At 72.0% G+C, this 114,227-nt stretch carries 102 protein-coding genes, 2 pseudogenes and 2 riboswitches (1 of these 106 running past the window's edge); of the genes and pseudogenes, 56 read left to right on the top strand and 48 right to left on the bottom strand.

What is annotated here, in order from left to right; translation table 11 throughout:
- From FLL47_RS37105 to FLL47_RS37090, 4 genes are all read left to right on the top strand, one after another.
- Positions 1-1,009 carry the 3' portion of a serine/threonine protein kinase gene (locus FLL47_RS37105; protein WP_144127336.1) on the top strand. 104 nt of this gene lie to the left of the window's left edge, so 1,009 of the gene's 1,113 nt are visible here — the last part of the coding sequence; its start codon lies off the left edge, out of view; it ends in the stop codon at positions 1,007-1,009.
- Between the two features lie 133 nt (positions 1,010-1,142).
- On the top strand, positions 1,143-2,087 hold the full coding sequence (locus FLL47_RS37100; RefSeq protein WP_186316138.1) for a hypothetical protein: 945 nt from the start codon (positions 1,143-1,145) through the stop codon (positions 2,085-2,087).
- A 10-nt stretch (positions 2,088-2,097) separates the two neighbouring features.
- Complete coding sequence (locus FLL47_RS37095; RefSeq protein ID WP_144127335.1) at positions 2,098-3,231, top strand: sensor histidine kinase; 1,134 nt, start codon at positions 2,098-2,100, stop codon at positions 3,229-3,231.
- Positions 3,228-3,869 (top strand): response regulator, encoded by a 642-nt coding sequence (locus FLL47_RS37090; protein ID WP_144127382.1) that lies wholly within the window; start codon positions 3,228-3,230, stop codon positions 3,867-3,869. Before FLL47_RS37095 ends, FLL47_RS37090 begins: the two co-directional genes overlap by 4 nt.
- Positions 3,870-3,881: 12 nt before the next feature.
- On the opposite strand, the gene FLL47_RS37085 is transcribed toward FLL47_RS37090, so the two are convergent.
- The gene (locus tag FLL47_RS37085) at positions 3,882-4,418 is read right to left on the bottom strand and encodes a MarR family winged helix-turn-helix transcriptional regulator (protein ID WP_144127334.1); all 537 of its coding nucleotides are present in this window, start codon (positions 4,416-4,418) and stop codon (positions 3,882-3,884) included.
- Positions 4,419-4,438: 20 nt separating this feature from the next.
- Here FLL47_RS37085 and FLL47_RS37080 point away from each other — a divergent pair, with 20 nt between their 5' ends.
- Together FLL47_RS37080 and FLL47_RS37075 are read left to right on the top strand one after the other, a co-directional pair.
- Positions 4,439-5,725 (top strand): glycosyltransferase, encoded by a 1,287-nt coding sequence (locus FLL47_RS37080; protein WP_144127333.1) that lies wholly within the window; start codon positions 4,439-4,441, stop codon positions 5,723-5,725.
- 9 nt (positions 5,726-5,734) lie between these two features.
- Positions 5,735-6,157, top strand: a complete 423-nt coding sequence (locus FLL47_RS37075) for an NUDIX hydrolase (protein ID WP_144127332.1) — start codon at positions 5,735-5,737, stop codon at positions 6,155-6,157.
- Between the two features lie 94 nt (positions 6,158-6,251).
- Here FLL47_RS37075 and FLL47_RS37070 read toward each other — a convergent pair whose 3' ends face one another.
- A complete protein-coding gene (locus tag FLL47_RS37070; RefSeq protein ID WP_144127331.1) occupies positions 6,252-6,707 on the bottom strand; it encodes a hypothetical protein in 456 nt (151 codons plus the stop codon).
- A 152-nt stretch (positions 6,708-6,859) separates the two neighbouring features.
- Here FLL47_RS37070 and FLL47_RS37065 point away from each other — a divergent pair, with 152 nt between their 5' ends.
- Positions 6,860-8,005: a Kelch repeat-containing protein gene (locus FLL47_RS37065; protein ID WP_144127330.1), complete on the top strand. Its 1,146-nt coding sequence runs from the start codon at positions 6,860-6,862 to the stop codon at positions 8,003-8,005.
- Between the two features lie 99 nt (positions 8,006-8,104).
- Here the strand turns inward: FLL47_RS37065 and FLL47_RS37060 are convergent, their stop codons facing one another.
- Together FLL47_RS37060 and FLL47_RS37055 are read right to left on the bottom strand one after the other, a co-directional pair.
- On the bottom strand, positions 8,105-8,875 hold the full coding sequence (locus FLL47_RS37060) for a hypothetical protein (RefSeq protein WP_144127329.1): 771 nt from the start codon (positions 8,873-8,875) through the stop codon (positions 8,105-8,107).
- A 114-nt stretch (positions 8,876-8,989) separates the two neighbouring features.
- Positions 8,990-9,505 carry a DinB family protein gene (locus FLL47_RS37055; RefSeq protein ID WP_144127328.1) on the bottom strand — a complete coding sequence of 172 codons (516 nt, stop codon included), beginning with the start codon at positions 9,503-9,505 and terminating at the stop codon, positions 8,990-8,992.
- A 189-nt stretch (positions 9,506-9,694) separates the two neighbouring features.
- Here FLL47_RS37055 and FLL47_RS37050 point away from each other — a divergent pair, with 189 nt between their 5' ends.
- The 6 genes from FLL47_RS37050 (at position 9,695) to FLL47_RS37025 (ending at position 17,220) form a co-directional block, all read left to right on the top strand.
- Positions 9,695-10,000: a hypothetical protein gene (locus FLL47_RS37050; RefSeq protein ID WP_144127327.1), complete on the top strand. Its 306-nt coding sequence runs from the start codon at positions 9,695-9,697 to the stop codon at positions 9,998-10,000.
- A gap of 210 nt (positions 10,001-10,210) precedes the next feature.
- Positions 10,211-13,330, top strand: coding sequence for a discoidin domain-containing protein (locus FLL47_RS37045; RefSeq protein ID WP_144127326.1), 3,120 nt, complete (start codon positions 10,211-10,213; stop codon positions 13,328-13,330).
- Between the two features lie 247 nt (positions 13,331-13,577).
- Complete coding sequence (locus FLL47_RS37040; protein WP_144127325.1) at positions 13,578-15,878, top strand: sensor histidine kinase; 2,301 nt, start codon at positions 13,578-13,580, stop codon at positions 15,876-15,878.
- Positions 15,872-16,291: a roadblock/LC7 domain-containing protein gene (locus FLL47_RS37035; RefSeq protein ID WP_425457804.1), complete on the top strand. Its 420-nt coding sequence runs from the start codon at positions 15,872-15,874 to the stop codon at positions 16,289-16,291. Before FLL47_RS37040 ends, FLL47_RS37035 begins: the two co-directional genes overlap by 7 nt.
- 4 nt (positions 16,292-16,295) lie before the next feature.
- Positions 16,296-16,661, top strand: coding sequence for a DUF742 domain-containing protein (locus tag FLL47_RS37030; RefSeq protein ID WP_246159148.1), 366 nt, complete (start codon positions 16,296-16,298; stop codon positions 16,659-16,661).
- Entirely contained in the window at positions 16,642-17,220 is a 579-nt protein-coding gene (locus FLL47_RS37025; RefSeq protein WP_144127323.1) for a GTP-binding protein, read from the top strand. Before FLL47_RS37030 ends, FLL47_RS37025 begins: the two co-directional genes overlap by 20 nt.
- A gap of 91 nt (positions 17,221-17,311) precedes the next feature.
- Here the strand turns inward: FLL47_RS37025 and FLL47_RS37020 are convergent, their stop codons facing one another.
- Positions 17,312-18,250, bottom strand: coding sequence for a ribose-phosphate diphosphokinase (locus FLL47_RS37020; RefSeq protein WP_144127322.1), 939 nt, complete (start codon positions 18,248-18,250; stop codon positions 17,312-17,314).
- Positions 18,251-18,374: 124 nt separating this feature from the next.
- Between FLL47_RS37020 and FLL47_RS37015 the strand changes: the two genes are divergently transcribed.
- From FLL47_RS37015 to trxA, 7 genes are all read left to right on the top strand, one after another.
- Positions 18,375-18,884, top strand: coding sequence for a hypothetical protein (locus FLL47_RS37015; RefSeq protein WP_144127321.1), 510 nt, complete (start codon positions 18,375-18,377; stop codon positions 18,882-18,884).
- A gap of 226 nt (positions 18,885-19,110) precedes the next feature.
- The gene (gene dnaK / locus FLL47_RS37010) at positions 19,111-21,024 is read left to right on the top strand and encodes a molecular chaperone DnaK (RefSeq protein WP_144127320.1); all 1,914 of its coding nucleotides are present in this window, start codon (positions 19,111-19,113) and stop codon (positions 21,022-21,024) included.
- An 8-nt stretch (positions 21,025-21,032) separates the two neighbouring features.
- Entirely contained in the window at positions 21,033-21,671 is a 639-nt protein-coding gene (locus tag FLL47_RS37005) for a nucleotide exchange factor GrpE (RefSeq protein ID WP_246159146.1), read from the top strand.
- 3 nt (positions 21,672-21,674) lie between these two features.
- The gene (locus tag FLL47_RS37000) at positions 21,675-22,664 is read left to right on the top strand and encodes a DnaJ C-terminal domain-containing protein (RefSeq protein WP_144127319.1); all 990 of its coding nucleotides are present in this window, start codon (positions 21,675-21,677) and stop codon (positions 22,662-22,664) included.
- Positions 22,661-22,996, top strand: coding sequence for a chaperone modulator CbpM (locus FLL47_RS36995; protein ID WP_144127318.1), 336 nt, complete (start codon positions 22,661-22,663; stop codon positions 22,994-22,996). Before FLL47_RS37000 ends, FLL47_RS36995 begins: the two co-directional genes overlap by 4 nt.
- Positions 22,950-25,607, top strand: coding sequence for an ATP-dependent chaperone ClpB (gene clpB, locus FLL47_RS36990; protein WP_144127317.1), 2,658 nt, complete (start codon positions 22,950-22,952; stop codon positions 25,605-25,607). Before FLL47_RS36995 ends, clpB begins: the two co-directional genes overlap by 47 nt.
- Complete coding sequence (gene trxA / locus FLL47_RS36985; protein WP_144127316.1) at positions 25,607-26,068, top strand: thioredoxin; 462 nt, start codon at positions 25,607-25,609, stop codon at positions 26,066-26,068. The genes clpB and trxA overlap by 1 nt, the downstream gene beginning before the upstream one ends.
- 58 nt (positions 26,069-26,126) lie before the next feature.
- On the opposite strand, the gene FLL47_RS36980 is transcribed toward trxA, so the two are convergent.
- On the bottom strand, positions 26,127-26,909 hold the full coding sequence (locus FLL47_RS36980; RefSeq protein ID WP_144127315.1) for an alpha/beta hydrolase: 783 nt from the start codon (positions 26,907-26,909) through the stop codon (positions 26,127-26,129).
- A 91-nt stretch (positions 26,910-27,000) separates the two neighbouring features.
- Here FLL47_RS36980 and FLL47_RS36975 point away from each other — a divergent pair, with 91 nt between their 5' ends.
- The 5 genes from FLL47_RS36975 to FLL47_RS36960 all read left to right on the top strand — a co-directional run bounded on the left by FLL47_RS36975 (position 27,001) and on the right by FLL47_RS36960 (position 30,771).
- A complete protein-coding gene (locus FLL47_RS36975; protein WP_186316137.1) occupies positions 27,001-27,957 on the top strand; it encodes a LysR family transcriptional regulator in 957 nt (318 codons plus the stop codon).
- A gap of 51 nt (positions 27,958-28,008) precedes the next feature.
- A complete protein-coding gene (locus FLL47_RS44870; protein WP_281286772.1) occupies positions 28,009-28,140 on the top strand; it encodes a hypothetical protein in 132 nt (43 codons plus the stop codon).
- Positions 28,133-29,227 (top strand): hypothetical protein, encoded by a 1,095-nt coding sequence (locus tag FLL47_RS36970; RefSeq protein ID WP_144127313.1) that lies wholly within the window; start codon positions 28,133-28,135, stop codon positions 29,225-29,227. Before FLL47_RS44870 ends, FLL47_RS36970 begins: the two co-directional genes overlap by 8 nt.
- A 115-nt stretch (positions 29,228-29,342) precedes the next feature.
- Positions 29,343-29,684: a PadR family transcriptional regulator gene (locus tag FLL47_RS36965; RefSeq protein WP_342780391.1), complete on the top strand. Its 342-nt coding sequence runs from the start codon at positions 29,343-29,345 to the stop codon at positions 29,682-29,684.
- Positions 29,677-30,771 carry a hypothetical protein gene (locus FLL47_RS36960; RefSeq protein WP_144127312.1) on the top strand — a complete coding sequence of 365 codons (1,095 nt, stop codon included), beginning with the start codon at positions 29,677-29,679 and terminating at the stop codon, positions 30,769-30,771. Before FLL47_RS36965 ends, FLL47_RS36960 begins: the two co-directional genes overlap by 8 nt.
- An 85-nt stretch (positions 30,772-30,856) precedes the next feature.
- Here FLL47_RS36960 and FLL47_RS36955 read toward each other — a convergent pair whose 3' ends face one another.
- Genes FLL47_RS36955 through FLL47_RS36945 form a run of 3 tightly spaced genes read right to left on the bottom strand, consistent with a single transcriptional unit; the run spans position 30,857 to position 33,413 of the window.
- Positions 30,857-31,615, bottom strand: a complete 759-nt coding sequence (locus FLL47_RS36955; protein WP_222106373.1) for an arginase family protein — start codon at positions 31,613-31,615, stop codon at positions 30,857-30,859.
- Positions 31,612-32,181: an RBBP9/YdeN family alpha/beta hydrolase gene (locus FLL47_RS36950; protein WP_144127311.1), complete on the bottom strand. Its 570-nt coding sequence runs from the start codon at positions 32,179-32,181 to the stop codon at positions 31,612-31,614. Before FLL47_RS36950 ends, FLL47_RS36955 begins: the two co-directional genes overlap by 4 nt.
- A 44-nt stretch (positions 32,182-32,225) precedes the next feature.
- The gene (locus FLL47_RS36945; RefSeq protein ID WP_144127310.1) at positions 32,226-33,413 is read right to left on the bottom strand and encodes an MFS transporter; all 1,188 of its coding nucleotides are present in this window, start codon (positions 33,411-33,413) and stop codon (positions 32,226-32,228) included.
- A 46-nt stretch (positions 33,414-33,459) separates the two neighbouring features.
- On the opposite strand from FLL47_RS36945, the gene pdxR (FLL47_RS36940) reads away from it, so the two are divergent.
- Entirely contained in the window at positions 33,460-34,863 is a 1,404-nt protein-coding gene (gene pdxR / locus FLL47_RS36940; RefSeq protein ID WP_144127309.1) for a MocR-like pyridoxine biosynthesis transcription factor PdxR, read from the top strand.
- 50 nt (positions 34,864-34,913) lie between these two features.
- Here the strand turns inward: pdxR (FLL47_RS36940) and FLL47_RS36935 are convergent, their stop codons facing one another.
- From FLL47_RS36935 to FLL47_RS36915, 5 genes are all read right to left on the bottom strand, one after another.
- Positions 34,914-35,294, bottom strand: coding sequence for a hypothetical protein (locus FLL47_RS36935; protein WP_144127308.1), 381 nt, complete (start codon positions 35,292-35,294; stop codon positions 34,914-34,916).
- A gap of 45 nt (positions 35,295-35,339) precedes the next feature.
- Entirely contained in the window at positions 35,340-36,509 is a 1,170-nt protein-coding gene (locus FLL47_RS36930) for an MFS transporter (RefSeq protein WP_186316136.1), read from the bottom strand.
- A gap of 93 nt (positions 36,510-36,602) precedes the next feature.
- Complete coding sequence (locus FLL47_RS36925) at positions 36,603-37,256, bottom strand: DUF7003 family protein (protein ID WP_246159144.1); 654 nt, start codon at positions 37,254-37,256, stop codon at positions 36,603-36,605.
- A 65-nt stretch (positions 37,257-37,321) separates the two neighbouring features.
- Positions 37,322-38,080 (bottom strand): hypothetical protein, encoded by a 759-nt coding sequence (locus FLL47_RS36920; protein ID WP_144127306.1) that lies wholly within the window; start codon positions 38,078-38,080, stop codon positions 37,322-37,324.
- 96 nt (positions 38,081-38,176) lie between these two features.
- Complete coding sequence (locus FLL47_RS36915) at positions 38,177-40,654, bottom strand: glycoside hydrolase family 127 protein (protein WP_144127305.1); 2,478 nt, start codon at positions 40,652-40,654, stop codon at positions 38,177-38,179.
- 195 nt (positions 40,655-40,849) lie between these two features.
- On the opposite strand from FLL47_RS36915, the gene FLL47_RS36910 reads away from it, so the two are divergent.
- Positions 40,850-41,683: a hypothetical protein gene (locus FLL47_RS36910; protein ID WP_144127304.1), complete on the top strand. Its 834-nt coding sequence runs from the start codon at positions 40,850-40,852 to the stop codon at positions 41,681-41,683.
- Here the strand turns inward: FLL47_RS36910 and FLL47_RS36905 are convergent.
- Both FLL47_RS36905 and FLL47_RS43355 read right to left on the bottom strand, forming a co-directional pair.
- Positions 41,608-42,279 carry a hypothetical protein gene (locus FLL47_RS36905; RefSeq protein ID WP_144127303.1) on the bottom strand — a complete coding sequence of 224 codons (672 nt, stop codon included), beginning with the start codon at positions 42,277-42,279 and terminating at the stop codon, positions 41,608-41,610. The genes FLL47_RS36910 and FLL47_RS36905 overlap by 76 nt on opposite strands.
- A gap of 97 nt (positions 42,280-42,376) precedes the next feature.
- Complete coding sequence (locus tag FLL47_RS43355; protein ID WP_186316135.1) at positions 42,377-43,297, bottom strand: AraC family transcriptional regulator; 921 nt, start codon at positions 43,295-43,297, stop codon at positions 42,377-42,379.
- Positions 43,298-43,346: 49 nt separating this feature from the next.
- Here FLL47_RS43355 and FLL47_RS43350 point away from each other — a divergent pair, with 49 nt between their 5' ends.
- A complete protein-coding gene (locus FLL47_RS43350) occupies positions 43,347-44,087 on the top strand; it encodes an SDR family NAD(P)-dependent oxidoreductase (RefSeq protein ID WP_186316134.1) in 741 nt (246 codons plus the stop codon).
- 109 nt (positions 44,088-44,196) lie between these two features.
- Here the strand turns inward: FLL47_RS43350 and FLL47_RS36895 are convergent, their stop codons facing one another.
- Positions 44,197-46,524, bottom strand: coding sequence for an esterase-like activity of phytase family protein (locus FLL47_RS36895; protein WP_144127301.1), 2,328 nt, complete (start codon positions 46,522-46,524; stop codon positions 44,197-44,199).
- A gap of 179 nt (positions 46,525-46,703) precedes the next feature.
- On the opposite strand from FLL47_RS36895, the gene FLL47_RS36890 reads away from it, so the two are divergent.
- The 5 genes from FLL47_RS36890 to FLL47_RS36870 all read left to right on the top strand — a co-directional run bounded on the left by FLL47_RS36890 (position 46,704) and on the right by FLL47_RS36870 (position 51,307).
- A complete protein-coding gene (locus FLL47_RS36890) occupies positions 46,704-47,936 on the top strand; it encodes a sensor histidine kinase (RefSeq protein ID WP_246159142.1) in 1,233 nt (410 codons plus the stop codon).
- Positions 47,933-48,586 carry a response regulator gene (locus tag FLL47_RS36885; RefSeq protein WP_144127300.1) on the top strand — a complete coding sequence of 218 codons (654 nt, stop codon included), beginning with the start codon at positions 47,933-47,935 and terminating at the stop codon, positions 48,584-48,586. Before FLL47_RS36890 ends, FLL47_RS36885 begins: the two co-directional genes overlap by 4 nt.
- A 74-nt stretch (positions 48,587-48,660) precedes the next feature.
- Positions 48,661-49,689 (top strand): alpha/beta hydrolase, encoded by a 1,029-nt coding sequence (locus tag FLL47_RS36880; RefSeq protein WP_144127299.1) that lies wholly within the window; start codon positions 48,661-48,663, stop codon positions 49,687-49,689.
- A gap of 23 nt (positions 49,690-49,712) precedes the next feature.
- Positions 49,713-50,459 (top strand): SAM-dependent methyltransferase, encoded by a 747-nt coding sequence (locus FLL47_RS36875; RefSeq protein WP_144127298.1) that lies wholly within the window; start codon positions 49,713-49,715, stop codon positions 50,457-50,459.
- A gap of 275 nt (positions 50,460-50,734) precedes the next feature.
- Positions 50,735-51,307 carry a DUF4142 domain-containing protein gene (locus FLL47_RS36870; RefSeq protein ID WP_144127297.1) on the top strand — a complete coding sequence of 191 codons (573 nt, stop codon included), beginning with the start codon at positions 50,735-50,737 and terminating at the stop codon, positions 51,305-51,307.
- On the opposite strand, the gene FLL47_RS36865 is transcribed toward FLL47_RS36870, so the two are convergent.
- On the bottom strand, positions 51,279-52,112 hold the full coding sequence (locus FLL47_RS36865) for a peptidoglycan-binding protein (protein ID WP_144127296.1): 834 nt from the start codon (positions 52,110-52,112) through the stop codon (positions 51,279-51,281). The two genes, FLL47_RS36870 and FLL47_RS36865, sit on opposite strands and share 29 nt — an antisense overlap.
- A 235-nt stretch (positions 52,113-52,347) precedes the next feature.
- Here FLL47_RS36865 and FLL47_RS36860 point away from each other — a divergent pair, with 235 nt between their 5' ends.
- Positions 52,348-53,178 (top strand): phosphatase PAP2 family protein, encoded by an 831-nt coding sequence (locus FLL47_RS36860; protein WP_186316133.1) that lies wholly within the window; start codon positions 52,348-52,350, stop codon positions 53,176-53,178.
- A gap of 72 nt (positions 53,179-53,250) precedes the next feature.
- Positions 53,251-56,526 (top strand): DUF2961 domain-containing protein, encoded by a 3,276-nt coding sequence (locus FLL47_RS36855; RefSeq protein WP_144127294.1) that lies wholly within the window; start codon positions 53,251-53,253, stop codon positions 56,524-56,526.
- A 51-nt stretch (positions 56,527-56,577) separates the two neighbouring features.
- On the opposite strand, the gene FLL47_RS45050 is transcribed toward FLL47_RS36855, so the two are convergent.
- The gene (locus FLL47_RS45050) at positions 56,578-58,047 is read right to left on the bottom strand and encodes an FG-GAP-like repeat-containing protein (protein WP_425457803.1); all 1,470 of its coding nucleotides are present in this window, start codon (positions 58,045-58,047) and stop codon (positions 56,578-56,580) included.
- Positions 58,048-58,386: 339 nt separating this feature from the next.
- Positions 58,387-59,448 (bottom strand): alanine racemase, encoded by a 1,062-nt coding sequence (locus FLL47_RS36845; protein WP_144127293.1) that lies wholly within the window; start codon positions 59,446-59,448, stop codon positions 58,387-58,389.
- Between the two features lie 100 nt (positions 59,449-59,548).
- Between FLL47_RS36845 and FLL47_RS36840 the strand changes: the two genes are divergently transcribed.
- Positions 59,549-60,265 carry a hypothetical protein gene (locus tag FLL47_RS36840; protein ID WP_144127292.1) on the top strand — a complete coding sequence of 239 codons (717 nt, stop codon included), beginning with the start codon at positions 59,549-59,551 and terminating at the stop codon, positions 60,263-60,265.
- 17 nt (positions 60,266-60,282) lie between these two features.
- The gene (locus tag FLL47_RS36835; protein ID WP_144127291.1) at positions 60,283-60,903 is read left to right on the top strand and encodes a hypothetical protein; all 621 of its coding nucleotides are present in this window, start codon (positions 60,283-60,285) and stop codon (positions 60,901-60,903) included.
- Between the two features lie 63 nt (positions 60,904-60,966).
- Here FLL47_RS36835 and FLL47_RS36830 read toward each other — a convergent pair whose 3' ends face one another.
- The 8 genes from FLL47_RS36830 to FLL47_RS36795 all read right to left on the bottom strand — a co-directional run bounded on the left by FLL47_RS36830 (position 60,967) and on the right by FLL47_RS36795 (position 67,757).
- On the bottom strand, positions 60,967-63,276 hold the full coding sequence (locus tag FLL47_RS36830; RefSeq protein ID WP_222106372.1) for an ABC transporter permease: 2,310 nt from the start codon (positions 63,274-63,276) through the stop codon (positions 60,967-60,969).
- On the bottom strand, positions 63,273-63,953 hold the full coding sequence (locus FLL47_RS36825) for an ABC transporter ATP-binding protein (protein ID WP_144127290.1): 681 nt from the start codon (positions 63,951-63,953) through the stop codon (positions 63,273-63,275). Before FLL47_RS36825 ends, FLL47_RS36830 begins: the two co-directional genes overlap by 4 nt.
- A gap of 32 nt (positions 63,954-63,985) precedes the next feature.
- Positions 63,986-64,510: a PadR family transcriptional regulator gene (locus FLL47_RS36820; RefSeq protein WP_144127289.1), complete on the bottom strand. Its 525-nt coding sequence runs from the start codon at positions 64,508-64,510 to the stop codon at positions 63,986-63,988.
- A 110-nt stretch (positions 64,511-64,620) separates the two neighbouring features.
- Positions 64,621-64,944 (bottom strand): plasmid stabilization protein, encoded by a 324-nt coding sequence (locus FLL47_RS43345; protein ID WP_186316132.1) that lies wholly within the window; start codon positions 64,942-64,944, stop codon positions 64,621-64,623.
- Between the two features lie 257 nt (positions 64,945-65,201).
- On the bottom strand, positions 65,202-65,615 hold the full coding sequence (locus tag FLL47_RS36810; protein WP_144127288.1) for a TIGR03668 family PPOX class F420-dependent oxidoreductase: 414 nt from the start codon (positions 65,613-65,615) through the stop codon (positions 65,202-65,204).
- Entirely contained in the window at positions 65,612-66,442 is an 831-nt protein-coding gene (locus tag FLL47_RS36805; protein WP_144127287.1) for an LLM class F420-dependent oxidoreductase, read from the bottom strand. Before FLL47_RS36805 ends, FLL47_RS36810 begins: the two co-directional genes overlap by 4 nt.
- Positions 66,443-66,535: 93 nt before the next feature.
- The gene (locus FLL47_RS36800) at positions 66,536-67,504 is read right to left on the bottom strand and encodes a ketopantoate reductase family protein (protein WP_144127286.1); all 969 of its coding nucleotides are present in this window, start codon (positions 67,502-67,504) and stop codon (positions 66,536-66,538) included.
- A 16-nt stretch (positions 67,505-67,520) separates the two neighbouring features.
- Entirely contained in the window at positions 67,521-67,757 is a 237-nt protein-coding gene (locus FLL47_RS36795) for a hypothetical protein (protein ID WP_144127285.1), read from the bottom strand.
- Positions 67,758-67,953: 196 nt separating this feature from the next.
- On the opposite strand from FLL47_RS36795, the gene FLL47_RS36790 reads away from it, so the two are divergent.
- Positions 67,954-68,868 carry an NmrA/HSCARG family protein gene (locus FLL47_RS36790; protein WP_144127284.1) on the top strand — a complete coding sequence of 305 codons (915 nt, stop codon included), beginning with the start codon at positions 67,954-67,956 and terminating at the stop codon, positions 68,866-68,868.
- Positions 68,869-68,893: 25 nt separating this feature from the next.
- On the opposite strand, the gene FLL47_RS36785 is transcribed toward FLL47_RS36790, so the two are convergent.
- The 6 genes from FLL47_RS36785 to FLL47_RS36760 are packed head-to-tail and all read right to left on the bottom strand — an operon-like array spanning position 68,894 to position 75,685.
- Complete coding sequence (locus FLL47_RS36785; RefSeq protein ID WP_144127283.1) at positions 68,894-69,832, bottom strand: NAD-dependent epimerase/dehydratase family protein; 939 nt, start codon at positions 69,830-69,832, stop codon at positions 68,894-68,896.
- Complete coding sequence (locus FLL47_RS36780; RefSeq protein WP_144127282.1) at positions 69,829-71,367, bottom strand: class I adenylate-forming enzyme family protein; 1,539 nt, start codon at positions 71,365-71,367, stop codon at positions 69,829-69,831. The genes FLL47_RS36785 and FLL47_RS36780 overlap by 4 nt, the downstream gene beginning before the upstream one ends.
- Complete coding sequence (locus FLL47_RS36775) at positions 71,364-72,515, bottom strand: cytochrome P450 (RefSeq protein WP_144127281.1); 1,152 nt, start codon at positions 72,513-72,515, stop codon at positions 71,364-71,366. Before FLL47_RS36775 ends, FLL47_RS36780 begins: the two co-directional genes overlap by 4 nt.
- Positions 72,512-73,261, bottom strand: coding sequence for a glycosyltransferase family 2 protein (locus FLL47_RS36770; RefSeq protein ID WP_144127280.1), 750 nt, complete (start codon positions 73,259-73,261; stop codon positions 72,512-72,514). Before FLL47_RS36770 ends, FLL47_RS36775 begins: the two co-directional genes overlap by 4 nt.
- Positions 73,261-74,262, bottom strand: a complete 1,002-nt coding sequence (locus tag FLL47_RS36765; RefSeq protein WP_144127279.1) for a 3-oxoacyl-ACP synthase III family protein — start codon at positions 74,260-74,262, stop codon at positions 73,261-73,263. The genes FLL47_RS36770 and FLL47_RS36765 overlap by 1 nt, the downstream gene beginning before the upstream one ends.
- Positions 74,263-74,278: 16 nt before the next feature.
- On the bottom strand, positions 74,279-75,685 hold the full coding sequence (locus FLL47_RS36760; protein WP_144127278.1) for an RNA-guided endonuclease TnpB family protein: 1,407 nt from the start codon (positions 75,683-75,685) through the stop codon (positions 74,279-74,281).
- 311 nt (positions 75,686-75,996) lie between these two features.
- Between FLL47_RS36760 and FLL47_RS36755 the strand changes: the two genes are divergently transcribed.
- The 4 genes from FLL47_RS36755 (at position 75,997) to FLL47_RS36745 (ending at position 80,340) form a co-directional block, all read left to right on the top strand.
- Entirely contained in the window at positions 75,997-77,175 is a 1,179-nt protein-coding gene (locus FLL47_RS36755) for a cytochrome P450 (RefSeq protein ID WP_246159140.1), read from the top strand.
- 390 nt (positions 77,176-77,565) lie between these two features.
- Positions 77,566-79,332 carry a family 43 glycosylhydrolase gene (locus FLL47_RS36750; RefSeq protein WP_144127276.1) on the top strand — a complete coding sequence of 589 codons (1,767 nt, stop codon included), beginning with the start codon at positions 77,566-77,568 and terminating at the stop codon, positions 79,330-79,332.
- 155 nt (positions 79,333-79,487) lie between these two features.
- Positions 79,488-79,631, top strand: coding sequence for a hypothetical protein (locus FLL47_RS43340; RefSeq protein WP_186316131.1), 144 nt, complete (start codon positions 79,488-79,490; stop codon positions 79,629-79,631).
- Between the two features lie 430 nt (positions 79,632-80,061).
- A complete protein-coding gene (locus FLL47_RS36745) occupies positions 80,062-80,340 on the top strand; it encodes a DUF4193 family protein (protein ID WP_144127275.1) in 279 nt (92 codons plus the stop codon).
- A 39-nt stretch (positions 80,341-80,379) separates the two neighbouring features.
- Here the strand turns inward: FLL47_RS36745 and FLL47_RS36740 are convergent, their stop codons facing one another.
- Both FLL47_RS36740 and FLL47_RS36735 read right to left on the bottom strand, forming a co-directional pair.
- A complete protein-coding gene (locus tag FLL47_RS36740; RefSeq protein ID WP_144127274.1) occupies positions 80,380-80,967 on the bottom strand; it encodes a hypothetical protein in 588 nt (195 codons plus the stop codon).
- Positions 80,968-81,006: 39 nt separating this feature from the next.
- Positions 81,007-81,993 (bottom strand): ABC transporter permease, encoded by a 987-nt coding sequence (locus FLL47_RS36735; RefSeq protein ID WP_144127273.1) that lies wholly within the window; start codon positions 81,991-81,993, stop codon positions 81,007-81,009.
- A gap of 239 nt (positions 81,994-82,232) precedes the next feature.
- Between FLL47_RS36735 and FLL47_RS36730 the strand changes: the two genes are divergently transcribed.
- Complete coding sequence (locus FLL47_RS36730) at positions 82,233-82,676, top strand: CBS domain-containing protein (RefSeq protein WP_144127272.1); 444 nt, start codon at positions 82,233-82,235, stop codon at positions 82,674-82,676.
- Positions 82,673-83,959: an ArsB/NhaD family transporter gene (locus FLL47_RS36725; RefSeq protein WP_144127271.1), complete on the top strand. Its 1,287-nt coding sequence runs from the start codon at positions 82,673-82,675 to the stop codon at positions 83,957-83,959. Before FLL47_RS36730 ends, FLL47_RS36725 begins: the two co-directional genes overlap by 4 nt.
- A gap of 49 nt (positions 83,960-84,008) precedes the next feature.
- On the opposite strand, the gene FLL47_RS36720 is transcribed toward FLL47_RS36725, so the two are convergent.
- From FLL47_RS36720 to FLL47_RS36700, 5 genes are all read right to left on the bottom strand, one after another.
- Positions 84,009-84,980, bottom strand: a complete 972-nt coding sequence (locus FLL47_RS36720; RefSeq protein WP_144127270.1) for a golvesin C-terminal-like domain-containing protein — start codon at positions 84,978-84,980, stop codon at positions 84,009-84,011.
- A gap of 157 nt (positions 84,981-85,137) precedes the next feature.
- Positions 85,138-86,409, bottom strand: coding sequence for a serine hydroxymethyltransferase (gene glyA, locus FLL47_RS36715; RefSeq protein WP_144127269.1), 1,272 nt, complete (start codon positions 86,407-86,409; stop codon positions 85,138-85,140).
- Positions 86,406-86,789, bottom strand: a complete 384-nt coding sequence (gene gcvH, locus FLL47_RS36710; RefSeq protein WP_144127268.1) for a glycine cleavage system protein GcvH — start codon at positions 86,787-86,789, stop codon at positions 86,406-86,408. The genes glyA and gcvH overlap by 4 nt, the downstream gene beginning before the upstream one ends.
- Before the next feature lie 224 nt (positions 86,790-87,013).
- Positions 87,014-87,096: riboswitch (glycine riboswitch) on the bottom strand.
- Positions 87,097-87,101: 5 nt separating this feature from the next.
- Positions 87,102-87,192, bottom strand: a riboswitch (glycine riboswitch).
- 75 nt (positions 87,193-87,267) lie between these two features.
- Positions 87,268-87,984, bottom strand: coding sequence for a spermidine synthase (locus FLL47_RS36705; RefSeq protein WP_144127267.1), 717 nt, complete (start codon positions 87,982-87,984; stop codon positions 87,268-87,270).
- A 186-nt stretch (positions 87,985-88,170) separates the two neighbouring features.
- Positions 88,171-88,995 carry a class I SAM-dependent methyltransferase gene (locus FLL47_RS36700; RefSeq protein ID WP_144127266.1) on the bottom strand — a complete coding sequence of 275 codons (825 nt, stop codon included), beginning with the start codon at positions 88,993-88,995 and terminating at the stop codon, positions 88,171-88,173.
- A 108-nt stretch (positions 88,996-89,103) separates the two neighbouring features.
- Between FLL47_RS36700 and FLL47_RS36695 the strand changes: the two genes are divergently transcribed.
- The 6 genes from FLL47_RS36695 to FLL47_RS36670 all read left to right on the top strand — a co-directional run bounded on the left by FLL47_RS36695 (position 89,104) and on the right by FLL47_RS36670 (position 95,649).
- A complete protein-coding gene (locus FLL47_RS36695; protein WP_144127265.1) occupies positions 89,104-89,811 on the top strand; it encodes a winged helix-turn-helix transcriptional regulator in 708 nt (235 codons plus the stop codon).
- Between the two features lie 155 nt (positions 89,812-89,966).
- Positions 89,967-91,187 (top strand): sugar ABC transporter substrate-binding protein, encoded by a 1,221-nt coding sequence (locus FLL47_RS36690; protein WP_144127264.1) that lies wholly within the window; start codon positions 89,967-89,969, stop codon positions 91,185-91,187.
- The gene (locus FLL47_RS36685) at positions 91,180-92,271 is read left to right on the top strand and encodes a carbohydrate ABC transporter permease (RefSeq protein WP_222106371.1); all 1,092 of its coding nucleotides are present in this window, start codon (positions 91,180-91,182) and stop codon (positions 92,269-92,271) included. The genes FLL47_RS36690 and FLL47_RS36685 overlap by 8 nt, the downstream gene beginning before the upstream one ends.
- The gene (locus tag FLL47_RS36680; protein WP_246159139.1) at positions 92,268-93,134 is read left to right on the top strand and encodes a carbohydrate ABC transporter permease; all 867 of its coding nucleotides are present in this window, start codon (positions 92,268-92,270) and stop codon (positions 93,132-93,134) included. Before FLL47_RS36685 ends, FLL47_RS36680 begins: the two co-directional genes overlap by 4 nt.
- Before the next feature lie 51 nt (positions 93,135-93,185).
- A complete protein-coding gene (locus FLL47_RS36675) occupies positions 93,186-94,712 on the top strand; it encodes a DUF4419 domain-containing protein (protein ID WP_144127262.1) in 1,527 nt (508 codons plus the stop codon).
- Positions 94,713-94,722: 10 nt separating this feature from the next.
- The gene (locus FLL47_RS36670) at positions 94,723-95,649 is read left to right on the top strand and encodes a cation diffusion facilitator family transporter (protein WP_144127261.1); all 927 of its coding nucleotides are present in this window, start codon (positions 94,723-94,725) and stop codon (positions 95,647-95,649) included.
- A gap of 28 nt (positions 95,650-95,677) precedes the next feature.
- Here the strand turns inward: FLL47_RS36670 and FLL47_RS36665 are convergent, their stop codons facing one another.
- The gene (locus FLL47_RS36665) at positions 95,678-97,153 is read right to left on the bottom strand and encodes a fused MFS/spermidine synthase (RefSeq protein ID WP_186316140.1); all 1,476 of its coding nucleotides are present in this window, start codon (positions 97,151-97,153) and stop codon (positions 95,678-95,680) included.
- A 203-nt stretch (positions 97,154-97,356) separates the two neighbouring features.
- On the opposite strand from FLL47_RS36665, the gene FLL47_RS36660 reads away from it, so the two are divergent.
- The 3 genes from FLL47_RS36660 to FLL47_RS36650 all read left to right on the top strand — a co-directional run bounded on the left by FLL47_RS36660 (position 97,357) and on the right by FLL47_RS36650 (position 102,223).
- The gene (locus FLL47_RS36660) at positions 97,357-98,994 is read left to right on the top strand and encodes a GNAT family N-acetyltransferase (RefSeq protein WP_186316130.1); all 1,638 of its coding nucleotides are present in this window, start codon (positions 97,357-97,359) and stop codon (positions 98,992-98,994) included.
- Positions 98,995-99,179: 185 nt separating this feature from the next.
- Positions 99,180-101,774 (top strand): Dyp-type peroxidase, encoded by a 2,595-nt coding sequence (locus FLL47_RS36655; protein ID WP_222106370.1) that lies wholly within the window; start codon positions 99,180-99,182, stop codon positions 101,772-101,774.
- A complete protein-coding gene (locus FLL47_RS36650) occupies positions 101,771-102,223 on the top strand; it encodes a cupredoxin domain-containing protein (protein WP_144127258.1) in 453 nt (150 codons plus the stop codon). The genes FLL47_RS36655 and FLL47_RS36650 overlap by 4 nt, the downstream gene beginning before the upstream one ends.
- Positions 102,224-102,530: 307 nt before the next feature.
- On the opposite strand, the pseudogene FLL47_RS36645 reads toward FLL47_RS36650, so the two are convergent.
- Positions 102,531-103,891, bottom strand: a pseudogene (locus FLL47_RS36645) (IS1380 family transposase).
- A gap of 201 nt (positions 103,892-104,092) precedes the next feature.
- Between FLL47_RS36645 and FLL47_RS45270 the strand changes: the two are divergent.
- Positions 104,093-105,413 (top strand): annotated as a pseudogene (locus FLL47_RS45270) (ISL3 family transposase).
- 13 nt (positions 105,414-105,426) lie between these two features.
- On the opposite strand, the gene FLL47_RS36635 reads toward FLL47_RS45270, so the two are convergent.
- The 5 genes from FLL47_RS36635 to FLL47_RS36615 form a co-directional block, all read right to left on the bottom strand.
- Positions 105,427-106,293, bottom strand: coding sequence for a DUF4240 domain-containing protein (locus FLL47_RS36635; protein ID WP_186316129.1), 867 nt, complete (start codon positions 106,291-106,293; stop codon positions 105,427-105,429).
- Positions 106,294-106,627: 334 nt separating this feature from the next.
- A complete protein-coding gene (locus FLL47_RS36630) occupies positions 106,628-107,224 on the bottom strand; it encodes a hypothetical protein (RefSeq protein WP_144127255.1) in 597 nt (198 codons plus the stop codon).
- A 4-nt stretch (positions 107,225-107,228) separates the two neighbouring features.
- A complete protein-coding gene (locus FLL47_RS36625) occupies positions 107,229-109,448 on the bottom strand; it encodes an RHS repeat-associated core domain-containing protein (protein ID WP_144127254.1) in 2,220 nt (739 codons plus the stop codon).
- Positions 109,405-110,433 (bottom strand): hypothetical protein, encoded by a 1,029-nt coding sequence (locus FLL47_RS36620; protein WP_186316128.1) that lies wholly within the window; start codon positions 110,431-110,433, stop codon positions 109,405-109,407. Before FLL47_RS36620 ends, FLL47_RS36625 begins: the two co-directional genes overlap by 44 nt.
- Before the next feature lie 355 nt (positions 110,434-110,788).
- On the bottom strand, positions 110,789-111,730 hold the full coding sequence (locus FLL47_RS36615) for a DMT family transporter (protein WP_144127252.1): 942 nt from the start codon (positions 111,728-111,730) through the stop codon (positions 110,789-110,791).
- 67 nt (positions 111,731-111,797) lie between these two features.
- Here FLL47_RS36615 and pdxR (FLL47_RS36610) point away from each other — a divergent pair, with 67 nt between their 5' ends.
- Positions 111,798-113,165, top strand: coding sequence for a MocR-like pyridoxine biosynthesis transcription factor PdxR (pdxR, locus tag FLL47_RS36610; RefSeq protein WP_246159136.1), 1,368 nt, complete (start codon positions 111,798-111,800; stop codon positions 113,163-113,165).
- 94 nt (positions 113,166-113,259) lie between these two features.
- A complete protein-coding gene (locus FLL47_RS36605; protein WP_222106369.1) occupies positions 113,260-113,934 on the top strand; it encodes a class I SAM-dependent methyltransferase in 675 nt (224 codons plus the stop codon).
- Positions 113,935-114,227: the final 293 nt, after the last annotated feature.

Here is a 114,227-nt window from a genome sequence, read left to right as displayed (position 1 = left end):
CAACGACGGCGCCTGCCAGTCCGCCGCCCGCAACAGCCGGCTGCGCCACCGCAACTCCCCCGGCCTGGCCGGGCAGGTCGCCAAGGCGTACGAGGTCGTCGAGAAGCTGGAACAGGTCGCCGAGACGCTCGCCGAGGCGCTGGAGGCCGAGCTCTCCCCCACCGGCGTCGAACGGCAGCTCGCCGAGGTCCGGGCCGAGGCGGCACACCAGGTCGCGGGCGCGCACACCGAACGGGACGAGGCCCGCCACGAGGCCGAACGTGCTGCCCGGGCCGCCCGGGAGGCCGCCGAGGCGGTCATTCGGGTGAAGACCGAGTCCGAAGTCGCGGTGCGCGAGGCCGAGCAACGCGCCGAGACGGCCGTCCGGGAAGCCCGCGACGCCGCCCAGGCATCGGTCGCGGCCGCCGAGGCTCGCGTCGCCGAGCAGCGAGACCTCGCCGAACAGGCCGCCAGGGCAGCCGCCGAGTCCACCCAAGCCGCTGTCGCGGCGACCGCCGAACGCGACACCGCCCGGCGCGAACACTCCGCCGCGGAAGCGCTGCGCGTCGAGGCCTACCGCGACCGCGACGCCACCCGCGCCGCGGCCGACCAGGTGCAGGCCGCGTTCGACCTGGCCCGCGCGGCCGCGGAGGAGGCCGGGCGCGAGGCCGAAGCGTCGAAGGCCGAACTGCTCCGCGCACAGCAACACGCCGCAGCTGCCCGGACCGCGGCCGAGGCGGTACGGCACGAGCAGGCGGAACAGCTCACCGCACTGCGGGCCGAGCTGGCCACGGCACGGAACGCGGCCGCGACCGCGGAGGCCGCCCGGTCGGCCGCGGAGACGCTGGCGCAGCAGCGGCAGACCGACGTGACCGTGCTGACGGTCCAGCGGGACGCGGCCGTAGCCGAGGCCGCGGCGCTGCGGGCGCGCGTCGACGAGCTGACCGGCCAGGTCGGACAGCTGGCGGGCACCCTCACCCAGCTCACCGCCAAACTGACGGTCCCCGCCCAGGCCGAGGCGACCACCTGACGGGCTGATCACCCCGACGCCGGCCGGGGCCGGTCGGCCTCCTGCTGTCGGAGGAGGCCCGGCCGGTGGCAGGAGGGCGATCCGGCCTCACGGCAGGAGTCGCGGCGGGGCTGCGTCCGCGAGCGTCGAGGCCATGAATCCTCTCTCGCGTACCATCGCTCCGCTACGCGCGGCACTGCACGGCAGCCGCGCCCTCACCTGGCTGTCCGCGGTGATGGTGGCCCTGCTCCTGGTCGCCGTGGTGGGCCTGGTCCTCGACGACCGCACCGTCGGCGGGCAGCCCGTCTGGCTGAAACCGGCCAAGTTCGCCGTCTCGTTCGTCGTCTACGGGCTGACTCTTGCCTGGCTTCTCGGCCACCTGCGGCGTGGGCAGCGGGTCGCGCGATGGTCGGCGTACGTCATCGTGTTCATGTCCGTGCTGGAGGTCGGCATCATCGTGTTCCAGGCCGCGCGCGGCCGCGCCAGCCACTTCAACGAGGCGACGCCGCTGGACGAGGTCCTGTGGCGGGCCATGGGCGCGACGATCGTGGTGCTGTGGGTGGCGACCGTCGTGCTGACCGTGCTGCTGTGGCGCGACGGCATGCCCGACCGGGCGAGCACCTGGGCGGTCCGGCTGGGCATGCTGCTGCTCCTGCTCGGCCTGCTGCAGGGGTTCACCATGGTGGTGCCCACCGGGGAGCAGCTGGCGCTCGACGAGCAGGGTGTGGACACGCTGATGGGCGCACATGCGGTCGGGGTGAGCGACGGCGGTCCGGGCATGCCGCTGACGGGCTGGAGCACCACGGGCGGTGACCTGCGCATCGGGCACTTCGTCGGCATGCACGGACTGCAGGCACTGCTGCTGTTCGCGATGCTGCTGCCGGCGCTGGTCACGGACGTGGTGCGGCGTACCCGCCTGGTGTTCGTGTTCTCGTTCGCCTACGCCGGGCTGCTCGTCCTGGTCACCTGGCAGGCCCTGCGCGGTCAGCCGCTGCTCGCGCCGGATGCGCTCACGCTGGCCGCGGCGGGCGGGCTGCTCGCGGCCACCGCGGCCGCCGGGCTGGTCGCGTGGCGGCCGCGGGTGCCGGTGTCCGGTTAGGATGGCCGCCATGCTGTGGGTGGGGCGGCTTTTCGAGGAGCGGTACACCGCGGTCCGCCTCACCCTCGTGGTCCTCAGCGGCATCGGCTACCTCACGCTGACGCCCGAGGGCCGGTCGGTGAGCGTCGTCGACCTGGCTCTCGCGATCGGCGTGCTGCTGTTCGCGTACATCGGGGTGCGGTGGCCGTTCGCGTCCGTCGTCTGGGTGTCGCTGCTGCTCGGGCTGGGCTCCTTCGTCGGCGGTGACAACGACACGGTGCCGACGGTGGGACTGGCCTGGGCGATGTTCGAACTGGGCGCGCGCCGCGGCGGCTGGCGGGTGTGGACCGGGCTCGGGCTCGGCCTGGCCGCGCACGTCGTCTCCGACCAGAACGAGTTCGCCGGCCGCCCGCAGACCGTCGCGTACGGCGCCGCCGCCGCGGTGGCCGCGCCGCTGCTGCTGGGCCTGCACGTGCGGGCGCTGGGCGAGCTCAACCGGCAGGCCGCCGCCCGCGCCGCGCAGGAGCAGACGCAGGTGCGGGCGGACGAGCGCACCAGCATCGCCCGCGAGCTGCACGACCTGGTGGCCCACCACGTCGCCTCGATCGTGCTGCGGGTGGCGGTGGCGCGCGACGTACTGCGGGTGGACGACCCGCGGGTGCGCCAGGTGCTGGACGACGTGCACGCGACCGGTTCGAGCGCCCTGGCCGACCTGCGCAAGCTGGTCACGGTGCTGCGCGATCCGGGCACCGCGCAGCAGGTGTTCTTCGTCGACCCGCAGGGTCTGCCGGTGGCGCTGCAGGCCGCCGTGGAGCGCAGCAACGGCATCGGCCTGAACGTGCAGGCCGACATCGACCCCGAGGTGATCCGGCTGGACTCGCGTACGGCGCTGGCCTTGCTGCGCCTCACCCAGGAGGGACTGGCGAACGTGGCCAGGCATGCGGGCACGGCCGCCCGGGCGCGGCTGTCCATCCGCCTCGGCGGTGACGAGGTGGCCTTCGACCTGCGTGATTTCGGCGGTCCCGTGTCGCCGGGCCTGCCCGGTGGCGGGCACGGGCTGGTGGGTCTGCGGGAGCGGGTCGAGGTGCTGGGCGGCAGGTTGCAGGCCGGGCCGGTGGACGCGGGGTGGCTGCTGTCCGCGTCGCTGCCGAGGGCCGCCGCGTGATCCGGGTGCTGCTCGTCGACGACCAGCAGCTGGTCCGGGCCGGGTTGCGCATGCTGTGCGAGTCGGTGCCGGACATGCAGGTCGTGGGTGAGGCCGCGGACGGTGCGGCCGCGGTGCGGCTGGCCGAGCAGCTGCACCCCGACGTGGTGCTGATGGACCTGCGCATGCCGGGAGTCGACGGCACGGCGGCGACGTCGCGGATCCTGGCGCAGCGCCCGTCGGCCCGGGTGCTCGTGCTGACCACGTTCGACGACGACGATCACCTGTATCCGGCGCTGGCCGCGGGCGCGTGCGGGTTCCTGGTCAAGGACGCGAGCCCGGACGAGCTGCTGGACGGGGTGCGCCGCGCGGCCGCCGGCGACAGCCCGTTCAGCCCGGCGGTGCTGCGCCGCCTGGTCGAGCAGGCGGTACGCCACCAGCAGGCACCGGTGGCCGTGCCCGCCCTGCCGGGCGTCACCGAACGTGAGCGCGAGGTGCTCGCGCTGGTCGGCCAGGGCCTGTCCAACCCGGAGATCGCGGCACGGCTGCACCTCGGGGTGACCACGGTCAAGACGCATGTGGCGAACCTGATGACGAAGACGGGCAGTGCCAACCGGGTGCAGTTGGCCGTGCACGCCGCGCGCTCGGGCACGCGGTAGGCACGGGACGGGTCAGCCCCTCGGCCGGGGCGCGGGCTCGGCGCGGGCGGCGGTCGCCTCGGCGCTGCTCCGCGAGGTCCGGTCGGGGCGCTGGTCCAGGGCGGACACCAGGCGGTCGGCGAGCGCGGCGAAGGTGTCGAGTTCGGCCGCCGACAGGGCGGTGAACCAGGTCGCGACCGCGGCGTGGTCGCCGTCGTCGCGGGCGGCCCAGTAGGACCGGCTGGCCGCGGTGACCGCCAGCAGCTTGCGGCGGCCGTCGGCAGGGTCGTCGCGCACCTCCAGCATGCCTTTGCGTTGCAGGGCCTGCACGAGTTGGGCGACGTTCTGGTGGGTGCTGCCCAGACCCGCGGCGGCCTGTTTCAGCGAGGGTGTGCCGAGGGCGCCGACCAGGGTCAGCAGGGCCGCCTGCTGGGTGGTCAGGCCGTCGGCGCGCAACCGCTCGTCCATCAGGTATCGCAGCCGTTGGGCCAGGTAGAGGGTGGCACGGAAAGCGCGGACGGGTGGGGTCAGGTCGTCGTCGAGGAACGGGGACTTGTCGCGTGTGGACATGCGCAATATATTACCTAACTATGGCCGTCGAACACCAGATCGCGCTCATGCCGCACTGTGGTTACCTGTCCGAGACCTCCCGGATGATCGAAATCTACCGGGCGCTGGCGCAGCGGGGCGCGAGCGTACGCATGGTCACCCACGGCGGCACCTACGAGACGCTGCTGCACGCCGCGGGCATCCCCTACGACGTGGTCGGACCGCACATGAGTCCGGCCCGCTCGGCCCAGGTCGTCGCGAACGCGACCGGGCTCGGCGATCCCCGGCAGAGCATCTACCCCGACGACGAGCTGGAGACCTACGTCCGCGCCGAGGGGGCATACTGGCGCGCGCACGGGGTGCGGACCGTCGTGACCGGATACACCCTGACCACGATGCTGTCCACGCGCCTGGCCGGTGCCGCGCTGGTGACCGAGCACGCCTGCTGCTGGGTCCCCGCCGCGTTCGAGCGCGGCCTGGTGCCCGCGCCGACCTGGCGCGCCGCCCGTCACCTGCCCGGCCGGGCCGGACGGGTGATCGCCAACCGGATCCTGCCCCGCACCCGCTTCTACTGCGGCGGGTTCAACCGGGTCGCGGCGCGCCTCGGGATCGAGGGGGTGCCCAGCCTCGGCGCGCTGGTCCTGGGCGACCTGGCCCTGGTGCCCGAGGTGCCGGAGGTGTTCGGCGTGCCCGCCGCCGAGCTGGCGGCGTGGCGGCCCCGCGGCCGGCACCTGCGCCCGTCGACCCGGCTGCGCTACAGCGGCCCGCTGTTCGCCCACCTCGACATCGGCCTGCCCGACCACGTCGCGGACTTCCTCGACCACCCCGGCCCCACCGTGTACGTCGCGGTCACCTCGACCTCGCCGCGTTTCGTCCGGCGCATCGTGCAGGCCCTGCGGCCGCTCAGGGTGCGCCTGCTCGTCGCGGGCACCGTGCACGACCTCGGCGACCTCGCCGACGAGCGCACCTGCGTCGGCGGCGTGCTGCCCAGCCACCTGGTCATGCCGCGCGTCGACCTCGCGGTTACCGCGGGCGGACAGGGCAGCGTGCAGACGGCGATGGCCTGCGGCACCCCGCTGCTCGGCATACCGCTGCACGCGGAGCAGGACCTCAACGTCGCCCTGGTCCAGAAGGTCGGTGCGGCGTCGGCGATCGCGCCCCACCAGGCCGGCACGCCGCGGTTGGCTCGCGAGACGGCGCGGATGCTGACGGACCCGTCATACCGGGCGGCTGCGCGGCGTATCCGTGACATCTACGCCACCGTGGACGGTCCGGGCAACGCCGCCGACGCGGTAATGCAGCTGACCGCGCAGCGGTCGGCCGTCTAGGTTCCGGGCATGACCTCCATCAGAAACATCGCCCTCGCCGTGCCCCGGCGCGGTGACGACGTGCTCGTGTTCCGGGGCCATGACCGGACCCGCGACCAGACCTTCTACCGGCCGCTCGGCGGCGGAATCGAGTTCGGCGAGACCGCGGCGCAGGCCCTGCATCGGGAGATGCGTGAGGAGCTGGCCGTCGAGCTGACCGGAGTACGGCTGCTCGGCGTGCTGGAGAACCTGTTCCAGGCGTACGACCGGGCAGGCCACGAGATCGTGTTCGTATTCGCCTGCGACCTGGCCGACCGCTCACTGTACGAACGCGACCACGTCGGCGAGATCCTCGACGACGCCGGGACGCCCGTGCTGTGGCGTCCGCTGAGCGGCTTCGGCGACATCACGCCGCTCTACCCGGCGGGGCTGGCAGACCTCCTCGCGAAATGAACGGGGGCGCGAGGCGGCGGCACCGGTCCCGTCCGTGGTGGACGACCACGGCGGGACCGGCGGCCGCACCAGTCGATCAGGACGGCGTCCGCGCCTAGTCGAGCAGCCAGTTGCGCAGCTGGCCGCCGTACGGTGTCAGCAGGAGCACGGCGATCCCCGCGCACAGCAGCGTGCCGGCGAGCAGGTTCGCCGACGCGCCGCGGCTCAGGTTCCCGCGCTGGCCGGCCAGCTGGGCGAAGCCGATCAGCGCGCCCGTGAAGCCGAGCAGGACGATCAGCGACGTCATCACGATCCACCGGGAGATCTCGACGAGCCAGGCCAGCGGGTTCCACACCGAGTCCGGGCCGACGGGCGGGTTCCAGTCCTTCGGGTCGCCGTAGCGATCCCGGCTCGGGCCGGCCAGACCGGCCCAGTCCCCGGTGCCGACCGCCGCGGCGAGCAGCGGCGACACCGCGCCGAGCAGGAACACTGCGACGATCGTGTACTGGAACCACGCGATGAGGTGCCGACCGCGCCGGGTCTGCGCGGCGTCCGACGACTGCACGTCCATCCGCGGCAGGTTACGCGACCGGCATCGATCGCGCTGACCCGCTCCCGAAGACGGGACCGCCGTTCAGCCGAGGCGAAGAGGCAAGTCCCGTCACCCACCCGATCCCTGCCGGAAACGGGAACCTTCGGCCGCACCGGACGGTCCAACCGCGCATGACTCGTGCCACGACCGCCGTCGTGCTGGCCGCCGTGCTGGCCCTGGCCGCCTGCGCGGCGCCACCGTCGCAGCAGGAGGGCTCGCCCGCGGCCGGGCCGGGGTGGCGGGCGCTTCCCGGGTCGCCGTTGAGCCCGCGCGCCCAGGCACTCGGCCTGTGGACCGGCCGCGAGGTGCTGCTGATCGGCGGCATCGACGAGCCGTGCCCGCCGGGCGCCGACTGCGCGGGAGACCCCAGCCCGCTGCGCGAGGCCGCGGCCGTGGACCCGGACACGGGCCGCTGGCGCGGCCTCGCCGAAATGCCGGTGGCGCTGCGCTGGATGCACGGCGTCGTCGTCGGCGGCACCGCGTACGTGCGGGGGCGCAGCACCGGCGAGGACGAGGTGCTGCTCGCGTACGACATCGCGGCCGACCGGTGGGAGCGTGCCGCACTGCCCCCGGCGGCCGAGTCGGTCCTGGTCGCGGCGGGGAACATGCTCGTGGCGATGCGGGGCAGCGAAGAGACGGCGGCAGGTCCCGACTACCGCTACCGGCCGGACACCGGGCGCTGGGCCGAACTGCCCGCCGACCCGCTGGGCGCGGGCTTCGACCGGACCATGGTGTGGACGGGCCGGGAGCTGGTCCTGTTCGACCGCGAACTGGTGCCGAACCCGGGCGCGGACAAGCCCGCCGTGGCCCGCGCGGCGTTGCTCGACCCGGCCCGCGGCACGTGGCGGCGGCTGCCGGATTCGCAGCAGCTGTCCACCGGCCCCTGGCTGGTCGACGGCCGCAGGCTGGTCAACCCGTCGCTCGGTGGCGCGGACGGCGGCCAGGTCGGCAACTGGGGACGCACCTACCACAACGGCGGGGTCCTCGACCCGGCCACCGGAACATGGTCGGCGCTGCCCGATCCACCGCCGGCCGAATGGGGCGGCAGCGCCTTCAACGCGACCTCTGCGGTGTACGCGAGCAGCTCCGGCCCGGTCCTGAACGCCGCGACCGGCAGGTGGAGCGTGCTCCCGCCGCTGACGAAGGACGAGGTCACCGGCCACACCGTCGTCGCGGCGGGCAACCGGCTGCTCGTCTTCGGCGGCGCGCGGTGGCCGGAACAGACCCGCGCCGAGCTCAGCGCGCAGACCTGGTTGTGGGCCCCACCAAGTCGGTAAGTCAGGCGTTCCCTCGGTCGCGTCCTGGTTCGCCGGGGCGACGCGACACCGTGAGGGCCAGGTGGACCGGTCGGGCGGCACTGCCCGGCCGGTCCGCACTCAGCGCGTGGCCGGGACGGTGGCGACCGGGTATGGCGCGTCACGCAGCAGGGCGGTCAGCAGCGGCCACGCCGCGTCCCGCCGCCGCGCGGGTGTGCGCAGCACCGCGAGCCCGGCCGGGGTCCGGGTCAGGCCGGCCCGTCCCTGCTGGTACACCTCGACCGACGGGTGGCGGTCCGCGGCCCGCACGACGGCGTCGGCGAACTCCCCGGTGGCCGGCCCCAGGTCGCAAGCGAGCACGGGCACCCCGCGGGCCGACGCCTCCGCCATGGCGAACTCGGCCGCATCACCCGGGGCGTCGGCGCCCACGAGCAGCACGGGCGCGTCAGGCGCGGTGACGGCCCCGCCGGGCACGCTGAGCACCGGGCAGCCGGCCCGCCCGGCCAGCCGGCTCGTGGCGCCCGGGTGGCCGGGATCGCGGCCGGTCACCAGCATGGCCGCGCCGGCCGCCTCACGCAGCATCGCCCGCGGCAGCGAGCGGGCGGTGCCGTGCAGGGTGACCATGGTGCCGGGGTGGTCGTGGCGCAGCCGCCCGACGGCCTCCCGGGCGAGCCCGGCCGCCGGGTCCTGGTCCTCGAAGGCCGCGGGCGGGCACACTCCCATCGCCAGGTGGCTGGTCCACACCGGCATCCCCCGCCGCACCAGCACGCGCAGCCCGGTGTGCTGTGCCGCAGCCTGGTCGGCGGCCATGCCCAGCGCGGCACCGCCCGCGGTGTCGTACCCGGCCACCACCGGTTTCGCCGCCTGCGCCGCGTCCTCGATCGTCGACATGGGCTTCCCCTTTCCGTGGGTGAGCCCTCAACGCTGCGCACCTGCCGTTTCGGGCGGGTGAACCACCGGATAAAGGCACGCGAGTGCTGGTCACACGGGCCACCAGGGCCACGGTCACCCCATGGTGCGCTGGCCGTCGATCGTTTCGCGGATGATGTCGGCGTGCCCCGCGTGCTGCGACGTCTCGGCGATCAGGTGCAGCGCCACCCGCCGCACCGACCAGCGCGCGCCCGGCTCGAACCACGGCGCCTCCGGGAGCGGGTGCGCCGCGTCGAGGTCGAGGGTGGTCAGCAGCCCGTCGGTGTGCCGGGCCACCTCCTCGTATGCCTTGAGCAGCCCCTCGACCGTCTCGCCGGCGGTCATCTTGAACCCGTCGGCCCAGTCGACCTCGCCGTTGTCGTCGGCGCCCATCCCGGCGGCCCCGCCGACCGCGAAGCCCATCCACTGCTTCTCCATCGCGGTCACGTGCTTGACCAGGCCGCCGACGCTGAGTGCGCTGGCGGTCGGGGTGGCCGCGGCCTGCTCGTCGCTGAGCCCCTGCGCGGTGTAGCGCAGGAAGAAGCGGTGCTTGCCCAGCGTCTCCAGCAGGTCGGCGCGCTCGCCGGTGACGGTCTTGGCGGATACGGACATGGTGCAACCCCCATCGTTCGGCTGATACGGCCCCACCATATGGGTGGCATCCGACGTTCCGGGGCGTGCCGCCACCCGAACGGGTTGCATTGTCGCCATGTATGGCGGGATGACGGCAGCGAGTGATGTACCGATTGCAGTGGGTAGAGAGGGTTTCGCCCCGGCCCGGACCCCGCTAACCTCCTCCGAATGACTGTCTCGGTACGACGTTTGGCCGTACTCGTACACGCCCTTCTGGTGATCCCGCTGGTCGCGGTGTTCGTGGTGGTCGGCTCGGGGGATCCCAGCGGCGGCTCCGGCTTCGGCACCGTGCTGCTCAGCATTCCGGTGCTGCTCGGCGGTGCTCCGTGGAGCATCCTCACCGCCCAGTTCACCGAGCACGCCTCCCCGGGCGTGTTCGAGTTCCTCGTCGCGTTCCCGGCGATCCTCAACCTCGCCCTGCACGTGGGTGTCGGCGAATACCTCGCCCGCAGGCGCGAGGCCGTCGCCGCCTGATCCCGCTTCGGCGGTCGGGGTCGCGCCCACGACCTCGGCCGCCGGAAGCGCCCTCGCTGCGGCCTACGTCCGCTGAGCCACGACAACGGTTGACTAATCGGCTCGTTTCGATGACTCTGTTCGGAGAGCGCTCTCCAACAGGTCCCGCCGACCGTGGCCGTCCCCCACCCGGCTGGGCCTGTCCCGTCCCGTCTCCATCAGGAGCAGCCCATGTCGCTCAGATCTACCGTCAGGCTGCCGTGGCGCAGCCGAGCGGGCCTGGCGGCGGCCGTCGCCGTCGCGCTCGCACTGCTCGCACAGTCCCTGACCGGGGTGCCCGCACAGGCCGCCGGGCCGCTGATCTCCCAGGGCAAGCCGGTCCTCGCCTCATCGATCGAGGGCGCGGGCACCCCGGCCACGGCCGCCGTCGACGGCGATGCCGGCACCCGCTGGTCCAGCCAGTTCAGCGATCCGCAGTGGATCCGCGTCGACCTCGGCGCGACCGCCGCGATCGACCAGGTGAAGCTCGTCTGGGAGGCGGCGTACGCGACCGGCTTCCAGATTCAGGTGTCGCCGGACGGCAACACCTGGACCAACATCTACTCGACCACCACGGGCACCGGCGGCACGCAGACCCTCGCCGTCACCGGCAGCGGGCGCTACGTGCGGATGTACGGCACCGTGCGCGCCAACGGCTACGGCTACTCGCTGTGGGAGTTCCAGGTCTTCGGCACCATCGGCGGCACCCCCAGCCCGAGTCCCAGCACGAGCCCCAGTCCCCCGCCGAACCCGGGCGGTACGCCGATCTCCGAGTTCAAGAAGGTCGAAGCATCGTCGTACGAGGGCGGCAACGCGCCCGCCGCCGCGCTCGACGGCCGCACCACCACCCGCTGGTCCAGCCAGTTCAGCGACCCGCAATGGATCCGGATCGACTTCGGCGGCGCCGCGACGATCTCCAGGGTCGTGCTGAACTGGGAGTCCGCGTTCGCGCGCGGCTACCGGATCGAGACGTCCAACGACGCGGCGAACTGGACCACGATCCACTCGACCACCACCGGCAACGGCGGTACCGAGACGCTGAACATCAGCGGCAGCGGTCGCTACCTGCGCCTCTACGGCACCGCACGAGCCACCGGCTACGGCTACTCGCTGTGGGAGCTGCAGGTGTTCGGCACCGTCAGCACGTCGGCGACCACCCCGCCGATGCTGTCCGGCCCGACCCGTCCCCCGGCGACCACCGGGCAGTTCGCGCTGACCGGCCCGGCCGACGCGGCGATGGTCACCGCCACCCGCCGCCCGGCGCTGAGCTGGAACACGGTCGGCGGTGCGGCCCGCTACCAGGTCTGGATCAACATCAGCCGCACCGACTACGACTTCACCCAGCCCGGCAACCTCATCGACCTGTACACCAAGGTCGCCGAGCCGACCGGCACGACCTACACCCCGACCTGGGACCTGCCGGACCGGTGGACCTACAAGTGGTACGCGGTGGCGGTCAACGGCTCCGGCGGCACGATCGCCGTGTCGAACATCCGCCGGTTCAGCGTGTACCTGCCGGTGCTGGAGAACGTCGTCGACGGCGTCAACGTCGTCAACGGCAGCCGGGACCTCAACAAGAACGGCGCGATCGAACCGTACGAGGACTGGCGGCAGCCGGTCGAGACACGGGTCACCGATCTCCTCGGGCGCATGACGCTGGAGGAGAAGGCGTACCAGATGTTCTACAACGCCCAGACGTTCAACCGGTCGGGCTGGCACTTCGGCCCCGCCGAGGGACCGGACCTGCACGGGTTCCTGACCTCGTCGGCGTCGACGCGGCTGGGCATCCCGTTCGTGTCGGCGGGCGACACCATCCACGGCTACAAGACCACCTACCCGACGCAGAGCGCCCTCGCTGCGACCAGGAACTACCCGCTGGCGTACAAGCTGGGCGACATGCAGCGGCGCGAGCAGCTCGAGGTCGGCACCCGGGGCGTGCTCGGGCCGCTGGCCGAGGTCGGCACGAAGGTGCTCTACCCGCGCATCCAGGAGGGCAACGGCGAGAACGCCGACGTCGCCGCGGCGCAGGTGCGAGCCCTGGTGGCCGGTCTGCAGGGCGGCCCGGAGCTCAACCCGGCGTCGGTGCTCGCCACGGTCAAGCACTGGCCGGGCGAGGGCGCGGGCGGCGAGGCGCTGATCGTGTACGACGCGGTCACCATCAAGTACCACATGATCCCGTTCCGGGCGGCGATGGAGGCCGGGGCGGTCAACATCATGCCGGGGTACGCGGGCAGCTCGCTGCTCGACCCGGGCGGCCCGGGAGCGGGCGACAGCGCGCCGATTCTGGCGTACCTGCGCAACAACCTCGGGTTCACCGGTCTGATCACGACCGACTGGCTGCCCTCGGGCTCCTGGGTCGGCGCAGCAAAGGCCGGCTCGGACGTGATGGGCGGGGCCGACCCGGGCGCGCCCGGCTACTCCATCGGCACCTTCACCGCCGGGGTCCCCGCGGCCCGCATCGACGACGCGGTCCGGCGCATCCTGCGGCTGAAGTTCCAGCTCGGCGTGTTCGAGGCGCCGTACGGGGACCCGGTCAACGGGCCGTACCGGATGCACCAGCCCGCGTACACCGCGCTGGCCAACCAGGCCTCGCGGGAGGCGATGACGCTGCTGAAGAACAACGGCGTGCTGCCGCTGCGGCTCAACGCGGGCGACAACATCGTCGTCGCCGGTCCGCGCGCGACGGACGCGCTGGCCTGCTGCATCTGGACCAGCTACTTCCACCAGGAGTACGGGTCGAAGAACATCATCGACGCGATCCGGGCCCGTGCCGCGACCGCGGGGGTGAACGTCTACCAGGACACCGGGCCCGCGCCGAAGGTGGCGGTCGTCGCCGTCGGCGAGGGCTCCTACACCCACGGCACCAACTGGGTGAAGGAGCAGCCGTACCTGCCCGCCGACCAGCTCGCGGTGATCCAGAACTTCCGCAACCAGAACATCCCGGTCGTGGTCGTGCTGGTGATGCCGAGGCCGTACGTGATCACCGAATGGGACGGCCTGGCCGGGGCGACCGTGGTCACCTATCGCGGCGGCGAGGAGATGGGCCCGGCGCTGGCGTCGCTGCTGTTCGGCGACTACGCGCCGAGCGGCAGGCTGCCGTGGCAGCTGCCCCGGGCGCTGACCGACGTGCTGCGGCCCGGTGGGAGCGACGTGCTCGCCGACGCCACCGAGGCCTGGGACCTGCCCTACGACCTGGGCGCGACCGCGGCCCAGCGCAACGAGATCCGGGCGCGGATCGACGCCGGGCAGCCGGTGCCGACCACGTACGGCAACCCGCTCTACCCGTACGGAGCCGGGCGAACCGGCTGGTGACAGCACCACCGGACGGCCGTCCCGTGACAGCGGGGCGGCCGTCCGGCCGTGTGCGCACCCGGATCGGGCGAGTGCGAATCGGCCTCACGGCCGAGCTTCGGGAGCGTCGCACGCGGTGTGCGACCAGGGCGTAGACCGCGTTGTTACAACGGGTCGCGACGTCAGCCGAACACCCCGTCGCGCCCCGTCCACCACGGGACGCGAGCACCACCGCCACCCCCACAGCGTCCTCTCCCGAGCGGGTGCCATGAACGATTCCGACCCCCGACCGCCCCGCAACCCCGGCCTGCGCAACAAGATCTTCGCCGTCCTCGCGTCGCTCGTGGCGCTGTGGACGTTCGCCGCGTACGTCACCGTGGGGCAGGGGCTCAGCCTGGTCTGGCTGGCCGCGCTGGAGCAGCAGGTCGCCAAGCCGACCGAGGCGCTGATCGCGGCGATCCAGGCCGAGCGCCGCGAGTCGGTCACGTTCGCCGCGTCCGGCGTGGCCGCCGACCGGGCCGCGCTGGACGCCGCCCGCGCCGGCACCGACCAGGCCGTGAGCAAGCTGCGCGGCGCCCTGGAGGGCCCCGTCGCACAGTGGTCCACCAGCGAGGCCAGCGACGCCCGGCTGGCCGACCTGCTCGCCGCGCTCGACGGCCTGCCCGACCGGCGCACCGAACTCGACCGCGGCAGCCTGGACCGGGTGCGGGCGAACACCTACTTCACCGGCCTGACCCAGCTCGGCTTCGACGTGTACGGCACGTACACCGCCTGGGACGACTCGGACGTCATCTTCCACACCTCGACGCTGGTGCTGCTGACCCACTCCCAGGAGATGGTCTCCCGCGAGGACGCGGTGCTGTCCGGCGTCCTCGGCGAGGGCCGGTTCACCGAGGCCGACCGGGCCGCGTTCACCGAGCTGGTCGGGGCGCAGAAGTACCTGTCGACGCAGGTCGCCGAGCGGCTGCCGCAGCCCGACAAGGGGCAGTACTTACGGCTGCTGAACAGCCCCGAGATGCTGGCCCTGCAGGCGCTGGAGAACCAGGTGATGCGGGCTCCGCCCGGCGCTGCCCCGCTCGCCGACGCAGCCACGTGGCGGGCCGCGGTGACCGGCGCCATCGACGCGCTGCGCACGCTGGTGCTCGACCTGGCCGACCAGACGGTGGTCCGGTTCCGCCCGGCTGCGATCGGCATCATGGTGCAGCTGGTGCTGGCTGCCGGTCTCGGGCTCATCGCCGTGGTGCTGTCGATCCGGTTCACCATCCGGTCGCTGCGCTCGCTGCAGGCACAGCTGGCGCAGCTGCGCGCCGCCGCGCTGGACCTGGCGCACGTGCGGCTGCCGCGGGTCGTGGAGCGGCTGCGGGTGGGCGAGGAGGTCGACGTCGCCAAGGCGGCGCCCCCGCTGGCGTTCGGCGACGACGACATCGGGCAGGTGGGCCGCGCGTTCGACGTGGTGCAGCAGACCGCGATCCAGGCCACCGTCGATCAGGCCGAGCTGCGCCGCGGCGTACGCGACGTGTTCCTCAGCCTGGCGCACCGCATCCAGACGCTCGTGCACCGGCAGCTGAAGATGATCGACCTGATGGAGCGGCAGGCCGCCACCGACGAGGAGCTGGCCAAGCTGTTCCAGATCGACCACCTGGCCACCCGCATGCGGCGCAACGCGGAGAACCTGGTGGTGCTGTCCGGTGTGCCGGCCAGCCGCACCTACCGCGCCGCCGTGCCGATGGTGGACGTGCTGCGCGGTGCGCTGGCCGAGGTCGAGGACTACCCGCGGGTGCGGCTGCGAGCCGCAGAGCCGGCCGCGCTCGCGGGTCACGCCGCAGGTGACGTCATCCACCTGCTGGCGGAGCTGATGGAGAACGCCGTGTCGTTCTCACCGCCGCACACCGACGTCGACGTGACCGGCCGCGCCGTGCCCGGCGGATACCTGGTGGAGATCGCCGACCGCGGCCTGGGCATGACCGACCCGGACCTGCAGGAGGCGAACCTGCAGCTGGCCGATCCGCCGGAGTTCCAGCTCGCCGGCGCGGCCCGGCTGGGCTTCTACGTGGTCGGCCGGCTGGCGCAGCGCTACCAGCTCGTGGTGCAGCTGCGCCGCTCGCCGCACGACGGGGTGACCGCAGCGGTGGTGATCCCGACCGAGCTGATCGCCCGGACCGCGCCGGAGGTCGGCGACCGGCCCCGCGAGCGGCTGCTGGCCACCGTCGCGGCCGCGGCCGCGCTCAGCCCGAACGGCCGCCGTCCGGCCGGGCAGCCCGCCGGGACGGACCCGTCGCCGGGCGCGGCAGAGGCCGCCGCCGGCGACGACACCAGGTTGACTCCCGCCGGATTGCCGTGGCGCGAGAAGCGGCCCAAGCGGGTCGTGCCGCGCCCGCGCGACCTGGCCGAGGCCGAACAGACAGGCGGTGGCGGCCAGACCGGCCCGGCGTACCCGAACGGCCGCGAGCCGCAGGAGGTCAGCCGGTTCCTGGCGGCGTACGCCGACGCCGCGCGGCAGGGCCGTGCGCACGCCGAGCTGACCGGACAGTCCCCGACCGCAGCACATCCGGAAGGACCAGCATCGTGACGGAGAAGACCGCAGCGACCGTCGACCTCGCCTGGCTCGTGGACGACCTGGTCCACCGGGTCGTGGAGGCCAGGTACGCCATCATCCTGTCCACGGACGGGCTGCTCATCGCCACCTCGGCGGGGCTCGTCAAGGCCGACGCCGAGCACCTGGCGGCGGCCGCGGCCGGGATGAGCAGTCTCGCCCGGGGCGCCGGCCGGCACTTCGGCGACAGCGTGGTGCGCCGCACCATGATCGAGTTCGGCACGGGTTACCTGTTCGTCACGTCGGCCGGCAACGGCGCCTGCCTGGCCGTGGTGTGCGGCAGCGACATCGACGTGGGCGTGGCGGCGTACGAGATGGAGATGCTGGTGGTCCGGGTGGGCCAGTACATCACCACCCCCGTCCGCCAGCCCGCCGCGGCGCAGGGCTGACCTGGTGGAGGCGCCACATGAGCAGTGGCCCGACGCCGTACCGGTGGTGCGGCCGTACGCGATGACGTCCGGCCGGACCACCCCCGTGCGCGGCGCGTTCGACCTCATCTCGATCGTGCTGGCCACCCGGCCGCCCGAACACGACGACGGTCTGCACCCGGAGTCCGCGCAGATCATCCGGCACAGCCAGGAGCCCGTCTCGGTCGCCGAGCTGGCCGCCGAGCTGGACCTGCCCGCGGGCACGGTCATGGTGCTGCTCGGCGACCTGCTGGCGCAGCGGCTCATCGTCACCCGTTCCCCGACCCCGGCCCGCGGTGTGGCGAGCCGACCCGTACTCGAGGCGGTCATCCATGGACTCCGTACGCTCTGACGCGGCACCGGTCGTACTGCCCACCGCGGTGAAGATCCTGATCGCGGGGCACTTCGGCGTCGGCAAGACCACGATGGTCGGCGCGGTCAGCGAGATCCGCCCGCTGCGCACCGAGGAGGTGCTCACCGACGCCGGGATCGGGGTCGACGACCTGTCCGGAGTGGAGGCCAAGACCCACACCACCGTCGCGATGGACTTCGGCCGCATCACCATCAGCCGCGACCTCGTGCTGTACCTGTTCGGCACGCCCGGCCAGGACCGCTTCTCATTCCTTTGGGACGAGCTGGCCTCGGGCGCGATCGGCGCCGTGGTGCTGGCCGACACCCGGCGGCTGAAGGAGAGCTTCGCCTGCATCGACTACTTCGAGGAGCGCGAAACACCGTTCGTGGTGGCCGTGAACTGCTTCGACGGCGGCGACCGCTTCACCCCCGCCGACGTCCAGCTCGCCCTGAACCTCGATCCCGGCACCCCCGTCCTGCTGTGCGACGCCCGCGACCGCACCTCCTCCCGCACCGTCCTGGTCGCCCTGCTCCAGCACGTACTGTCCCTCCCCGTCTGAGGGACGATCCTGCGGGAACTGTGGGTGCGACACGGGCTATTCGGGCGTATCGGCAACAGTTCGCGCAAGATCGTCGCGATCTTGGGGTGGGTCAGGAGAACAGGGCGCTGACGGACTCGCCGTTGTGGATGCGGCGCATCGCTTCGGCCAGTGCCGGGGCGACGGAGAGCACTTTCAGTTTCGGTACGTGCTTTTCGGCTGCGATCGGCACCGTGTTGGTGCAGACGATCTCCAGCACGCCGTCCTGATCGCTGAGGCGCTTGAGGGCGTTGTCGGAGAACAGGCCATGGGTGCAGGCCAGGCGGATGGAGCGTACGTGCAGGCCGCGCAGGTGCTCCATGAGCTCGATCACGGTACTGCCCTTGGCGATCTCGTCGTCGAGCACGATGACGTGCTTGTCCGCCACGTCGCCGATGACCGCGCTGATCTGCACCCGGTCGTCGCTGTAGCGCTGCTTCGCCCCGGCGGCCACCGGCGTGCCGAGCAGGCGGGCGAACGCGGCCGCCTCCTTGGCGTTGCCGAGGTCGGGTGAGACGACGACGGTGTCGGCCAGGTCGTACTGCCGGAAGTGGCCGGCCAGCTCGCGCAGCGCATGCAGGTGGTCGACCGGCATGCTGAAGAACCCGTGGATCTGCGGCGAGTGCAGCGTCATCGCCAGCACCCGGTCGGCTCCGGCGGTGCGTAGCAGGTCGGCGACCAGCCGTCCGCCGATGGAGATGCGCGGGGCGTCCTTCTTGTCCGAGCGGGCATACGCGTAGTGCGGCATCACCACGGTGATCCGCCCCGCCGATGCGCCCCGGGCCGCGTCGAGCATCAGCAGCAGCTCGACCAGGTGTTCCTGCACGGGCGGCACGAGCGGCTGCACCAGGTAGACGTCACGGTCGCGGCAGTTCGCGCCGAGCTGCACCTCGAGGCAGTCGTTGGCGAAGCGCGACACCCGCACCGGGTGCAACGGCACCTCCAGGTGGGCACAGATCTCGGCCGCGAGTTCGGGATGGGCACTACCGCTGAACACCGCGATGTCACGCACGCCGGAATGGTAACCAGCGCGTGGCCGGGACGGGCACCGCGGTGGGGCGCGCCGTCATCCGATCGGGAATCCGACGACCGCCTGGGCTAGGGTCGCCTCAGCGGGCGGCGGAGGGACGGCACGGATGGATCGGCAGGCGGAACTGCGCCGGGTGCTCGAAGGGCCGCTCCCCGGCGAGGTGAGCGAGGAGTTCCTGCAACGGTTCACCTTCACTGCCGACGACCCCCGTTCGGTGATCTCACTGGCCCGGGACGTGCTCGCGACCGTACTGGGCCCCGGCCTCGTCTGGCCGGACCTGGCGCAGTGGCGGGAACGGCTGCCCGACCGGTTCGTGTCGGCGTGCGTGCCGAAGCGGGACCCGGCCGCGGCCGACGCCGAGCTGACGCGGTGGAGTGCGATGACGCCGCAGGAGCAGCGCGAGTACGAGAGCACCTCAGCCTGGACGCTGTCGGGGTGGCTGCACTGGTTCGATCCGGAGGGCGACGGCGAGTCCCGCAGCTGGCAGTGGTGGGACGCCGGGCTCGACGGGCCTGCCGCAGGCTGGGTAGACGTCCAGGTCGGGGGCCACCCGTTCGCCTCGGGATCGCTGGAGTGGCTGCTCAGGGCCTCCGGCGCCAGGGACATCGACAGCTGAGGCGAGCACTGCCCGGCGACAGGGACCCGGCTAGACGAACACATGTTCGATCAGGCCGTCGGGCGGTAACGGCACCTCGGCCGTGACGGTCCGATAGATTATGTGAGTCCGATTTATGTGCAAATACCGGACGTGCGCTCCGCGTGTCCGCTGATGGGCGGCCCGCCGACGGTTCGCCACGCGCAGGCCGCACGCACCGGGCAGACAGCGGATGTGGAGCTGCGCCATGGCCAAGGCAGTGGGTATCGATCTGGGGACCACGAACTCGGTGATCGCGGTGTTCGAGGGCGGCCAGCCGACGGTGATCCAGAACGCGGAGGGTGCGCGTACCACGCCGTCGGTGGTCGCGTTCACCGACGCGGGCGAGCGCCTGGTCGGGCAGCTGGCCCGCAGGCAGGCGATCCTGAACCCGAAGGGCACCATCTACTCCGCGAAACGGTTCATCGGCCGGCACTTCGACGAGATCAGCCAGGAGGCCAAGGCGGTCGCGTTCGACGTCGTGCCCGGCCCGGAGGGGCTGGTCCGCTTCGACGTCAAGGGCAAGATGTACTCCCCCGAGGAGATCAGCGCCCAGGTGCTGCGCAAGCTCGTGGACGACGCGTCGAAGTTCCTCGGCGAGAAGGTCACCCAGGCCGTCATCACGGTGCCCGCGTACTTCAACGACGCCCAGCGCACCGCGACCAAGGACGCCGGCCGCATCGCCGGTCTCGACGTGCTGCGCATCATCAACGAGCCGACCGCGGCCGCGCTGGCCTACGGCCTGGACAAGAAGGGCCACGAGACGGTCCTCGTGTTCGACCTCGGCGGCGGCACGTTCGACGTGAGCATTCTGGACGTCGGCGACGGCGTGGTCGAGGTACGCGCCACCGCGGGCGACTCCCACCTCGGCGGCGACGACTTCGACCGCCGCCTGGTCGACCACCTGGCCGACGAGTTCAAGAACGACAACGGCATCGACCTGCGCACCGACCCACAGGCCCTGCAGCGGCTGTTCGAGGCCGCCGAGAAGGCCAAGGTCGAGCTGTCGTCGGTCACCCAGACGCAGGTCAGCCTGCCGTTCGTCACCGCCGACGCGTCCGGCCCGAAGCACCTCACCACCACCATCACCCGGTCGAAGTTCGAGGACCTGACCAAGGACCTCGTGCAGCGCTGCCTGGGCCCGGTCGAGCAGGCCATGGCCGACGCGAAGGTCACCGCCAACGACCTCGACGAGGTCATCCTCGTCGGCGGGTCCACCCGCATCCCCGCCGTGCAGGCCCTGGTCCGCCGCCTGACCGGCGGCAAGGACCCGAACATGAGCGTCAACCCGGACGAGGTCGTGGCGCTGGGCGCCGCGATCCAGGCCGGGGTGCTCACCGGTGAGGGACCGGACGTGCTGCTGCTCGACGTCATCCCGCTGTCGCTGGGCCTGGAGACCCTGGGCGGACGGATGACCAAGGTCATCGAACGCAACACCACGATTCCCGCGCGCCGGGCGGAGACGTTCTCCACCGCCGAGGACAACCAGCCCGCCGTGGACATCCATGTCCTGCAGGGCGAGCGCGAACTCGCCGGTGACAACCGCACGCTGGGCAAGTTCCGGCTGGAGAACATCCGGCCGGCCGCGCGCGGCGTCCCGCAGATCGACGTCACCTTCGACGTCGACGCCAACGGCATCCTCAACGTCTCCGCCAAGGACAAGGACACCGGCGTCGAGCAGGCCATCACCATCACCGACAGCGGCAACCTCGATCGCGGCGACGTCGACCGCATGGTCGCCGACGCCGAGTCCCACCGGGAGGAGGACACCCGCACCCGCCAGCTCATCGACACCCGTAACGAGCTCGAGTCGCTGACCTACCAGGTCGAGCAGCGGCTGGGCGAGCTCGGCGAGGCCGCGCCCGCGCACGAGAAGGCCCGCGCGGATCTGCTCGTCGGCGACGCCCGCCAGGCCATCAAGGAGAACGCGCCCGTCGACCGGTTGCGTTCGCTGATCGGCGATCTGCAGCAGGTGGCGCAGGGCCTGATGGCCCGGCCCAGTGGACCGCCGCCCGGCGGCGACGCGGGTCAGGGCGGGCAGGGCGGCCCGACCGCGGGCGCGCGCACCGGTCAGAGCCAGGGCGACGACGACGTCATCGACGCCGAGTTCTCGCCGAGCTGAGGGCCGCGATGGCACACCACCCGCACAGCGGCACCGGCCCGCAGGCCGACACCGAGCCGGAGGACCAGTCCGTCCGGGACCACGTGCCCAAGCACGGGCTGGACCCGCCCGGCCCGGTCGCCATGGACCCGGACGAGGTCGCGGTCTCGACCGGCCATGCCGGGGAGCCGTCGGCCGAGGCGCCCGACATCGAGGCGCCCACACCCGCCGCCGGACCGTCGGCCGCCGAGCTGGAGGCCCGGTTGCGGCGGGCGCTGGCCGACCTCGACAACATGCGCAAGCGGTACGAGCGCCAGCTCGCCGCCGAACGCGAGCAGGAACGGGCCCGTACCGCCGCGGTGTTCCTGCCTGTCATCGACAACCTCGATCTCGCCCTCGCGCACGCCGGCAGCGACCCGGCCGCGGTCGTCGACGGGGTCCGGGCGGTGCGCGACCAGGCCGTGAACACGCTGTCCACGCTCGGTTTCCCGCGCCGCGAGGACACCGGCGTGCCGTTCGACCCGGTGTGGCACGAGGCGGTCAGCGTGGTCCCGAACACCGGCGAGCCCGACGGGACGGTGCTGCAGGTGATCCGGCCCGGCTACGGCGAGGTCGACCGGCAGCTGCGCCCGGCCACGGTCGTCGTCGCCGGCAACACCCAGGGGTGAGCCGTGGCCCGCGACTTCTACGAGGTGCTCGGGGTCTCCCGGAGCGCGTCCGCCGACGAGATCCAGCAGGCGTTCCGCAAGCTGGCCCGCAAGTACCACCCGGACGTCAACAAGAGCCCGGACGCCGAGGACATGTTCAAGGAGATCAACGAGGCGTACCACGTGCTGCACGACCCGAAACAGCGCGCCCGCTACGACCGCTTCGGCGAGGACTTCCGCAAGGTCCCCGAGGGGTACGAGGAGATGGCCGGCGCGGGCGCGGGTGGTTTCCGCGGTCGCGGTGCGGGTCAGGGCGGCTTTCCCGGCGGCGGGTTCCCGGGCGGCGGCTTCCGCGGCCGGGACGGCGGGGAGCCGTTCTCGTGGTCGTACGAGGGCGGCGACGTCGATCTCGAGGACCTGCTCGGCGGTATGTTCCGCGGCGGCGGCCGGGGCGCGGGACGGGGCGCGGGCCCGATCCCGGGCGCGGACCAGGAGGCGGAGCTGCCGCTCAGCGTCGAGGAGGCGTACCAGGGCGGCAAGCGCTCCATCACGCTCTCCGGTGCGGAGGGTCCGCGCAGCTACGACGTGAACATCCCGGCCGGGGTCGTCGACGGGCAGCGCATCCGGCTGGCCGGGCAGGGCGGCCGGGGCCGCGGCAACGCCCCCGCCGGTGACCTGTACCTGGTGGTGCGGCTGGAACCGCACCAGCGCTACCGGCTCGACGGCCGCCACATCCACGTGGCGCTGCCGGTGAGCCCGTCCGAGGCGGCGCTCGGCGCGACCGTGGAGCTGGTGACACCCGGCGGGCAGACGAAGGTGACCGTGCCGCCGGGCACGTCCAGCGGCAAGCGCCTGCGCCTGCGCGGGCAGGGCATGCCGCACCACCGCGGCGAGCACGGCGACCTCTACGCCGAGGTGCGCATCGCGGTCCCGGGCAGTTTGAGCGACCGCGAGCGCGAGCTCTACGAGGAGCTGGCCAAGGCGTCCACCTTCGACCCGAGGAGCGCCCGATGAAGGTGTACGCGCTCGCCGTCCCGACCCGGCTCAGCCTCGACCACTTCGCCCGGCGGGCGGGCCTGCACCCGGTGCTGGTGCAGCGCTACGTCGCGCTCGGCCTGCTCGACGCGAACCGCGACGCGGGCGGCGGCCTGTGGTTCTCCCCCACCGAGCTGCACCGGGTGGCGCGGGTGCAGCGGCTGCACGCCGACCTGTCCCTGAACTACACCGCGATCGGCCTGGTCATGGACCTGCTCGACCGCGTCGAGGAGCTGCAGACCGCACTGCGAAGGAGCGAGCGCCGTGGACATGAACAAGCTGACGCAGAAGTCGCAGGAGGCGCTGCATGACGCGCAGACGATCGCGCTGCGGATGGGGCACACCGAGGTCGACGGCGAGCACCTGCTGCTGGCGCTGCTCGACCAGCCCGACGGGATCGTGCCCCGGCTGATCGCGCAGACCGGCGCCGACCCGAACCGGCTGCGCGGCGAGGTCGAGCAGGACCTGCAGCGCCGGCCCAAGGTCAGCGGGCCGGGCGCGCAGCCCGGTCAGGTGTACGTCACGCAGCGCCTGTCGCGGGTGCTCGACACCGCCGAACGCGAGGCCAAGCGGCTCAAGGACGAGTACGTGTCCACCGAGCACCTGCTGCTGGCCCTGGCCGACGAGGGCTCGGCGTCCGCGGCGGGCCGCCGGCTCAAGGAGAACGGGGTCACCCGGGAGGCGTTCCTGGCCGCGCTGACCCAGATCCGCGGCAACCAGCGGGTCACCTCCGCGATGCCCGAGGTGACCTACGAGGCGCTGGAGAAGTACGGGCAGGACCTGGTCGCCGACGCCCGCGCGAACCGCCTCGACCCGGTCATCGGCCGCGACGCCGAGATCCGGCGGGTGATCCAGATCCTGTCCCGCAAGACGAAGAACAACCCGGTGCTCATCGGCGACCCCGGCGTGGGCAAGACCGCGATCGTGGAGGGGCTCGCCCAGCGCATCGTGCGCGGCGACGTCCCGGAAGGGCTGCGCGACAAGACCGTCTTCGCCCTCGACATGGGCTCCCTGATCGCCGGGGCCAAGTACCGCGGCGAGTTCGAGGAGCGGCTCAAGGCCGTGCTCAACGAGGTCCGCGCCGCCGAGGGACGCATCCTGCTGTTCGTCGACGAACTGCACACCGTCGTCGGGGCGGGCGGCGGCGTGGAGGGCGCGATGGACGCGGGCAACATGCTCAAGCCGATGCTGGCGCGCGGCGAACTGCACATGATCGGCGCGACCACCGTCGACGAGTACCGCAAGCAGATCGAGAAGGACGCCGCGCTGGCCCGGCGCTTCCAGCAGGTGTTCGTCGACGAACCGTCGGTCGAGGACACCATCTCCATCCTGCGCGGGCTGCGCGAACGCCTCGAAGTGTTCCACGGCGTGAAGATCCAGGACTCGGCGCTGGTGGCCGCGGCGACCCTGTCCCACCGCTACATCACCGACCGGTTCCTGCCCGACAAGGCCATCGACCTCGTCGACGAGGCCTGCGCGCGGCTGCGCACCGAGATCGACTCCATGCCCGCGGAACTCGACGAGATCACCCGCCGGGTCATGCGCCTGGAGATCGAGGAGGCCGCGCTCGCCAAGGAGACCGATGCGTCGAGCCTGGCCCGGCTCGACCAGCTCCGCCGTGAACTGGCCGACCTGCGCGCCGAAGCAGACGCCAAACACGCCCAGTGGGAGAGCGAACGCCAGGCCATCCGCCGCGTGCAGGACGTACGCGAAGAGCTCGAACGGTTGCGCCACGAGGTCGAGGAGGCCGAGCGGGCGTACGACCTCAACCGGGCCGCCGAACTGCGCTACGGCCGCATCGCGGACCTCGAACGCCGCCTGGCCGCCGAGGAGCAGAAGCTCGCCGACCGGCAGCAGGGCCAGCCCGGCCTGCTCCGCGAGACCGTCACCGAGGACGAGATCGCCGAGATCGTGTCCGCGTGGACCGGCATCCCGGTGTCCCGGCTGCAGGAGGGCGAACGCCAGAAGCTGCTGCGCCTCGACGAGATCCTGCACGAGCGCGTGATCGGCCAGGACGAGGCCGTCCAGGTCGTCGCCGACGCCATCATCCGCGCCCGGTCGGGCATCAAGGACCCGCGCCGCCCGATCGGCTCGTTCATCTTCCTCGGCCCCACCGGCGTCGGAAAGACCGAGCTGGCCAAGGCCCTCGCGGCGGCCCTGTTCGACTCCGAGGACAACATCGTGCGCCTCGACATGAGCGAGTACCAGGAACGCCATACCGTCAGCCGGCTCGTCGGCGCGCCGCCCGGATACGTCGGCTACGAGGAGGGCGGTCAGCTCACCGAGGCGGTACGCCGCAAGCCGTACTCCGTGGTGCTGTTCGACGAGATCGAGAAGGCGCACGCCGACGTGTTCAACACGCTGCTGCAGGTGCTCGACGACGGCCGGATCACCGATTCGCAGGGCCGCACCGTCGACTTCCGCAACACGGTCATCATCATGACCTCCAACATCGGCGCCGAATACCTGCTGGAAGGGTCCGATGCCGACATCTCCGAGCAGGCCCGTGCGAAGGTGCTGGGCGAGCTGCGCGGGCACTTCCGGCCCGAGTTCCTCAATCGCGTCGACGACATCGTGCTGTTCCACCGGCTGACGCTGCCGCAGATCGAGAAGATCGTCGACCTGCAGTTCGAGGACCTGCGCCAGCGGCTCGGCGAACGCCGGATCAGCCTCGACCTCACCGAGGACGCCCGCAAGCTCATCGCCGAGCACGGCTTCGACCCCGTCTACGGCGCGCGGCCGCTGCGCCGCTACATCGCCCACGAGGTCGAGACCCGGATCGGCCGCGCCATCATCGCTGGTGACCTGCGCGAAGACGCGGTGATCCACGTCGGCGTGCGGGACGGCGAATTGGCGGTAACCTTCGACGCGGCACCGGCTTCGCAGCTGGCGGAGGCGGGCGCGGGAACGGGAGTTCGATGATGGCACAGGTACCCCAGCAGGACACCCGGGCCGACCTGGTCGCCTGCCCGCACTGCGGCAAGCGCAACCGGCTGCGCGCCGCCGCGGCCGGGGTCGCCCGCTGCGGGAGCTGCCGCGGCATGCTGCCGTGGCTGACCGAAGCGACCGACCACGACTTCGACGCCGTGGTCGTGCGCTCGTCGCTGCCGGTGCTGCTGGACCTGTGGGCGCCGTGGTGCGGGCCCTGCCGCATGGTCGCGCCCGGCGTGGAGAAGGCCGCGTCGGCGTACGCGGGGAGGTTGAAGGTCGTCAAGGTCAATGTGGACGACTCGCCGGAGACGGCGGCGCGTTACCAGGCCCAGTCGATCCCGCTGCTGCTCCTGCTGAACGGCGGCGAGGTGGTGGCCCGGCAGCTCGGCGCGGTCCCGCCGGACGCGCTGCTGCAGTGGGTGGAGCGCTCACTGCCGGCGACGAAGTCGTAAGCCACCGCCGGGCGCGGACGGGCTTCCGGATCGGGCCCGGCCGCGCCCGGCGCGACGGCTACCGGGACAGCCAGTCGGTGACGATGGCGTCGACCTGCGCGGCGTGCTCGGTCTGCGGGGCGGCTTCGATGCCGGGCTCCTCGGCCAGAGCATGGCCCATACCGGGGATCGCGACCAGCGACGATCCTTCCGGCAGTGCGGCCCACATCCGCTCGGCCGGGTCGCGGAACCCTTCCCGGTCGTCCTCGTCGCCGATCACCATCAGCAGCGGGCGCTCGATCTCCGCGGCGCGGGCCACGAAGTCCAGCCGGTCCGCGACGGCACGGCTCTCGTCGGTCCAGGCGTACGGCATGCCGAACATCCGCGAGTTCGCGTCGACCAGGGCCGACAACTGGACCGCGGGGCTGACCAGCGCCACCCGGTCGACCTCCACGGCCGTCTCGGTGAGCAGGCGCAGCGCCGTCATCGAACCGATCGACCCGCCCACCACGCTGAGCGGGCCGTGCGCGTTCAGCAGCGAGCGCAGCTCGGCCAGCACGGCCGGGAACTCCGCCACCGCCTGCCGGGTCACCGGCTCGAACACGTTCATCACCGCGTCCTCCATGGCGAGCTTCATGAGCGCCTCCGGGCCGCCGGGCAGCATCCGGTCGCCGGTCATCGGCAGACCCAGGTACACGCGCCAGGCGTTCAGGCCGGACAGCGGCAGGGCGGCGGCCATGGCCACCTCGCTGCGCGGCGGGTCGAGCAGGTGCCACGCCACGACCAGCGGGGCGTCCGGGGTCGGGTCGGCGGGAGGCAGGGCGACGTACGGCACTCCGGCCGCGGTTCCTGTGAGCGTCATGTCGACCAGTCAAGCCCGCCCGTACGGCCGCCGTCGAACAACCATGCCGACCGATTGGACAACCGTTGGTTGTCGGACCAGGCTGTGCCGCGTGGATCTGGATCTCGCTCAAGTCAGGGCGTTCGTGCGCGCCGCCGACGAGTTGCACTTCGGACGCGCCGCCGCGGCGCTCTACCTCACTCAGCAGGCGCTGTCCAAACGCGTGCGCCGGCTCGAGGAGACGCTCGGCACCGCCCTGTTCGTGCGCGGACGCGGACCCGTCGAGCTGACCGGGGCCGGGGCGAGGTTCCTGCCGTACGCGCGGGAGCTGCTGGTGCTCGCCGCGACCGCGGCCCGGTCGGCGCGCGGGGAGCCGCTGCCGCTGCGGGTGGACGTGTGGGGTCCGGTGCACCGGCCGCTCGGGCTGCTCGGCGAGCTGGTGTCGGCGTATCCGGACCTGTTGCTGGAGCTGAGCATGCGGCGCAGCCTCGGGTCGGCGCTGGACGCGGTGGCCCGCGGCGACCTCGACGTCGCCTGGGGACGGCCGCACGACCTGGGCCGCCCGTGGCCCGCCGGGCTGCGGCGGCGGCTGGTGTGCCTGGAGCCGATCGCCGTCGGCATGCTCGCCGGGCACCCGCTCGCCGACAACACCGTGCTCGGCGGGTCGGAGCTGCGCGAATACGGTCTGTGGATGCCGTTCGAGGACCGGCCGCCGGAGCTGACGGGGCTGCTGCGCGCGTACGCGGCGGCCCTGGACGTGCCGATCACGGGCACCGCGCTCAATCTGGGTGTGGAGCACACGATCGCCGAGCTGCGTCGCCACCCGCGGCGGGTCACTCCGCTGGGTGCGTGGTGGCAGCTGCCCGGCGACGTCGTGCGGGTCCCGCTGCGCCCCACGCCATACCTGCCCTGGTCGGTCGTCTGGCGCGCCGACAACCCGCACCCGCTGCTCCCCCGGCTGCTCAAGCTGCTGCCCGGACCGGGTACGGTCCGCTTCGACCCGGCCCGCGACTGGCTGCCCGAACCGGACCGCGCCGATCTGCCGCGCGCCGTGGTGCACCCGGCCTGATCGGCACTCTATACAGATTGACTGTATATACAGACCGTCTATATTGCTGGCATGACGATGCAGGAACCCACGTTCTTCATCCTGACCGCGCGGCAAACCGCGGTGGAGCGGATGCGGTCCGACGCGACCGGCGCCACGACCCGCCTGCAGGAGGCCTTCAGCGTGGCAGTGCAGCATGGCTGAGCAGGACCAGCTCGAACGTTCCTTCCGCCGCCTGCTGCGCGCCTACCCCCGTTTCTACCGCCGCGAGCGCGAGCTGGAGATCCTCACCACCCTGCTGGACGCGGCGAAGCCGGGACAGGTCCGGGCAACGCCCGGCGAGGCAGCGCACCTGATCCTGTCCGGACTGCGATTCCGCCTCGTGCCGCCGGGCCCGGCCGCCGCGGTCGCGGCGGGCATCGCGACGCTGTGGCTGGCCGTCGTGCTCGGCGGCGTAGGCGCGTACGCCGCCTGGGACTCCTCGTCGGCCGACCCGCGCGCCCTCGACGATCCCAAACTCGCGGCCCTCGCCGACACGCTCGTCGGCCAGCCGCCCACCTGGATCGAGGCCACCGTCGGCGACCCGCTCGACGTCGCCGACTCCAACTGGGCCACGGGACGGCTCCAGGATCTCCGCGGAGAGTCACTGCCCGGGGTGAAGCCGGCGCCTTCCGGCCGCCACCGCACCTATCTGGAGGTCGACGCGACCCGTGGCGTCCTGGACGCCGCGTACGGTCGCCTGCGGGCCGACGGCTGGCACACCGGCGCCATCACGAAACCGGAATTCTGCGGTTGCAACGTGTTCTGGGCCAACCGCGACGGACTCGTGCTGCGCATGGCAGAGGCACCATCCGGCAATCGGCGGTCGGCGGTTGACGTGGACGTCTACCCCGTCGAGCCCCGTGGCGTGCTGGCCGGTGCGATCGCCGGGTTCGCCGTCGGACTGCTCGCGGCCTGGCCGGTGATGACCTCGCTGGCCCACCGCTGTGCACGCCTCGCGAACGGCGACCGGCCGGTGGTCGCCCTGTTCGGCGTTGCGGCCCTGCTCGCCTGCTTCGCGAACACGCTCGACAACGTGTGGAGGACGGCACCGTTCATGAACGTCGACGACGTGCTGCTCGCCGTCGACCTCATGTATCCGCTGGCCAACCAGATCGCCAACCCGCTCGCGGCGAGCGTGATCGCGGTCGGTTTCGCCGTCTGCGTCAACTTCACCGTGTTCACACCGTGGCGCCGGCGCCACCTGCGGGTGGACGCACTTGCCTCGCATACGGCGGTAGCCGGGGGCTGAACCGGACCACGCCGACCTGCCACGCGCTGCGGCCCGCGCGGGCGGGCAGGGCCGGGTGCCCGTCGCCCGGCCCTATACAGATTGACTGTATATACAGATCGTCTATATTGCTGGCATGACGATGCAGGAACCCACGTTCTTCATCCTGACGGCCCTGATCCGCTCCCCATTGCACGGATACGGCGTCATGCAGGCCGTCGAGCAGCTGTCCAGTGGGCGGATCATCCTGAAGGCCGGCACGCTGTACGCCGCGCTGGACCGGCTCACCTCCACCGGCCTGATCGTGGTGGACCGGGAGGAGGCCGTCGCCGGGCGGTTGCGCCGCTACTACGTGCTGTCCGATGACGGCCGCGCAGCCCTGGAGGCCGCGGTGGAGCGCATGCGGTCGGACGCGAGCGTCGCCGCGACCCGCCTGCGCGAGGCGTTCGGCTTCGGCGTGGGGGTGCAGCATGCCTGAGCAGGCCGAACTCGAACGCTCCTACCGCCGCCTGCTGCTGGCCTATCCTCGCTTCTACCGGCACGAACGAGGGCTGGAGATCCTCACCACGCTGCTGGACGCGGCCAAGCCGGGACAGGTTCGGGCGACCCTCGGCGAGACGACCCATCTGATCCTGTCGGGGCTCAGGTTGCGGCTGGTGCCACCCGGACTGGCCGGCAAGATCGCGGCAGGCGTCGCCGCGCTCTGGACGGCCGTCGTACTCAGCGGCGTCGGCGCCTATGCCGCCTGGGGATCTCCAGCGGCTGAGCAGCCCGCACTCGACAATCCCGAGACCATCACACGGAGCGACAGCCTCGTCGGCCGACCGCCCGGACGGGTCAGTTTCGGCGAGACGGATCCCCTCCACATGGCCTACACGTACAAGGCGTGGGGACAGTTCCAGACTCTCGCGGCGGAGGACCTGCCCGGGGTGAGACCGGTGCCGGGCGGCCACACCCGCATCTACCCGAAGGTCGACGCGGCGCATGGCGTCCTGACCGAGGCGCACCGGCGTCTGGCAGACGACGGCTGGCAGACCGGCGCCTTCGCCCAGCCGGACGACTGCGCCTGCGGCATGTTCTGGGCGTCCCGCGACGGCCTCCTGCTGCGACTGTCAGAGGACCGCGAAAGCGATGGGCGGTCAGCGGTGGTCATCGCCGTTCATCGGGTGGAGCCCGGTGGGGTGCTCAGCGCGGCGATCGCCGGGTTCGTCCTCGGGCTGGTCGTGTCCTGGCCGGTGATGACGTGGCTGACCCACCGCTTCACGCGCACCCCGCGTGAGGACCGGATGCTGGTCCTCCTCTTCGGAATCCCCGCCCTGTACGCGTGCGCGGCGAACACGGTCGACAACGTGCTGAGCATGGTGCCGGATCCGGACACCGACAGCATGCTGCTCGCCGCCGACCTCATGTATCCGCTGGCCAACCAGATCGCCAACCCGCTCGCCGCGAGCGTGATCGTGGTCGGACTGATCGCCTGCGCGGGCATCGTCGTCTTCACCCCGTGGCATCGCCACCGCCCGCAGGGTGATTCAGTGCCGTCCGACGCGGCGGCCGTCGAGGGCTGACGAGTCCAGGGGCTGCCTCCCGTCCCGAGCGAGCGGCAGCCCCGGACTCGCACCGGAGCCTGTTCGCCGCTCCGGTTCCCGGCTGCTAGCTCGCGGTCAGCGCGGACAGCAGGCCGGCGCGGACGCCGTGCGGGTCCAGCCGACCGGGGTGCCAGGTGCAGGCGATGTCGACGGCGGCGACGCGGCCGGTGTCCAGCACGCGCCGCGCCGCCGCCACCACCGCCGACGCCGTCGGGCCGCCGGACACCGGGAAACGCAGGTCCGGCAGCTCTCCGGCATCGATCACGTCCAGGTCGACGTGGAGCACCAGCGGGCCGGGCGGCAGCATCGCCGCGTCCAGGTCGTCGACGCCGCACCGGCGTACGGCCGCGGTGGCCAGGTAGTCGGCCTCCGGCTGGTCCAGGTCACGGGCGTCCACGAGCAGCGCCCGGTCCTCCGCCAGTGGGCGCAGGCCCAGCCGCTGGGAGATCAGCTCGGGCCGGTAGCCGACGAGGATCCGCAGCGGCATGCCGCCCGCATAGCCCGACGCGGTCGTCTCCAGCGTCTGCACGTCTCCGTGCGCGTCGAACCAGACGATGCCGGCGTCCACGCCCGCCTGCTGCAGGCCCGCCATCGTGCCCAGGGACACGGTGCAGTCACCGGACACGACCGTCGGCGTCTCGCCGGACTGCACGCAATGGGCGACCTGCCACGCCACCGGCTCGTAGAGGTGGCCGAGCCGGGCCCAGACGTCCCCGTCGGGAAGCTGCTCGGTCACCGTCCTGACGGTGTGGCCGTCCGGCAGCGGGAAGTCGTGATCGGGCAGTCGTTCGTCGAGGTGGTACGGCACAAAGATGATCGTCACGAAGCCACGGTACCGGCTGCGCCCGGCCCCGTACCGAGGGCGGCGACCAGCCGCTCGCCGTCCGGCCAGGGGCCGTAGCCGTCGGCCGTCTCGATGTGGCCGGCGTCGCCCGCGTCGTACAGCTCCGCGCCCCAGTCCGCGGCGTACTGCTCGAACTGTGCGAACGTCGTGTAGGGATCGGTGTGGCTGGCAACCAGGATCGTGCGGAACGGCAGCGGCTCGCGGGGCACGGTCCCGAAGACGGAATCGCCCGGGCGGTCGGGGCCCGGTGACCACAGTGGGTCGATGTAGGGCGGCGTGACCAGCAGCGCGGCGCGCACCGGGCCGACGTGGCGAGCGGCCCAGGTGACCGTGGTGATGCACCCGGCGCTGTGCGCTATCAGGACCGCCGGCACCGTGTCGGCAATGATGGCCTCGTGCAGCGCGGCCACCCGCTCATGCACGGTGAACGGCGGGCCGGGCGGGTGAGGCGCCCACCGGTATTCGGGGTTCGCGTCGGCCCAGCGCTGCTGCCAGTGCTCCGGTCGGGGAATGCCGCGTCCCGGCACCAGCAGATGTCGCACCATCCGCCGATTCTAGTGCCGTGTCCTCTTCAAGGTTCGTTGCCGGGTCATGCCGGGTGGGCGGGGAAGCGTCGCCGCTCGCGCCACGCGGGCACGAGGACGGGAAGCAGAACGGCGGCGGTCAGCGCGAATCCGGCCGGGTAACCGGTCGAAGCGACCAACAGCCCGAAACCGACGGCTCCCACCCCCATGCCGGCGTCGTAGGCGAGATTCCACAGCATGCTCGCTCGCGCATAACCGGGCCCCGACACGTCGGCGAACATCAGGGCCAGCGTCACGTTCTGCGCCGCGCCGAATCCGGCGCCGAACAGGGTGACGCCGGCGATCACCGCCAACGGACCGTGCGCGCAGGCGAGCCCGGCGGTCCCGGCTACGACCGCCACGACCGCGGGCAGGAGCAGGCTGCCTCCGTACCTGTCGCCATACCGGCCGGCCGCCCAGCGGGCCAGCGGTGTGATGCACGCCTGTACCAGCAGCGCCACCGCCGCCAGGCCAGGAGCAGCAGCGAGACTGAGCGGAAGGAACGTCAACAGCACCCCGGCCACCAGGGCGACGGCGGCGAAGACCACTGCCGGCCGGGCCGAACCGCCCACCTCGCCGGCGCGCCGCGATACCTTGACCGGCGACGGCTCGACTCGGGCCGATCGGGCGGGCAGACCCCGCACGGCCCACAGCGACAGCAACGCCAAAGCCGCGGCGGTGAGGAAGACGGGTGCGAAACCGACGTGCGTGCCCAGCCACACCCCGGACGGCAGGCACACGATCGAGGGGATTCCGACTGCCGCGCCATAGACACCGAGCACCTCGGCGCGGCGAACGTCCGGCGCGAGTTCGGCCACCAGGGCGGCGCCGGCGACAAACACCATCCCGGCCCCGGCACCCCGTAGCAGGCACACCCCGAGCACCACGGGCGGCCACGACGACGCCGGAAGCAGGGCAGCGGGCGCTCCGAGCAGCAGCAGAGCCAGCGCTACCACGGTCCGGTAGCCGTGCCTGGTGATGAGGGACGGTGCGGCCAACTCGGCCAACACCGTGCCGAGCATCAGGACCCCGGTGCACAGGCCCGCGCCCATCCCGCCGCCGCCGGTCCCGGCGACGAAGGCCGGCACGACCGGAATCAGCAGGTAGAAACTACCGAGTGCGCCGAGCGACGCCACCAACAGCCGCACCATGGGCGGGGTCAGCAGCGGCGGGACGATCGTGGTCGCCTGCTCGGCCGGCGAAGGATGAGCCATGCAGGAACAGTAGGTTCCCTCTGGTTTAGCAGTAAGGTCCAGTTTCATGCCCGTTGAATGGACCGGTTCCGGACCGGACCTGCCGCTGCCCATCGACCGCAGCAGTCCGGAGCCGCTGCGCGACCAGCTCGAACGCGCGCTTCGGGAGGCCGTCCGAACCGGTCGGCTGGGCAGCGGGGAACGGCTGCCCTCGTCCCGCGTGCTGGCCGCCGACCTCGGCCTCTCCCGCGGCCTGGTCACCGAGTGCTACGCACAGCTGCGAGCCGAGGGCTACCTGGTCACCTCGCCCGGCTCGGCCACCCGCGTGGCAGTCACCGCCGGCCCGTCACGGAACCGTTCGGTGTGGACCACCGACCCCGAACCGGTTCGCATCGACTTCCGGCCCGCCGTGCCCGACCTGTCCAGCTTTCCCCGCGAAGACTGGGGCCGCGCGGTACGCCGCGCCTGCCAACAGGCGCCGACCGAAGTGCTCGGCTACGCCGACCCTTACGGCGCACAAATGCTGCGTGAGGTGCTCGCCGCCTATCTACGACGGGTCCGGGGCGCCGCTGCGCACCCCAGCCAGACGGTCGTCTGCGCCGGGTACGCGCAAGGGCTGCAACTGCTCCTGCGCGCACTCGCCGACGACGGTGTCCGGACAGTGGCCGTGGAGGATCCCGGCGATCCCGACCACTACCCGATCGGGAAGACGGTAGGGCTGGACGTCATCGCCATACCCGTCGACGACCAGGGCATCGACGTCGAGGCGCTCGCGGCGACCGACGCGCGTGCCGTGATCCTCACCCCCGCGCACCAGTCCCCCACCGGCGTCGTGCTGACCCCTGAACGACGACACGCCCTCGTCGCCTGGGCGGCAGCCCGAAACGCGACCATCATCGAGGACGACTACGACGCGGAGTTCCGGTACGACCGCGAGCCGGTCGGCGCCGTCCAAGGCCTCGCACCGGACCACGTGGCGCTGCTCGGCTCGGTCAGCAAGTCACTCGCACCCGCCCTGCGGCTCGGCTGGGCGCTGACACCCCCGCACCTGTCGGCCGCGGTCGCCAGGCACAAACAGCTCGCCGACCGCGGTTCACCCGTCATCGACCAACTCGCCCTCGCCGAGCTGCTGCGAAGCGGCACGTACGACCGGCACCTGCGCCACATGCGCCGCCGCTACGCCGCGCGCCGCGCAGCCCTGGTGGAAGCGCTGCGGACGCACGCCCCCGGCATCGAGCTGCTGGGTCTGGCCGCCGGCTTCCACGCCGTCGCCCAGCTGCCGCCCGACGCCGACGAACAGGTCATCGTCGCGGCAGCCCGACGTCGATCCGTCGGCCTCCACGGCATGAGCAGCTACCGCATGACGTCGCGAACCCGCGCACCGCAACTCGTGCTCGGCTTCGGCAACCTCACCACGGACGCCATCCATGAGGGCATCCATCTCGTCGCCGACCTGTTACAAGCCGCTTGACCTCGTCATCTGCGACCACACGACGAGTCGCCGCTGGTGGCCCGGAGTCCTCACGACTCGCCGGCCGGTCGCGAATGGAGCAGGTCGGCGAGCCGGCCGCTGCGCAGGGAGACGATGTCACCGCCGTTGTCGAGGGCGACTTCGAGCAGCGTCGCCAGGCTCGTGCCGTACAGCCAGACCTCGGCCGGGTCGTCGGCGAACTCGTGGTTGCGGACGCTGATCCCGTGGCCGGCCTCGGTGATCACCTCCGCGACGCGGCACACCGCCCAGTGGCTCACCTGCTCCCGCCACCGGTGCACCCAGCAGATGCTGCGCCCGTCGGGCAGGTCGAAGACCGGTGTCACGGTGAGGCCCCCGTCGAGACTCCCCTGGCGGTGCCAGTAGGCCGGGGACAGCCGCCAGGCGCCGTCGAACAGGGTCGCCGAGGACATGCGCTGGTACAGGGCGACGAGTTCGCGGGCCCGGTTAGGCGGCGGCTACGTCCGTTCCGGCTGGACTCGGGCGGGCGCGGTGCCGGCCAGGTAGACCGCCATGCCTGCGGCGACCAGCAGCGCCCCGAGCGGCGGGATCGCGGCCAGCCCCCATGCGTCCAGCGCGAACGCGCCCGTCAGCGCCCCGGCGGCGACCCCCACGTTGTACGCGCTGGCGTTGATGCCGGAGGCCTGCTCGGTGTGGTCGGGCGCGACCCGCAGCGTGGCGGCCTGCATGAAGATCGGCAGCAGGCCCATGCCGCACCCGAACACGATCACCGCGGTCACCGCCGCCCAGGCCGCGGTGCCGTTCAGCCAGAGCAGCACCAGCCCACCGAGCAGCACGCCGACCGCCGTGACGATGCCCGCCCGCAGCCGACGGTCGGCGACCCAGCCGGCGATCGGCAGCATGAGTGTGCCGGCGATTCCGTTGGCCAGCAGCACCGGTGCGATCCCGGTCTCGCTGATTCCGGCGCGATGCAGCAGCGGAGCGGTGTACGTGATCATCATGTAGGTACCCAGCATGGTCACCGCGGTCATGGCGACGATCGGCGAGAAGTCCGGCACCCGCAGCACGTCGCGCATCCGGGCGCGCACCACGGCGGTGCTGCCGGGCACCTCGGGCAGCAGCCACCACGCCAGCAGTGTCAGCACGACCGCGACTCCGGTCAGCGCGGCGAAGGTGGCCCGCCACCCGACCGCGGTGCCGAGGCTGGTACCGGCGGGCAGGCCGATCAGCACCGCCATGCTGCCGCCCGCGGAGACGACGGTGACCGCCCGCCCGATCCGGTCGGGGGTGACCAGCCGGGCCGCGAAGCCGCTGACCACCGCCCAGAACAGCCCGTGCGTGATCCCGCCGAGCAGCCGCGCGGCGAACGCCACGGGATAGTTCGGGGCCACCACCATGACCGCGTTGCTGGCGGTGTACGCGGCCAGCGACGCGACCAGCAGCGCCTTGCGCGGCATGCGGGCGGTCAGCGTGCCCAGCGGGGCCGCGAACAGCGCCACCATCAACGCGTACCCGGTGACCAGCAGCCCCAACTGGGACTCCGACACCGCCATGTCACGGCTCATGCCGAGCAGCAGGCCGGTCGGCGTGAGCTCGGTGGTCACCGAGATGAAGACGGCCGAACTGAGCAGCAGGAGCGACGGCCATGGGCCGGGTTTGCGGATCACGTGCCGCATTTTGTATCGCCGCTGAACAAATTCGCAATCGAGATCCCGGTCGAATCATCCGATCACCGGACGACGACGGCTGCCGGAACGGCGTCAGAGCCAGCCGGACTCCGGCCAGCACGACCAGTGCGTGTTCGGCGCGTGCGTGGGCCGGTAGGCCGTCAGGTCGCCGGTGGCGAACACCTGCGCCAGCTGCGCAAACGTCTCGGTCTCGCTGGGCAGCTGGTCGTGGCGGCCCGGGTCGCGGTGCCACCACTCCTCCAGCAACATGATCCGCGGCAGGTCGGCGGGCAGCCGGTGGCGCAGCTCGTCGTCGTCGGCCAGCAGCAGGTCGCGGTGCTCGGGCACGAGCCGCCGGAACACGTCCTCCAGCGGCTCGCCCTCGGTCGCGTCGACCTCCAGCACCTGCCCGCGGACCACGACCGGCGGGCGGCCGCCGCGCAGTTGCTCGGGCCGATCGTGGTCCTCCAGCTGGTACATGTTGTCGACCCGGGCCAGGAAGTCGCCGTGCCCGTAGCCGGGCGCTCCCTCGGTCAGGCAGTTGCCGAAGCAGTGCAGCACGTCGATGACGTTGCCGGCGCGCGGGTTGTAGCCGACGAGCTCGATCACCAGGGCCCAGCGCTTCTCGTCGCGGAACGCGTGCAGGCGGCCGTCGATCGCGTGGTAGTAGCCGTGCTCAAGGTCCGGGAAGTCGAACCCCTTCGCGGCGCGGTCCAGCTGCGCCAGCACCTCGTCGGACGTGATCACGGGCGGAGACGGTACACGGACCGGGCGGCCCGGCCCAGTCGGCCACGCGGACGGCGTGCGGCCGATCACGGGGCCGGGGCGCGACCGAGGGCGGTCAGCGCCAGCACACCCTGCCCGGACAAGCGGGTGTGCGCGCCGAACGTGCTGGGGTCGACCGACGTCAGTGCGGCGATGTCGGTGGCGTAGCAGACCTCCGGCAGCGTTTGCCGCTCGTACAGTTCGGCCCGGCGGGCCATGACGGCGTCGACGTCGGCCGGATCGATCCCGGCGAACGCCTCCGGCGGCAGGTCCTCGTCCTCGTCGGGCAGCCGGTAGCCGTCCTCGGCCGGGTGGGACCCGATTCGCTCGACCCTCCCGGTCTCGTAGTAGCGCTGCACCGTTCCCGCCTCGGCCAGGCACCACATGGTCCACGGATCGCCGCAGCTCATGCCGTAGAGGTGGGCCGCGCCGAACCGGGCGCTGAGCCGCGTGCACAGGTCCTGCACGTCGCGCGCCCACGATCCCTCGGCGAGGTGCGCCGTGCCGGGCAGCTCGCCGAACACCAGGGTCCAGCCGTCGAGCACCGGGCTGACGTACATCCTGGCGTGACGGCGGTGGCGGTCGGTGTCCCACGAGTGGTGGTCGCGGTTCCACGCGGACTCCCCCTGCCGCATGGTGACCGGCACCGGATCGGACAGGTCCAGCGCGGTCAGCACGGCGGCCTGGTCGCCGGTGCTGACCGCGAGCCAGGTCCCACACAGGTGCACCGGGCGCGCGGGCGACGTCGGCGAGCGGCCGGGTTCGTCACGGCGCGGGTGGTCGTCGCGGATGGAGGGGGTCCGCATAGGACATCACGTTACGTGGGACCGCTGACAGATCTTCAGTTCCACAGGTCAGGGTGCGGGCCGGGGGCACGTCATGCCTCCCCCGGCCCGCGCGGTTCACTGACCCGACGAGTGGAAGCCGCTGACCTCGGACGCCGTCAGCACCCGGCTGTAGACGCGGAACGAGTCCACGGCTCCGTCCAGGTACGGGTCGCTGTACTGCGACCGCCCGATCCAGTTCTGCGTGGTGCTGCCCAGCGACGCCGGGGTCAGTGTCATCGCCGCGTTGCGGGCCACCTCGGCCCCGTTGACGTACAGGATGCCGACGCCTGCGCCGACGGTGACCGCGACGTGCGTCCACACGCCCGTGGGCAGCGCGGACGGGGCGTTGATGCGCTGCTCGCCGCCGGACCCCGACGTCGTGATGGCGAACCGGGCCGTGCCGGAGCTGCTGCTCGGGACCAGGAACATGTTCGCCGTGGTGCCGGTGCCGAAGTCGAACAGGCGCGCCCAGTTCGTGACCGCGTCCAGGCGTACCCAGGTCGCGATGCTGAACGCGCTCGCCCCGGCGAGGATGCCCGACGGCAGCGACACATACTGCGAACTGCCGCTGAGGTTGACCGCGTTGCCGGTGCGACCGGCGACCCAGGTCGCTCCCCCGGCCGTCGTCGCGGTCCTTCCGTTGCCGGTGGCGTCGGCCGCGGCGGTGCCCGAGGACTCGTTGAACAGGTAGTGCGCCACGAACGCGGGCAGCGGGTTGGTCGTGGTGACGTTCCAGTAGACGGTGTAGCGCTGGCCGTGGACCTTGTAGAACGGCAACAGGGTCACCGATCCGGTGGATGCCGACGCGGTGAACTGCAGCGGTGTCGCCGTCGCGGTGATCGACGACGCGGTGAGGGTGGGCAGGGCGGACAGGTTGGTGCTGCCGTACGCCCCGGCCAGCACGATCGGGCCGTACTTGACCGCCTGCGTGGTGGCGCTGTCCGGGGTGGCCTCGCGCACCAGCGCCATCGGCAGCGCGACGTCGACGACGTCGCCGGTGGCCCAGGTGCGGTTGACGACGGCGTACGACCCCGGGGTGACCCCGCTCTGCACCGTGCCGTTGACCCGGATCGTCGCGCCGGTGGCCCAGGCGGGCACCCGGATGCGCATCGCGAACGTGCCCGAGCCCGCGGTGATGGTCAGCTTGCTGGACGGCGCCTCCGGGAACGTGGTGTCCTGCCGGACCGTGACGCCCTTGGCGGCCCAGTTCAGCTGCGAGGCGATGAACAGGTTGACGTACAGGTTGTCGCCGGAGTGGAAGTAGATGGTGTCGCCGAGCTTGGTGTTGGTCTCCATGCCTGTGCCGTGGCAGCAGGAGAAGCTGTTGTAGTCGTTGCTGTAGGTCTTGATGCCGCCGGCCCGCAGCGGGATGTAGTAGCTGTGGAAGCCGTGCGAGGAGTTCGGGTCCTGCGCGCCGAGCAGGTGGTTGTAGAGCGCCTTCTCGTAGTAGTCCATGTAGTCGGCGCGGGCCGGGTTGGTGAAGAACAGCTGCCGGCTCAGCTTGAGCATGTTGTAGGTGTTGCAGCACTCGGCGGTGCTGTCGGAGAGTTCGCTGGCGATCCGGTTCGGGGCCTTGAAGTATTCGCCGTTGGAGTTGGCGCCGATGGCGTACGTGTGGCGGCTGACCACGATGTCCCAGAAGTTGCGGGCGATGTCGAGGTAGCGGGTGGTGCCGGTGGCGTGGTACTCGCGGATCGCCCCGATGGCCTTGGGGATCTGCGTGTTGGCGTGGTAGTTGTTCAGCGCGTCGGTGTTGGCGGCCAGGGGGTCGAAGACCTCGGCGTGGTCGAAGTGCTGCGCGGCGGTGAGGTGCGCGGTGTTCGAGCTGAGCTGGTACAGGTTGGTCAGTACCTCGTTCATGCCGCCGAACTCGGTGTCGAGCATGTTCTGCCGCTGGGTCTGGGTGAGCCGGTCGTTGCGGAACTTCACCCACGACGCCATCGCGGTGAGCACGGTCAGCGCCTGCGCGTTCCCGGCGAGCAGGTGCATGTCCAGCAGCCCAGCCATGATCTTGTGGAGCGTGTAGTACGGAGCCCATACCTGCTGGCGGGCCTCGACGCGGTCGATGAAGCTCTCCGGGAACGCCGACAGGTAGCCGGCGTTGTAGCCGGCCGTCGTCGCGCGGGCCTGGCAGATCGCCAGCTGCGCCACGAGGTAGTCGCCCTTGGTCTTGAAGCTCGCCGTGCCCGTGCTGGCGTACGCCTGAGCCAGGCCGGTGAGCACGTGGCCCATCGAGTGCCCGCGCAGCTCGGTGGTGGGCGACTCCCAGCCGCCGCACGCGGTCGCCGATGAGCTGAGGCCGTAGGTGAGCCGGAACATGTGCAGCAGCCGGTCGGCGTCGAGGAAGCTCAGGTAGCTCTGGGTGCGGCCGGTGTTGGCCAGGAACGGACCGGACAGCAGCGTGACCGCGCCGAGCGGGAACGGGTAGACCGACACACCGATGTCGGTGCGGGCGGCGTGGGCGGGTGCCGCGGGCAGGCTGCCGGCGACAGCCGCGGCCGCGGCGCCGACGGCGCCTGCACGCAGCACGGTACGGCGGGACAGTGCGGACATGTTTCGCCTTTCTCAGGACGGGGCGGTGAGAGCGACGTGTCCGGCGCATCGACGATGTCCTACGAAAACCATTTCGGCAAGATGTCGTACACATTGCCGCGCAACGGCTTCGAGCATTTGTCCAAGCAGTTCAGATGCTCCGCTGCGGGATGCCCCCATGGTCCGAAAGGTTTCGGGTGCGGCTAGATTGTGCCGGTGACGCTGCTCCTGAAGCTCTTGCTCGCTCCCGCACTGGTCGTCGGCTCGTCGCTGGCCGGGCGGCGGTGGGGGGCGCAGGTCACGGGGGTGCTGGTGACGCTGCCGATCGTGGCGGGCCCGATCCTGCTGATCACCTGCCTGGAGCACGGCACGGCGTTCGGGGCCGCGGCGGCGTCGTCCGCACTGCTGGGCCTGGTGACGCTCGCGCTGTTCGCGGTCGTGTTCGCCTGGTGCTCGCGAAGTATGCGCTGGGTCGGCGCGCTTGCGGTCGCCTGGGCGGCCTGCCTGCTCGCGGATGTGGCTGTCGCGCAGGTGAGGGTGCCTGCCTGGTGCGGCCTTCTGCTGGCGCTGGCCGCGATCGGCGCCGGGTCCCGCACGCTGCCGCCGGAGGCGGCCGAGCCCGGCGGACGCCCGGCGACCGCCTGGCCGTGGTGGGATCTGCCCGGCCGGGCCGTCGCGACCGCGAGCCTGGTGGTGCTGGTGACCACGTTGTCGAGCGCGCTCGGGCCGGCGATGACCGGGGTGCTGGCCCCGTTCCCGATCGCGACCAGCGTGGTGGCGGCCTTCGTGCTGGCCCGGCACGGTTCGGCGGAGACGGTGCGCACCCTGCGCGGCGTGCTGGCCGGGCTGGTCGGCTTCGCGGTCTTCTGTTTCGTGGTCGCCGTACTGCTCGACAGGTGGGGCGCCGCCGCCGCGTTCGGCCTCGCGCTGACGGTGACGGTGACGGGGCAGCTCGCCTGGCTGGCAGTCGTGGGTCAGCTGCGCAGCCAGCGCCGCCAGGACGCGGGGGTGACCGGGGCGGCCGGGTTGTCCAGGGACCAGCGCAGGTAGCCGGCACGCAGCCGGACCAGGCCGTCGAGGCTCCGCTCGGCCGACTCGATGATCACGCGCAGCGAGGGCTCGTGCAGCGTGCGGGCGATCTTGAGGTAGCCGAGGTCCTCGCACCGGTGCTCGCGCCCGATCGCGGCCGCCACCAGTCCGAGCAGATCGCCGTGGGCCTCCACGGTCGGTCCGTCGGCGGCCAGCGCCCGCAGGATGTGCCGCTTGGCCTGCCAGCTCCGGGCGTGCTCGGCCCACTCTTGCGGGTAGTCGGTCTCCCAGCGCAGGTAGAGCACGGCGAACCGGACGAACGGCGCGCGCTCCCCGGCGGTCTGCGCAGCCAGGTAGTGCCAGATCGGGGCGGCGAACATCCGGGCGTGTACGTCGCGTTTGGCGGCCTCGGTCTGGTCGTGCTCGGCGACCAGTCGCGGGTCCGGCCGCTCGGCGGTGTCACCCGAGCGGGGGCGCACGATGCGCGACCAGGAGTGCAGGCGGGCCCAGTCGTCCTGGTAGCCCCGCTCGCGCTCGATCGCGGCCCGCCGCCGCTCGGCGTCCGGGTGAACGACGTCGAAGGCCCAGGTGAAGTCGGCCAGCTGCTCTGCCTGCACGGCGGCAAGATTGCCAGTTCAGAGGGCCTATTGCCAAGAAATCGGCGCCCGCTGTGATCCCACACCATCGATCCGTCGACCAGGAGAGACGATCTGATCACACTCCGTGTGCAGTGACCTGTGCGCGCATGGCGGACGGGGGCACCCCGTGCCGGGCCGTGAAGCACCGGGTCAGGTGCGCATGATCGGTGAACCCGCAGGCCGCCGCGATCTCCGCAAGCCCCAGGTCGGTGCGCTGGACCAGGCCGCGGGCCACGCCCAGCCGGGTGCCAGACACCACCGCCCGGAAGCCCGTGCCCTGCTCGGCCAGCATCCGCTGCAGGCTCCGGGTGGACACGCCCGACCGCGCGGCCGCCGCGTCCAGCCGCCAGCGCCGCGCCGGGTCCGCCGCGATCATGTCGCGTACGGCGGCCACCGGCGATACGGCTGCCTCCTGCGTCGTCGACAGGTCGATAGTCCACCCTTCGACCTTCCCCCGCCCGGTCAGGCTCCGCTCCCCCGGCCGGGCACCGGTCACGGTGCTGCCGTCGGCGAACCGCACCGTCACCGCCGGTCGCCGGCCCGCGCACGCGCCCAGCACCACCTCGTGGATCGCCGCGGTGAACAGGCTCTCCGCCGGGTTCGGCACGCCGCCCAGCAGCGCTCGGTGCGACACGACGAGCCGGCCGGGCTCCAGTCTCAGGTCCGTGGTGTGGCCCACGTGGAAGCGCAACTGCAGTTCAGGCAGCCGAGCAGCGAGCTCGGACACCGAGCCGCGCTCGATGACCTCCGCGATGTCGCCCTCGCGCGGGCGGTCCAGCAGGTGCTCGGCCGCCCCGCGCAGCGCCTGCCAGCCATGGCCGGTCAGTTCCGCCAGCAGAGCGTGGTGCAGCCGTTCCGGCACCGGCTCGGCCGCCGCCTGCCACCGGGCCACCGCATCGGCAGCCGGGCTCGGGCCGTGCCGACGTGCGCCGAGCAGCGCCGCCCTGGCCAGGTCGGGGTGCACGGTCCGCTCGTGCGCGGGAACCCGGACCTGCATGGCGGAATCGTACAAGCGATCCGGCCGCGCCTTCGGCCAGTCTTCCGGTATGACCTTCCACCGCAGACGCGTCCTCGTCACCGGAGGCACCAGCGGCATCGGCGCGCACCTGGTCCGCCTGCTCGCCGAGCAGGGCGCGCTCGTCGCAACCTGCGGCCGCGACCCCGACCGGCTCACCGAGGCCACCCGGCACCCCGGCGTCACCGGCTGGGTCACCGACCTGGCCGACCCCGGCCGCACCGCCGCGCTCGTCGCCGACGCCGCCGCCACCCTCGGCGGGCTCGACGTCGTCGTCGCCAACGCCGCAGTACAGCACCGCCAGTCCTTCACCGGAGGCTGGGCCGCCACCGACAGCGCGGATGTGCTCAACGAAGTGCACACCAACCTCGTCGGACCGGTCGTGCTGGCCGGCGCGGCCTGGCCGCACCTGCGCCGGTCGCGCGGCGTCTTCACTGCGCTCACCTCGGCACTGGCCTACTCCCCGAAAAAGAGCGCGCCGGTGTACTGCGCCGGCAAGGCCGGGCTCGGCGTGTTCCTCCGGGCGCTGCGCTACCAGTGGGACGACGCGGACGCCGGGGTGACCGTGCAGGAGGCTCTGATGCCGCTGGTCGCCACGCCGATGACGGCCGGGCGAAACGACGGCGCGATGCCCGCCGACCAGGCCGCGCGGCAGATCCTGCACGGGATCGCGCGCCGCGTGCCGGTGATCGCCGTGGGGCGGGCGCGGCCGTTCCGCGTGATCCGCCGGGTCGCTCCGGGGGTGGCCGACGCGATGCTGCGGGACTCCTGAGCGCCACTGACCTCAGTGGTCGGCGAACCCGGCCCGGTATGCCCGGACCACTCCTGATCGCCGGTGAGGGGGTTGCGGACCGTCAGACGCCGCAACCCCCTCGGCTCACTCAGACCGCCGGGCGACGCCGACGGGCCAGCCGGAACAGGCCCGCGCCCAGGGCCAGCACCAGAATGCCGGCCGCGACGATCGTGGTGACCTTGGCGCCGGTGACGGGCAGGCCGCCGCCTTCGCCGCCGTCCGCGGGCGGGAACACGCCCGGGAACACCGCGTTCGCCTTGCCGAGCCGCAGGAACACGGTCTCGCCGGTGGCGTCGTCGATGCCGTCGTTGTCGGTGACGGCGTACACGTTCCCGTCCCCGCCGACGGTCAGGCCCTCCAGCTTGTCCTGGGTCCAGCCGCGGCCGGCCCGCAGCGCGGGCAGCACGTCGACGGCGAGCTTCTTGGTCACCGGGTTGACCCCGGCGCCGAGCGTGGCGGGCACGTCGAAGGTGTACACCTTCTTGAGTTTGGCCAGCTCACCGCGCTGGTTGTCGCGCTCGATCACCGCGAACGTGTCCGCGTCGAGCGCCACCAGCTCGGACAGGCCGACCCACGCACCGGTGGGCGCGGCGTCGAGCGGGTAGCCCAGCCACGCCCAGTCGCCCTCGGTGACCCGGTAGCGGCCGATGCGGGCGGCGCCCTTCTCGTCGGTCAGCTCACGCTGCACGGCGACCCATACGGTCTCGGTCGCGCCGGAGCCGGTGACCGCGACACCCTCCAGGCCGTTGCTGCCGAGCTTGGCGGTGACGTCGGCCGGCAGCGGCACCTCCTGCTGCACGGCGCCCGCGGCGTCGATGCGGACCAGCTTGTTCTCCGGGCCCTTGGCGCCCTCGACGGCCAGCCAGAAGCCGCCGCCGGGCCGGGTGGCCAGGCCCTCCGCGTCCAGCGCGACCCCCTTGCCGTCCTTGGTGACGGTCAGGTCCTTGGTGATCACGGCCGGGGTGGCCGCGGTGTCGATGGCGAACAGGCGAGTCGGCGCGTACACGCTGTCGCTGACGCCCCACAGCTTGGCGGGCTCGCCCGCGGCCGGGGTGAGGCCGGACAGTGCGCCCCAGGCGATCGGCAGGTCGCCGGACTTCGCCGAAACCAGCGACGGGTACGCCGGAGCCTGCCCGAACTGCGCGATGGTGACCGCCCCGCGCAGCCCGTTGCCCGGGTCGTCCAGCTCGCTGGAGATCACGACGAGGCCGCGCGACGGCACCGCGATGACGCCCTCGGGCTCGTTCGCGGTCGGGATGAGCTGAACGAACTTCGGGCGGGCCGGGTCGCCGACCTCGTACACGGCGGTGAAGTTGCCGCGCTCGGCGTTGACGAACAGGTACGGCTTGCCGCCGAACACGCCCGTGGCGACGTTCTCCGGCTCCACGCCCTTGGCGTCGCTGCGCTTGTCGGGGTAGCTGCCGTGGGTGACGGCCAGGTGCTCCAGGCTGTCGCCCGCGTCGAAGACGACCTTGCCGCTGGTGTCGAAGACGGTCCAGCCGCGCGAGCCGCCCTCGTAGTCGCCCTCGTTGGCGGTGGCGAACCGGTCGGTGCCGAGCCACACCACGCCGTCAGGTTCGCGGCGGGCGTTGATGCTGCCGGTCAGCGAGATCCGGTCGTCGTCTGCGGTGTCGACCGCGGAGACGGCGACCTGCCCGGCGCTGAAGTGCTTGTCGACCTTGCCGGTGGCCAGGTCCACGATGGCCAGGTGGTTGTTCTCCTGCAGGGAGACCACGGCCTTGCCGGCGCTGTTGATCGAGACGTACTCAGGCTCCGGGTCGGTCGGTGCGACCTCGGCGAGGCCGGTCAGCGCGACGGTGCGCAGCGCCCAGTCGGCAACGGCAGGCTTGATGTCCACGACCGACAGCCGACCGGCGGGCGCCTGCGGGATCTCGCCGTCGTCGACATCCTCGTCGCGCTCGTTCTCGATGGCGATCGCGACGTACTTGCCGTCGGGCGACACCGCGACCGAGTCGGGCTGGCCGCCCAGGTCGATGCTGCGCTTCACGGCACGGGTCGCCACGTCGACGACGAGCAGCTCGCCGTCGGGGTGGGTGAAGTCCGCGCCGGTGCTGACCGCGACCAGGGCGTACTGACCGAGGACGGCGACCGAGGTCGGCGAGCCGGGCAGGCCGAGCACGCCGGCGGGAGCCGGGGCGGCCGGGTCGGTGATGTTCACGAAGCCGATCCGGTGGCCGGAGGCGTCGGTGTAGATCACGGTCTGGCCGTCGGCGCTGACGGCGGAGATCTCGGCCGACGCGGCGTCGGCGGCCGACGTGTTCAGGTAGACGGGGAAGGTCGCTATGCGGCTGAACGTCTGCGGCGAGTCGGCGGCCTGCGTGGGGCCGCTGAGCAGGAGCGTCGCGGCGAGGCCGGCGGCCCCGGCTCCCGCGATCGCCCGGGTGGGGAATGACATCGGTGCTCCAAACCAAGGGTGGACGTGGTCTTGGTACCGAGCACGGCTGACCGGCTGGAGTTGATCAGGACAACGCCGGGTGAACAGCCGCCGACCGGCTACCCGCTACCCCGGTACGACCTGCGGATGGCTCCCGGGTATGACGACGGCCACCCTGGCCGCGCCGTAGGCTTCGGCCGGTGGAGAGCGTGACGCGTCGGCCGGGCGGACAGGTGCTGGGCGACCTGCGCCGGCTGTTCCTGGGGGCGGACTATCCGCCCGCGGCGTCGACCAGCCGGCGGTGGCCGCGAATCCGGCCGTTCCTGGTCCCGGTGCTGCTGCTGGCGCTGATCGGGCTCACCAGCGCCGCCTACGAATACCTCACCGACAACCGTCACCTCTCCGGCGGCTGGTCGATCCTGCTGGCCGCGGCCGGGACCGCGCCCGCCGCGCTGATGGCCTACCGGCCGCTGCTGGCCTGGCGGATCGGCTTCGCCGCGCTGCTGGTCGGCACCGTCGGATACGTCACGACGGAGTCGTGGGCGTGGAATCCGGTGCAGATCCTGGCGTTCCTGGCGGTGCTGTGGTTCGTCGCGCTGCGCGCCGACGCCGGGGTCAGCGCCTGGTGCTGGCTGTTCAGCCTGCTGCCGGTGTGGGTGTACGTGCCCAACGCCGGCAATGCCTGGGGCGTGACCGTGCTGCTGGCCGCGATCATGCTGGTCGGCGACCAGGTGCGGCGGCGGCGGCGCAGCCAGCGGGCGCTGGCCGAGCAGGCCGAGCGCAGCGAGCTGGAACAGGCCCGCCGCGCGGTGCTGCAGGAACGCACCCGCATCGCCCGCGAGATGCACGACGTGGTCGCGCATTCCATGTCGATGATCGCGGTACGCGCGGAGACGGCCCCGTATCGCGTCGCCGAACTGACCGGGCCCGCCAGGGAGGAGTTCACCGAGATCGCCGCGTCGGCGCGCACCGCGCTGGACGACATGCGCCGCCTGCTGTCGGTGCTGCGCCAGGCCGACGACCCGGCCCTCACCGCGCCCCAGCCCGGCCTGGCCGAACTCGGCCCGCTGGTCGACGACGCGCAGGCGGCCGGTGTCGACGCGCACCTGGCCATGGAGCTGCCGCTGCGGCCGGTCGGCGAGGCCGCGGCGCTGACGGCGTATCGCATCGTGCAGGAGGCGCTCGCCAACGCGGCCCGCTACGCGCCTGGTTCGCGAGTAGACGTGTCGCTTTCCGCCGACGAGTCGGGCCTGCGGGTGCAGGTGCGCAACGGGCGGGCGACCGGACGCCCGGCCCGGCCGCCCGGGGCGGGACACGGCCTGGTCGGGATGCGCGAACGGGTGGCGATCCTGGACGGCGAGCTGAGCACGGAGGCGACCGGCGACGGCGGGTTCGCGGTGACGGCGCTGCTGCCGGACGGAGGAGTTCATTGATCAAGGTCTTGATCGTCGACGACCAGGCCATGGTGCGGCAGGGCTTCGGCGCGCTGCTGGCCGCGCAGCCCGACCTGGTGGTGCTCGGCGACGCCGCGGACGGGGCCGAGGGCGTGGCCGCGGCCCGCCGCCTCGACCCGGACGTGGTGCTGATGGACGTGCGTATGCCGGTGATGGACGGCCTGGAGGCCACCCGTCGGCTCGCGGGCGGCGAGCGCCCGAAGGTGATCATCCTGACCACGTTCGACCTCGACGATTACGTGTACGAGGCGCTGCGCGCCGGGGCGAGCGGCTTCCTGCTCAAGGATGCCCCCGCCGCCGACCTGATTCACGCCGTACGTGTGGTGGCGGGCGGGGAGGCGCTGCTCGCGCCCTCGGTGACCCGGCGGCTGATCGCGGAGTTCGCGTCGCGGCCGCGGGCCGACCGGCCCCGGCCGGTGTCGCTCAACGCGCTGACCGCGCGGGAGACCGAGGTGCTGCGGCTGATCGCCCGCGGGCTGTCCAACCAGGAGATCGCCGAGTTGCTGGTGCTCGCCGAGCAGACGGTAAAGACCCACGTCAGCCGGGTGCTCGGCAAGCTGGGGCTGCGCGACCGGGCGCAGGCCGTGGTGCTGGCGTACGAGTCGGGTCTGGTCGCCGCCGGGGAGTAGCACCCCGGTAGCACCGCACGAATGGCTCCGCAGGGCGACGCCTGCACGGTGGCCCGCCACGCACGGTGGCGCTCATGCGTTCGAGATTCCTCTCCGTCGGCACGGTCAGCGCACTCGCGCTGGGCCTGTTCGCCGCACCCGCCGCCGCGCCGCTTCCCGTCGCCGCCGACTATGCACAAGCCGCAGCCGCGATGACCGCGGCGGGCGAGCCGTTCGCCGGGTGGGCTGCCGATGGCCGCCGCTTCCTGCTGTTCGATCCGAGCGGCGACGGTTTCGCCGTCGAGATCCTGGGCGATCTGTCCACGGCGGACCGGGTCGCGGTGCTGGTGCCCGGGGTCGGCACCAACCTGGCCGACTTCGACCGCGGGCTCGGCGGCGTCGCACGGCGGGCCCCGGCGGTGCAGGCCCGGCAGCTGTCCGCGGAGCTGCAACGGCGGTCCCCACACGCACGGGTGGCGGTGGTGGCCTGGCTGGGATACGACCCGCCAAACGGCTGGGGCCTCGACGTGGCCACCGAGTCCCGGGCCGCGGCCGGTGCCGCGGCGCTGACCCGGTTCGTCGGACGGCTGGTGCACGAGCGCCCGGCACCCGCCATCACGCTGATCGGGCACAGCTACGGCTCGACCGTGCTGGGCCTGGCCGCGAGCAAGCTGCCCGCGCAGGTCGGCGACCTGGTCGCGATCGGCAGCCCCGGCATGGGCCACGACCATGTCGGCGACCTGGGCACCGGGGCGCGGGTGTGGGCGGCGGAGGCGGCCACCGACTGGATCCGCCGCGTCCCCGGCGTACGCGTGCTCGGCCTGGGTCACGGAACCCGTCCCGGCACCGTCGGGTTCGGCGCGCGGCTGCTGCCGACCGGCGGCGTACGCGGCCATGACGGCTACCTCGAGTCCGGCAGCGCCACCCTCACCGCGCTGGCAGAGGTCGTCCTCGGGACCGCCGACGCCACCGCCGAAGACTGGGGCGGTCGACGGGAATCCGCGCCGTCGCGTAGGCTCGGCCGCCGCGGCCGACCCGACCTGGGTCGTCCGTCGTTCACGTCATATGGAGGTGCATTTAATGCGGGTCACGGTCGCTGGTTCCGAGCTCCTGACCACCCGTAACCCCGATTTGGAGAACCTCCGAAGTGGATCTTCCACGTAGTTTCGTCATCCGCGAGCAGCACCACCGCATCCACGACCCGTACACCGAGGAGAAGTTCGCCGTCCTCGGGCGGGCGATCGGCCTGCGGGCCGGCACGACCGTGCTCGACCTGGCCTGCGGCAGCGGCGAGATGCTCTGCCTGTGGGCCCGTGACCACGGTGTCACCGGCACCGGCGTCGACATCAGCACCCACTTCCTCGGCAACGCCCGCAGGCGGGCCGTCGAGCTGGGCGTCGCCGACCGGCTGACGTTCGTGCACGCCGACGCCGGCGGGCACGTCGAGCCCACCGGAGTCGACGTCGCGGCCTGCGTCGGTGCGACCTGGCTCGGCGGCGGTGTCGCCGGAACGATCGAACTGCTCGAACGCAGCCTGCGACCCGGTGGGCTGCTGCTGATCGGTGAGCCGTTCTGGCGGGCGGATCCGCCGGACCAGGCGACCGTCGAGGGTTGCCACGCCTCCGCCAAGGAGGACTTCCGGGACCTGCCCGGTCTGGTCGCGCAGTTCCGCGACCTCGGCTGGGACCTGGTCGAGATGGTGCTGGCCGACGGGGACAGCTGGGACCGGTACGTCGCCGCCCAGTGGTTCACCGTGCGGCAGTGGCTCGACGCCAACCCCGACGACGAGCTGGCCGGCGAGTTCCGGGCGGAGCTCGACCGGGCTCCGCTGGACTACGTCCGCTACCAGCGGCCGTACCTGGGCTGGGGTGTCTTCGCCCTGAAGCGGCGCTGACGGCGAGCGTGGCGGCTCCGGGCGCAAACCGGGGCCGCCACGTCGATATCACGCCTACGAGCAGGAAAAACCTGGGAACATGGTTTTGGGCCGAGCCGAAGCGGGGAACTCGACAAAGGCCTGCCGCCCGTGGATGCGGGCGGCGGCGCCACTCGCCGGGTGAGGAGAAGGCAGGCGAAACGGGGCCGGACCACGGCCGGAATACGCCCGCCGTCGGACGGCCGTCAAGCGCAGCACCGCTTCCACCGCGGTGCCCGGCCGACGGGGGTACGGCCATGAGCTTCGTGCGAAACATCAATGTGCTGGCCGCGGCCCTGGCCGTCGTGCTGTCCACCGCGGCAGGGCCGGTCGCCGCAGCGCCTACTGCCACGCGAGCACCACAGGACAACGCATACCTGGCCGCCGCGCACCAGGCGAACCTCGCGGAGATCACGACCAGCAATCTCGCGGCGACCCATCAGGGCGCCTCGCCGGTCGTCGTGCGGCTCGGCGCGGAGTTCAAGGACGATCACCAGAAGCTCGACGACGCGCTGATGTCCGTGGCGCAGCAGCAGGGAGTCGCGCTGCCCAACGCACCCAACACCGAGCAGCAGGCCGTGATACAGCAGATGTACCAACTGAGCCGTGCGCCGTTCGACCAGGCGTGGGTGCCGGCGCAGCTCAAGGCGCATGAGGCGGCGATGGCGGCGACGCAGGCCGAGATCGCCAATGGTCAGGACCCGGCGGTCGTGCAGCTCGCCAAGGACGCGCTGCCGGTCATCGCCAAGCACCACGAGCAGCTCATGGCCGCGGCGGCTCAGCTGAACGTGCAGATCCCGGTCACGCCCGCTGGTACTGCTCCCAGGTGACCTTCGGGTCGACCACGGGGCCGTCGTCGGGGCCACGGTTGGCCAGCCCGTTGAGGCCGAGGTAGTAGTCGCCGGCCTGGTTGCGCGCCGGGGTGGACAGGTCGGTGTCGGCGAGCGCGATCGCGTGGACGTGATACGGCCAGTTCCCCTGGGACGGGGTGCGCAGCCAGGCGGCGAAGCCCACCTGGCGCAGCCGGCGGACGGCGGACGTGCGCTGGGTGGAGGTCAGTCCGTCCACGGCGAGGTCGAGTGCGCCGCCGCCGTCGTGGGTGCCCGCGGACGTCGGATCCTCGCCGGGGCTGTACGAACCCTGCGTGACGGCGAACTGCCTGCCGAGCAGCCGTTCGGCTTCGAGCAGCATCGCCTTGGTACGCGCGTTCATCGGCACGCCCCGGAAGGTGACCTCGGCCCCGGGCGACAGCGGGCGCACCACGGTGAAGCGCTGCTCGCCGAGTTTCGCTAGCGAGGTCGGGCCGGGCAGGCCGGTGGCGTCGAGCCCGGTGTAGCCCAGGGACCGCTGCCAGGCCGCGTACGCGTCGATGGTCTTCGTGCCGAAGTGCCCGTCGACGTACGACGCCGCAAGCAGCCCCTTGGCCTGCAGCGCACTCTCCACGAGCAGCACGCTGTCGCGGCTGCCGGGCGTGATCGCCGAGTCGGCCCGGCGCGGGTCGATCTGCGCGGCCTTGACGACGGCCTCCATGTCGACCGCGGGCAGCGCGGCCGACGCCTGTCCCGCCCACCCCGCGACCGGACCGGCCAGCGCACACGCGAGCGCGGCACCCGTCAGACGTCTCCTGGTGACCATCCGGCCCTCCCCACTGTGCGGCGAGCCCAGGACCCGGGGCTCGCCTGACGCGATGTCTGCGGGCGAGGCTAGGCACGCCCGCTACACCGGCGGTACACAGTCCCTACAGGCCGCCGCCGGTCGGGCGGCCGGAGTGGATCACGAGTGACGCCGGTGTGCGATCGCCGCGCGGCCCGTTGCCAGACTTCGTCCAGCCGGTTCTGATCGAATGGCTTCCGGCGGAGAGGAGTGGGGTATGACCGGAAGCGTGCTGCTCGGACTGGCCGTGGCGACGGTGCTCGTGGTGGCCGCGTACGCGGTCGTGTGTGCGGTGCGTCCGGCGGCCGGGTACCTCGCCGGGCGACGCTGGACGCGCGCATCGGACCGGCACGGGCGGGCCGCGTTCTCCTGGCTGACCACCCGGGTCGCGGCCGAGATCGTGCTACTGGCCATCGGGGCCGCGCTGGTGTTCACGCTGGCGTCGGTGTTCGTGGAGGTGCTCGACGCGGTGGTCGACGAAGACGACCTGACCGTCATCGACCGGCCGGCCGTCGAGTGGCTGGCCGGGCACCGCACTGCGGGCCTCACCCGGCTCCAGATCGCGATCACCGACCTGGGCAGCGCGGTCGCGCTCGTGCTCGCGGCCGTGGTCGCCGTGGCGGTTGTCGGGTGGCGCAGGCGCTCGTGGTATCCGCTGGTCCTGGCAGTGCTTACGCTCGGCCTGCTGCAGCTGATCGTGTACGCCATCAAGGAGATCATCGGCCGGGACCGGCCCAACCCGCCCGACCAGGTGGTCACCGCGGCCGGGTACTCGTTCCCGTCCGGGCACAGCGCCAGCTCGCTGGTCGGCTTCGCGCTGCTGGCCTGGCTGGTGTGCATGCTGACGAGCAATCGCACGGTGTGGGCGACGGTGTGGGTCGCCGCGGCGGCGGGCACCGTCCTGGTCGGTCTGTCGCGTGTCTATCTCGGCGTGCACTACCCGAGCGACGTGCTCGGCGGCTGGGCGCTCGGCCTCACCTGGCTCGCCGTGATCGCCGTGGCCACCCGGGTCTGGCAGATGCGGACCGCGGCGAAATCGGGTGCGTGAAGGTTTTCTCAGTCTTCTCTACATAGTTCGACACTTATTGACATTCACGGGTGTCGAATATACGTTCCCGCCATGCGCCCACCTCACCTGCGTGCCCTCATCGTGGCGGCGGCCGTCGCGCTCGTCCTGACCAGCACCGCCGGAGCCGCGCCGGCCAGTCCCCGCGCCATCACGACAGGTCTGGCGGCCGTCGCGGACAAGGGTCCTGTGGGGTGGGACCTCTACCGGCGGCTCGACCTGCTGCCGCACCTGGCCGCCGGTACGCGCACCGCCCAGTTCTCCAGCTTCGGCCGGGACGGGTCCAACGACGACGGCTTCAGCGGGGCATACTCCTGCCTGCGCCAGTCCGGCGGCTGCGTCATCGCCGAGGACCGCGGGCCCGGCGAGGTCCAGTCGATCTGGTTCACCCGCGACGAGGGCAACGTCACCGCGACGGGCTGGATCCGCATCGAACTCGACGGGGTGACCGTCGTCGACACCGGGTTGCAGAACCTGGTCGACGGCAACCTCGGCGCACCGTTCAGCTACCCCCTCGTCACCAATGCCGACCAGACCTCGGGCGGGGTGACCGTGAAGGTGCCGATGCCGTACCGGACCTCGATGCGGATCACGACCCAGCACAATCCGCTCTTCCACCACGTGTCCTACCGTAAGTTCGCCGACGCCGACGGCATCACCACGTTCAGCGCCGCGGACAAGGCCGATGACGTCATCACGATGCTGCGCGCCGCGGGCACGCGCGATCCGAAACCGGCCCAGGCCGGGTCGGCCACCACCAGCGCCACCGTGTCGGTTCCCGCGGGCGGGCAGGTCGCCGCGGCGAACCTGACCGGGCCCCGGCTGATCACCGCGCTGCGGCTGCGGATGCCCGACGCCTCGGCCACCCCGGCGGTGCTGGCCGGACTGCGGCTGCGGATCACCTTCGACGGGCGGCGCACCGTGGACTCCCCGATCGGCGAGTTCTTCGGCTCGGGCCTGGCCGAGCGTCAGGTGCGAGCGCTCATGTTCGCCATGGACGCCGCGCCGGGCGGCTGGTACAGCTCCTGGTGGCCGATGCCGCTACGCAGCACCGCGAATGTCGAGCTGGTCAACTCCACCGGGCAGGCCGTGAACGGCGTAGGTGTCGAGGTGACCTCCGCGCCGGGCGCGTGGTGGACCGACCTGCTCGCGGCCACCGGCGACGCGGGCTACTTCACCGCCCGGTCCGCGCGCGGCGAGGTCGTCATGGGCCAGGATTGGACGCTCGCCGACCAGTCCGGCCGGGGCCGCCTCGTCGGCGTCACGCAGACCATGCGCGGGCACATCACCGGCGGCAACACCCGTAACTACCTGGAGGGCGACGAGCGGATCCACGTCGACGGGTCGCCGAGCCCGTGGTGGCACGGCACCGGCACCGAGGACTTCTACGAGTCCGGCTGGTACTTCAACCGCGGCGAGTACAGCGGCGTGTTCACCGGCAATCCGGCGCACCAGTTCCGCTCCGGCGGCTGCGCCGACGAGTGCGACGGCGCGTACCGGCTGCTGATCGGCGACGCGGTGGCGTACACCACGGCGCTGCGGTTCGGCATCGAGCACGGGCCCGGCAACGACATGCCCGCCGACTACGGCTCCACGGCATACCTGTACACCCAGCCCACCGCCGCCGCCCGGCGTACCGACACGGTGGTCGCGGGCGACGCGGCCAGCCGGGCCGCGCACGCCTGGTCGGACAGCGGGGCCACGCAGTATCCGCTGACCTCGGCCTTCGAGGGCGACGACCCGAGCACGGTGACCGGGCAGGTCCGGGCAGGCGGTGGGCAGGTCGGCTTCCGGCTCGCGGTCGCCGCGGGCAACCATGGGGTACGCCTGCGCCGCAGCGCCGACCAGCAGTCCCCCGGCCAGCAGGCGGCGGTGACGGTCGACGGGGTGTCCGCCGGGACCTGGCTGCAGCCACTGGGCAACAGCACCCACCGCTGGCTGGCCGACGAGTTCACGCTGCCCGCCGCGTTCACCGCGGGCAAGTCGACGATCAACGTCACGCTGACCCCGGTCGCCGGGTCCCCGAGCTGGACGGCGGCCCGCTACGACGCGCTCAGCCTGGTCACCCCGTTCGCCGACACGGTCGCGCCGGGGCAGGTCACCGGGCTCGGGCTCGGTGGCGGGCGCACCCACGCGCTCAGCCTGAGCTGGACCGCCGCGACCGACGACGTCGGCGTGGCCGGCTACCGGGTGTACGCCGCCCGCACCTCCGATGTGCCGATCGTGCCCGGCAACCTGGTCGGCACGGTCTCCGCCACCGGCTTCCGGCACGGGCCGCTGCCCGCGCGGCAGACCTGGCACTACCGCGTGGTCGCGGTGGACGCGGCGGGCAACGCCGGACCCGCGTCGGGCGTGGTGTCGGCGACGACCCGGGTCCGCGGCGCCGGCGACGTCGACGGCGACGGCCGCGACGACGCCCTCCGGTTCACCCGCGCCGACACCGCCGACGTGTACGCCGCGGTGTCGAGCGGTTCGGCGTTCGGCGCGAACACGAAGTGGCACGACTTCTTCGCGATCAACAGTGAGGTGCCGCTGACCGGCGACGTGAACGGCGACGGCCGCGCCGACGTCATCACCTTCACCCGCGGCGACGCCGCCGACGTGTACGTCGCGCTGTCCGGCGGCTCGTCGTTCGGTCCGGGCGTGAAGTGGCACGACTTCTTCGCCGTCGGCACGGAGGTCCCGGCCGTCGGTGACGTCGACGGCGACGGACGCGCCGACATCGTCACGTTCACCCGGGGCGGGACCGGCGACGTGTACGTGGCCCTGTCCACCGGCACCGGGTTCGGGCCGGGGATCAAGTGGCACGACACCTTCGCGTTCGGCACCGAGACCCCGGCACTGGGCGACGTCGACGGCGACGGCCGTGACGACATCGTCACGTTCACCGGCGGCAGCGCGGCCGACGTGTTCGTGGCGCTGTCGGACGGCACCCGGTTCGTCCAGAACGCCTGGAAGTGGCACGACCAGCTGGCCGCAGGCACCGACCTGCCTGCACTGGCCGACGTCGACGGCGACGGGCGCGACGACGTGGTCGCCTTCAGCCGTGGGAGCACGGCGGACGTGTACGTGTCGCGGTCCGACGGCGGGCGGTTCGTGCAGACGGGCTGGAAGTGGCACGACAACTTCGCGATCGGCGCGGAGACGCCCGGCGTGGGCGACTTCGACGGCGACGGCCGGGCCGACGTGGTGACGTACACGGGCGGCAGCGCGGCCGACGTGTACGTGTCGCTGTCGGACGGTGGCAGGTTCGTCCAGAACGGCTGGAAGTGGCACGACAACTTCGCCACCGGCGCGGACCTGCCCCGGCCGGGGCCAGTCCTGTCCTGAACAGGAACGAGGGCGCCCCCTGCGGTGGGGCGCCCTCGTCGTCGCAGGTGGCTAGAGCGTGGTCTCGCCGGTCAGGCCGAAGAAGTCGTGCCACTTCGCCCCGCCCAGGAAACCGGTGCCGGTGGACAGGCCCACGTACACGTCGTTGAGCGAGCCCTTGGTGAACACGATGATGTCGTCCCTGCCGTCACCGTCGAAATCACCGAGGTACGGGAACTCCCCGGCGGTGCAGAAGAAGTCGTTCCACTTCACCGTCGTGCCGACGAAAGCGGAGCCGTTGGAGACGGCGGCGTAGACGTCCGCGTCGGCGTTGCAGGTGAACGTGACGATGTCGTCCTTGCCGTCGCCGTCGACGTCACCGACGCGCGGCTGCTCGGACCCGACCGCGAACAGGTCGTGCCACTTCAGTCCCGGCCCGAACGAGGTGCCGTTGGACAGGCCCACGATCACGTCGGACGCCGATGCCGGGCCCTGCGTGAACGTGATGATGTCGTCCTTGCCGTCACCGTTCACGTCACCGGCCGCCGGGAACTCCCCCGCCGGGGCGAAGAACTCGTGCCACTTGACCCCCGCGCCGAACGACGAACCGTTCGACAGCGCCACGTACACGTCACCGGCGGCGTCGTGGGTGAAGGTGGCGATGTCGTCCTTGCCATCACCGTTGAAGTCGCCCACCACCGGTATCTCGCCGCCGGGCGCGAACCAGTCGTGCCACTTCGCGCCGCCGAGGAAGCCGGTGCCGGTGGACAGGGCCACGTAGACGTCGCCGGCCGCGGTGCCGGCGGTGCCGTGGGTGAACGCGACCACGTCGTCCCTGCCGTCGCCGTTGAAGTCACCGGTCAGCGTCGTCTCGCCGGACAGGCCGAAGAAGTCGTTCCACTTCACCGACGTGCCCGCGAACGCCGCACCGGTCGAGGTCGACACGTACACGTCGGCCAGCGAGCCATGGGTGAACGCCACGATGTCGTCCTTGCCGTCGCCGCTGAAGTCCGTCGGCGAGCCGCCGTACAGCTTCGGACCCGGCGGCGTGCTGCCGCAGTTGTCGCTGGTCAGGTAGCGCTGGTTGTAGGAGCCGGGGTACGGGGCCAGCGACACCCCGTTGATGGCGATGACCTGGCCGACGCCGTTGAGCAGCTGCTCGTAGTGGATGTGCGGGCCGGAGGAGTTGCCGGTGCTGCCGGTGATCCCGATCTGCTGGCCCTGCTGCACGTACGCGCCGTCGGGCACGGAGTAGGAGGTGAGGTGGAAGTAGTAGGTCTTCCAGCCGCCGCCGTGCTCGATCGCGATGTAGTTGCCGGCCCCGCTGGGCTGCGAGAACCGGTACGCCGTACCGGCCGCGGACGCCACGACGGGGGTGCCGCCGGTGACGCCGCCGTCGGCGCGTACGAAGTCGAGAGCCTGGCGGACCTCGGCGCTGTGGTGGCTGTAGGTCCAGCGCTGCCCGCAGGGGAACGGTGCCTTGAAGTTGGGCGCGGCCCAGGCCGCGGCAGGGGCGACGGCGACCGAGGCCAGGGCGATCAGCCCGACCAGGGCGCGGGCCAGCAAACGTGCCGATGGGGGGTGCACGATCACGTCCTCAGGGGTGTGGAGTGGTGCGACGCGTCGCCGCCAGGTGGCGGACGATCAGGGCCACGGCGTCCGCCATGGCACGCACGTGATCCACCAACGTCGATCGAACACGGTGAAACTATCAACCCATGTAATCGATTTCAAGAAAGAATTTCTTCAGCGCCCGGCGCAAAAAGGGGCCGGACGAGCAGAACGCTCGTCCGGCCCCGCACGGCCGCACCACCCGGCCGGAGCGGACCGGTCACCCCCGGCCAGGCAGGTGACCTGCCGGCCGGGGACCTCGAACAGGGGTTACGTGTTGGCCCCCCGTGCGGCGACCGCCCACCGGTCGACGACCGCGCCACCGGAGACGACGATCAGCTCGTCGGCGAGGTTGACCGTGGCGCACACGTGGTTCGGCACCACGCGCAGGGTCGTGCCGCGTTCGGGCAGCTCCGCGCCCGGCGGCACGGTCACCGTCGCGTGGTGTTCGGACAGCGCGGTGATGCGCGCGTCGGGCAGGTCGGGCAGCCGCCCGTGCCCGGTCGCCCAGGCGGAGCGGTCCGCGCCGAGCACCTTGCCGCCCGCGTCGAGGATCACGTGGTCGGCGGACCGGCTGACCACCGTCGCCACCACGGCGAGCGCCACGTCCGCGAGGTCGCACACGCCGAGTTCGACCTGCTGGGCGTCGTTGAAGGCGTACACCCCCGGGCGGATCTCGTTGAGCGCCGTGACGTGGCTCCACGCCGCCGTGGGCGTCGACCCGCCGCTGACCACGTCGGCGTCGAATCCGGCCGCCCGCATCGCGTCCGCGGCGTCGACCAGCGCGACCGCCTCCTGGGCGGCGACGCCCTCGGCCAGCGCCGGGCCGTAGCCGTGGCCCGGGAACGTGAACACGCCGCGTACCCGCAGGCCTGCCTTGTCCGCGGCGAGCGCGACCGCGGCGGCGTCGGCGGGGCGCACGCCGCTGCGGCGGTGACCGCTGTCGACCTCGACCATCACCTCGATGTCGCGCCCGGCGTGCCGGGCCAGCGCCTGGGCGCTCTCGGCGGAGTCCACGCCGACACGGACGGCGGCTCGTGCGGCGACATCGCGCAGCCGCGCGCCGCGCGCCAGGTCGACCCACAGCGGGTACGCGATGAACAGGTCCTCGCAGCCGGCCGCGGCGAACACCTCGGCCTCGGCGACCGTCGCCACGGTGAGCCCGGTCGCCCCCGCCGCGAGCTGCCGTCGCGCTATCTCCAGGCACTTGTGCGTCTTGGCGTGCGGGCGCAGCGCGAGATCGCGCTCGCGGGTGAACGCCGCCATCCGGGCGATGTTGCGGTCCAGCACGTCGACATCGACAGACACGTAAGGGGTGGGCAGGTGCGTCATGCCTTCATGCTGCCATCGCCCGCGGCGCTCGCGGCGCACGGCAGGCAAACCCCGGCCATGTCGCCGTGTAGCCGCATGCGCAGCCGGGTATCGGCCGATCATGAGAACACCCACCGTCCTGGCCGGACTGACCCTGACCCTGCTGGCGACCGGCTGCGCCCCCTGGCACGACGACGACCCCGAGCGCGGTCGCGACGGGCTCGTTCGGGCGCACGTGGTCTCCGCCGCGCGGGGTGACCGCGACGGCGCCGCGCTTACCGTCGTCAGCGGTGCGACCACGGTCACCGTGCACGCCGCCGACCTCGGCGGCGACCTCTATCGGATCAGCACCCCGGACCACTCGGGCATCGCGCCCGACGTCGTCGAGTCCGGCGGGCGCCATCAGCTGCACCTGCGCGGCACCGGAGAGAACGGGGCCGGGGCCGTGGAGATCCTGCTCGACCAGCGGGTGCGCTGGGATCTGCGCTTCTCCGGCGGCGCGACGGAGACGCTGGTGGACCTGGGCGGCGGCCGGGTGGCCGGGCTGGACTTCACCGCAGGCTCGAACCGCATCGAGGCGATCCTGCCCCGTCCGGAAGGTCCGGTGACGGTGCGGATGGCGGGCGGGGCGAGCGATTTCACGGTACGGGCGCCGGACGGCGTGCCGGTGCGGGTCACGGCCGGGGGCGGCGCGGCGAACGTCACGGTCGACGACTCACGCAGGTCCGGCATCGCCGGTGGCACGGTCTTCGCTCCGGCCGGATGGGACTCCGCCGCCGACCGTTATGACATCGACGCCGTGGCCGGGGTGTCCAGCCTGACGGTCACCCGCCACTGACACCGTACGATCCCCGCATGCGTGACGGGGGGTCCCTGCCGTGGGACGAGGCGATGTCCGGTTGGCGCTCCGACTACGTTGCGGCGCCGGTGCAGCTGGATCGCCAGCGGTCGCGGCTGCTCGACCTGATCGGCCGGCGGGTGACGGCGGGCTGGACCGGCTGGGACCCGGTCAGGGACCGGTGGTTCGAGGACATCCCGCTGGTGCTGGTGTTCGAGGGCGAAATCCAGCTGGAGCTGGAGTGGGCCAAGTGGGATGCCCTGTCGATCACCTGGAACACCCTCGACCTGGCGGTGGCACCGAAGGTCGGCGGGCGGCCGCACCAGTGGCGGCCCTCGGCGCCTGATGCGGTCGCCGCGGTGGTCGGCCGCACGGTGACCGGCTTCGCGGTGACCGAAAGCCCCTACTTCCTGAGCGAAGGCGGCGATTGGTTCACCCCTGGCCCGCCGATGCTGGACATCGCAGGCTGGGTCACCAGCGGCTTGTGGATCGCCACCGGGGACAGCGGCCTGCACGTCTACAACGGCGTGGACGCGAACGCACTCTCGTCCTCTCCGACCGAGCCGGACCACGAAGGACGCACCCGGGTGACTCCGCTCGCGGCCTTCGGGCTCGACGGCGGCCCGTCCCCCAGCTGATCGCACGCTTCCGAGAAGGGGCTGTTCCGCTCCGGTGATCCGGCGCGGAACAGCCCGATCCGATCACTCGGTGCGCAGGCCCTCGGCCCGCATGAGCCGCCACAGCACCGGCAGGCTCAACCCTGTGACCAGCAGGATGACGCCTCCGGCCAGCGCGGACACCACGCCGATGCCGGCCCAGTCGATCGCCACCGGTGCCCCGATGATGCGCAGCAGCACCGCGCCGAGGCCCACCCCCGCGGCGCAGGCCAGCACCAGGCCGAGCACCACCGGCACCGCGGTCTGCCACAGGATCGCCCAGCTCATGGTCCGGCGCCGGGTGCCGAACGCGACCAGGACGGCCAGCAGCCTGCGGCGGTCGCGCAGCTGCTCCAGCACGACCACGAGCAGGCTCGCGCCGATCAGCAGCAGGGTCGCCGCGGCCCCGGCGAACAGGCCGCGCCGGATCTGGGCGAACTTGTTGTCGACGACCGTCGGGTTCAGTTCCCAGGTCGTGCCGAGCGGGTCGAGCTCCCAGCGGGTGTTGGTCACCCGGTCGACCGTGTCGGTGGCGGCCGCGTCGACGGTGACCAGTGCCTGCAGCTGCAGGTCCGGCCGGTCGCGGATCGCCACGGGCAGCGCAGCGGGCGTCGCCAGCAGGCCCACGGTGTCCCCGTTCAGCGGGTCGGACAGGGGCCGCACGGTGCGTGCACCGGACGGGATCGTCCAGGTGGCGCCTTCGCCTTCCTCGTTCAGCGTGACCGTCGCGCCGGGTGCGGGAACCGGCACGTCCGGGTTGTCCACCAGGAACACGTCACCGTCGGCGCAGTCCCCCAGCTCGGCGAGCCGGCGCAGCACGGCGCATTCGCCGATGGTCAGCGGCGCAGACGCCTGCTCGCCGCTTGGCGAGGCGGGCAGGTTCAGGCTCAGCACGCTGCGGGGCGTCACCGAGGTGACGCCGGGCGTCGCCGCGAGCCGGGCGGCGAACCCGGCCGCGTCCGACCAGCCGTGCGGCATCCGGGCGGCGATGGAGATCTGTGCGCGAGTCGAGTCCTGGCCGCTGAAGCGCTGGTAGTTGGCCTCGACCGCGGCGAACATCATCTGCAGGCCGATCGCCCCGGCGACCGCGACGGCGACCCCGGTCACGGCGCGCGCCGACATGCTGCCGTCGAGCTGGAGCCGCCGGACGGCGAGCTGCCAGGCCACGGGTCCGCCATGGATCCGCCGGACGACCGACTGCACCAGCCAGGGCAGCAGGGTGGCGACACCGAGCAGGATGAGGCACACCCCGCCGATGACCTGCCACTCGCTGAACCCTTCGCTCTCCTTGCTGACGCTGCCGACCAGCGGCAGCAGCAGGAGCACGCCGAGCGCGGGCATGAGCAGGCGCCACCAGAGCCGCCGCGGGGTGTCTGCGCCGCGGCGTACCACGCCCAGGGGTTCGATCAAGACGCGGCGCAGCGACAGCATGGTGACCACGACCGCGGCCGCGGGCACGGCCAGCACGATCAGCGCTGCCAGCACCGGGTCGGGCTGGACGTCGGACGGGTAGACGCTGATGCCCATCAGCTCGACCGAGCCCACGAACGAGCGCCCCGCCAGGAACATCACCGCCCCGGCGGCGATGCCGAGCAGCGCGCTGAGCATGGCCTCGCCGGCGGCGATGCGCCGGGCCATGCCGGTGTCGGCCCCGACCAGGCGCACTCCGGCCAGCCGCCGGTCACGGCTGTCGCCGCCGAAGCGGATCGCCGATGCGACGAACATGGCGACCGGCAGCAGCAGCACCACGAAGATGATCACGACCAGGAGCAGCAGCACCGGGTCCAGGCCCTCGGAGGTGTTCTCGTCGCCGAAGGCGTTGCGCCGGCTCACGCCGGAGGTGTCCGCGGTGAGCGTGTCCGTGCCCAGGTAGAAGGCCAGTTCGCCGGGGCCTTGCAGGCCTTCGTCGGCGATGAGGGCGGTTGTCGGATAGTGCAGCCGCTCGCGCAGCAGCGCTCCTTCCGGGCTCACCAGCAGCCGGGCGAGCGCCGGGGACACGGCCATCTCGCCCGGTCGCGGAAGCGCGCTCAGGCCTGGCGGGAGCACCGGCTGGGAGCCCTCAGCCTGCACGAGCCGACCGCGGAACGAGGTGTCGCGGTACTGCATGTCGGCGACTCCGACCAGGGTGCTCCGGTCGGTGCGCGCCACCTGGGTGCCGTAGTTCTGGTCGGCGCGGGCCGCGCCGCGGTCGCTGCGCGCCTGCATCATGTGCGGGATGCTGACGGCGGCGAGCAGCATCGCCACGCCGAGGCCGACGCCGACGGCGGTCAGCGTGGCGCGGGCCAGCCCGGAGCGGCCGCCGGCCAGCGCCATACGTGCCCCGAGCAGCAGCTCCCGCAGCCAGGACGGGCTCACGCGACACGCTCCAGATCCAGCGAGGCGCCGTCGCGGACCACGACCTCCCGGTCGGCGTACGCGGCGACGCGGGGCTCGTGCGTCACCAGCACCACGGCCGCGCCGGTGTCGCGGGCGGCCTGACCGAGCAGCTGCATGACCTTCTCGCCGTTGAGGGAGTCCAGGGCGCCGGTCGGCTCGTCGGCGAAGACCACCTTGGGTTCGGTGACCAGGGCGCGGGCCACGGCAATGCGCTGGCCCTGGCCGCCGGAGATCTGGCCGGGCAGCTTGCCCGCCACGTCGCCGACCTCCAGCCGGTCGAGCCACTCGCGGGAGCGGCGCTCGGCCTCTTTGCGCCGCACCCCGTCCAACCGCAGCGGCAGCGCGACGTTCTCGACGCAGGTCAGCTCCGGCACGAGCTGGCCGAACTGGAAGACGAACCCGAAGTCGCGGCGGCGCAGGGCGCTGCGCTCGACGTCGGACATCGCGGAGATCTGGCGGCCGGCGTACACGACGGTGCCGTCGTCGGGGCGCACGATCCCGGCGAGGCAGTGCAGCAGCGTCGACTTGCCGGAGCCGGAGGAGCCCATCACGGCGACGATCTCCCCGGCCCGGACGGTGAGGGAGGAGCCGCGCAGGGCGGGGGTGGTGCCGTACATCTTGAACAGGTCGGTGCCGACCAGCAGGGGCTCGGTCATGGAGTGGTTCTCCTTGCGGGGGTGGTGCCCGGTCACGGGCGGACGCGGGCGGCCAGCTCGTTGAGCCGGGCCGCGGTCAGTTCGAGCCAGCGCAGGTCGGCTTCGAGGTGGAACAGGGCGTGGTCGCAGATCAGCTGCTCGGCGAGGTCGCCGCCGGTCTTGCGGCGGGTCACCTCGCGCATCAGGCGCAGGTGCTCGGTCCGCTGCACGTCGAGGATCTCGTCGGCGGGACGGCCGGTCATCAACGCGAGGACGACCTTGGTGTAGAGCACGCTCTGCAGGTAGGGCTCGGGCTTCTCGGGCTGGCTGAGCCAGGACTGCACGTCGGTGATGCCCGCGTCGGTGACCGCGTAGCGCTTTCGCTCGGGGCCCTCCCCCGGTTCGAGGCCGTCGACGACGACCAGTCCGTTCTTGAGCAGGCGGGACAGTGTGGCGTAGACCTGGCCGTGGTGCAGGGGGCGGCCGGGTGAGAAGCGCTCGTCGTAGGCGCGCTTGAGGTCGTACCCGTGTCGGGGCCGGCCTTCCAGCAGGCCGAGGAATGAGTGACCGATCGACATGCCGAGGACTGTACACCACAGGTATACATCGTGTGTATACGTGTCGCGCCTACCGCAGCGTACGTCGTCGTTCGAGCGTTTGCCCAGGTCAGCCAAGGGCTGGTGGTGTGTCACCGGCGCAGCGCGTTCTCCAGCTGCGCCTTGGTCATCGACGACCGGCCCTTGATGTTGCGCCGCCGCGCCTCCTCGTAGAGCTCGTCGCGGCTGAGCGTGCCGGCCGCGGGCGCGGGCGGCATGGACAGCATCCGGCCGGAGTTGATCTCCTTCTTCGCCCGGGCGCGCGCCCGCTTGGCCTCCATCGCCAGGATCTCCTCGGTGCCGGGCACCCGGCTCGCCTTCGCCTCCGCCTCGCCGACCCTGCGGTCATGCTCGCGAACCCCGGAGGTCACATGCTTACGCCGGCGGCTGCGTTTCTCGTCCGGGTCCTGCGGCATGACGCTCCCCTTCCGCGAGGCCACCGGCGCGACGCCGGGGCCAGAGCACTCACCTCGACCATCGTCGCGCGAACCTCGCCCGCCGCGGATCCGAACGGCGCTACTGGTCGAGCGTCCGGTATGCGCTCCGGCCTGTCGCGGTTCGGGACGCCAAAGCGTCCCGAAACGCGACACCCGCCGGAGGCGAATACTCGCGCCATGGCGTTCGACAGCCCGGGGACGCACTGAACCATCAGGGCGGTGCAGCCGCAGTGGACTCAGCGGGCGGCCGCGGTCCACTCGGTCCAGTGCGCCACGTCGACGGCCAGCACCGGACCCGGCGGCGGCTGCGCCGTGTACTGCGGGTAGCGCTCGGCCAGCAGCGCGAGCGCCATGACACCCTCCGGGTCGTCGGCGGTCAGCACACGGGCGGTCCCGTCGGCGCGCACCCACCACAGCGCCGACCAGTCGTCGTCGTAGTGGTCGGCGAGCAGGCACACGCGCGGGTCGGCGGCGACGTTGGCCAGCCGGCGCAGGGCGAGGGTGCGTTTGGGCTTGCGGTCCACCGCGCTGTAGACGGTATCCCCGGCCAGCGCGAACACCACCGGCACCAGGTGCGGCGCGCCGGACGGGCCGACCGTCGCGAGCCGGGCGACCCGGGCCGACACGAACCGCTCCCGGGCCGTGGTCATCCCCTGGTGTACGTGCCGATCGCGTGCTCCCACTGCTCCAGCGCCCGCTGGACGACCGCCTCGGGACCGGACGGCAGCCAGTGCATGGCCCGGTGCACCCCCGCCTCGGCCAGGCGCTCCAGCACGGCCGGGTCGGCCGGCACGGACATCAGCTGCACCTGGACCGGACGCTCGGCCCGGTCGCGGAGCTGGGCGATGCGGTCCAGCACGGCGGCGTCCTCGCCCCAGTTCGGCATCCAGCCGTCGGCGAAGGCCAGCACCCGGTCGAGCACGGTCGGGCCCGTGCCGCCGACCAGGATCGGCGGGTGCGGCCACTGCGCGGGTTTCGGATACGACCAGATCCGGTCGAAGTTCACGTGCTCACCGGAGTAGCTGGCCTCGTGCCGGGACCAGATCTCCTTCATCGCCTCGACGCGCTCGGCCAGGATCGCCATGCGCTTCTTCGGGTCGGTGCCGTGGTTGCGCATCTCCTCGCGGTTCCAGCCCGCGCCCACCCCGAACTCGAAGCGGCCGCCGGACAGGTGGTCGACGCTGGCCACGGCCTTCGCGGTATGGATCGGGTCGCGCTGGATGACCAGGCAGATGCCGCTGCCGACGCGCAGCCGCGAGGTCGCCGCGGCGGCCGCCGTCAGCGCGACGAACAGGTCGTAGCAGTGCCAGTACTTGGGCGGCATCTCGCCGAACGGGTAGGGGCTCTCCCGGCTGGCGGGGATGTGGCTGTGCTCGGCGAAGAACAGCGCGTTCTGACCGCGGTCCTCGACCAGCCGGGCCACCTCGCCCGGACTCATGCCGTCGTGGGTCGGGAAGTAACCGACACCGAACTCCATACCGTGCCCCCGTCCGTGCAGCCGCCAGTCAGCATATGCACTGATACCGGGAGTAATCAGGTATATCGACGGCAGGTCGCGCGGGTGGCGTGCTCAGGCGTCCGCGGGCAGCGTGGCCAGCCACTCCGCCGGGGCCAGGGACGCCGGGGCGCGGCCCTCGCGGGCGAACCGGTTGGCCCAGCGGCGCGCGTTCTCGTTGAACGGCGCGGCCAGCCCGTGCAGCCGGGCCAGCAGCACGATCTCGCCACTGAGGTGATCGGCCTCGATGTGGCCGGTGCCCCGGGCCAGGCTCTGCCACGACGAGCCGCCGCCGCGCGAGTCGGCGACCGCGGCCTTCAGGATGTCGGCCCGGCGCTCGTCGTCCTCGTCCTCCGGGGTGTACGCGATCCCGGCCGCGTCGAGCACCGCCGCCGCCTCGGCACGGATCCGCCCGACGATCTCCCGGGCGCCCTCGGCCCGCCCGCACACGGCGTCGACCGCGTTGCCGACGTTGCGCAGCAGCTTGCCGTACTTCCAGCGCATGATGTCGGGGCGCGGCTCGCTCCGGTACCCGGCCTTGCGGAACGCGGCGGCGACAGCTTCCGCGCTGCCGTCCACGCCGGACGGGAAGCGGCCGATGTCGAGCAGACCCGGCACCGGATGGCAGTCGGCGCGGACCACGCCGGGGGTCAGGTGCGTGGTGGGCGACATGACGCAGACGCCGTACACGTGCTCGAAGGCGCGCAGGGCCTGGCGCTCGTTGTCGACGCCGTTCTGCAGGCAGACGACGGCCGTGGCGGCCGGCGCGCACGCAGCGAGGCCACGCAGTGCGAGCTCGGTGTCCTGGCCCTTGACCGCGAGTAGCACGACGTCGCCGTCGCGCCACTCGATCTCGGCCGGCGCGGCGACGGCCGGCACGGCCATGGTGCGGGAACCGGCGCCGTCCTGCAGGGTCAGCCCGTGCTCGCGGATCGCGGCCAGGTGCGCGCCGCGCGCGACCAGGACCACGGACTGGCCGGACAGGTGCAGGTACGCGCCGAGCACGCCGCCGACCGCGCCGGCTCCGTAGACGATGAAACGCATCCGGCCAACCTACCGGTCACTCCACCGGGTGGCCGCCGTCGCCGTCGACGATGATGTCCATCTCGCCGTCCTGGGTGAGGTCGACCATGGTGACGTCGACCTGGCCGTCGCCGTCGGTGTCCGACTGGAACAGGTCGGCCTTGCCGTCGCCGTCGGTGTCGATCGCCCACAGGTCGGGCTGCCCGTCGCCGTTGGTGTCGATGGCGAGGATCTCGTCGTGGCCGTCTCCGCGGGTCTGCACAGTCTCCGTCATGCCGGCCCCGATACCCGGGTGCGGCGACGTTATGCCCCCGGTCTGCGGCGGCCGGGCGCGCCGAAGGCCTCGGATGTGCCATTCGCCGTCTCCGCCGCAGTTCCCCGCTCCGCGCCCCCACCTTCGCGGGGAGCTGGGCGTCAAAGCTAGTGGGGCGCCCGGACCGCGCTCTCGAACCGGACCACAGGGGGGCGACATGACCACGGACTTCAGGGCCGTACTGGTGATCGGGGCGACCGGGCAGCAGGGCCGCGCGGCGGTGCGGGCACTGCTGGTGCGCGGCTGGAACGTGCGGGCCTTCGTACGCGACCCCGGCACGGCCGCCGCACGGCGGCTGGAAGCGGCCGGGGCCTGGCTCGTGACCGGGGACCTCGACGACCCCGGGTCGCTGGCCGCGGCCATGAGCGGCGCACACGGGGTGTTCCTCGCGCTGCCCACGTTGAACGGGCCGCTGGTCACCCCCGAAGGCGTGGCCGCGGAGCGGCGGCGCGGCTTCTCGGTCGCCGAGCAGGCGGTCCGGACCGGGATCGGGCACCTGGTCTACAGCTCGGTCTTCGGGGCCGACAGCGGCACCGACATCTCCTACTACGACAGCAAGGCCGCGATCGAGACCCGCATCCGTGCCTTGGGCGTGCCCGCGACGGTGCTGCGCCCGGTGTCGTTCATGGAGAACTTCGCAACGCTGACCCGCCCCGCGATCGCGCAGGGCGAGGTGATCATGCCACTCGCGCTGCACCCGCTGACGCCGCTACCCATGATCGCGGCACACGACGTCGGCGAGTTCGCCGCGGTCGCCTTCGAGCGCCCCGACCGTCTGGTCGGCGTCACCTTGGAGATCGCCGGGGACGTGCGCACCGGGCCCGAGATCGCAGCCGCGTTCGGCCGCGCCGCGGGTCTGCCCGGCCGGTTCGCCCGGCTGCCCGCGGAGAACCTGCGCGCCTTCGACCCCGAACTGGCCCGGATGTTCGCGTGGATCGACTCCCGCCCCGCGGTGCCCAAACCCGACGCCCTGTTCGACCTGCACCCCGACCTGATGACTCTGGAGTCCTGGATCGGCACCACCACCGCCTGGCGCGGCGGCCACCTGCCGTTCGGCGGCTGGGTGGCCTGACCCGCCCTGCGACCCGCGAATCCGGCTACCAGCCCGCCGCCCCGGCGAACGACGTCGGGTCGGGGTGGTAGCCGAGCGCCTCCCGGGCGGCGGTGATGTCCAGCGTCCGCTCGACGGCCAGATGGCTGATCGCATAACGGGTCAGCCGGGGTGGTCGCGGGGAGCGGGCCAGCCGGTACAGCCCTTCGACAGCGGTCGCGAGCGGCCACACCGCCGCCAGGGGCAGGTACACCGGCCGGGCGGTGATGCCACGGGCCGCCAGGATGGCGCGCAGCGCGTCGTCGAGCACCACCGGTGCCGCGTCGGTGATGTTGAAGACGCCCCGCTCCACCGGCCCGCAGGCCGCGAGCGTGCACGCCTGCACCAGGTTGCCGACCGAGGTGAGGCTGATCAGCTGCCGCCCGTCGCCCACCGCCGGCAGACGGCGGCCGCGCACCGCGGCCAGCACCCGGGGCAGCAGCGTGGTGTCACCGGGGCCGTAGACGGCGTGCGGGCGCAGCACGATCGCAGGACGGTCCGCCGCCACGTCGAGCACGAAGCGCTCAGCCGCCGCCTTGGACTCGCCGTAGGCGTTGAGGTAACGGCCCACCGGGGCGCGGTCCTCGGCCGCCATGACCGTCGGCTGCCGGGGGTCGTACACGCTCGCGGTGCTGACGTGCACGAACCGCGCCAACGGCCAGGTGGCCAGCGCGTGCCGGGTCCCGTCGACGTTGACGGCGAAGAACTCCCTGCGCGGTCCCCAGTCGGTGACGGTGCCCGCGCAGTGCACCACGGCGTCCACCTCGGGCGGGTCGGCCAGCGGGCCGTCGGCGAGGTCCCACCGCCGGTACGCGGCCGCACCGACGTGACCGGGCGGGGGCTCCGCGCGGCGGCCGAAGCCGACGAGGTCGTGCCCCGCGCGGGTCAGCGCACGGCACACGGCGCCGCCGACGAAGCCGGACGCGCCGGTCACCGCGATCCTCACCGGGGCACCGGGCCGGGCGGGGTCACCAGATCGCGCAGCGCCTCCCGGTCGACCTTCTGTCCGCGGCCGGAACGGGGCAGGCGCGGCAGCACGAGGACGTCGTCGGGCAGCGCGTCGTGGTCGACGATCCCAGGCAGCTCACGCCGCAGCCGGGCGGGCAGCGCGGCGGACTCGGCCGCATCGGCGGCGACGACGGCCAGCACCACCCGCTCGTCGCCGTGGTCCGGATCGGGCACCCCGACGTACGCGGCCTCGGCGACGCCCGGCAGCGCGGTGATCGCGGGTTCGTAGAGTCCGGGATAGAGGTTGAACGAGCCGCGGATGAGCATGTCCTTCTTCCGGCCGAGCAGCACCAGGCGGCCCGACGCGTCGAGCCGGGCCAGGTCCCCGGTCGGCAGCCAGGGTGCCGGCGGCTCGCCGAGGTAGCCGGGGCTGCGGTTCGGCCCGGCCAGCAGCAGCTCGCCGTCGTCGGCGAGGCTGACCCGGACCCCGGTCAGCGGCGCGCCGAGCAGGTCGCCGGTATCGCCGCTCTCGGCATGGGCGATCTTGTCGGCCGCGGTGGCGAGCGCGACGGGCAGCATCTCGGTCATCGCGTACACGGACAGCACCTCCGCCTGCGGTGCCGCCGCGACGGCCCGGCGCAGCACCCCGGCGGGTGCGGGCGCGGAACCGAGCAGGATGTGCCGCAGGCTGGGCGGCAGCGGGCCGTCGGCGGCGTCGAGGATCTCGGCCAGCCGGACCGGCACGCAGTACGTGTGGGTGGCCTGCCGCTGTCGCAGCTGGGCCAGGAACAGGGCCGCGGAGCCGGTCAGCGGCGGCAGGGACCAGCGCGCTCCGGAGGCGAGCGTGGGCAGGCCGAGCATGAGCTGGTCGGTGTGCACGACGTCGCCGGGGCCGAGCGGCACCCGCTCGCGCAGCAGCCCGAGCGCGGCGGACAGCGACTCCCCGGTGTGCACCACGGCGCGGGGCCGCGCGGTGGTGCCGGAGGTGAAGATGACCGCGGCGGCGGCGTCCGGGTCAGTGAACGAGTCCGGCTCGGCCGGCAGTGTCGTGAGCAGCCGGTTCAGCGCCAGTGCGCCGGACGGCACGCCGGGCAGCCAGCGTCCGGTGTAGACGTGGTGGGCCACGTCCAGCGTGGACAGGTTCGGCAGCAGCAGGCCCCGGCGGCGGGCGTACGCGCGCACTGGGCGCAGCCGGCTCGCCGCGTACAGCAGCGACTCGGCGGCCGACCAGCGCGGCCGGGCCAGCCGCATGCGGGCGGTGAACATCTCCGGCCCTGCGCCCGGGTCGGCGAAGATCACGCAGCCACCGGCCGCGACCACGGCGATGGCCAGCACCAGCGACTCGGGCGACGGGCGCACCGAGAAGAGCACCCCGTCCCCGGGCCGCAGCCCGTTCTCACGCAGCCCGTGGCGCACCGACAGCACCCGCCGGCGCAGCTCGCCGTAGCTCAGCTCCGCGCCGTCGCCCGCGACCAGCGCCACCGCCGACGGGGTCCGGGACGCCTGCGCGAGCACCTTCTCCACCAGGCTCATCGGCTGATCACCAGTTCCCGGTAGGTCGGGATCAGCACGCCACGGGCCGCGCTCCGGCGCAGGATCCGCAGCGGTGCGGCGGCCAGCACGGTACGGGCCACCACGCGGATCTCGGCCATCGCGAGGGGATACCCGATGCAGAAGTGCGGACCGGCGCCGAACCACAGCCGCCGCAGTTCCGGCGGGTGCGGCCGGTCCAGGTCGAACGGCCCGTACGCCTGGCAGCAGTTGTGCGTCGCCAGCAGCACCCGGTCCCCCGGCCGGACCGCCACCGCACCGATCGCCGTCTCGGCGTGCACGCTGCGCAGCATCACCGGGGTCGGCGTGCTCACCCGCATCGCCTCGTCGACGGCGGGGTCCAGCAGCGCCGGATCGGCCGCGACCCGGTCCAGCTGCCCGGCGTCGTGCAGCAGCGCGATCAGGCGCGGCACCAGGGTCGCCACGGTCTCGGTGCCGGTGAGGAAGAACGCGCCCGCCGCGCCGCGCGCCTCGGCCTCGGAGATGCCCAGCGCCCGCATCCGGCCCATCACGGTGGTCTCGTCCCCGGCCCGGTAGGCGCGCGCGGCGACCTCGCCGACCGGGGCGAGGACTTCGCGGGCGCGCCGGGCCTGCGCCGGGGCCAGCGTGCGGGTGCGCAGCGTCACCATCGACACGATCTGCTCGCCCCGATGGAACATCGACCGGTGGTCGTCCTCCGAACGCGACTCCAGCCCGACCACCGCGCAGATCACCGCGCCCGCCATCACCCGCATGGTGTCGACCAGGTCCACCGGCTCGCCGCGGCCGAGCCGGTCGGCCAGCGCCGCCAGCGGCCCGGCCAGCACCTCGGCGCACAGCCGGTCGGCGTAGCCCGGGGTGAACAGCTCCGCGAGCCTGCCGCGCAGCGCCCGGTGCGCGGGACCCTCCATGTTGAGCAGCACCGACGGGCCGAGGATCGGGGTCCACAGGTCACCGGACGAGCCCGGTCCGTCCTTGCGGAACGTCTCGCCGTCCAGCAGCACCCCGCGGGCCAGTCCCGCGTCGTTGACGACGACGCCCAGGCCCGGCACCCGCACCACCGGTCCGCGCCGGGCCAGCAGCCGCAGCAGCGGGTACGCGAACGGGTGCGCACGCCGGTAGAGCCGGCGCTCCCAGGTGCCCGGCTTCACCGGATGTCCACCCGGTCCGGGGTGTAGCGGTGGTCGGCATACCAGGCCAGGGTGCCGACGAGGCCGTACGCGCGCAGCCGCCGGACCGAGCCGTGCACCAGCACGTCGCGGCGCAGGCCGTAGTCGCTGGTGAGCCTGCGCACCCGGTTGACCAGCGCCCGGTCCTCGTGGACGTCCTCGATGCGGGTGCGCGGGAAGCCGCCCGCCGCCTCGTAGAGCTCGGCGGTGATGGCCAGGTTGCAGCCGGGCATCATCACGTACGGGCCGACATACGCCGCGTCGCGGTTGCCGGGCCGGAACCGGCCGAACGTCGCCGCCAGCGACACCACCGCGGGCAGCAACCGTCGTTCCCACCAGCGCAGCGGAAACTCGTCGGCGCGAGGGCGCAGCGGGCCGCTGAGCAAACGCAGCCCGTCGTCGAAGCCGCGGCGCACCGCGGCGATCCAGCCGGGCGCGGGCAGGCAGTCGGCGTCGGTGCGGGCCAGCAGCGTCGCGCCGTTCGCGATGGCGTATCGCATGCCGGTGTCCGCCGCCGCTCCGGTGCCCTTCACCGGCTCACTGATCACGTACAGGTCCAGCCGGTCCGCGAACCCGGCGGCGATCGAGGCGGTCGCGTCGGTGCTGCCGTTGTCGACCACGACCACCGTGAACGCTCCGTCGCTCTGCTCGGTCAGCCGATGCAGCGTCGCGCCGATGGACCGCTGCTCGTCGTATGCCGGGATGACGACCCAGAGCCGGTGACCCATCACAGCTCCACGAACATCACGCCGAGGCTGACCCCGCCGGCCAGGCCGATCAGGGCGACCCGGTCGCCGGGCCCGCAGCGGCCGTCCTGGATGGCGGTGGCCAGCTGCAGCGGCAACGTGACGCTGGCCAGGTTGCCGTGCTCGGGCAGGGTGACCACGAGCCGGTCCGCCGGGATGTCCAGCCCGGCCCGCAGCTGCTCCAGGTAGGGCAGCGCGACCTGGTGCACGCACACGACGGCGAAGTCGTCCCAGCTCAGCCCGGTGTCGCCGAGCGCCTCCAGGAACAGCCGGGCGCCGTTGCGCACGAACACGTCGCGCAGCCGCCGCCCGTCGCCGCTGAAGAACGTCGCGTCCGGATCGCGCGGGTGCATGGTCCCGCCCGCGGGCAGTGTGCCCACGTCCCAGGCGGTGGAGTCGGCGGCGAAACGCCGGTGGAACACGCCGCCGGACGAGGCGGGCTCCAGCAGCATCGCGGCGCCGCCGTCGGACAGGGTGTAGCCGGCGAACGCGTCGATGAACTGGGCGCGGTCGCGCACCTGCCAGCGGATCGCCCGGGACGGCACCTCGCCGGAGCAGACCAGCACGCGCCGGTGCTGGCCGGTGACGATCAGCGCCTCGGCCAGCTGTACCGCGTTGAGGAAGCTGTTGCAGGCGTTCTTCACGTCGAACACCGCGCAGTTCGCGCCGAGTTTGGCGGCCACGATGTGCGCGGTGGCGGGCTCGATCAGGTCCTGCGAGGCCGACCCGAAGATGATCAGGTCGACGTCGGTCGCGGCCAGGCCGTGCCCGGCCAGCAGCTTCTCCGCAGCGGTCACCGCCAGGTCGGAGGCCTGCACGTCGTCGGCGGCGTAGTGCCGGTGCCGGATGCCGGTCAGGCGCGCCACGATCGTGGGATGCGGGACGAACCCCTGGCTGTGCTCGGCGATCCGGCGTTCCACCTGTGCGCTGCTGACGCGCACGGGGGGCAGGTGCGCCTCCACCCCGACGATCCTGGCTCTCATCCCACCTGCTTCCGATTTATTGCTCATAGCTGAGCAGGTCGGATGTTTCGCTCTCCGCCGCCGGATGGTAGCTGGAGTCCTGGACCGGCAGTCTGGTCCGGTGGCGATCGGCCCGTTCCAGCAAGATCTGCTTTACCCGGTGGTGAGGGGTGTGCAGGGCGATGTCGGAGTCGCCGGCTCTTGCCTGGATGTTGATCGCGGCGTTCACGTCTGCCTGCCACACGACCCTGCACCAGGTGCAGTGAAGCCGGTCCCCGTTGCGGCGGCCCAGGCCGCTGCAACGGTGACATGCTTGTGAGGTGTAGGCGGCGTTGACGGAAACGAGCGCAGAACCTCTGCGCTCCGACACGCTTTTCAGTGCCTCGGCGGTGACCCCTTTGGTCCACGCCGCCAAGCGTCTGTTCACGTTCCTGCCGAGCGGTTTGCGCACGGCGAAGGTCTTAGTGAGGTCCTCGGCCACGACGGTGGCGGCCTTGTCGACCACCCGGTGCACGGCGGCGAACGTCTCGGTGCGCACCCTAGCCCGCCAGGCCTTGTCGCGGCGGTTCTTCTTGACCGTGCCCAGGTTGTTCCTGAGAATGCGGTCGGCCTTGGCCTTCTCGCCGCGCGCTGCGGCGTGGTTGGCGATCGAACGCAACCTGGCCCGGCGGCGGCCTTTGTCCTTACGCCTGTCGGACTCGGTAGTGAGCAGTGTGCCTAGGCCCGTGCCGTGATGTTCACCGTCGGCGTCGGTGAGCACCTCGGTGTAGCCCTTGTCCACGCCGATGGTGGCCGATCCGCACGGGCGCCGGCTGGTGTTCATCGTGGCCGCGTCGATCTGGTAATGAATCTCGACCCGGTCCTCGCGCAGGATCAGCCGCAGCGTGCCGGTCGGCGCGAAAGTGGTGCGCAGCGGGATCTTCACCATCGCCCGCTGCTGCAGGCCGGGGACGGCCAGCCACAGTCGACCGCGGGCGTCGGCCCGGGTGTTGTGCTGGTCGGCGCGCACCACGATCTGGTCGTGGGTGCGGTTGCGGCCGCGTCGCCAGTGGCGGCGCATCTGCCGGGCCAGGTACGCATCAGCGGCCCACAATTCGGCCTTCAGCGCCGTGAACAGCCGGCGCCGTTCGGCCGGATCACTGGTGTGCCGGCCGATCGCGCGGCGAACCTTCACCTTCGCGGCGGCCCGGTTCGCGGCGATGTCGGCCATCGCGTCGCGGACCGTCTCCTTCCACGCATTGGCCAGCACCCCGAACCCGCGGTGGGTGCCCTCGGCCAGCCACCGGTCACGGACCAGCCGGCCGGAAAGGCCCGCACCGCCCACCGACCCGTGGCGCTGCCACACCAGACAACGCACCCGACCCAACCGGCGGGCCTGCTCCGCCAGGGCACGGTACTTGCCCGGGTTAAGTCGGTGCGAGTGCGCGATCCGCGTAGCCTTCACGCCGCGGCCGCCTGCCGCCACGTCGCGTATGCGTCGCAGTAGACCAGACACTGCCGCCCCGACGCAGCGCAGTCAGAAGCGATCTGGCTACCGGCCCCCCAACCGCGGACAGTATTCGCCAACCAGCCGATGCGGTCCACGAACTCCCCGATCCGACCAACACTGCGCACAATGGCCAACCCTACACACGCGTCCAGATAGGAATATCCCCACTAGTCGAAAGTTGCTGCACGGCTGGGCCGCCCGGCGGCGGTCCGGCATGGCATACCATCTGTGCACGGCAGTCGGAGGGCGAAATGCATCACGGTCTGGTGTCCGAACACGCACAGGCCCGCAGGCACGAGGCACGGCTGCTCCGGGCGGGCAACCCGGCACTGTGGACATTGCTGACGGTCGGCCGGTTGCTCGGACCGATCGCGCGGCTCCCCCGGCTCGGCTGGGTCGTCACCGATTCGGTGCTGGCCCGGCGCATCCTCAACGACCCGGCGTTCAGCATGGTCGGCGAAGGCGGGGTGGGTGACCTGTGGGGTCAGCTGTTCGGGGCCGAGTTCGCGTCGTTCTTCGCCGGGGCGCGCCATACCGAGCTGCGCTCGCTGGCCCGGGACATGTTCACCGAGGACAGCGCCCGGTCGCTGGTCGACCGGGTGCAGGGCCCGCATCACGCCTTGCTGCGCGCCCGCCTGGCGGCCGGTGAGGAGGTGGACCTGGCCGCGGTGGTCCGCACGACGTCGGCATACACCGTCGCCGATCTGCTCGGGGTGGCCGTTTCCGATGACGACGCGGCGCTGGCGCTGTTCGCGTCCGCGGAGCGGCTGGCCGCGCTGGCGCTGGGCACGCAGGTGTCCACGGCGCTCGCGTCCGAGGTGCTCGCCAAGGCGCGCGGGCTGGTCGACGCGATCACCGGCGGCGTCGAGCGGGCGTACCGCACCGGCGGCCCGGACACCATCCTTGGCCGCTGCCGCGGCCTGGATCTCGGGCTCGACCTGGCGAAGGGGCTGACCACGCTGCTGGTGATCGCGGGCACCGAGACCGGTGCGTCCTCGCTGACCCGCACCGTGGCGCTGCTGCACGACACGGGGCAGCAGCACCGGCTGCTGGCCGACCCGGCGCTGACCGCCAACGCGGTGCGGGAGGGGCTGCGGGTCACCACGCCCGCGCCGGTGATCGGACGGCACATCGCCCGGGACACCGAGATCGCCGGGCGGCGTCTGCACCGGGACGGCCGGGTGATGATGCTGACCTACGTGGCCGACAACAAGGCCGGGCCGTTCGATGTCACCCGTGAGTACGTGCCCGAGACCCGCCAGTTGTGGTTCGGCGCGGGACGGCATCTCTGCCTGGGCGCGGCGGTGGCCAGGGTGCAGCTGACCCGCCTGCTGGAGACGCTCATCGCCGACGGGCGGCCGTGGCAGGTGGTGTCCCGGACGCCCGCCCGGCGGGTCCTGGTGCCGACGTACGAGTCACTGCGCATCCGGACCGCGGCGGCCTGACCCCGCGAAACCTTTTCGCAGCGCGCGCCGTCGGGAGTGGACCCTCCACCGCCGACGGCGCTGTCGTTGCGGCACCGTGGCGGTGGGACACGCGCGCGCCGTTGCCGAAAAGGTTTTCGTCCGTCATCGTGGCACCTGTCGATGCACCGGCATCCCCGGCCTGTGGGCCGCCACCCGGCGAGAGGAGCGCGGACCCCGACCTCAGCACCCGCGGTGGCGGGCGTCCGCCACCACCGACAGCCCTGAACAGGTGAGGCACCGACCAGCCCCCGCGGTGACCGGGTAGGCACGGCTCCCCTACGGCGCGTCCCGCCGGCCGGGAGACGGCGTGCACCGCGGCGGCCCATGGCGGCGTCTCGCCGAGACCGCCCTTACCCGGAGGACGCGAACATGACACGCTCCCGACTACTGTCCCTGCTCACCGTGCCCGCCATCGTGGCCGCGACGCTGTTCGTCCCGCAGCCCGCCGCCGCGATCGTCACGTTCAGCACCACGGCCGTCAATCAGAACGGCGGCAACTGCGCGGCCCTGCCCGGCGGCAACACCGCCAACCTGGTGCAGCTCACCCAGCAGGCCTGCAACTCCGCCACGTACCAGCGGTTCACCTTCACGCCGGTGTCGGGCACCACGGACACCTACACCATCGCGACGTCGACGTCAGGCAAGTGCGTCGACGTCAACGGCGCCTCCACCGCCGACAACGCCACCATCATCCAGTGGCCCTGCCACACCAACCCCAACCAGCGGTGGCGGCTGACCCCGGTGACGGTCGGCGGCACCGACAAGACCTTCAACGTCGTGTCGGTCGGCTCCGGCAAGTGCATCGTCCCCAGTGGCGGGTCGAACGCGGCCAACACCGGACTCGTGCAGCTGCCGTGCAGCACCGCGACGAGCCGGGTGTGGCGCCTGCCGTCGTACGTCACCGACAGCACCGGCGTCACGGTCACCAACCCCGGCAGCCGCTCCACCGCCGTCAACACCGCCACCTCGCTGGCGCTGCAGGCGTCGGGCGGCTCCGGCGGCTACACCTGGACGGCGAGCGGCCTGCCCGCCGGGCTGAGCATCAACGGCTCGACCGGCGTCATCAGCGGCACCCCGACCACCGTGGCGTCGTACACCGTCACCGCCACCGCGACCAGCGGCGGCGTCAGCGGCAGCACGACGTTCAGCTGGACGGTCACCTCGGGCGGCAGCACGAACACGTTCACCAACCCGATCAAGGCGCAGGGCCCGGACCCGTGGCTGCAGTACTACAACGGCTACTACTACCTGGCCACGACGACCTGGAACCGCACCATCACCATGCGCCGGGCGACCACCATGCGCGGCCTGGCCACCGCCACCGACCAGGTGCTGTTCAACCTGACCAACCCCAACGGCGCGGGCACCATGTGGGCGCCCGAGTTCCACCTGCTCAACGGCCCCAACGGGCTGCGGTGGTACTTCTACTACACCGCCGGGCAGGAGCCCTACAACCTGGGCACCCAGCGCATCCACGTGCTGGAGAGCGCGGGGACCGACCCGATGGGCCCGTACAGCTTCAAGGCGAGCCTGCTCGACCCGACGGCCAACAACACCTGGGAGCTGGACCCGGGCATCCTGCAGCTCAACGGCCAGCTGTACCTGCTGGGCACGTTCTACAACGGCTCCCAGCCGCTCTTCATCCGGCCGCTGAGCAACCCGTGGACCGCCAGCGGCACCCGTCGCATCCTGACCACGCCGACGCTGAGCTGGGAGACGGTCGGCGGGGCGGTCGCCGAGGGCGGTGAGGTCCTGCAGCGCAACGGCAGGACCTTCATCATCTACTCGGCCAGCCACTGCTCCACCCCGGACTACAAGCTGGGCATGCTCACCTACAACGGCAGCGGCGACCCGCTGCTGTCGTCGTCGTGGACGAAGTCGCCCAACCCGGTCTTCCAGCGCTCCAACGCCAACAGCGTGTACGGGCCGGGCCACAACGGCTTCTTCAAGTCGCCCGACGGGACCGAGGACTGGATCGTGTACCACGCGAACAGCTCGACCAGCGGCGGCTGCGACATGAACCGGTCCACCCGGGTACAGAAGATCACCTGGAACGCCGACGGCACCCCTAACCTCGGCGTGCCGGTCGCGACCGGTGTCACCCTGACGGCGCCCTCGGGAGAGCCGGCCCCGTGACCGTCGCCGCCCGCCGCCACCAGCGCCACGGTGGCGGCGGGCGGCAGCATCCGGATGCCGTTCGGCCGTGCCGTGACCGGACGCGGCCTGCCCGGTACTGGAGTGAATGAGCGTTTCACAGAATGATGTCCGCTTGGACCGGCTAACCTCGCCGCATGTTCACCGTCGGGGTCACCGTGGCCGAGATCACCGGCCCTCGCCCGGTCATGCGCCGAGTACGCTCGGGGCAGGTCCGGCCGACCCGGCCGCTGCCCCAGGATTTGCTGGTCGGCAACAATTCCGCCAGACCGGACCGGTGATCCGTGAAACCCTCCCGACGCCGCGCCGCCCGGTCGAGACGGGCACGCGGACGCGTGTCGGCGCGCCGATCTTCGACAGGTTCACGATCGAGCACCCCGGCGGGGGCTACACTCTCGCCCGCACGTGGTGGTGGGCCGCGCGCACCGGCGGGAGCGGGATCAAGCTCGTCTCCGCCACCTGCTGCACCGCGGCGACGGGGCGCTGCGGGTGGTCGCGCACCTCCACCACCAGGGGATCTCGTAGCCGTCGAAAGGGCCGGCGAGGGCCGTAAGAAAGACCCTCGCAGCCGCGAACCGAAACGACGGCCCCGGCGTTGAACCTGCAACACCCCGCCGCTGCCGAGATGTGATGCGGAACAACATCGGCGGGACTGGAATAGGCAACACAGTGACGGTGTTCCAACGGTGCGTCACGAGGGGGGAGAAGACCATGGCAATCACCGACTACGACACGCCCCGCACGCCCGCCGTCGAGGAAGACAGCCTCGAGGAACTGCGGGCCCGACGGGATGCGCCCAACGCTTCGGCGGTGGACGTCGAGGAGAGCGAGTCCTACGACCTGCCCGGCGGCGAACAGCTCGACGAAGAGCTGACCGTGCCGGTCGTGGCCCAGCAGGCGGACGAGTTCCGCTGCACGAAGTGCTTCCTGGTCCGCCACCGCAACCAGCGGGCGGCGGCAGGCAAGGACGTGTGCGTCGAATGTGCCTGATGTAGCGCGGGCGGCGGTCGCGGCCCGGGAGCGCGGGCGTCAGCTCTGCGCGGCCCGGGCGGCCCCCGCCCTGTCCGGCTTCCAGTGCCCGAGGTACTTGCGCCGGTACTTCGGGTCCGTCTCCAGGTCGATGAGCCGGCGCGCCGTGGACTCGATCCCGGCGTCGCCGGTGGCGTCGCACAGTCGGCGCAGGCTCGCGACGATGTCGTTGCGGATCAGCGTCGCGTTCTTCTCGGCCGCACAGTCGCGGTAGCGGCCCTCCAGCGCCGCGACGACCGCGGCCCGCTCGACCGGCCCGGCCAGCCCGATGCGCCACAGTGACAGCAGGCAGTGCCGCGCGGTGACGAACCGCGGGTCGCGGGTGACCTCGATCAGCGCGGGCAGGTCGTCGACGATGCGCTCCGACGGGTCGCCCGCGGCGAGGTTGCACAGCAGCTGTGCCGCGACGGCACGGTTGTGGTTGTCGGCATGGCCGAGCTGAGCGACCACTTCGCCCCAGACCTCGTGCGCCCATGGGACCGGCTGCCCGGTCTCGTCCATGAAAGCGTCGAACGCCGCGTTCTGCCGCGCCCGGTCGGCGGCCCACAGGTCGCCGAACCGTGCCGGAACCCCGCCCGCCTCGGTCACGGACACATAGTGGCACAGGACCTGCGGTCGCGTGGGCCCCTAGCGGGGCAGCTCAGGACCGGCGATCTTGTCCAGCACCCAGCCGACGGCGACCCCGAGCAGGATCGCCACGCCTGCGGGCAGGGTGAAGGCCAGCCAGCTCGGCGCGTCGGCCAGGCGCAGCGCGAAGTCGGTCAGCACGAGCAGCGCGGTGGCCAGCACCGTGCCCGCCACGCCGCCGCGGTAGGTGAAGACGCTCACGCCGCCGAGCAGCACTGCGGCCACCGCGAGCAGCATCCGGTCGCCGGTGCCGGGGAAGGCGCCGCCGAGGTGGCCCACCAGCGCGATGCCGCTGACCGCGGCCAGCATGCCGGACCCGGCGAACCCGGCCACCGCGCCGAGCAGCCGTTTCACCTCGAATCGCGGAACCTCGCCGTCGACCCGGGGCACGGTGACCGCGCGCCGCCCGCGCTTGATGAGGAAGGCGATTCCGCCGGAGATGGAGCCGAGCACGAACACGCCCGCCCAGGCCCACGCCGCCCATGCGGAGTCCGGGCCGTCGCGCAGGATGACACCGCGGGAGTCGGCCAGGCCCAGCGCGACACCCTGCGCCACGGCGAGGCCGCCGAGCGACACAGCCCAGGCGGGAGCCGAGGTGAGCCCGGTGACCACACCGAGGACGAGGCAGAACAGCGCGACGATCGCTACCGCGGTGAGCCCGGCGAGCACACCCGGCCAGTCGGCCTCGACGAGCTTGGCGTAGACGACCCCGGCCAGCGCCGACAGCGCCCCGACGGCGAGGTTCGGGTTACCGGTGCGCAGCGAGAGGGCGAAGCCGCTGGCGAGCAGGCCGACCGTGGCCAGCGACATCCACAGTCCGCGGCCGAAGGCGTCGCCGTCGCTCTGCGCGCCGACGACCAGTGCCGCGATGGCGACCAGCACGAACAGGACCGCTTCCCAGCCGAGGTGCGAGAACAGGGCCGCGGCGCGCCGGGGGCGGCGCGGCGGCAGATCGGGGCCCGTCACGGGCGGCGCCATGATCACCATGTCCGAACCTCCACTGACCGTCGCGAATGGACAGCTGTCGACTATAGACCCGGCCCGCTCGGGGTGCCATCGGCCTGACGGAGCGTTCGCCGCCGCCCGGCCAGGCGCAACCGGGCCGGTACGGCGCTCGGCTTCGTTCCGTGGACCGCGTCCCGAAGATCGGCTACGCTGGCCCGAGGAGCGCCGGGAAGTCTGGTCGGCATCGACATTCGTCGACCGCCAGAACAGGAGCCCCGGCCATGCGCGCATCCGATCTCGTGGTGTCCTATCCCACGGTCACGCTGTCCACCCCCGCGCTGGACACCACCCGCATCCTGGCCGACGCCGACCTGCCCGGCCTGATCGTGGTCGACGACGCGGGCGCACCGTTCGCGGTGCTGCCGGGCACCCAGGTGCTGCGCCTGGCGGTGCCCTCGTACTTCCAGGACGACCCGAACCTGACCCACCTGGTGGACGAGGCCGCCGCCGACGTGTTCGTCCGCGAGCTGGGCGGCCGCACGGTGCGCGAGCTGCTGCCACCGCAGCCGCACGAGCTGCCCGTGGTGGCGCCGGACGCGACGGCACTGGAGATCGCCGCGCTGATGGCGCGCACCCGCAGCCCGCTGGTCGCCGTGGTCGACCGCGGCAGGCTGCTCGGTGCGGTGACGCTGCACGGCCTGCTGGACCGCGTGGTGCCGGCGTGAGCGGGCAGGCCTGGCTCGCGCTGGCGGTGTTCGCGATCGCCTACGTGTTCATCGCGACGGAGTGGGTGCACCGGGTCGCGGCGGCGCTGGGCGGCGCGGTGGTGATGCTCCTGATCGGCGCTACCGATGCCGAGCACGCGTTCTTCTCCGAGGAATCCGGCATCGACTGGAACGTGATCATGCTGCTCATCGGCATGATGCTGATCGTGGCGGTGCTGCGGCGCACCGGGCTGTTCGAGTTCGTGGCGATCTGGGCCGTCAAACGCGCCCGCGGCCGTCCGTACCCGGTGATGGTCCTGCTCGTGGTCCTCACCGCGGTCGCCTCCGCCGGGCTGGACAACGTGACCACCGTGCTGCTGGTGGCGCCGGTGACGCTGTTCGTGTGCGACCGGCTCGGCCTGCCTGCCGCGCCGTTCCTGATCGCCGAGGTGATGGCGTCCAACATCGGCGGCACCGCCACCCTGATCGGCGACCCGCCCAACATCATCATCGCGAGCCGGTCCGGCCTGACCTTCAACGACTTCCTGAACGTGCTGGCCCCGATCGTGGTGATCCTGCTGGTGGTGTTCCTCGGGCTGTGCCGCTGGCTGTTCCGCGACGCGTTCCGCAGCGACAATGCCAAGATCGCCTCAGTGATGGCGATGCGGGAGCGCGACGCGATCCGCAACCCGCGCCTGCTGGCGATCAGCCTGGTCTTCCTCGCCGTGGTGCTGGCCGCGTTCGTGCTGCACTCGGTCCTGCACCTGGAGCCCGCGGTGGTCGCGATCGTCGGCGGCCTGCTGCTGCTGGCCGCCTCCCGCCTCGACCCGGACGAGATCGCCAGGGACGTCGAGTGGCACACCCTGATCTTCTTCGCGGGGTTGTTCATCATGGTCGGCGCGCTGGTCAACACCGGAGTGATCGCCGCCGTCTCGGCGGCGGCCGTCGAGGCGGTCGAGGGCAGGCTGTGGGGCGCGACCATGCTGCTGCTGTGGGCGTCGGCGGTGCTGTCGGCGATCGTGGACAACATCCCGTACGTCGCCACGATGAGCCCGATCGTCGCCGACCTGGTCGAGGCAGACGGCACGCCGCAGGGCAACGTGCTGTGGTGGGCCCTGGCCCTCGGCGCCGATCTCGGCGGCAACGCCACCGCGATCGGCGCGTCCGCCAACGTGGTCGTGCTCGGCATCGCCGAACGCGCCGGCAAGCCGATCTCCTTCTGGCAGTTCACCAAGTACGGCCTGATCGTCACCGTGATCACCGTGGCGATCTGCGTGCCGTACCTCTATCTGCGCTTCTTCTGACCCGGTGCCGGTGGCGCGCCCGCGGGCGGGCGCTCCACCGGCCGGGCGGTCAGCCGAGCGGCTGGACGGTGGCCGAGGTCAGGCTGGTGTAGAAGCAGCCGGTGGTCGGCAGGCTGGTCGCGGCGGGCGGGGTGACCCCGTCGTAGAGCGCCAGCAGGAAGTTCTGCGGGCACCGGCGGGTGCTGCCGGTGCGGATGCCGAAGTGCAGGTGGGGCCCGGTCGAGTTGCCCGTGTTACCGGTGAGGCCGACCTGCTGTCCGGCCACGACGGTGGCACCGTTGGCCACCGACCACGACGAGAAGTGGCAGTACGTGTAGACGTTGCCGTCGGCTCCCGTCAGGTTGACGCCGCGGCCGCACGAACTGTCGTCGATGATCACGACCGTGCCGCCGCGCACGGCGTAGGCCGGGGTGCCCGTGCCTACCGGCAGGTCGATGGCCGGGTAGTCGTGGTGCGGATCGTCGTACTCGCTGCGCGGCAGCGCGCTCTTGGCCAGCGGCAGGGCGAACGCCGGAGCGCCGGTGGTCGACGTCAGCCGGATCGCGTCGGCGACGACGTAGCCGGTGCCGTTGGTCCACCGGCTCACCCCGACCACGCTGCGCGTGCCCGCGGCCAGGTTGAACGTGCCAAGGCTGACCCAGCGGCCGCCGTTGGCGCGCTGGTTCACCACGACCGTCTGGTTGCCGCCGCTGGCGGCGACGACGAACGGGGTGGCGTTGTTGTAGCCGGCGTCGGCGGGATACCAGACTTCGACCGTGTGCGGGCCGGCCGCCGCGACCGTGGCGGTGAACCAGGCAGCGTCGCTGGCGGTGGTGTCCGGGCTGGCGAAGCGGTAGTCGGCGCCGTAGCGCTGCGCGGACCAGGCCGAGGTGCCCCAGTTGGCGCTGGCGGTGAACCCGCCGGCGGTGGCGTTGTCCACGATGGTCGTCGCCGCGGACGCCGGCCCGGCGGGGCCGAGCACGACGAGGGTGGCGGTGGCGAGCCCGGCGACAGCAGCGCGCAGGGCGAGGGGAAGTCTCACTATCTCTCCGTCAGGGGGTGTCGAGGAATGAGAGTGAAACTATTCAACCAACATCAATGAAGTAACGAAAGACTTCTACATAGATCATCTTGAACACATGGGCGCCATGTCCCGACGTCGCCCGGATGGTGGCGGCGTCGGGACATGGCGCGGTTGGTCACAGCGCCGGATACAGCGGGTGCGCGGCGGTGAGCGCGGCGACCCTGGCCCGCAGGGCGGCCGCGGCGTCGTCGTCGAACGTCGGCAGCAGCGCCTGCGCGACGAGGTCGGCGACCTCGGCGAAGTCGGCCTCGGCGAACCCGCGGGCGGCCAGCGCGGCGGTGCCGATACGCAGCCCGGAGGTGATCATCGGTGGGCGGGGGTCGCCCGGCACGGCGTTGCGGTTCACGGTGATGCCGACACCGTGCAGCCGGTCCTCGGCCTGCCGCCCGTCCAGCTCGGACGACCGCAGGTCCACCAGGACCAGGTGCACGTCGGTGCCGCCGGTCAGCACGGACACCCCGGCCGCGGCGACGTCGGGTGCGGACAGCCGCTGCGCCAGCAGGCGCGCGCCGTCGAGCGTACGCCGCTGGCGCTGCGCGAACTCCGGTCCCGCGGCCATCTTGAAGCCGACCGCCTTCGCGGCGATGACGTGCTCCAGCGGGCCGCCCTGCTGGCCGGGGAACACCGCGCTGTTCACCTTCCGGGCGACGTCGGAGTGGTCGGTGAGCACCACTCCCCCACGCGGGCCGCCCAGGGTCTTGTGCGTCGTCGTGGTGACCACGTCGGCGTACGGCACCGGGTTCGGGTGCAGGCCCGCCGCGACCAGGCCGGCGAAGTGCGCCATGTCCACCATGAGCCGTGCGCCCACCAGGTCCGCGATCTTGCGGAAGGCGGCGAAGTCGAGCTGCCTCGGGTACGCCGACCAGCCCGCGATGATCAGTGCGGGCCGGTGTTCGAGGGCGAGCCGCTCCACCTCGGCGAGGTCGACCCGGCCGTCCTCAGCCGACACGTGATAGGCGATCGCCCGGTACAGCCGCCCGGAGAAGTTGATCCGCATGCCGTGGGTCAGGTGGCCGCCGTGCGCCAGGTCCAGGCCGAGGATCGTGTCGCCGGGCTGGATCAGCGCCATCATGGCCGCCGCGTTGGCCTGCGCACCCGAATGCGGCTGCACGTTGGCGTACGCCGCGCCGAACAGCGCCTTCACCCGCTCGATCGCCAGCCGCTCCACCACGTCGACGTGCTCGCAGCCGCCGTAGTAGCGCCGCCCCGGGTAACCCTCGGCGTACTTGTTGGTCAGCACGGAACCCTGCGCCTGCAGCACGGCCAGCGGCGCGAAGTTCTCGCTCGCGATCATCTCCAGGGTGTCGCGCTGGCGGCCCAGCTCGGCGCGCAGCGCCGCGTGCACCTCGGGGTCGAACTCGGCCAGCGGGGAGTCCAGCGTCGTCACCGGTGTCCCTCCGCCCCGATGAGCGCGGCGTACTCCGCCGCGCCGAGCAGCTCCGTGGCGCCGGTCAGCCGCAGCCGGAACAGCCAGCCCTGCCCGTACGGGTCGGAGTTGAGCAGGGACGGGTCGGCGGCGGCGGCCGGGTTCACCGCGACGATCTCACCGTCGGCCGGGGCGTACAGCTCGCTGACCGACTTCGTCGACTCGACCTCGCCGCACGGCTCCCCCGCCGTGACGGACGTGCCGACCGGAGGCAGCTCCAGGTAGACGATGTCGCCGAGCGCCTCGCCGGCGAACGCGGTGATGCCGACGGCGGGCACGTCCTCGTCGGACAGCCACTCATGGTCCCGGGTGTAGCGCAGGTTCTCGGGGACGGTGCTCATGCCCGGCCTCCAGCCGCATGGCCCGGCGGGCGAAACCGGTTGAGGACGGCGCCGAGCCCGCGGTGCACGTCGTGCAGCGGGGTTGGTCCGGGGGAAGGTTGGTCGTGCCCGGCCGTGTCCCGTTCGGGACAGGGGTGGGCAGCGGTCGACGACGCGACGGCGCTCACGGGAGGCTCCCTGGTCCGGGTGCCGCACAGGCGGCACCGGTGGTGGATGGCCTCCCCCTCTGTCATCGGAGCCTGAGAGCTTCACCGCGCTGGCGGCTTGCACCTTGGGCGCAGGACGGCTTCGTCCTGACTTTCCAGAGTTCGCCTCGCCACGGCGGTACGTGGGCCTGAGAGATTCCGGGGAGAGTTGCTCCTTCGGCGGCCCGGTCGCGCCGGGCCTCTCCCGCCGTGGTTCTGTCGGCGAGGTATGCAGTTGTCCGCCGTACCGTAAGCGCCGCCCCGGACGCCGTCAACCGCCGCCCGCCGCGGGCTCAGCGCCGCCTGGCCACGTAGACCGTGTTGGTGGACTCGCGGTCCTGCAGCGGGTTGGGGAAGCTGACCACCTCGGCCCGCACGTCGCGGAACACCCCGGACAGGCGCGCGGTGAACTGCTCCTCCGGCGGGTCGTTGGACCACAGCGTGAAGACGCCGCCGGGGTGCAGGTGCTCGGCCAGCCGGCGCAGGCCCGCCGGCTCGTAGAAGCCGGCGTGGCTCGGGTGCAGCAGGTGACTCGGCGAGTGGTCGATGTCGACGACGATCGCATGGAAACGCCGGCCGGGCCGGTGCGGGTCGAGCCCGTCCGGGGACGCGCAGCGGGCGAAGAAGTCGCCTTCGGCCAGGCGGCAGCGCGGGTCTGCGGTCAGGGTCGTGCCCGCCGGGATCAGGCCCTGCTCGTGCCAGGCGATGACGTCGGACAGCGCGTCGATCACCAGCAGCGAGTTCACCCGCTCGTCGGCGAGCACGGTGAGTGCCGTGTAACCGAGGCCGAGCCCGCCGACGGCCACGTCGAAGCCGGTGCCGTCCAGCTCCGCCAGGGCCAGGTCGGCAACGGCCTCCTCGGCGACGGTGAACAGGCTCGACATGAGGAAGTCGTCGTCGAGTTTGACCTCGTAGACATCGGTCCGGAACATCGGATCCCACCGGCGGCGCAGGCTGATCACGCCCATCGGCGTCTGCCGCCAGCCGAGTTCCTGCAGCCGTGCGCTCATGCGTGCTCCTCGCTGCGCTCGTCGCGCGCAGGAGTTCCGTGCCCGCTGGTTCGCTCGCCCAGCTCGCTCATGCCGTCTCCGCCTTCGTCGGCCGCTGCCGTCCTGCTCCGGCGCGGCGTATCGGCGATCGTTCCAGGCTAGTCCACGAACATGGCGCGCCCGGCCGGGCGCGCCATGCCGTGTGCGTCAGGCCGTCCGGTGCGCGGTGTACAGCAGATACTCCCAGTCCATCGCGCCGCCGCCGAGGTCGTGGCGGCGGCCCAGCGCGGCGAGCTCGTCGTCCAGCGCCGCGACCCGCTCCGGCTGGTCGGCGATGTTGCGGTAGGTGGCGATGGTGGGCCCGTAGTTGGCCTTGAAGTAGTCCCGGAACGCCTCGGCCGTGGCGAAGCGGTCCACGCGGACCGTGCGGCGCGTCGCGGTGACGCCGGTGACCCGGTCGCCGAACAGCGTGGTGACGTGCTCCTCGGTGCCCCACAGCGGGGGCGGCGACGCCCCGGGCGGCGGGGGCGCGGCGTACGGCTTCATGACGGCGAACATCTGGCCGATGAAGCCCTGCGGGGTCCAGTTGATCAGTGCGATGGTGCCGCCGGGACGGCACACCCGAACCAGTTCGTCGGCGGCGGGCTGGTGATGCGGGGCGAACATGACGCCGACGCAGGACATGACGACGTCGAACGCGCCCGCGGCGAACGGCAGCGCCTCCGCGTCGGCCTGCTCCCAGCTCAGCTTCGCGCCGCGCTGCTCGGCGACCTTGCGGCCGACGTCGAACAGCTCCGGCGTCAGGTCGCTGGCGACGACGTCGGCCCCGGCCAGCGCTGCGGGGATCGCCGCGTTACCGGACCCGGCCGCGACGTCGAGCACGCGCCGCCCGGGTGCCGCGCCGCTCGCCTCGGCCAGTACGGCGCCCAGCTCGGGGATGACCTCGGCGGCCACCGCCGGGTAGTCCCCCAGCGCCCACATCGCGCGGTGCTTGGACTTGAGCGCGCTGTCCGCGTCGGTCGGTGCCGTCATGGTGTTGCTCCTGTTCGTGTAGTGGTGCCTTCACGCTAGGAAGGTGACCGATGTCCGACCAGTACAGGATCTGTACCGGCCCGGTGTCCAAGCTCTACGGTTCCGGGTATGGGAGCCTCTTACCGCCAGTTCTGCCCGGTGGCCAAGGCCATGGAGCTGCTCGACGAGCGCTGGACGATGCTCGTCGTCCGGGAGCTGGTGGCGGGTAGCCGACACTTCAACGAGCTGCGCCGCGGCCTGCCCCGCATGTCGCCGACCCTGCTGTCCAAGCGACTGCAGCAGCTGGCGGCCGCCGGGGTGGTCGAGCGGCGGCCGACCGACACCGAGGTGCAGTACACGCTGACCCCGGCCGGGCGGGAGCTGGAGCCGATCGTCATGGCGCTGGGGGCGTGGGGCGTGCGCTGGATCGGCGAGCTCGGCGACCAGGACCTGGACCCGAAGCTGCTGCTGTGGGACATGCACCGCCACGTCGATCGTGCCGTGGTGCCGAGCGGGCGCACGGTGCTGCAGTTCGCCTTCCACGACGTGGCGCGCCCGCTGCGCGACTGGTGGCTGGTGATCACTCCGGAGGACGTCGACGTCTGCGACTTCGATCCGGGCCACGACGTGTCGGTGACCGTGACCGCGAGCCTGCGCGGCCTGACCCGGGTCTGGCTCGGCGAGCTGTCCTGGGCCGACGGGCTGCGCCGCGGCGACATGGAGATCGAGGGACCGCAGGACCTGCGCCGTGCCGTGCCGTCGTGGTTCCGGGCGAACGTGTTCGCCACCGTGCCACGCCCGGAACCGGTTCCGGTGTCCGCAGGCGCGCGAGCCTGACCCGGATCGGCGGTAGACCTGACATATCCGCAGTTCAGTGCGGTGCCGCACACATGGGTCTGGCGGCACGGCACACGCCGGTCGCCGGTGAACCCGAGCAACCATGATCACACACTAACCTTAAGTCCGGCGCAAACGGGCAAAAGGATGGTGTCATGGGACGAGTGGGGCTGCGTGCCTTCGCCGCAGCGTGCCTGCTCGTGTCGGCCGCGTGCGGCGCCGAGCCCGGCCCGGTCCCCCAGCGCACCGGCCCCGCGGCGCTGCAGGTCCTCATCGGCTCCTCCGGGGCCGCCGAGACCAAGGCCGTCACCGACGCCGCCGCGGCCTGGTCGGCGGCCAGCGGCAACTCGGTGACGGTGATCCCCGCCCAGGACCTGGACCAGCAGCTCGGGCAGGCGTTCGCGGGCTCGTCGCCGCCCGACGTGTTCTACGTCGACGCGGCGCGCTTCGCCGACTTCGCCAGCGTCGGCGCGCTCGAACCGTACGCCGAAGCGCTGCCCGCGGCGGGCGAGTTCTACGGCACGCTGCGGCAGGCGTTCACCTACCAGGGCCGGTTCTACTGCGCGCCGAAGGACTTCGCCACCCTGGCGCTGCAGGTCAACGAGGAGCTCTGGGCACGGGCGGGGCTCACGGCCGCCGACGTGCCCCGCGACTGGACCCAGCTGACGGCGGTCGCCGAGCGCATCGCGGCCAAAGGCATCACGCCGCTGGTGGTCGGCGACACCGTGGAACGGATCGGCGCGTTCCTGGTGCAGGCCGGCGGCTGGCTGATCAGCCCCGACGGCGCCAGGGCCACCGCCGACAGCCCCGAGAACCTCACCGCGTTGCAGTACGTGCAGCAGCTGCTGCGTGCCAGGCTCGCCCGCTATCCGAGCGCACTCGACACGGGCTGGGCCGGGGAGGCGTTCGGCCGGGGCCTGGCCGCGATGACGATCGAAGGCAACTGGATCAAGGGTGCGCTGGCCGGGGACTATCCCGGCGTCCGGTACACCGTGCACGAGCTGCCGGCCGGGCCCGCGGGCGAGGGCACGCTGTCGTTCACGACCTGCTGGGGCATCTCCGCCCGGACCCCGTACCGGGCCCAGGCCGTCGCGTTCGTCGAGGCGATGACGGCCGTCGACCAGCAGCTCGCCTTCGCCTCCGCGTACGGCGTGATGCCCTCGGTGACCACCGCCCGCGACCGCTACCTGCAGGCCTTCCCAGCCGACCGCGCGTTCCTGGACAGCGCGGACCACGCCCAGGGCCCGGTCAACGCCCCGAAGATGGGCAACGTCCTGTCCGACTTCGACACCCAACTGCAGCGCCTTGCCGTCGCCGATCCGCAGGCGATCCTCCGGCGGCTGCAGCGCAACATGACGGCGGCGCTGCGTGGCTGAACCGGCCGCGCGCCGCCGCGGCGGCATCCGCGGCAACGAGGCCACCGCGGGATGGCTGTTCGTCGCACCCGCGGTGCTGATCCTGGGCCTGTTCCTGGTGCTGCCGATCGGCATGGCGCTGTGGGTCAGCGTCAGCGGCTGGAACGGGCAGGGCAGCCCGTTCGCCCCCGGGGTGCCGTTCGTCGGCGCGCAGAACTACGCCGACCTGTTCCTGGCCGACGGGCTGACCCGCGAAAACTTCATGATCAGCATCCGCAACAACCTGTACTACGTCGCCGTCGCGGTGCCCGCACAGACCCTGCTGGCGCTGGCCCTGGCCCTGGTCGTCAACCAGCGCTTCCTGAAGGGCACGTCGTTCTTCCGCACCGCGTTCTACTTCCCGTCGGTCACCAGCTCGGTGGCGATCAGCGTGGTGTTCCTGTTCCTGTTCGCCAACTCCGGGGCGGTCAACGCACTGCTCGCCATGATCGGCATCAGCGGCCCGGCCTGGTTCGCCGACCCGCGCGGGCTGCTGCACCTCGCGCTCGGCGGGCTCGGCCTGGTCGACGTCGCCGACCCGCCGGCCGCGCTGACCGGCGGCGGCCCGTTCGGACTGTCCTGGTGGGAGTGGCTGGCCGGGCCCAGCGTCGCCATGTCCACGATCATCATGCTGGTCGTCTGGACCACCAGCGGCACCTTCATGCTGATCTTCCTCGCGGCGCTGCAGGACGTGCCGGTGCAGGTCGAGGAGGCGAGCCTGATCGACGGCGCGAACGCCTGGCAGCGGCTGCGCCACGTCACCCTGCCGATGCTCAAACCGGCCCTGTTCCTGGTCGTCACCCTGGGCCTGATCGGCACGTGGCAGGTCTTCGACCAGGTCTACGTGATGAGCCAGGGCAAGCCCGCCAACACCACGCTCACCCCCGCCTACCTGTCCTACCGCACCGCGTTCACCGACTTCGAGTACGGCGTCGGCGCGGCGATCTCCTTCGTCCTGTTCCTGATCATCGTGGTGATGACGCTGCTCCAACGCTGGATCATGCGGGACCGCGACGAGGTCCGGCCACGCCGCCGATGGTGGCCGCGCCGCGGGAGCACCTCGTGACCGCGCCCGGCCGGCCCGCGCGCCGCGGCGGGTTGCGCACGCTCGTGGGCACCTTCCTCGGCTACGCCGTGCTCGTCTTCTTCGCGCTGGTGTTCCTGTACCCGTTCGTGATCCAGACCGCCAACTCCTTCAAGACCGAGGCCGACGCCGCCGCGCATCCCCTGTCACCGGTGCCCGATCCGTTCACCACCGCAGCGTTCACGAAGATCTTCGACAGCACCGCGTTCCCGCTGTGGATCGGCAACTCGATCCTCGTGACCCTGCTCATCACGGTCGGACGGGTGTTCCTGGACTCGCTGGCCGGATACGCCCTGGCCCGGCTGAGCTTCCGGGGCCGGGGCGCGGTCACCGTAATGATCGTGGCGGTGATGGCGGTGCCGGGCGTGGTGCTGCTCATCCCGAAGTTCCTGGTGCTCAACCAGCTCGGCATCTACAACACGTACACCGCGCTCGTGTTGCCGCTGCTGGTCGACGCCGCGGGGGTGTTCATCATGCGGCAGTTCTTCCTGTCCGTGCCGCCCAGCCTGGAGGAGGCGGCGCGCATGGACGGCGCGGGCGTGTTCCGGACCTACTGGTCGATCATCCTGCCGATGGCCCGGCCCGCCCTGATCACCCTGACCATCCTGTCGTTCCAGGCGTCCTGGAACGAGTTCCCGCACACGGTGGTCGCGGTGCAGAGCCCGCAGCTGTTCACCCTGCCCCGCGGCATCGCGAACCTGGTCAGCGGCTCGCTCGGGGCGGGCACCCAGTATCCGCTGAAGCTCGGCGCGGCCCTGCTGGCCACCATCCCGGTCGCGATCATCTTCGTCGTCTTCCAGCGCTACTTCGTCCGCGGGGCAGCCGAGGGCGGCAGCAAGGAGTGACAGTGGTCCAGGGAGACCTGGGACGTCGACCCGCCGCTACAGTCACCCGATATGGTCACCTTTCCGGTCGACGACGTCACGCCCGCCGCCGAGCCGCTGCCGACGGTGCCGCTCGGCGAGCTGACCCCCGAGGCGCTGGCGGTCGGCGGCGACCCGGCCCTGCCGGTGCTGGCCGCTGACAACGGGATCCTGACACCCGATGGCGTGCATCCGCTGCTCGGCGCGATCGGGCGGGCGTTCATGGACCACCGGCCGCTGATGCTGTCCCCCGACGCGGTGTGGATCACCATCGCGCAGGGCGTCGCCCAGCACGTCCGGCTGCATGCCGAGGAGCTGCGGCCGCGGCTCGTCGGCCACACCGGCAAGCGGAGGCTCACCGTGTTCCACGACGGCGCGCCGCCGACCGACGCGCAGTCGTGGCGCGACATCGTCGACCAGCTGTCCAAGCAGCTCGGCACCGAGGTCACCGGCGCGGACCTGTTCGAGTGCGACTTCTCCACCAGCACCGACGTGGAACGGGTGGTCGGCCGGATCATCATGCTCGACGCCTACTCGCCGTACTTCGCGTACTGGCTGATCTGCGTCTGCGGCATCCCGTCGATCACGCTGACCGGCACCACAGAGGACTGGCGGCGGATCCGGGACCGAGTCGAAACGATCGCCGAGCTCGGCCTGGAGACCTGGTGCCGCTCGCTCCGGCCGATCCTCGACCAGTTCGTGCGCGCCGCGTCCGGCGACGTCGACACGGCGTTCTGGCAGCGCGTCTACAACCCGGTCGACTCGTACGGCGGGGACGTGATCACCGGCTGGGCCACCCGGTTCTACCCATACCTGGCCGGCTCGGGCCAGGTCGACTACCCGAATCCCATGCTGGACCTGCCGATCGACGAACCCGGCGGGCACCCGGTCCGCGAACCCGGCGCCATGTTCTACGACGGACCCGGCATCCGGAGCAGCTCCGTGCCGGCCACGCTCGCAACGACGGTGGTCAACATCAACGACCAAACCACCGGCGAGAACCGCGCGGTAGCCCTGCGCGCGGGACTCGTCGGCATCGCCCAGGACGACGACGGCGCGCTGCGCCCGGTCGCCGGGTGGCACCTCGCGCCCGCGACCATCCAGATCGACGACGTGCTCGACCGCGTCGTCCGCGACCACGAGACGACTCCGCCGGTGCCGCTCAGCTTCGACGACGCCAGCGAGGAGCTGGTCGCGCTGTACAGCCGGGTGGGTTCGGCCTCGCTGTGCGGCGGCGCCCTGCGGTTCCTGCCGCTTGCCGAGCACGTCCAGGTGTGGGATCAGGCCGCCGGGCAGATGGTCAAGGTCGGCGAGCTGGCCGACGGGCGCGCCCTCCTGGCGGTCATCCAGGACTTCACCATGCACTGGGCGGTCTGCCGCATCGAGCCGGCAGGCGAGCCGCACCCCCGCGACCCGGGCCGCGTGCTCGACGCCGCCGCCGACGTACCGGTGTACGGCAGCTCGCTGGCGATGCTGCTGGAGGCCGCGATGGACTCCGGTGGCGACATATCCCACCTGGAAGTCGGCCGGCTCAGCGGGTTCTCCCGCGGCGGCGACTAGCGTGTGAGCCATGGGCTCGGGAGACGGCCACGGGCACAGCCACGCGGTCACCGCGACCGGCCGGCACCGCCGGGCGCTCGTCGCGGTGCTGGCCATCTCCCTCGTCATCTTCGTGATCGAGGTCGTCGGCGCGGTGGTCACCGGCAGCCTCGCGCTGCTGGCCGACGCGGGCCACGTGCTGGCCGACGCGGGCGGGGTCGCGCTGGCGCTGGGCGCGGCCGTGCTGGCGGCCCGGCCGCCGACCGAGCGGCGCACCTGGGGCTGGGCCCGCGCGGAGGTGCTCGCCGCCGCGGTCAACGGCCTGGTCCTCGCGGGCATGGGCGTCTACGTGCTCATCGAGGGCGTACGCCGGCTGTTCGTGCCCGCCGAGGTGCACCCCGGCGGGATGGCCCTGTTCGCCGCGCTCGGCCTGGTCGGCAACGCCATCGGCATCGCGATCCTGTACCGGGTCCGCGACGCGAGCCTCAACATGCGCGGCGCGTTCCTGGAGGTCGCCACGGACACCGCGACGTCGGTGGGAGTCCTGGTCGCGGCTGCGATCATCGCGTGGACCGGTTACACCCAGGCCGACGCGATCGTGTCCATCCTCATCGGGCTGATCATCCTGCCGCGGGCGCTGAAACTGCTGCGCGCGGCCGCCGACGTGCTGCTGCAGGCCGTGCCGGCCGGCATCGACGTGAACGAGATCCGCGCCCACATCACCGGCCTGGACCACGTGGTCGGCGTACACGACCTGCACGTCTACACGGTCACCTCGGGCCTGCCGGTGCTGACCGCACACGTCGTGGTCGAGGCCGGGTGCTTCCAGGACGGACACGCGCCGCAGCTGCTCGACGCGCTCCAGCTGTGCATCAGCGGGCACTTCGACGTGGAGCACTCCACGTTCCAGCTCGAGCCGCCCGGCCATCTCGGCCACGAGCACGAGACTCACGCCTGAGCCGCGGCGTCGCGCCGTCTGCCCGCCGTCAGGACAGGCGGACCATCATCTGGTCGACCGGCGCGTAGTCGTCGGTGAGCACGGCCGCGTCACCGGTGAACGCGGCGAGCTCGGCGCCGGAGATCATCGGAACGGGCTCCTGCAGCATCGCCAGCCGGACGGCGATCGCCTGCAGGGGCAGCGGACGGGCCGACGCGACGACGAGGAAGTTGGCCCCCTCGCGGCCGTCGAGCGCGCTGCGCGGCGCGATCAGCGCCACGTGCGGGAAGACCGCCGCGACCGTGGCCATCTCGGCGCGGACGAAGCGGGTCGGCGGGCCGTCGATGACGTTCTGCACGTACACGCCGTCCCCGCCGGTCACCCGGCGGACCTGCGCCATCATCTCGCGGGTGGTGAGGTGCCACGGCACTGACAGATCACCGAACGCGTCGCCCACGACCAGGTCGGCGGAATCGTCGGGCAGGTCGCCGAGCAGCATCCGGGCGTCACCGACCACGACCCGCAGGTCGGGACCGGGGCGCAGGCCGAGCGTGCGCTCGGCCAGGTCGACCAGCCCGCCGTCGATCTCGAACACCGTGCTGCGGCTGCCGGGCCGGGTCGCGGCGAGATAGCGGGGCACCGTGAAGCCGCCGCCGCCGAGGTGCACCGCGTCGATCGCGGCACCGGTCGGCGCGGTGAGGTCGGCGACCACGCCGATCCATTGGGTGTACGCGTACTCCAGCCGGGTCGGGTCGGTCAGGTCCACGTAGGAGTGCTCGGCGGAGTTGAGGTACAGCACCCGGCCGCCCGGCCGCAGCGGGTCCGCGGTGACCTGTGCGCAGTGATACGCCGTCTCGACGTCACACGGGTCGGGCGCGAGCACCGACAGGCCGGTGCCGACGGCCAGCAGCGCCGCCGCGGCCACCCGGATGTGCGTGGTGGACGCCTTGCCCGAGCGATCGCGGGTGCGGTGCAGGTATGCCCCCAGCGCGAGCCCGGCCAGCGCGAGCAGCACCGCCGCCCCGATCATGATCACGCTGGTGGGCAGCGCCGCGACCAGGACGAATCCCGTGACCAGGGTGGCCGTCACCGCACCGAGCGTGCCCACACTGGACAGCCGCCCGACCACCTGCCCGGTCTGCGCCAGGCTGCCGAGCTGGAGCTTGACCACCATGGGCGGCACCGCGGACAGCAGCATGATCGGCACGAACACGGTCACCGCGGTCAGCGCGAGCACCACGCCGACCGAGGTGCCGCGCAGCGCCTCGCCGAGCCAGCGGACCACCGGCAGGGTGCCCGCCACGGCCAGCGCCGACAGGCCGAGCAGCGGGGCCAGCACGCGCCGCGGGTCACGGCGGTCGGCATGCCAGCCGCCCAGCCACGCGCCGTAGGCGATCGCGCCGAGTGACACGCCGATGACGGCGCTGGTCACCTGCAGGCTCAGCCCGAGGTAGGGCGCGACCAGGCGCAGTGACACGGTCTCCAGCACCAGTACGACTCCGCTGGCGAAGAAGACCAGAACCATGGCGAGCCGGTCCGGGAGGCGGGTCGGTGTTGCGGTGTCGGTCACCGTCGCGATGATACGGGCAGCCCGGAGACCGCAGGCACCATCGTCGGCCGGGCGGGACGTCTGTGTCGGCGGACGCTCGTTTCGGGACGCTCAAGCGTCCCGAAACGAGCATGGCGCAACGCAGACACCTCGGCGGCCGCGGGCTGTATCCTGCCCGGATGCCGGACGCTCTGACATACAAGTTCGCCGATTCCGCGACCGAGGAGCAGGGCATCCACCGGCTCAACCACCGAACGTTCGCCGGGGAGATCCCCCAGCACGCGACCAACCTGCAGGGCCTGCTGGTCGACCGGTTCCACGCGGAGAACACGTACGCCGTCTGCCTGGACGGCGACGAGGTGGTCGGGATGGTCTGCGGGCGCACCGCGCGGCCGTTCTCGCTGGACGGCAAGCTCCCCGGGCTGGATCGGCACCTGCCCGCCGGACGCAGGCCGGTGGAGGTACGGCTGCTGGCCGTCGACCCGCGCTACCGCCGGGGCACGATCCTGCCCCGGCTGCTCGCCATGATCGCCGAGCACTTCGCGGCCCGCGGCTGCGACCTGGCCGTGCTGTCGGGCACCACCCGCGCGCTGGAGATGTACCGGCGCATGGGCTGCGTCCCGTTCGGCCCGCTCACCGGGGAGCCGGGGGCGCAGTTCCAACCGATGTACCTGACCATCGAGGACGGCCGCCGCCAGGCCTGGACCGGCCTGTCCGAGACCGGCCGGTCCGGCGGCGGGCGGGCCGGGACCGGGCCGGACACGACGGTCGGACAGCCCGAGAACCTGCTACCCGGGCCGGTGTCGGTCGCGCCCGAGGTCGCCGCCGCGTTCGGCCGTCCGCCCGCCTACCACCGCTCGCCCGAGCACCAGGCGGTCGTGGACGCGCTGCACCGCCGCCTGGCCGCGTTCGTAAACGTCCGCCATGCACAGCTGCTGCTCGGCTCGGGCACCGTCGCCAACGACGCCGTCGCCGCCCAGCTGCGGCTGCTCGACCGACCGGGGCTGGTGCTGGCGTACGGCGAGTTCGGCGAGCGGCTGGCCGACCACGCCACCCGGACCGGCCTCGACCACGAGGTGCTGGCCGGGGCGTGGGGCGCGCCGCTGCCCTGGCCCGCGATCGAACGGGCCGTCGCCGGGCTGCCCGCGGGCGGCTGGCTGTGGTCGGTGCACTGCGAGACCTCGACCGGGCAGCTGATCGACCTGCCCCGGCTGACGCGGCTGTGCGCCGCCGCCGGGGTGCGGCTGTGCGTGGACGCGATCAGCTCGGTCGGCACGCTGCCGGTGGATCTGTCGGGGGCGTACCTGGCCACCGGCACCAGCGGCAAGGCGCTCGGCGGGTACCCCGGGCTGTCGATGGTGTTCCTGCAGGAGCTGCCCCGGCCGTCGCCCGGCCTGATCCCCCGCTACCTCGACCTGGGCTGCTACGCCGAGGCAGGCGGGATCGCGTACACCCAGTCCTCGAACCTGGTCGCGGCGCTGGACACGGCGCTGGCCGTCACCGACTGGCCGGACCGGTACGCGCGCCTGGCCCGCGCCTCGACGTGGCTGGACGCCCGGCTGCGCCGCCTCGGGCTGGCCGTGGTCGCCTCGCGCGCGGACGCCGCCCCGGGCATCGTCACGATCGCGCTGCCCGCCGCGCTCCCGGCCGCCGCGGTCGGGGCACGCCTGGAGCAGGCGGGTTACCTGCTCGCGTACCAGAGCGGCTACCTGCGCGACCGCAACTGGCTGCAGATCAGCCTGATGGGCCGCTGGACCTGGCCCGCCCTCCGCGGCCTGCTGGCCGCCCTGGCCGCCCTGGCCGTCCGCCCCGGCTGACGGGCCGCCTCACCTGCCGCATCCCGTCGCGGGCCCGCCACGACCAGCAATCGCCCGCGGCCGATGCCGAGAGGTCCGGCACACCCGGGAACCGGACGCCACCGACCGCCGACCAACGCTGACCGAGCCGCCATGGCCGGACGGCGCCCCGCGCGCCGCCGGTCGGGCTCGGCGACGGTGCGGTGATGGGGAGGATTGTGGACATCTCGGTGAAGGCGTCGCGTCGTGCGCTGCACTGGCTGCTGGCCGTGGCCGCGGGGCTGGCGGCGGCGCTGCTCCCGACGGGCGCGGCCTGGGCACACGAGGTCGGCGGGGTCGGCGCGACCAACTTCACCACCACGCTGTCCGCGCTGTCGCCCGCCGTGTCCGGCGTCCGCCTGGCCGTGGTCGAGAACGGCTCCCGCCTGGAGCTGCGCAACACCACCGCCCGCGAGGTGGTGGTACGCGGCTACAGCGACGAGCCGTACGCCCGGATCGGCCCCGACGGCGTCTGGCTCAACGACAGCTCGCCCGCCACCTACCTCAACACCGACCGGTTCGCGAGCACGACCGTGCCCGCCGACGCCGACCCGACCGCGGCGCCGCGGTGGCGCAAGATCTCCGACGACACCGTGCACCGCTGGCACGACCACCGCATCCACTGGATGCTCAGCACCCTGCCCACCGCCGTCGCCGCCGCCCCGACGACCGCGCACCGGGTGTCGGACTGGCACGTCGACCTCGACTACGGCGGCACGGTCCTGTCCGCGACCGGATCCCTCGACTGGGCGCCCGGCCCCTCCCCCATCCCCTGGTACCTGCTCGTCGCCGTCGCCGCGCTGCTCGTCGTCGCCGCGGTGTTCACCCGCCGCGCGCACGCGCTGCTCGCCGCCGCGCTGGGCGCGCTGATCGCCGCGGACGTGCTGCACGCGGCCGGCATCGCGCTGGTCACCGCGGGCAACGTGCCCGAACGCATCAGCGCGTTCCTCGGCGACGGCATGACCGGCCTGCTCATCTGGCCGTTCGGCCTGGTCGCGGCGGTGCTGATCGCCAAGCGGGCGACGTTCTTCGGGTTCGTGGCGATGGGCGTGGGCGGGCTGCTGTCGTCGATGATGGCGCTCGACGACGCGCCGGTGTGGTGGCGCTCGTCGGCCCCGTCGGCGCTGCCCGCCGACCTGAACCGCGCAGGCGTCGCCCTGGTCGTCGGGCTCGGCGCGGGCCTGCTGCTGGCGGGCCCGCTGCTGTGGCGGCGTTTCAAGCCCGCGTCCCATCGGACGACCGGCAGCCCGACCTCGACCGCACAGGGCGACCTCGCCGACGGCGACCCGCAGGTCGCCGAGCACCTCGACGGGACCGCGCCGGGCCCGGCCGGAACTCGCGTCACCGGCGAAGCTGCCGAAGGCTTGGCGGCCGACCCAGTGTCAGCGGGCAGCACATCCATTGACAGCGGCATCGCGGGCGAACACGAGAGTGCACCTCCGGTGGTTCTGGGCGCCCGCGCGGCCCGAGCGGCGGCCTCCCCGACGCTCGACGTCACAGCGGAGCCGGAGCAGGCCGGGGCCGCCACCGTGGGCCGCCGTGGCTTCGCCGGAACCCTGGCCGCGGGCGGGGTCGGGGCGATCCTCGGCGCGGCGGGCGGCATCGCCGCAGGCACACCCGGCGAGCCTGTGGCACCGACCGGCGGGACCCCGGCCGAGCCGCTTTCCGGCGTCGGCGCGACCCGGATCGCGTTCCACGGCGAGCGCCAGGCAGGCATCACCACCCCGGCCCGCCCGCAGGCCCGGCTGCGGATCGTCGCGTTCGACCTGGCCGACGGCGTCGACCGGGCCGGGCTGCAGGGCCTGCTGCGCCGCTGGACCCAGGCCGCCGCGCAGCTCAGCCAGGGCCTGCCGCTGGGCGACACCGGCGACGACGTGGTCACCGGCGCGGGCCCGTCCTCGCTCACGGTCACCGTCGGATTCGGGCCGAGTCTGTTCGGCAAGGCGGGCCTGCCGGCCGCCGCCCGGCCCGCCGAACTCACGCCGCTGCCCACGTTCCCCGGCGAGCAGCTGGATCCCGCGCACAGCGACGGCGACCTGTGCCTGCTGGTACACGCCGACGACGCGCTCGTCGCGTTCCGCGCCGCCCGCGCGCTGACCCGGCTGGCCGCGCCGCAGGCCCGGGTGCGCTGGCAGCTCGACGGGTTCAACAACAGCCCCGGCGTCACACCCACCGCCGCCACCGGCCGCAACCTGATGGGGCAGCTCGACGGCACGAACAACCCGCAGCCCACCGACGAGGACTTCACCGCGAAGGTCTACGTCACCGATCCGGCCGCCCCGGCCTGGTTGCGCGGCGGGTCCGTGCTGGTGGTACGCCGCATCCGGATGCTGCTCGACGACTGGGACACCCAGCCGCGGGAGGCTCAGGAGCGGGTCATCGGCCGGCGCAAGGACACCGGCGCGCCGCTCAGCGGTGGCGAGGAGCGCACGCCCGCGAACTTCGGCACGACCACCGGCGACGGCGCGCTGGCCATCCCCGCCGACGCGCACATCCGCCTGGCCACGCCCGCGTTCAACAACGGCGCGGCGATGCTGCGGCGCGGCTACTCGTACAGCGAAGGCGATGCGGCCGGGCTGATCTTCCTGGCCTGGCAGGCCGACCCGCGGCGAGGTTTCATCCCCGTCCAGCAGCGCCTGGCCGCCACCGACGCCCTCAACCGCTTCATCAGGCACGAGACCAGTGCCCTGTTCGCGATGCCGCACGGCGTCGCGCCCGGCGACCACCTCGGCCAGGACCTTTTCGGAGACGATCCGGCATGAGCACACGATTCACCCCACGCGTGCTGGTCCTTCCGGCAGCGCTCGTCCTCACCTTCGCCCTGTCCGGGTGCGCGCTATGGGGTCTGGAGGGCGGACCCGACGCCGAGGGGGCAGCTACACCGCCCGCGGCCGCCACCGCCCCGCCCGCTGCGGCAGCGGTCCAGGGCCCCGACGGCGTACAGCGGATCGAGATCATCGTCGACGACGAACTCCGGCTCACGCCGCAGGTGGTGACGGCGCGACCGGGCCGCATCGAGCTGACGTTCCGCAACACCGGCCTGACCCCCCACGACATCGCGCTGCGCATCCCCGCCGCGACAGGCACCGGCAACATCAACGGCTCCGCCACCGACACCGTCACCGTCGAGGTCACCGAGCCCGGCACCTACCCCATGCCCTGCCTCTACCACGGCACCTCCGGCATGCGCGGCACCCTCGAAATCCGCTGACCTCCGGGATCAAATGTCAGTTGTGGTCGCCGGGGCGATATGAACCCCAAATACATGATCACGACAGCCGGTGAGCTGCGGCGTCCATGATTGTCATGGCAGGTTGACTGGTGTGGTGTGACGGATAGCGTCACGTTGCCGCACGGTCGGAGCCTGCTAACCTCGGTCTTTCGCTAATTGTTGATCGAGGTTGAGATCCGGCCGGTTGATCTTCGAGGGTTGATGCTGCAAGTCGCGGGCGGCGCCGATGACCCGGCGCGATGGCCGGGGTCTTCCAGGAATGCTCGTTGGGCTACGGGGTCGCGTTTCAGGTGATCGGTTGTGGCAGTGCGGCGAGGCGCTCGAAGGCGGTGACCAGGTCGGTGGCCCAGGGCCAGCCCTCGGCGATGCGAAGGCGGGTGCGCCTGGCCGAGCGGGTGATCCGGGCGGCGACGTGCAGCAGCCGGTAGCGCAGCTTCTTGGGCTCGGCGACGGCCATCTCGCCGTTCAGGAGCAGGTGCTGGGTCCAGGCAAGTAAGTCGATGCCGGTCAGCGCGAGTTCCAGCCAGGCCTGGCTGATTGCGAACACGCGGGAGGGGAACCGACCGAAGCCGGTGTCCTTGCCGGTGCGGATGCGATCCTCGACCCGGGCGTGGGCGCGGTGGCGGGCTTCCAGATACTGGATCGACCCGCCGCATACGGGGGTGTCGGTGGCCATGACCTGGTGGCGCATTCCTTCGATGGTGTCGAACAGCGACAGTTGCGCGCCGGGGTGCGGGCGTTCGCGGCGCACGATGAACCGGGTGCCCTGCGGGTAGCCGGCCAGCAGTTCGGCGGGCAACCGGCCGGTGATCTCGCAGATCTCGGCTCCGTCGCGCGGTTCACCATCGGCGTCCAACGCGGGGATCCAGCCGGTGGCGGCGCGGATCGCCTCACGGACCGGTTCGGTGATCGCCACGCCGACGGAGAACCGGATGTCGATGCCCTGCTCACGCAGGCCGCGGATATAGGCCAGGAACCCGTGGGTGCAGCCGGCCGAGTCGCTGCGTACCAGGATCTGCGTGCCGTGCCGGTGGGCGTCGGGAATCTGCGCCAGGGCCTGGTCGAGGACGGTGACGTGGTCGGCTGTGGTGTTCGACCCGGCCCGGCCTTCGCGCAGCAGGCCGGCCAGGGCCTCGCGGGTGCCGTCGAGGAAGCAGAACAGCGGGTGGAACCCGAAGGTCATCTTCCACGTGCGGGTCGCGGACTGCTTCTCCGAGTGGCAGACCACGATCGAGGCGTCGACGTCGAGGACCAGCCCCGCCACCGGCATGCCAGCCGCGGTCGAGCCCGGCAGGCACCCGCGAGTCTCGATCGTCTGCGCCCACGCCAACTCCCGCGCGCTGGCGCGAGCCTGCCGTAGTTGCGTCAACGCCGCAGCGTCCATGCCGGACAGCACCCGCCACGCGGGCGGGTCCGAAGCGACGGCACCGAACAGGCCCGCCTGGTCGGCGATCGCCTCCCCGCCGCCGGCCAGCATCACCGCCAGATCGACCGCGACCCGGCCGGGGTCATGGCCGGACTGCCGCCGCCTCAACAACGCGAGCGCGTCACTGAACGCACTGGTCAGCCCGGTGGCATCGGCGACATCAACCAACAGGCGCGTACCGGCTGTCCGACCACGCCCCGCCCGCCACCACTGACAACGATCTACGGACGTGCTGCGGTAACCTGCATCCGGTGAGTGCCTTCTGTGACGGGCGATCTGGGCCTTAGAGGCTCAACGAAATTGGCGGGGGTCAGCTGACGCGACTGGGTGTCCAGAGTGGACCCCTGCGGTGAAGGTGCCCGCGACTCTCAGTGATCATCTTGTTGTCTACGCAAGTCGATCACAAGTGAAGAGCCGCGGGCATGGAAGATGCTACGACCCGGCTGCTGGGCCTCGACGGCCTGACTGTCACCGGGGTCGCCGACGGGCCGCTCGGCCCGGTCGTTGATCTGATCACCGCTGATGAGCAGGCACGCCGGTGTCCGGTGTCCGGAGTGCGGCACGCCGGCACGCCGGTCGAAGGGCCGGCGGGTGACCCGGCCGCGCGACCTGCCGGTCGGCGGGCGTCCCACCAGGTTGCGTTGGTACAAGCGCCGCTGGCGCTGCGACGAGCCCGGCTGCCTGCGCGCCTCGTTCACCGAGGCCGTGGCCGCCGTCCCGGCCCGCAAAAGGTTGACCACCCGGCTGCGGTCGGCCGCCGGCGCGGCGGTCGCCGACGGTGGGCGCACGATCGTGCAGTCCGCACGAGATCACGACGTGTCGTGGCCGGTGGTGGCCGCGGCGTTCACCACACACGCCGCCGCGGTGCTGCCCGACCAGCCGCAACCGGTGTAGGTGTTGGGCATCGACGAGGTCTGCCGGGGTCGGGCGAAGTGGGAGTTCGACGAGGTCACACAGTCCTGGCGGACCGTCGTCGACCGCTGGCACGTGGGCTTCGTGGACCTGTCCGCCGGGCAGGGCCTGCTCGGGCAGGTCGAGGGCCGCACCGCCCAGGTCGTAGCCGACTGGCTCCTGGCCAGGCCGAAGGCGTGGCGCAAGCAGGTCCGGTTCGTGGCCATCGACATGTGCACGGTGTTCAAGTCCGCGATCCGGCAGGCACTGCCCCACGCCCAACTCGTCGTCGATCATTTTCATGTGGTGCAGCTGGCCAACGCCACGGTGACCGGGGTCCGCCGCCGGGTCACCGTGCAGGTCCGCGGTCGGCGCGGCCGCAAAAGGCAGTCGCGAGTGGGAGCTGCGCAACCGGCTGACCCGCTCAGCGGCCCGGATGGCCGGTGACCAGGTCGCCGAGCTCGAAGGCGAGCTCAAGGGCCTACCGGCGCGGATCGGCGTGCCGATCCTGGCGGCGTGGAACGCCAAGGAGGACCTGCTCGACCTACTCGCATTGGCCCGCACCGACCCGAACCGTGAGGACGTCGCCGACCTGCTCTACTGGTTCTACCGCCGGTGCGCCGAGTCCGGCCTGCCCGAGCTGGAGCGTCTGGCCACCACGGTGCAGACCTGGTGGTCGGAGATCCTGGCGTTCATCCGCACTGGGATCACCGACGCCGGCTCCGAGGGCACCAACCGGGTGATCAAGACCGTAGGCAGGGACGCATACGGCTTCCGCAACCCGTCAACCAGCGGCTACGCACCCGCTGCGCCACTACTCGGCGAAGCCGCGGCCACCTCGACCTCCGCTAACTTCGCTGAGCTCTCATGACCCCAGGCCAGCTGAAAGCAGGATCCGCACGCTCACTAGATGATCAAGTTCGACCGGGTCTGTCTCACGCCACGCATCCCAGCCGTCGCCACGTTTGGTGCGCTCAACCACCTGCGAACAATCCAGGCAACCCCGAAACTCGCGCGTGAGGATCGTCCCGTCCTCGCGACGGCTACTCGAGCCGACCGACTGCGCCAGCAACGCACCACCGCACAGCGGGCATCCTTCGTGAGGATCAGCCTGCGGCACCGCCTTGGCGGGACGTGGTTCGGACGCCCACCGTCCGGGAGGCAGGAGCGCCCAAAGGCGCGGCAGCCGCTCGGGGGCGCGCTCGGCGTCGTCGGCACCGGGTTCCCAGTCCGGCGGCAGAACCTCGCCAGACCCTGCCGACTGAGGGCGGGCATCCAGCGCTTCCCAGAAGGCGTCCTCGTCGCCGCCGCTGATCCCGGCGAACGCGGACGATGCTGCGAAGAGCAGGTCTTCGCTGAAGAGCGCCATCCGCTCACAGCGACCCTCGGCGATGTCGATGACGACGGGGTGACCGGCGAGGGAGTCGGGGTCGGCGAAGATCTGCTCTACGGTCCGGCGCCCCAAGCCGGCGAGCCCAGCCCTGAATGACGAGAAGGCGTCGTCGGAGATGTAACCGGTGATGAGCTGACACGCGACGGCCACCTCCCACGTGTCCAGCCGCGCGATCACCTCGCCCAGGAGGTCGTCGAAGTCGAGGATCTCGTTGCGTGACAACGTCATCAGTCGCGCGACCAGCGCTTCGGCAACCGCGGCCTCGTCAAACGGACCCGTCGCAACGCCCGCATCGTCACGCGCCCGATCCACGATCCACCAGAACTCGTCGATCTCCACCACGACAGTATGCCGATCACTCAACTCGGGCGCGCACCAGCCACAACCGCGAAGACGTCGCCGCTCTGCTCTATCGCTTCTACCGCCGCTGCGCCGAGTCCGGTCTGCCCGAGGTGGAGCGCCTGGCGACCACCGGCCAGACCTCGTAACCGGAGATCCTGGCGCAACCCGTCAACGCACCCGCTGCGCCACGGCGCGCCTACCGTGGCCACCTCAACCCCCGCTAAGTTCGTTGACCCGCCTTAGACAAGTCAGATCTTCCCAGATCAGAGGGCACTTCCTCTTTCTTGATCCACGATGCGGACAGCCCTTACCGAAGGGCCGAGGCTAATCGCTACTCCAATGCGTCGAGAACCCATGCATCGACCTCGCCTACGGTACGCAAAAAATCTTCGCGGCCCAGATGTGTCCCATTAACAGAAATGTAGATCCGAAATTGGCCGTACCTAGCCCAGAAGATCCACATCGCACAGGAATCTATTCCTTTACTCAATGTGTCGTCGATATCTACGCAAAAGGTATCTTTTTCATCTGCCCCGAACTTGATCTCACCATTTACCCCAATAACCTTTGAAGGATAATTCCGTTCAAAGTTGCGGCGGACTGACGACAAATAGTCCCAACGGGCAACTAATTCGTTCCGGCCACGATATATCTCTTGAAAATAGGTAATCCTGCGCTTTCCAGGGGCCAAGGCCGTCCAGACCTCGGTGACCCCAGAGTCTGAACCGTTCGAGGTCTCCAACTTCCACGACTGGGCGGCAAGCACGGTGTTGCGAGCGGGCGACATCACGAGTGCCTTTGTGTCCACGCCCGGATTCTGAGGAAATATCAAAACCCCGCCGACCACAATCATAATGGCGAGGACTAGCACCATACCGAGATACAGTTTACGCATTTTCTTCGGAGCACTCAGACGACGCGGAGGCATGACATCACCTGATCTTTCCCTCGTTTGCTTGGAGGTACGCGCCTTGCTGGCCCATGATGCTCATGTACAAAATCTGTGTAGTAATCTGCTCGGGACGATATCGGCTCTGCAGATCAATGCCAATTTGAGTCGAGATCGCGTCCGATCTTTCAGACTGCCCTGTAACCGGATTTTTAGGGATCGGCAGGTTTACCGACTGCAACATTTCGGAGTCAATGGCCGCTTCTCGACCCACATAGCCGTAGTGCACATTCGAGAAAATGTCATAGAAAATTTCGGCGCCAGTGACCGGATCTACTGCGTATTTCGATCCACCCCACATTGCTTGGATTGTAGGTTTGTGATCCCATTTGCAATCTTTGCACACTAGATGCATAAAGTCATCGAGCGCGTTTATCTGACTTGCCGTCGTTCCACACATACCGAAGAAATATGCCATGAACCCGCATCCGTTGCCCATTTGCCACTCGATATTACCCACATCTGGTCCAGCTGAATTCTTCTGGATCTCAGTAACGGTCAAGGCCAACGCCTTGCAGAGTTCCGATTCCGGTGCCACGGCGCACGGGTCAGTGCCGCCTTGGGTCGACTTCTGCGGAAGCTTCGGAAGCTTAATGACCTGGCGCGTGTGGCTCTTCAAATCACTCGACCGCTTGTCGTCAATGATTAGACTCTGCCCGTCACGGGATGGCTTCACCGTGTACTTGCAGGCGTCATCGCCACACGCTATGAGTCCGCTCGGGTCGCTGTATGTCACAGGGTTGCTATTACTGTAGGCATACGCATTCCATTGCTGGGGATTCTTCAGGTCCATTACTGGGTCCACGGTGATGAAGCGGCCAAGCGTCGGATCATACTCGCGGGCACCGAGGTGGGTCAGGCCAGTGTCGTCGCGTTGGCCTCCTACGTAGCCCTTCCCGCCGACGAACGCAGTCTGCGCCCCTCGGAACTCACCGTAAGGCAAGGTTCGATTGTGGGCCGCCTCGAGGGTGACGGAGTCGATCTGGACCTGCTGGGTACCGTTATGGTCGGCGCAGGTCCACGCGAGACCGCTCGCGCGACGCACAGCGACGGCCTTTCCACCCACCGTGTAGTAGCGGGTGCCGAGCACCGGCCCGCCGTCGGTCCGTAGCTCCAGGTCGGTGCCGCCGAGGTAAAGGGTGGTCTTGCCAGGTGCCCGGCTGAAAAGGCGGTTGCCCTCAGCGTCATATAGATAGCTGCTGTTGTTTGTTCCTTCGGTGAGGGTGGCGAGATGTCCTTCGGGATCCCAGGCGAGGGTCTGATTCACACCAGTCACCGTCTGCCTGGTCAGCGTGTTGCCAGCGCTGTCGTAGGTGAAGTTGCGCGTCGATGTGGCCAGCGGGCCGTTTGCAGTGACGCTTGTCAGCGAGTGCGGTCGGGCCGTATCAGCACCAGGGACCGTGTACGTCCAGGCGGTATCGCCGGAAGCTCCCCTGTCCGTCTGGGTCAGGCGGTTGCCGACCCTGTCAAAGGTCCACTGGCGCCAGTATGGATCGGCTCCCGCTCCGCCAGCAATCGGGGCGGCCGAGCAGTCCCAGGTCGAATTGGTCCAGGCTTCGGTTAAGCGACGCAGGTGGTCGTACTTGAAGCATTCAACCTGGTCTCGGGTGCCGCTCAGCTTACCGGCGATTGCCGTAATGTTGCCGACTGCGTCATAGCCGTAATCCGTGGTGAACTTGTCGTCGAAGGCTCCTGTCGTGGTCTGGTTCTCGGCGTCGATCTGAGTGGTTAGCAGTCGCCCCGTGGCTTCGTCGTGGGTAAATGTCTGGCGCAACTGCTTTCCAGCGTGGCCGTGCAGAGTTTGTGCGGTGGTGCCGTCCCATCGGTAGGTGATGTCGGCGAGGTAGTCGTCTACCCCCTTAACTGCGGTGGGCAGCCCCTGCGTGGTGTAGGTGGTGGTAATGGTCTCTGCGGGCAAACCCCCGACCGTGGGCAGGGCGACCGTGGCGGGCGCGCCGTTGTCCTTGTAGGTCATGGTGGTGGTGTAGTCACCGGCAAGTGCACCGTTCTCGGCCGTAGCTGCGATGGTCGTCCGGGCAGTCAGTGGCCGGTAGGCGTCGTCGTAGGCGTCGATGCGGTTAACGTAGGCAGCGGTGCCGGGCTGGTTGTAGCCGCCGATGTAACGAACCGAATGGGTGAGCTGGCCATTGGCGACGGTGTCATAGAGCCATATACGACCAGGAGAAGCCGCCGGCCGAGCCACCGCCCTGCCACGACGCGGTCTGCGACAGCTGCGTCGCCGCGAACGTGCCCGTCTCAGACGATGCACCCGCCGCCAGCGCCACCATCACACTGCCATCACCGGCGCCCTCAGCCACCGGCGCAGGGCTGCCACTCGGCGCGTCTGCAGCCGGTTCCGGCACGGCCGGGTCGGCGGGCGGGTGCGCGATCTGCGTGTCCTCACCGGTCACCTGCACCGATGGCAGGCCCACCGTCGCCGGGGCCTCCTCGACCGGGGACGGGTCCACCAGCGGATCAGCGTCCGTCGCCGCGGGTGCGGCCATCAGGTCGACATCCGCCGACACGGTCAACGCGGAGGCGTTGTTGACCGACTCCAACCGGGTCCGGCTCTTGCACGCGTCCTTGTCCGGTGTGCTCACCGCGCAATCGGCCAGCAACACCACACCAACCCGCTTGGCCCAATCGCCACCGTACGCATCGTGGAAATCGCCGTAGCCGATCTCCACCCGCACCCGCGCCTGGCCCGACAGCCCATCTGCGCGCGACAGCTTCAACGCCACCGCAGCCCCGGCCCTACCCGCCGCGGCACGGTCAACAACCTCGACCCGCACCTTCTCCGGCGCACCACGCCCCGCCGCCGCATCCGCCAACGCCCGACCCGACTGCACCTCCGACGACGTGTCCACCGACGACACCGTCACCGGCAGTCCACCCACCAAGGCAGTACCGCGACGCCCACCCGACGCCTGCACCGGCAGATCCACCACCGCCGACGCCGCCTGCGGGAAAGACACCGGCGCAGCCCGCCACGGCTTCGGCTGCGTACGCTGCACGCGCTCGCCCTTCACCGCCGACACCTCCACCGACCGGTCCGCCTGCGGCTCACCACCCGTGCCGGCAGCCACCGCCGGCTCCGGCATGAAAGGCAGCAGACCGGCCAGCAGCACCACCGACAACAACGACGGCAGTCGACGACCAAGCGAACGACGGCGCACAGACCCGACCACAACAGCTCCCCCATGTCGAAGATCACGGTGGGGGGAGCCTAGGAAGATCGTCTTCAATGGTCAAGACCACGAATCAGGCATTACATAGCGTGAACTGGACCAACCCACATCGACCTGCAAGCCGAGAACGTGGATGAATGATCAAGTCGCCAATTTCGACGCTGCGTAATTGCCACGCCAATAAGCTGTAGGCCCTCGTAGACGTAGAGCCGGCGCTCGCTCCGTCATCCGCCGGGCTCCACCCCGAGCGACGATCTCCGCCCAACCCCGACCCACCACCCCAAGACACGATGCGCGCTGGTCCTACACCTACGCTGACGGCCAGATGACTCAACAGGGTTGGAACGGTTGGGATTCATCCATCGAGCCGTTTGGCGAGCCGGTGGACCCCCGATAGGCGCCAGCGCCGGCCCGCACTGGTTGTGCTGTTCGTTGTCGCGCCGAGGACCAGTCCGTTCGCGACAACGAGTACGCCCAGGACCTGGGTGAGGCCGGGCAGGGTGTGGTCCTGGAGGGAGGCGGCGACCAGGGTGGCCGCGGGCACGACGCCGGTGAACATGCCCGCCCGTTCGACGCCGAGTTTGCCCATCCCGGTGAACCACGCCACGAACGCCACCACGGTCATCATCACGGCCAGGTAGAGCAGCGTCAGCGTCTCGGTCGCGGTCGGCGGGCGCAGCCGGCCCACCTCGCCGGTGGCCAGAGTCGCGACGACCAGCATCGGCACCGCCAGCGCGCAGCTCCACGCCGACACCCGCACCGCCCCGAGCCGGGGCAGCACGTCCGCGGCGAGCAGCGAGAACATCACCTCGCAGACGAGCGTGCCCAGGGCGGCGAGGGTGCCGACGGTGTCCGCCACGCCGGTGCCGTGGACCAGCGTGGTGCCCCCGACGACGATCAGCGCCGCCACCACGAGTCGGGCGGCGGGGCGCTCGCGGCGCAGCAGCGGCCCGGTGAGCGCAAGGCCGAGCGGCGCGGCCCCGACCACGGTGCCGACGACGGCCGGGTCGGCGTGTTCGAGCGCGGTCAGCAGCAGCGTGTTGAACAGCGCGAGGCCGAACAGGGCGACCCCGGCCAGCACCAGCAGGTCGCGGCGGCAAGGGCGCACGGGCACGCCCCGCAGTCGTGGGAACAGCCGCAACAGCGCGGCCAGCAGGATGGCGGCCAGCGCGTACCGCATGGTCTGGCCGGTGAGCATCGGGTAGTCAAGCAGGAGCCGGCTCAGGCTGAACGAGCCGCCGAGGATGATCATGCCAAAGGTGCACAGGGCCGCACCGGCGAGGCTGTCACGGTTCACGTCCTGACGCTAAGGTTCGGATTGGTATCCCATACAGGGCCACTTGCCGCACCGAATCGAGGACCAATTGGCGGTACGCGAAGCGCTGGTCGACCTGGACCGGGCCCGCCCCGGTGTCGGCGAGCGGCTGACCGGGGCGCTGCGGGACGCCATCGCCCAGCAGCGCATCCCGCCCGGCACCCGGCTGCCGTCCAGCCGGGACCTCGCGGCCGACCTCGGCGTGTCCCGCGGGCTCGTGGTGAGCGCCTACGAGCAGCTCGTGGCCGAGGGCCGGCTGGTGAGCCGCCGCGGCTCCGGCACCGTCGTCGCGCCGGCCGCCGCCGCGGCGACCGACCACGGACACCCGTCGGCCACGCCCGCGCCGTCCGGTGTCGCAGCCCTGCGCCCCGGCGTGCCGGACCTGGGCATGTTCCCGCGGGCTGCATGGCGGCGGGCGTACGAGCGGGCGCTGACCTCGGCCCTGGACTCCGATCTGGACTACACCGACCCGGCCGGCGTGCCACGGCTGCGCGCCGAGCTCGCGAGCTACCTCGGCCGGGTCCGCGCGGCCCGGGTCGGCGCGGACGCGGTCGTGGTCACCACCGGCGCGGCCCAGGCCCTGAGCCTGCTCGGCCGGGTGCTGGCGGCACGCGGCATGGACGTGGTCGGCGTCGAGGATCCGGGCAGCGCGGGCATCCGCGACCACCTGCTCGCGCACGGGCTGCGCCTGCGGCCGGTGCCCGTCGACGACCGAGGGCTGGTGGTGTCCGCGCTGGGTGACGTGCAGGCGGTGTTCGTGACGCCCGCGCACCAGTTCCCGGTCGGCGCCGTGCTGGCCCCGGAGCGCCGGGCCGACCTGATCGCCTGGGCACGGCGAACCGGCGGCCTGATCATCGAGGACGACTACGACGCCGAGTTCCGCTACGACCGCGAGCCGGTCGGCTGCCTGCAGGGGCTCGCCCCGGAGGTGGTCGCGCTGGTCGGCTCGGCCAGCAAGGCACTCGCGCCGGGCCTGCGGCGGGGCTGGCTGGTCCCGCCGCCGGCCTGGCTGGCCGCGGTGCGCCGGGCCAAGTGCGACGCGGACATGGGCGGTTCGGCCCTGGAGCAGCTCGCCTTCGCCGAACTCCTCGGCAGCGGCGGCTACGACCGGCACCTGCGGCGCGCCCGCAGGGCTCAGCGGACCCGCCGCGACGCGCTGGTCGCGGCACTGCGACGGCACCTCCCGCAGGTCCGCGTCTCCGGCATCGCCGCGGGCCTGCACCTGGTGGCCGAGCTCCCGGCCGGCGTCGACGACCGCACGCTGGTCGCCCGGGCCCGCGCCGCCGGGCTGGGTCCGCTGGCCCTGTCCGACCTGCGCCTCGGCACCACGGGCCCGCCCGGCCTGGTGCTCGGCTACGCCGCGCAGTCCCCCGACGAACTGGCCGCGGCCGTGGCGACGCTGGCGGGTCTGCTGTAACGACCCTGGTGCCGCACGCTCATAACACATCGGCGTCCATGATCACCTGGTGGTCCGTGATCGTCTCATCCCACGGCGGTGGCAATCTGATCGTGTGTCACGCCCCTCCGGTCCTGCCGAGCACTGGCAGTCCGTCTACCATCGCACCGCCTCGCACCAGGTCAGCTGGTACCAGGCCGAGTCCGCCATGTCGTTGCGGCTCATCGAGTCGGCCGGCCCCGGCCGCTCCGTCATCGACGTCGGAGCCGGCGCCTCCACCCTCGTGGACGCGCTGCTCGAGCGCGGCTACACCGACGTGACCGTGCTGGACATCGCCCCGTCCGCGCTCGAGGTCGCCCGGCAGCGGGTCGGCGCGCGCTCCGGTGCCGCGCACTGGATGAACCGCGACCTGCTCACGTGGGCGCCGCTGCGGCACTACGACGTGTGGCACGACCGCGCGGTGTTCCACTTCCTCACCGACCCGGCCGACCGCGACCGCTACCGCCGCGTGCTCGACGCCGCCGTCGCGCCCGGCGGCCAGGTCGTCATCGGCGTGTTCTCCGAGGCCGGCCCCGAGACGTGCTCGGGCCTGCCGGTGGCTCGTTTCCACCAGGAGAGCCTGGCCGTGCAGTTCCCCGGCTTCCAGGTGGTGCAGGTCGAGCGCGAGCACCACTACACCCCGAGCGGCGAGTTGCAGCCGTTCCTGTGGCTGCGGCTGGCGCGTACGCCCGGAACCGGCCCGTCGGAGTGGCGGCCCGAGCCGGCACCGCGGCCCGGACGCCTTTACTGATCATTCGTGATCCGCGGAGCGGTCGCTCCGCGGATCACGGGCGGCTGACCGTCGCCTGCTGCTGCGGAGGCGGTCGCGGCCACCCCAAAGGCGCGGAGGTCACGGGCGAGGGACCGTCGTGCTTGGACTCTGCGCGCTAGGGTGCGAACTGTCGTTCGGTCTTGCTAAGCGAGCCTGAGTTTGTGGGTGTCTGGCTGGCCTTGGTGCGGGCTGGCGTGGTGATGGCGGTTGTTGTCGGTGGTGCTCGTTACGCTGGATGTCCTATCTCGACCGGGGGGTTTGGTGTCGGTGGG

The organism is Catellatospora sichuanensis (genome assembly GCF_007483665.1).
GTDB classification, from domain to species: domain Bacteria; phylum Actinomycetota; class Actinomycetes; order Mycobacteriales; family Micromonosporaceae; genus Catellatospora; species Catellatospora sichuanensis.
The sequence above is the reverse complement of the archived record's forward strand: the minus strand, read 5'-3'. Positions and strand labels throughout refer to the sequence as shown.

Coding starts and splice junctions, on each gene's coding strand:
- FLL47_RS37100 (WP_186316138.1), top strand. CDS start 1,143: ATGAATCCTCTCTCGCGTACCATCGCTCCGCTACGCGCGGCACTGCAC.
- FLL47_RS37095 (WP_144127335.1), top strand. CDS start 2,098: ATGCTGTGGGTGGGGCGGCTTTTCGAGGAGCGGTACACCGCGGTCCGC.
- FLL47_RS37085 (WP_144127334.1), bottom strand. CDS start 4,418: ATGTCCACACGCGACAAGTCCCCGTTCCTCGACGACGACCTGACCCCA.
- FLL47_RS37080 (WP_144127333.1), top strand. CDS start 4,439: ATGGCCGTCGAACACCAGATCGCGCTCATGCCGCACTGTGGTTACCTG.
- FLL47_RS37075 (WP_144127332.1), top strand. CDS start 5,735: ATGACCTCCATCAGAAACATCGCCCTCGCCGTGCCCCGGCGCGGTGAC.
- FLL47_RS37070 (WP_144127331.1), bottom strand. CDS start 6,707: ATGGACGTGCAGTCGTCGGACGCCGCGCAGACCCGGCGCGGTCGGCAC.
- FLL47_RS37065 (WP_144127330.1), top strand. CDS start 6,860: ATGACTCGTGCCACGACCGCCGTCGTGCTGGCCGCCGTGCTGGCCCTG.
- FLL47_RS37060 (WP_144127329.1), bottom strand. CDS start 8,875: ATGTCGACGATCGAGGACGCGGCGCAGGCGGCGAAACCGGTGGTGGCC.
- FLL47_RS37055 (WP_144127328.1), bottom strand. CDS start 9,505: ATGTCCGTATCCGCCAAGACCGTCACCGGCGAGCGCGCCGACCTGCTG.
- FLL47_RS37050 (WP_144127327.1), top strand. CDS start 9,695: ATGACTGTCTCGGTACGACGTTTGGCCGTACTCGTACACGCCCTTCTG.
- FLL47_RS37045 (WP_144127326.1), top strand. CDS start 10,211: ATGTCGCTCAGATCTACCGTCAGGCTGCCGTGGCGCAGCCGAGCGGGC.
- FLL47_RS37040 (WP_144127325.1), top strand. CDS start 13,578: ATGAACGATTCCGACCCCCGACCGCCCCGCAACCCCGGCCTGCGCAAC.
- FLL47_RS37025 (WP_144127323.1), top strand. CDS start 16,642: ATGGACTCCGTACGCTCTGACGCGGCACCGGTCGTACTGCCCACCGCG.
- FLL47_RS37015 (WP_144127321.1), top strand. CDS start 18,375: ATGGATCGGCAGGCGGAACTGCGCCGGGTGCTCGAAGGGCCGCTCCCC.
- dnaK (WP_144127320.1), top strand. CDS start 19,111: ATGGCCAAGGCAGTGGGTATCGATCTGGGGACCACGAACTCGGTGATC.
- FLL47_RS37005 (WP_246159146.1), top strand. CDS start 21,033: ATGGCACACCACCCGCACAGCGGCACCGGCCCGCAGGCCGACACCGAG.
- FLL47_RS36995 (WP_144127318.1), top strand. CDS start 22,661: ATGAAGGTGTACGCGCTCGCCGTCCCGACCCGGCTCAGCCTCGACCAC.
- trxA (WP_144127316.1), top strand. CDS start 25,607: ATGGCACAGGTACCCCAGCAGGACACCCGGGCCGACCTGGTCGCCTGC.
- FLL47_RS36980 (WP_144127315.1), bottom strand. CDS start 26,909: ATGACGCTCACAGGAACCGCGGCCGGAGTGCCGTACGTCGCCCTGCCT.
- FLL47_RS44870 (WP_281286772.1), top strand. CDS start 28,009: ATGACGATGCAGGAACCCACGTTCTTCATCCTGACCGCGCGGCAAACC.
- FLL47_RS36970 (WP_144127313.1), top strand. CDS start 28,133: ATGGCTGAGCAGGACCAGCTCGAACGTTCCTTCCGCCGCCTGCTGCGC.
- FLL47_RS36965 (WP_342780391.1), top strand. CDS start 29,343: ATGACGATGCAGGAACCCACGTTCTTCATCCTGACGGCCCTGATCCGC.
- FLL47_RS36960 (WP_144127312.1), top strand. CDS start 29,677: ATGCCTGAGCAGGCCGAACTCGAACGCTCCTACCGCCGCCTGCTGCTG.
- FLL47_RS36950 (WP_144127311.1), bottom strand. CDS start 32,181: ATGGTGCGACATCTGCTGGTGCCGGGACGCGGCATTCCCCGACCGGAG.
- FLL47_RS36945 (WP_144127310.1), bottom strand. CDS start 33,413: ATGGCTCATCCTTCGCCGGCCGAGCAGGCGACCACGATCGTCCCGCCG.
- pdxR (WP_144127309.1), top strand. CDS start 33,460: ATGCCCGTTGAATGGACCGGTTCCGGACCGGACCTGCCGCTGCCCATC.
- FLL47_RS36935 (WP_144127308.1), bottom strand. CDS start 35,294: ATGTCCTCGGCGACCCTGTTCGACGGCGCCTGGCGGCTGTCCCCGGCC.
- FLL47_RS36920 (WP_144127306.1), bottom strand. CDS start 38,080: ATGCGGACCCCCTCCATCCGCGACGACCACCCGCGCCGTGACGAACCC.
- FLL47_RS36915 (WP_144127305.1), bottom strand. CDS start 40,654: ATGTCCGCACTGTCCCGCCGTACCGTGCTGCGTGCAGGCGCCGTCGGC.
- FLL47_RS43355 (WP_186316135.1), bottom strand. CDS start 43,297: ATGCAGGTCCGGGTTCCCGCGCACGAGCGGACCGTGCACCCCGACCTG.
- FLL47_RS43350 (WP_186316134.1), top strand. CDS start 43,347: ATGACCTTCCACCGCAGACGCGTCCTCGTCACCGGAGGCACCAGCGGC.
- FLL47_RS36895 (WP_144127301.1), bottom strand. CDS start 46,524: ATGTCATTCCCCACCCGGGCGATCGCGGGAGCCGGGGCCGCCGGCCTC.
- FLL47_RS36880 (WP_144127299.1), top strand. CDS start 48,661: ATGCGTTCGAGATTCCTCTCCGTCGGCACGGTCAGCGCACTCGCGCTG.
- FLL47_RS36870 (WP_144127297.1), top strand. CDS start 50,735: ATGAGCTTCGTGCGAAACATCAATGTGCTGGCCGCGGCCCTGGCCGTC.
- FLL47_RS36865 (WP_144127296.1), bottom strand. CDS start 52,112: ATGGTCACCAGGAGACGTCTGACGGGTGCCGCGCTCGCGTGTGCGCTG.
- FLL47_RS36860 (WP_186316133.1), top strand. CDS start 52,348: ATGACCGGAAGCGTGCTGCTCGGACTGGCCGTGGCGACGGTGCTCGTG.
- FLL47_RS36855 (WP_144127294.1), top strand. CDS start 53,251: ATGCGCCCACCTCACCTGCGTGCCCTCATCGTGGCGGCGGCCGTCGCG.
- FLL47_RS36845 (WP_144127293.1), bottom strand. CDS start 59,448: ATGACGCACCTGCCCACCCCTTACGTGTCTGTCGATGTCGACGTGCTG.
- FLL47_RS36840 (WP_144127292.1), top strand. CDS start 59,549: ATGAGAACACCCACCGTCCTGGCCGGACTGACCCTGACCCTGCTGGCG.
- FLL47_RS36835 (WP_144127291.1), top strand. CDS start 60,283: ATGCGTGACGGGGGGTCCCTGCCGTGGGACGAGGCGATGTCCGGTTGG.
- FLL47_RS36825 (WP_144127290.1), bottom strand. CDS start 63,953: ATGACCGAGCCCCTGCTGGTCGGCACCGACCTGTTCAAGATGTACGGC.
- FLL47_RS36820 (WP_144127289.1), bottom strand. CDS start 64,510: ATGTCGATCGGTCACTCATTCCTCGGCCTGCTGGAAGGCCGGCCCCGA.
- FLL47_RS43345 (WP_186316132.1), bottom strand. CDS start 64,944: ATGCCGCAGGACCCGGACGAGAAACGCAGCCGCCGGCGTAAGCATGTG.
- FLL47_RS36810 (WP_144127288.1), bottom strand. CDS start 65,615: ATGACCACGGCCCGGGAGCGGTTCGTGTCGGCCCGGGTCGCCCGGCTC.
- FLL47_RS36805 (WP_144127287.1), bottom strand. CDS start 66,442: ATGGAGTTCGGTGTCGGTTACTTCCCGACCCACGACGGCATGAGTCCG.
- FLL47_RS36800 (WP_144127286.1), bottom strand. CDS start 67,504: ATGCGTTTCATCGTCTACGGAGCCGGCGCGGTCGGCGGCGTGCTCGGC.
- FLL47_RS36795 (WP_144127285.1), bottom strand. CDS start 67,757: ATGACGGAGACTGTGCAGACCCGCGGAGACGGCCACGACGAGATCCTC.
- FLL47_RS36790 (WP_144127284.1), top strand. CDS start 67,954: ATGACCACGGACTTCAGGGCCGTACTGGTGATCGGGGCGACCGGGCAG.
- FLL47_RS36780 (WP_144127282.1), bottom strand. CDS start 71,367: ATGAGCCTGGTGGAGAAGGTGCTCGCGCAGGCGTCCCGGACCCCGTCG.
- FLL47_RS36770 (WP_144127280.1), bottom strand. CDS start 73,261: ATGGGTCACCGGCTCTGGGTCGTCATCCCGGCATACGACGAGCAGCGG.
- FLL47_RS36765 (WP_144127279.1), bottom strand. CDS start 74,262: ATGAGAGCCAGGATCGTCGGGGTGGAGGCGCACCTGCCCCCCGTGCGC.
- FLL47_RS36750 (WP_144127276.1), top strand. CDS start 77,566: ATGACACGCTCCCGACTACTGTCCCTGCTCACCGTGCCCGCCATCGTG.
- FLL47_RS43340 (WP_186316131.1), top strand. CDS start 79,488: ATGTTCACCGTCGGGGTCACCGTGGCCGAGATCACCGGCCCTCGCCCG.
- FLL47_RS36745 (WP_144127275.1), top strand. CDS start 80,062: ATGGCAATCACCGACTACGACACGCCCCGCACGCCCGCCGTCGAGGAA.
- FLL47_RS36735 (WP_144127273.1), bottom strand. CDS start 81,993: ATGGTGATCATGGCGCCGCCCGTGACGGGCCCCGATCTGCCGCCGCGC.
- FLL47_RS36730 (WP_144127272.1), top strand. CDS start 82,233: ATGCGCGCATCCGATCTCGTGGTGTCCTATCCCACGGTCACGCTGTCC.
- gcvH (WP_144127268.1), bottom strand. CDS start 86,789: ATGAGCACCGTCCCCGAGAACCTGCGCTACACCCGGGACCATGAGTGG.
- FLL47_RS36705 (WP_144127267.1), bottom strand. CDS start 87,984: ATGAGCGCACGGCTGCAGGAACTCGGCTGGCGGCAGACGCCGATGGGC.
- FLL47_RS36700 (WP_144127266.1), bottom strand. CDS start 88,995: ATGACGGCACCGACCGACGCGGACAGCGCGCTCAAGTCCAAGCACCGC.
- FLL47_RS36695 (WP_144127265.1), top strand. CDS start 89,104: ATGGGAGCCTCTTACCGCCAGTTCTGCCCGGTGGCCAAGGCCATGGAG.
- FLL47_RS36690 (WP_144127264.1), top strand. CDS start 89,967: ATGGGACGAGTGGGGCTGCGTGCCTTCGCCGCAGCGTGCCTGCTCGTG.
- FLL47_RS36675 (WP_144127262.1), top strand. CDS start 93,186: ATGGTCACCTTTCCGGTCGACGACGTCACGCCCGCCGCCGAGCCGCTG.
- FLL47_RS36670 (WP_144127261.1), top strand. CDS start 94,723: ATGGGCTCGGGAGACGGCCACGGGCACAGCCACGCGGTCACCGCGACC.
- FLL47_RS36665 (WP_186316140.1), bottom strand. CDS start 97,153: ATGGTTCTGGTCTTCTTCGCCAGCGGAGTCGTACTGGTGCTGGAGACC.
- FLL47_RS36660 (WP_186316130.1), top strand. CDS start 97,357: ATGCCGGACGCTCTGACATACAAGTTCGCCGATTCCGCGACCGAGGAG.
- FLL47_RS36655 (WP_222106370.1), top strand. CDS start 99,180: ATGGGGAGGATTGTGGACATCTCGGTGAAGGCGTCGCGTCGTGCGCTG.
- FLL47_RS36650 (WP_144127258.1), top strand. CDS start 101,771: ATGAGCACACGATTCACCCCACGCGTGCTGGTCCTTCCGGCAGCGCTC.
- FLL47_RS36630 (WP_144127255.1), bottom strand. CDS start 107,224: ATGCCTCCGCGTCGTCTGAGTGCTCCGAAGAAAATGCGTAAACTGTAT.